The 107,329-nt window shown below is 50.8% G+C and carries 90 protein-coding genes, 9 tRNA genes, 1 rRNA gene, 2 pseudogenes and 1 riboswitch (1 of these 103 only partly in view); of the genes and pseudogenes, 37 read left to right on the forward strand and 65 right to left on the reverse strand.

What is annotated here, in order from left to right:
* The 4 genes from KI362_RS06105 to KI362_RS06120 form a co-directional block, all read right to left on the reverse strand.
* A protein-coding gene (locus tag KI362_RS06105) for a sugar ABC transporter substrate-binding protein (protein ID WP_301625657.1) crosses the window boundary here: on the reverse strand, nt 1-426 show its beginning. The gene continues 1,218 nt to the left of window position 1, outside the view; the window shows 426 of its 1,644 coding nt (coding positions 1-426); the start codon lies at nt 424-426; its stop codon lies beyond the left edge, outside the window.
* A 78-nt stretch (nt 427-504) separates the two neighbouring features.
* Nucleotides 505-1,392 carry a carbohydrate ABC transporter permease gene (locus tag KI362_RS06110; RefSeq protein WP_044480667.1) on the reverse strand — a complete coding sequence of 296 codons (888 nt, stop codon included), beginning with the start codon at nt 1,390-1,392 and terminating at the stop codon, nt 505-507.
* A 17-nt stretch (nt 1,393-1,409) separates the two neighbouring features.
* A complete protein-coding gene (locus KI362_RS06115) occupies nt 1,410-2,363 on the reverse strand; it encodes an ABC transporter permease (protein WP_301625660.1) in 954 nt (317 codons plus the stop codon).
* Between the two features lie 105 nt (nt 2,364-2,468).
* The gene (locus KI362_RS06120; protein WP_301625662.1) at nt 2,469-3,479 is read right to left on the reverse strand and encodes a LacI family DNA-binding transcriptional regulator; all 1,011 of its coding nucleotides are present in this window, start codon (nt 3,477-3,479) and stop codon (nt 2,469-2,471) included.
* Between the two features lie 1,537 nt (nt 3,480-5,016).
* On the opposite strand from KI362_RS06120, the gene KI362_RS06125 reads away from it, so the two are divergent.
* The 3 genes from KI362_RS06125 to ade all read left to right on the forward strand — a co-directional run bounded on the left by KI362_RS06125 (nt 5,017) and on the right by ade (nt 7,958).
* A tRNA-Arg gene (locus KI362_RS06125) sits at nt 5,017-5,091 on the forward strand.
* 300 nt (nt 5,092-5,391) lie between these two features.
* Nucleotides 5,392-5,991, forward strand: coding sequence for an ATP-dependent Clp endopeptidase proteolytic subunit ClpP (gene clpP / locus KI362_RS06130; protein WP_044480670.1), 600 nt, complete (start codon nt 5,392-5,394; stop codon nt 5,989-5,991).
* A gap of 161 nt (nt 5,992-6,152) precedes the next feature.
* Nucleotides 6,153-7,958 (forward strand): adenine deaminase, encoded by a 1,806-nt coding sequence (gene ade, locus KI362_RS06135; protein WP_301625664.1) that lies wholly within the window; start codon nt 6,153-6,155, stop codon nt 7,956-7,958.
* A gap of 290 nt (nt 7,959-8,248) precedes the next feature.
* On the opposite strand, the gene KI362_RS06140 is transcribed toward ade, so the two are convergent.
* From KI362_RS06140 to KI362_RS06195, 12 genes are all read right to left on the reverse strand, one after another.
* On the reverse strand, nt 8,249-9,397 hold the full coding sequence (locus tag KI362_RS06140) for a PdaC/SigV domain-containing protein (protein ID WP_301625666.1): 1,149 nt from the start codon (nt 9,395-9,397) through the stop codon (nt 8,249-8,251).
* A gap of 671 nt (nt 9,398-10,068) precedes the next feature.
* Nucleotides 10,069-11,115: an ABC transporter substrate-binding protein gene (locus KI362_RS06145; protein WP_301625668.1), complete on the reverse strand. Its 1,047-nt coding sequence runs from the start codon at nt 11,113-11,115 to the stop codon at nt 10,069-10,071.
* Nucleotides 11,116-11,310: 195 nt separating this feature from the next.
* Nucleotides 11,311-12,123 carry an ABC transporter permease gene (locus KI362_RS06150; RefSeq protein WP_301625670.1) on the reverse strand — a complete coding sequence of 271 codons (813 nt, stop codon included), beginning with the start codon at nt 12,121-12,123 and terminating at the stop codon, nt 11,311-11,313.
* Entirely contained in the window at nt 12,123-12,977 is an 855-nt protein-coding gene (locus tag KI362_RS06155) for an ABC transporter permease (protein WP_301625672.1), read from the reverse strand. Before KI362_RS06155 ends, KI362_RS06150 begins: the two co-directional genes overlap by 1 nt.
* Nucleotides 12,974-13,942, reverse strand: coding sequence for an ABC transporter ATP-binding protein (locus KI362_RS06160; protein ID WP_044480677.1), 969 nt, complete (start codon nt 13,940-13,942; stop codon nt 12,974-12,976). Before KI362_RS06160 ends, KI362_RS06155 begins: the two co-directional genes overlap by 4 nt.
* 246 nt (nt 13,943-14,188) lie before the next feature.
* Nucleotides 14,189-14,950 carry an SIMPL domain-containing protein gene (locus KI362_RS06165; RefSeq protein WP_301625673.1) on the reverse strand — a complete coding sequence of 254 codons (762 nt, stop codon included), beginning with the start codon at nt 14,948-14,950 and terminating at the stop codon, nt 14,189-14,191.
* A gap of 163 nt (nt 14,951-15,113) precedes the next feature.
* Entirely contained in the window at nt 15,114-15,383 is a 270-nt protein-coding gene (locus KI362_RS06170; protein ID WP_044480680.1) for an HPr family phosphocarrier protein, read from the reverse strand.
* A 115-nt stretch (nt 15,384-15,498) separates the two neighbouring features.
* The gene (gene whiA, locus KI362_RS06175) at nt 15,499-16,428 is read right to left on the reverse strand and encodes a DNA-binding protein WhiA (RefSeq protein WP_301625675.1); all 930 of its coding nucleotides are present in this window, start codon (nt 16,426-16,428) and stop codon (nt 15,499-15,501) included.
* A 5-nt stretch (nt 16,429-16,433) separates the two neighbouring features.
* Nucleotides 16,434-17,378 carry a gluconeogenesis factor YvcK family protein gene (locus KI362_RS06180; RefSeq protein WP_301625801.1) on the reverse strand — a complete coding sequence of 315 codons (945 nt, stop codon included), beginning with the start codon at nt 17,376-17,378 and terminating at the stop codon, nt 16,434-16,436.
* 75 nt (nt 17,379-17,453) lie between these two features.
* Nucleotides 17,454-18,347 carry an RNase adapter RapZ gene (gene rapZ, locus KI362_RS06185; RefSeq protein WP_301625676.1) on the reverse strand — a complete coding sequence of 298 codons (894 nt, stop codon included), beginning with the start codon at nt 18,345-18,347 and terminating at the stop codon, nt 17,454-17,456.
* A gap of 263 nt (nt 18,348-18,610) precedes the next feature.
* Nucleotides 18,611-19,555, reverse strand: a complete 945-nt coding sequence (locus KI362_RS06190; RefSeq protein WP_301625678.1) for an ROK family glucokinase — start codon at nt 19,553-19,555, stop codon at nt 18,611-18,613.
* Nucleotides 19,556-19,784: 229 nt separating this feature from the next.
* The gene (locus KI362_RS06195) at nt 19,785-21,056 is read right to left on the reverse strand and encodes a DUF438 domain-containing protein (protein ID WP_301625679.1); all 1,272 of its coding nucleotides are present in this window, start codon (nt 21,054-21,056) and stop codon (nt 19,785-19,787) included.
* A 241-nt stretch (nt 21,057-21,297) separates the two neighbouring features.
* On the opposite strand from KI362_RS06195, the gene KI362_RS06200 reads away from it, so the two are divergent.
* From KI362_RS06200 to KI362_RS06210, 3 genes are all read left to right on the forward strand, one after another.
* Complete coding sequence (locus tag KI362_RS06200) at nt 21,298-21,978, forward strand: response regulator transcription factor (RefSeq protein WP_301625802.1); 681 nt, start codon at nt 21,298-21,300, stop codon at nt 21,976-21,978.
* On the forward strand, nt 21,975-23,438 hold the full coding sequence (locus tag KI362_RS06205; RefSeq protein ID WP_301625680.1) for a sensor histidine kinase: 1,464 nt from the start codon (nt 21,975-21,977) through the stop codon (nt 23,436-23,438). The genes KI362_RS06200 and KI362_RS06205 overlap by 4 nt, the downstream gene beginning before the upstream one ends.
* 127 nt (nt 23,439-23,565) lie before the next feature.
* On the forward strand, nt 23,566-24,063 hold the full coding sequence (locus KI362_RS06210; protein ID WP_301625682.1) for a hypothetical protein: 498 nt from the start codon (nt 23,566-23,568) through the stop codon (nt 24,061-24,063).
* Nucleotides 24,064-24,246: 183 nt separating this feature from the next.
* Here KI362_RS06210 and KI362_RS06215 read toward each other — a convergent pair whose 3' ends face one another.
* Nucleotides 24,247-25,677 (reverse strand): helix-turn-helix domain-containing protein, encoded by a 1,431-nt coding sequence (locus KI362_RS06215; protein ID WP_301625684.1) that lies wholly within the window; start codon nt 25,675-25,677, stop codon nt 24,247-24,249.
* Nucleotides 25,678-25,844: 167 nt separating this feature from the next.
* Here KI362_RS06215 and KI362_RS06220 point away from each other — a divergent pair, with 167 nt between their 5' ends.
* Entirely contained in the window at nt 25,845-26,189 is a 345-nt protein-coding gene (locus KI362_RS06220; protein ID WP_044480687.1) for a helix-turn-helix domain-containing protein, read from the forward strand.
* 331 nt (nt 26,190-26,520) lie between these two features.
* Here KI362_RS06220 and KI362_RS06225 read toward each other — a convergent pair whose 3' ends face one another.
* Nucleotides 26,521-26,853: a nucleotide pyrophosphohydrolase gene (locus KI362_RS06225; protein WP_301625687.1), complete on the reverse strand. Its 333-nt coding sequence runs from the start codon at nt 26,851-26,853 to the stop codon at nt 26,521-26,523.
* A gap of 71 nt (nt 26,854-26,924) precedes the next feature.
* On the reverse strand, nt 26,925-28,532 hold the full coding sequence (locus KI362_RS06230; protein ID WP_301625689.1) for a hypothetical protein: 1,608 nt from the start codon (nt 28,530-28,532) through the stop codon (nt 26,925-26,927).
* A gap of 326 nt (nt 28,533-28,858) precedes the next feature.
* On the opposite strand from KI362_RS06230, the gene KI362_RS06235 reads away from it, so the two are divergent.
* On the forward strand, nt 28,859-29,509 hold the full coding sequence (locus tag KI362_RS06235; protein WP_301625690.1) for a TetR/AcrR family transcriptional regulator: 651 nt from the start codon (nt 28,859-28,861) through the stop codon (nt 29,507-29,509).
* Nucleotides 29,510-30,280: a DUF4097 family beta strand repeat-containing protein gene (locus KI362_RS06240; protein WP_301625691.1), complete on the forward strand. Its 771-nt coding sequence runs from the start codon at nt 29,510-29,512 to the stop codon at nt 30,278-30,280. It begins immediately after the preceding gene.
* 66 nt (nt 30,281-30,346) lie between these two features.
* Here the strand turns inward: KI362_RS06240 and KI362_RS06245 are convergent, their stop codons facing one another.
* From KI362_RS06245 to KI362_RS06255, 3 genes are read right to left on the reverse strand one after another with little or no spacing between them, the layout of a single operon-like run.
* Nucleotides 30,347-30,580, reverse strand: coding sequence for a pyridoxamine 5'-phosphate oxidase family protein (locus KI362_RS06245; protein WP_301625693.1), 234 nt, complete (start codon nt 30,578-30,580; stop codon nt 30,347-30,349).
* Between the two features lie 36 nt (nt 30,581-30,616).
* Nucleotides 30,617-31,276 carry an urea amidolyase associated protein UAAP2 gene (locus KI362_RS06250; protein WP_301625695.1) on the reverse strand — a complete coding sequence of 220 codons (660 nt, stop codon included), beginning with the start codon at nt 31,274-31,276 and terminating at the stop codon, nt 30,617-30,619.
* A gap of 30 nt (nt 31,277-31,306) precedes the next feature.
* Entirely contained in the window at nt 31,307-32,023 is a 717-nt protein-coding gene (locus tag KI362_RS06255; RefSeq protein WP_301625697.1) for an urea amidolyase associated protein UAAP1, read from the reverse strand.
* Nucleotides 32,024-32,122: 99 nt separating this feature from the next.
* Nucleotides 32,123-32,222, reverse strand: a riboswitch (guanidine-I (ykkC/yxkD leader).
* 522 nt (nt 32,223-32,744) lie between these two features.
* Between KI362_RS06255 and KI362_RS06260 the strand changes: the two genes are divergently transcribed.
* From KI362_RS06260 to KI362_RS06300, 9 genes are all read left to right on the forward strand, one after another.
* Nucleotides 32,745-34,481, forward strand: coding sequence for an allophanate hydrolase (locus KI362_RS06260; RefSeq protein WP_301625699.1), 1,737 nt, complete (start codon nt 32,745-32,747; stop codon nt 34,479-34,481).
* A 41-nt stretch (nt 34,482-34,522) separates the two neighbouring features.
* Entirely contained in the window at nt 34,523-36,160 is a 1,638-nt protein-coding gene (locus tag KI362_RS06265) for a PucR family transcriptional regulator (RefSeq protein WP_301625700.1), read from the forward strand.
* 37 nt (nt 36,161-36,197) lie between these two features.
* Nucleotides 36,198-37,001, forward strand: a complete 804-nt coding sequence (locus tag KI362_RS06270; protein WP_044480698.1) for an ABC transporter permease — start codon at nt 36,198-36,200, stop codon at nt 36,999-37,001.
* An 18-nt stretch (nt 37,002-37,019) separates the two neighbouring features.
* Nucleotides 37,020-37,823: an ABC transporter ATP-binding protein gene (locus KI362_RS06275; protein ID WP_044480699.1), complete on the forward strand. Its 804-nt coding sequence runs from the start codon at nt 37,020-37,022 to the stop codon at nt 37,821-37,823.
* On the forward strand, nt 37,810-39,183 hold the full coding sequence (locus KI362_RS06280; protein ID WP_301625702.1) for an MATE family efflux transporter: 1,374 nt from the start codon (nt 37,810-37,812) through the stop codon (nt 39,181-39,183). The genes KI362_RS06275 and KI362_RS06280 overlap by 14 nt, the downstream gene beginning before the upstream one ends.
* Before the next feature lie 52 nt (nt 39,184-39,235).
* Nucleotides 39,236-40,315, forward strand: a complete 1,080-nt coding sequence (locus KI362_RS06285) for an ABC transporter substrate-binding protein (protein ID WP_301625704.1) — start codon at nt 39,236-39,238, stop codon at nt 40,313-40,315.
* A gap of 102 nt (nt 40,316-40,417) precedes the next feature.
* Nucleotides 40,418-40,990: a cysteine hydrolase family protein gene (locus KI362_RS06290; protein WP_044480703.1), complete on the forward strand. Its 573-nt coding sequence runs from the start codon at nt 40,418-40,420 to the stop codon at nt 40,988-40,990.
* Nucleotides 40,991-41,020: 30 nt separating this feature from the next.
* Nucleotides 41,021-41,596, forward strand: coding sequence for a cysteine hydrolase family protein (locus KI362_RS06295; RefSeq protein WP_044480704.1), 576 nt, complete (start codon nt 41,021-41,023; stop codon nt 41,594-41,596).
* Between the two features lie 2 nt (nt 41,597-41,598).
* Nucleotides 41,599-43,152: an amidohydrolase gene (locus KI362_RS06300; protein ID WP_301625708.1), complete on the forward strand. Its 1,554-nt coding sequence runs from the start codon at nt 41,599-41,601 to the stop codon at nt 43,150-43,152.
* 180 nt (nt 43,153-43,332) lie between these two features.
* Here KI362_RS06300 and KI362_RS06305 read toward each other — a convergent pair whose 3' ends face one another.
* The 3 genes and pseudogenes from KI362_RS06305 to KI362_RS25505 form a co-directional block, all read right to left on the reverse strand.
* Entirely contained in the window at nt 43,333-43,725 is a 393-nt protein-coding gene (locus tag KI362_RS06305) for a DUF488 domain-containing protein (protein WP_301625805.1), read from the reverse strand.
* Nucleotides 43,691-43,900: a hypothetical protein gene (locus tag KI362_RS06310; RefSeq protein WP_044480706.1), complete on the reverse strand. Its 210-nt coding sequence runs from the start codon at nt 43,898-43,900 to the stop codon at nt 43,691-43,693. Before KI362_RS06310 ends, KI362_RS06305 begins: the two co-directional genes overlap by 35 nt.
* A 117-nt stretch (nt 43,901-44,017) precedes the next feature.
* Nucleotides 44,018-44,246: pseudogene (locus tag KI362_RS25505) on the reverse strand (IS200/IS605 family transposase); the annotation flags it as partial.
* 84 nt (nt 44,247-44,330) lie between these two features.
* Between KI362_RS25505 and KI362_RS06320 the strand changes: the two are divergent.
* Genes KI362_RS06320 through KI362_RS06330 form a run of 3 tightly spaced genes read left to right on the forward strand, consistent with a single transcriptional unit; the run spans nt 44,331 to nt 46,697 of the window.
* Nucleotides 44,331-45,251, forward strand: a complete 921-nt coding sequence (locus KI362_RS06320) for an ABC transporter ATP-binding protein (RefSeq protein WP_301625710.1) — start codon at nt 44,331-44,333, stop codon at nt 45,249-45,251.
* Nucleotides 45,248-45,961, forward strand: coding sequence for an ABC transporter permease (locus tag KI362_RS06325; RefSeq protein ID WP_301625713.1), 714 nt, complete (start codon nt 45,248-45,250; stop codon nt 45,959-45,961). The genes KI362_RS06320 and KI362_RS06325 overlap by 4 nt, the downstream gene beginning before the upstream one ends.
* 1 nt (nt 45,962) lies before the next feature.
* On the forward strand, nt 45,963-46,697 hold the full coding sequence (locus KI362_RS06330; RefSeq protein ID WP_301625715.1) for an ABC transporter permease: 735 nt from the start codon (nt 45,963-45,965) through the stop codon (nt 46,695-46,697).
* Between the two features lie 359 nt (nt 46,698-47,056).
* On the opposite strand, the gene trxB is transcribed toward KI362_RS06330, so the two are convergent.
* Nucleotides 47,057-48,010, reverse strand: coding sequence for a thioredoxin-disulfide reductase (gene trxB / locus KI362_RS06335; RefSeq protein WP_301625807.1), 954 nt, complete (start codon nt 48,008-48,010; stop codon nt 47,057-47,059).
* Between the two features lie 291 nt (nt 48,011-48,301).
* Here trxB and KI362_RS06340 point away from each other — a divergent pair, with 291 nt between their 5' ends.
* Genes KI362_RS06340 through KI362_RS06355 form a run of 4 tightly spaced genes read left to right on the forward strand, consistent with a single transcriptional unit; the run spans nt 48,302 to nt 51,752 of the window.
* Nucleotides 48,302-49,210, forward strand: coding sequence for an ABC transporter ATP-binding protein (locus KI362_RS06340; protein ID WP_301625717.1), 909 nt, complete (start codon nt 48,302-48,304; stop codon nt 49,208-49,210).
* A 1-nt stretch (nt 49,211) separates the two neighbouring features.
* Nucleotides 49,212-49,952, forward strand: coding sequence for an ABC transporter permease (locus tag KI362_RS06345; protein WP_301625719.1), 741 nt, complete (start codon nt 49,212-49,214; stop codon nt 49,950-49,952).
* A 7-nt stretch (nt 49,953-49,959) separates the two neighbouring features.
* Nucleotides 49,960-51,153 carry a sensor histidine kinase gene (locus KI362_RS06350; RefSeq protein ID WP_301625721.1) on the forward strand — a complete coding sequence of 398 codons (1,194 nt, stop codon included), beginning with the start codon at nt 49,960-49,962 and terminating at the stop codon, nt 51,151-51,153.
* Entirely contained in the window at nt 51,150-51,752 is a 603-nt protein-coding gene (locus KI362_RS06355) for a response regulator transcription factor (protein WP_301625723.1), read from the forward strand. Before KI362_RS06350 ends, KI362_RS06355 begins: the two co-directional genes overlap by 4 nt.
* 18 nt (nt 51,753-51,770) lie before the next feature.
* On the opposite strand, the gene KI362_RS06360 is transcribed toward KI362_RS06355, so the two are convergent.
* Both KI362_RS06360 and KI362_RS06365 read right to left on the reverse strand, forming a co-directional pair.
* The gene (locus tag KI362_RS06360; protein WP_301625809.1) at nt 51,771-53,480 is read right to left on the reverse strand and encodes a tetratricopeptide repeat protein; all 1,710 of its coding nucleotides are present in this window, start codon (nt 53,478-53,480) and stop codon (nt 51,771-51,773) included.
* 547 nt (nt 53,481-54,027) lie between these two features.
* Nucleotides 54,028-55,836 (reverse strand): flavocytochrome c, encoded by a 1,809-nt coding sequence (locus tag KI362_RS06365; protein WP_374705625.1) that lies wholly within the window; start codon nt 55,834-55,836, stop codon nt 54,028-54,030.
* A 213-nt stretch (nt 55,837-56,049) separates the two neighbouring features.
* Between KI362_RS06365 and KI362_RS06370 the strand changes: the two genes are divergently transcribed.
* Nucleotides 56,050-57,696, forward strand: coding sequence for a sensor histidine kinase (locus KI362_RS06370; protein ID WP_301625725.1), 1,647 nt, complete (start codon nt 56,050-56,052; stop codon nt 57,694-57,696).
* A complete protein-coding gene (locus KI362_RS06375; RefSeq protein ID WP_301625727.1) occupies nt 57,683-58,456 on the forward strand; it encodes a response regulator transcription factor in 774 nt (257 codons plus the stop codon). Before KI362_RS06370 ends, KI362_RS06375 begins: the two co-directional genes overlap by 14 nt.
* Nucleotides 58,457-58,602: 146 nt before the next feature.
* Here the strand turns inward: KI362_RS06375 and KI362_RS06380 are convergent, their stop codons facing one another.
* Nucleotides 58,603-60,942, reverse strand: a complete 2,340-nt coding sequence (locus KI362_RS06380; protein ID WP_301625729.1) for a fibronectin type III domain-containing protein — start codon at nt 60,940-60,942, stop codon at nt 58,603-58,605.
* A 186-nt stretch (nt 60,943-61,128) separates the two neighbouring features.
* The gene (locus KI362_RS06385) at nt 61,129-62,208 is read right to left on the reverse strand and encodes a helix-turn-helix domain-containing protein (protein WP_301625731.1); all 1,080 of its coding nucleotides are present in this window, start codon (nt 62,206-62,208) and stop codon (nt 61,129-61,131) included.
* Nucleotides 62,209-63,005: 797 nt separating this feature from the next.
* Between KI362_RS06385 and KI362_RS06390 the strand changes: the two genes are divergently transcribed.
* A complete protein-coding gene (locus KI362_RS06390) occupies nt 63,006-63,755 on the forward strand; it encodes a hypothetical protein (protein ID WP_249413063.1) in 750 nt (249 codons plus the stop codon).
* Between the two features lie 56 nt (nt 63,756-63,811).
* On the opposite strand, the gene KI362_RS06395 is transcribed toward KI362_RS06390, so the two are convergent.
* On the reverse strand, nt 63,812-64,732 hold the full coding sequence (locus KI362_RS06395; RefSeq protein ID WP_212940396.1) for a copper amine oxidase N-terminal domain-containing protein: 921 nt from the start codon (nt 64,730-64,732) through the stop codon (nt 63,812-63,814).
* Nucleotides 64,733-65,029: 297 nt separating this feature from the next.
* Between KI362_RS06395 and KI362_RS06400 the strand changes: the two genes are divergently transcribed.
* The 5 genes and pseudogenes from KI362_RS06400 to dnaK form a co-directional block, all read left to right on the forward strand.
* A complete protein-coding gene (locus KI362_RS06400; RefSeq protein ID WP_301625734.1) occupies nt 65,030-65,464 on the forward strand; it encodes a MarR family winged helix-turn-helix transcriptional regulator in 435 nt (144 codons plus the stop codon).
* A 19-nt stretch (nt 65,465-65,483) separates the two neighbouring features.
* The gene (locus tag KI362_RS06405; protein WP_044480751.1) at nt 65,484-65,876 is read left to right on the forward strand and encodes a hypothetical protein; all 393 of its coding nucleotides are present in this window, start codon (nt 65,484-65,486) and stop codon (nt 65,874-65,876) included.
* A 3-nt stretch (nt 65,877-65,879) separates the two neighbouring features.
* A complete protein-coding gene (locus KI362_RS06410; RefSeq protein WP_301625737.1) occupies nt 65,880-66,695 on the forward strand; it encodes a DUF5685 family protein in 816 nt (271 codons plus the stop codon).
* Nucleotides 66,692-67,411, forward strand: coding sequence for a J domain-containing protein (locus tag KI362_RS06415; protein ID WP_301625739.1), 720 nt, complete (start codon nt 66,692-66,694; stop codon nt 67,409-67,411). Before KI362_RS06410 ends, KI362_RS06415 begins: the two co-directional genes overlap by 4 nt.
* Nucleotides 67,412-67,457: 46 nt before the next feature.
* A pseudogene (gene dnaK, locus KI362_RS06420) lies at nt 67,458-69,155 on the forward strand (molecular chaperone DnaK); the annotation flags it as partial.
* A gap of 151 nt (nt 69,156-69,306) precedes the next feature.
* Here dnaK and hisJ read toward each other — a convergent pair.
* The 10 genes from hisJ to KI362_RS06470 form a co-directional block, all read right to left on the reverse strand.
* Nucleotides 69,307-70,125 carry a histidinol-phosphatase HisJ gene (hisJ, locus tag KI362_RS06425; RefSeq protein ID WP_301625741.1) on the reverse strand — a complete coding sequence of 273 codons (819 nt, stop codon included), beginning with the start codon at nt 70,123-70,125 and terminating at the stop codon, nt 69,307-69,309.
* Nucleotides 70,126-70,140: 15 nt separating this feature from the next.
* Nucleotides 70,141-70,836, reverse strand: coding sequence for a bifunctional phosphoribosyl-AMP cyclohydrolase/phosphoribosyl-ATP diphosphatase HisIE (gene hisIE, locus KI362_RS06430; RefSeq protein WP_301625743.1), 696 nt, complete (start codon nt 70,834-70,836; stop codon nt 70,141-70,143).
* Complete coding sequence (gene hisF, locus KI362_RS06435) at nt 70,833-71,591, reverse strand: imidazole glycerol phosphate synthase subunit HisF (protein ID WP_301625745.1); 759 nt, start codon at nt 71,589-71,591, stop codon at nt 70,833-70,835. Before hisF ends, hisIE begins: the two co-directional genes overlap by 4 nt.
* Nucleotides 71,592-71,870: 279 nt before the next feature.
* On the reverse strand, nt 71,871-72,629 hold the full coding sequence (gene hisA, locus KI362_RS06440; protein ID WP_301625747.1) for a 1-(5-phosphoribosyl)-5-[(5-phosphoribosylamino)methylideneamino]imidazole-4-carboxamide isomerase: 759 nt from the start codon (nt 72,627-72,629) through the stop codon (nt 71,871-71,873).
* Nucleotides 72,630-73,022: 393 nt separating this feature from the next.
* On the reverse strand, nt 73,023-73,649 hold the full coding sequence (hisH, locus tag KI362_RS06445) for an imidazole glycerol phosphate synthase subunit HisH (RefSeq protein WP_301625748.1): 627 nt from the start codon (nt 73,647-73,649) through the stop codon (nt 73,023-73,025).
* A 3-nt stretch (nt 73,650-73,652) separates the two neighbouring features.
* On the reverse strand, nt 73,653-74,273 hold the full coding sequence (gene hisB, locus KI362_RS06450; RefSeq protein ID WP_044480914.1) for an imidazoleglycerol-phosphate dehydratase HisB: 621 nt from the start codon (nt 74,271-74,273) through the stop codon (nt 73,653-73,655).
* On the reverse strand, nt 74,273-75,574 hold the full coding sequence (gene hisD / locus KI362_RS06455) for a histidinol dehydrogenase (RefSeq protein ID WP_301625813.1): 1,302 nt from the start codon (nt 75,572-75,574) through the stop codon (nt 74,273-74,275). The genes hisB and hisD overlap by 1 nt, the downstream gene beginning before the upstream one ends.
* A 27-nt stretch (nt 75,575-75,601) precedes the next feature.
* The gene (gene hisG / locus KI362_RS06460; RefSeq protein WP_301625751.1) at nt 75,602-76,240 is read right to left on the reverse strand and encodes an ATP phosphoribosyltransferase; all 639 of its coding nucleotides are present in this window, start codon (nt 76,238-76,240) and stop codon (nt 75,602-75,604) included.
* On the reverse strand, nt 76,237-77,487 hold the full coding sequence (locus KI362_RS06465) for an ATP phosphoribosyltransferase regulatory subunit (protein ID WP_301625752.1): 1,251 nt from the start codon (nt 77,485-77,487) through the stop codon (nt 76,237-76,239). Before KI362_RS06465 ends, hisG begins: the two co-directional genes overlap by 4 nt.
* A gap of 120 nt (nt 77,488-77,607) precedes the next feature.
* Nucleotides 77,608-78,813 (reverse strand): acyltransferase, encoded by a 1,206-nt coding sequence (locus KI362_RS06470; RefSeq protein ID WP_301625753.1) that lies wholly within the window; start codon nt 78,811-78,813, stop codon nt 77,608-77,610.
* A 207-nt stretch (nt 78,814-79,020) separates the two neighbouring features.
* On the opposite strand from KI362_RS06470, the gene KI362_RS06475 reads away from it, so the two are divergent.
* Together KI362_RS06475 and KI362_RS06480 are read left to right on the forward strand one after the other, a co-directional pair.
* Complete coding sequence (locus KI362_RS06475) at nt 79,021-79,575, forward strand: sigma-70 family RNA polymerase sigma factor (protein WP_301625755.1); 555 nt, start codon at nt 79,021-79,023, stop codon at nt 79,573-79,575.
* Complete coding sequence (locus tag KI362_RS06480) at nt 79,538-80,938, forward strand: hypothetical protein (protein ID WP_301625756.1); 1,401 nt, start codon at nt 79,538-79,540, stop codon at nt 80,936-80,938. The genes KI362_RS06475 and KI362_RS06480 overlap by 38 nt, the downstream gene beginning before the upstream one ends.
* A gap of 597 nt (nt 80,939-81,535) precedes the next feature.
* On the opposite strand, the gene KI362_RS06485 is transcribed toward KI362_RS06480, so the two are convergent.
* From KI362_RS06485 to KI362_RS06540, 12 genes are all read right to left on the reverse strand, one after another.
* Complete coding sequence (locus tag KI362_RS06485; RefSeq protein WP_301625815.1) at nt 81,536-81,844, reverse strand: carboxymuconolactone decarboxylase family protein; 309 nt, start codon at nt 81,842-81,844, stop codon at nt 81,536-81,538.
* A 59-nt stretch (nt 81,845-81,903) separates the two neighbouring features.
* Nucleotides 81,904-82,407 (reverse strand): acyltransferase, encoded by a 504-nt coding sequence (locus KI362_RS06490; RefSeq protein WP_187375168.1) that lies wholly within the window; start codon nt 82,405-82,407, stop codon nt 81,904-81,906.
* Nucleotides 82,404-83,060 (reverse strand): pyrophosphatase PpaX, encoded by a 657-nt coding sequence (gene ppaX, locus KI362_RS06495; RefSeq protein ID WP_301625758.1) that lies wholly within the window; start codon nt 83,058-83,060, stop codon nt 82,404-82,406. The genes KI362_RS06490 and ppaX overlap by 4 nt, the downstream gene beginning before the upstream one ends.
* Before the next feature lie 15 nt (nt 83,061-83,075).
* A complete protein-coding gene (lgt, locus tag KI362_RS06500; protein WP_301625759.1) occupies nt 83,076-84,119 on the reverse strand; it encodes a prolipoprotein diacylglyceryl transferase in 1,044 nt (347 codons plus the stop codon).
* Nucleotides 84,120-84,130: 11 nt separating this feature from the next.
* Nucleotides 84,131-85,072, reverse strand: a complete 942-nt coding sequence (gene hprK / locus KI362_RS06505; protein ID WP_044480773.1) for an HPr(Ser) kinase/phosphatase — start codon at nt 85,070-85,072, stop codon at nt 84,131-84,133.
* An 80-nt stretch (nt 85,073-85,152) separates the two neighbouring features.
* Nucleotides 85,153-88,362 (reverse strand): GAP1-N2 domain-containing protein, encoded by a 3,210-nt coding sequence (locus KI362_RS06510; protein ID WP_301625760.1) that lies wholly within the window; start codon nt 88,360-88,362, stop codon nt 85,153-85,155.
* Complete coding sequence (locus tag KI362_RS06515) at nt 88,359-89,621, reverse strand: TRAFAC clade GTPase domain-containing protein (protein WP_044480775.1); 1,263 nt, start codon at nt 89,619-89,621, stop codon at nt 88,359-88,361. The genes KI362_RS06510 and KI362_RS06515 overlap by 4 nt, the downstream gene beginning before the upstream one ends.
* Nucleotides 89,622-89,647: 26 nt before the next feature.
* Nucleotides 89,648-90,286 carry a beta-mannanase gene (locus KI362_RS06520; protein ID WP_301625763.1) on the reverse strand — a complete coding sequence of 213 codons (639 nt, stop codon included), beginning with the start codon at nt 90,284-90,286 and terminating at the stop codon, nt 89,648-89,650.
* A gap of 22 nt (nt 90,287-90,308) precedes the next feature.
* A complete protein-coding gene (locus tag KI362_RS06525; protein WP_301625764.1) occupies nt 90,309-91,592 on the reverse strand; it encodes a vWA domain-containing protein in 1,284 nt (427 codons plus the stop codon).
* Nucleotides 91,593-91,628: 36 nt separating this feature from the next.
* Nucleotides 91,629-94,004 carry a transcription initiation factor TFIID gene (locus KI362_RS06530; protein WP_301625765.1) on the reverse strand — a complete coding sequence of 792 codons (2,376 nt, stop codon included), beginning with the start codon at nt 94,002-94,004 and terminating at the stop codon, nt 91,629-91,631.
* A 3-nt stretch (nt 94,005-94,007) separates the two neighbouring features.
* Nucleotides 94,008-97,397 (reverse strand): tubulin-like doman-containing protein, encoded by a 3,390-nt coding sequence (locus tag KI362_RS06535; protein WP_301625767.1) that lies wholly within the window; start codon nt 97,395-97,397, stop codon nt 94,008-94,010.
* 237 nt (nt 97,398-97,634) lie between these two features.
* A complete protein-coding gene (locus KI362_RS06540) occupies nt 97,635-99,434 on the reverse strand; it encodes a vWA domain-containing protein (protein WP_301625769.1) in 1,800 nt (599 codons plus the stop codon).
* A gap of 336 nt (nt 99,435-99,770) precedes the next feature.
* Between KI362_RS06540 and KI362_RS06545 the strand changes: the two genes are divergently transcribed.
* Together KI362_RS06545 and KI362_RS06550 are read left to right on the forward strand one after the other, a co-directional pair.
* The gene (locus KI362_RS06545) at nt 99,771-100,727 is read left to right on the forward strand and encodes a hypothetical protein (protein ID WP_301625771.1); all 957 of its coding nucleotides are present in this window, start codon (nt 99,771-99,773) and stop codon (nt 100,725-100,727) included.
* Complete coding sequence (locus KI362_RS06550; RefSeq protein WP_301625772.1) at nt 100,727-102,472, forward strand: hypothetical protein; 1,746 nt, start codon at nt 100,727-100,729, stop codon at nt 102,470-102,472. The genes KI362_RS06545 and KI362_RS06550 overlap by 1 nt, the downstream gene beginning before the upstream one ends.
* 85 nt (nt 102,473-102,557) lie before the next feature.
* Here the strand turns inward: KI362_RS06550 and KI362_RS06555 are convergent, their stop codons facing one another.
* From KI362_RS06555 to KI362_RS06610, 12 genes are all read right to left on the reverse strand, one after another.
* The gene (locus KI362_RS06555) at nt 102,558-103,679 is read right to left on the reverse strand and encodes an ABC transporter ATP-binding protein (protein ID WP_044480784.1); all 1,122 of its coding nucleotides are present in this window, start codon (nt 103,677-103,679) and stop codon (nt 102,558-102,560) included.
* Nucleotides 103,680-103,802: 123 nt separating this feature from the next.
* Nucleotides 103,803-104,900 carry a PucR family transcriptional regulator gene (locus KI362_RS06560; protein WP_301625775.1) on the reverse strand — a complete coding sequence of 366 codons (1,098 nt, stop codon included), beginning with the start codon at nt 104,898-104,900 and terminating at the stop codon, nt 103,803-103,805.
* A gap of 373 nt (nt 104,901-105,273) precedes the next feature.
* A complete protein-coding gene (locus KI362_RS06565; RefSeq protein WP_301625776.1) occupies nt 105,274-105,411 on the reverse strand; it encodes a hypothetical protein in 138 nt (45 codons plus the stop codon).
* A 135-nt stretch (nt 105,412-105,546) separates the two neighbouring features.
* A tRNA-Lys gene (locus KI362_RS06570) sits at nt 105,547-105,619 on the reverse strand.
* A gap of 7 nt (nt 105,620-105,626) precedes the next feature.
* Nucleotides 105,627-105,711, reverse strand: a tRNA-Tyr gene (locus KI362_RS06575).
* A gap of 9 nt (nt 105,712-105,720) precedes the next feature.
* A tRNA-Phe gene (locus KI362_RS06580) sits at nt 105,721-105,793 on the reverse strand.
* A gap of 194 nt (nt 105,794-105,987) precedes the next feature.
* Nucleotides 105,988-106,064 (reverse strand) — tRNA-Asp (locus KI362_RS06585).
* Between the two features lie 14 nt (nt 106,065-106,078).
* Nucleotides 106,079-106,154: transfer RNA gene (locus tag KI362_RS06590), tRNA-Thr, on the reverse strand.
* A gap of 23 nt (nt 106,155-106,177) precedes the next feature.
* Nucleotides 106,178-106,253, reverse strand: a tRNA-Val gene (locus KI362_RS06595).
* A 9-nt stretch (nt 106,254-106,262) separates the two neighbouring features.
* Nucleotides 106,263-106,339 (reverse strand) — tRNA-Met (locus KI362_RS06600).
* 20 nt (nt 106,340-106,359) lie between these two features.
* A tRNA-Ser gene (locus KI362_RS06605) sits at nt 106,360-106,451 on the reverse strand.
* Nucleotides 106,452-106,513: 62 nt separating this feature from the next.
* Nucleotides 106,514-107,329 (reverse strand): 23S ribosomal RNA (locus tag KI362_RS06610); the annotation flags it as partial.

Genomic DNA, 107,329 nt, shown 5'->3' on the forward strand with positions numbered 1-107,329 from the left:
ATTCAGCGGAAGCGCCCAGGTGGAGGCTTTCTGTACAACTGCCGAGTTCGAATCGAAGGTGGTGATCAAATCCGGCATGTCATTGCCGGCGAAGAACGTGTTCAGCTTGGTATCGTCACCGGTAATGAACTTGATGTTGATGTTCAAATCCTCTTTAATCTTTTTCGTCACAACATCATTGCCAAAATCGGTGTTCCACCAGTCCGCATTCACATACCAAGTGAGCTCCGTCATCTCTTCCTTGGTATCCAGCTCCCATGCAGGCCTGTTAGCATCCGGCGTGTAGCGGTTCTCAAGCGATACTTCCTCCTTAGCCTTGGAGCCGCCCCCGGAGCCGCCGCAGCCTGTAACTACAAGTGCAGCAGCCAACAAGGCAGCGCACAGTGTCAGGGACTTTTTCCCGAAGCCTTTGTTCATCTTAAACATTCCGAAACCCTCCTTATTGTTAAAAACACTTCATTGCGGTTCAACCGGTATTCTCCCTGTCTTTCTCTACGCCCAAAACTACTCTTTCACCGCCCCCAGCATCATGCCTGAGATAAAGTACCGTTGCAGTATTGGATAAATCACAACAATCGGTAACGTAGTGATTACAATTGTTGCGAGTTGAACCCCTTTGGTAGTCGTCTCGATGACAACGGATCCGCCGATATTTTGCATCGACTGGGTCTGGGATTGCACGATAATCTCATACAGCTTCATCTGCAGCGGATACAGCCACTGGTCGGTAATGTAGAGCTTGGTGGTCATGAAGTCATTCCACTGGTTCACCCCGTTGAACAGGGCGATCGTCGCCATCGCAGGCATGGACAAGGGAATGAAGATTCTCAGGAAAATTTTCCAGTCGCCCGCACCATCGATCTTGGCTGACTCCTCCAGGGAGTCCGGTACATTGCGGAAGAAGTTCATCAGAATGACGACATCATAGTAGCTGAACAGGGCCGGAATGATGTACACCCAGAATGTATTGAGCAGCCCCAGGGATTTGATAAGCAGATAAGTCGGAATCATCCCGCCGGAGAAGAACATCGTGATGACGCCCATCGTGACATAGAGCTTGCGGCCGCGCACATTGCTCTTGCTCAAGCCGTAGCCGATCATGGCACAGAAGAATACGTGGGTCAGTACCCCGATAACCGTCTTCAGGACGGAAATAATAAAGGATTGCCAGATGGTCTCATCCCGGAATACCGCTTGATAGTTCTCGAGCGAGAATTCCGTGGGCCAGAAGACGAAGCCGCCCTCCGCCAGTGAGCGCCCGGAGCTAAAGGAAGATACGATGACATTCCACAGCGGAACGATAATAATCATGGTGAACAAAAGCAGTATGGTAACGTTTACAGTGTCAAAGATTCTGCTATCGAGATCCTGCTTGACCCTCTTTGCTTGCATGGCTGCTGCCTCCTTCTCTACAGGACGGATTGATTATCATTAAGCTTGCTTGTTACCTTGTTGGCTACGACCAACAGGATCACGGATACGATGGAGACACCCAGACCAACGGCAGTGGCGTACGAGAAATCACCTTGCGTCATCCCCATTCGGTACACATAAGAGTTAATAACTTCGGCCTTCGCCCGGTTCTGAGAGTTCATCAATACGAGTGTCTGGTCCAGGTTGGAGCCGAGCAATCCGCTTACGGTCAGGATCAGGTTCAAGCTGATAATCATCTTCATGTTCGGAAGGGTAATGTTCCAGATTTGTCTCAGACGGCTCGCACCGTCAATTTTTGCCGCTTCATAATAGGTAGGATCGATCTTAGCCATGATGGCCAGATACAGAATCGTTCCCCAGCCGGCTTCTTTCCAGATATCCGACAGAACGGCAATCCACCAATATTTCTCTGGATCCAGCAAAATATTCTGCGCCTGAGAGATGAGTCCGAGATCAAGCAACAGCTGGTTGAATAGCCCTGTCGTCGAGAACCAGGTGATCAGCATCCCGCCCAGTACGATCCAGGACAGAAAGTGCGGCAGGTAAGAAATCGTCTGCACGATCTTTTTAAACCGGCCCATGCTTAACTCATAGATCATGATCGCCAGAATAATGGGAATGACGAATCCGATCGCCAGCTTCAGAAAGCTGATCCCAAGCGTATTGACAACCGAGTCCCAGAAGTATTTGTCCGTTGCGATAATCCGGAAGTTCTCCAGACCCACCCACGGAGCGGTATCAATGGTGTCAATGACCGTGTAGCTTTTAAAAGCGATCGTCAATCCGTAGATAGGGACATAGCAGAAAATAACCATAAAAATAATGCCGGGCCAGATCATCGATTGAATTTCCCACTGGCGTCCGAAATCAATCAGGAACTCTTTCATCCTTTGTCCTATCGGCTTTTTCATTACCGCTGACTTAGCCATGCTGTCTTCCTCCTTCGGATTTTCTATCGCTTTCGAATAATAAAAACGTTTTTATATTGGGCATGAAAATCCCCCTTTATGTTTTATTCCAAAAAGCATTGCAGCCTACGAATTGGTCAGCCTCACATGGCTGGAGCCGCGCACGATCAACTCCCCGCCCAGCTTCTGAACCTTCCCTTGCTCCTGTTTGTGGATCATATTGACCAAATGGTCCACTGCGAGAATACCCTGCCTTGCAATCTGATTCCTTACCGTCGTCAAAGGCGGCGTGAAATATTGGGCAATATCAATATCGTCAAAGCCCACCACACTAATATCTCTTGGAACCTCGTAACCATGCGTTCGCAGCGCCTTGATGCACCCGATCGCACTCAAGTCGTTGCCCGCCAAAAAAGCGTCCGGCTTCTTCCCCGGAAACTTATGCAAATAACCTTTTACAGCGTTATAAGTACCTTCTTCTTCAAAATAACCCTGTAATATCATCTCTTCATCCGCCGGAAGCTGATGCTCCCGCAATGCCGCCAGATAGCCTTCCTTCCGCTGCACGCTGTCATACATCGTATCCACGCCGGAAATGTAGGCAATCCTTTTATGCCCCAGACTAATCAGGTATTTCGTAGCCTCATAGCCAGAAGCAAAGGAATTGAAAATCACGGTTCCCATCGTTTCCTTCTGGATCACCCGGTCCAGAAATACCGCCTTCACCTTATCCTTCTCCATCATAGCTATATCATTCTCGTCAATCCGCGATTCTTCATAAATGATCACGCCATCGACGCGTCTGCCAAGAATATTACTGATAATCGTATGTTTGTCCGCCGTAACCATCACGTTCAGACCATAGCCGAGCCGTTCGCATTCCCGTGCCATGGACTCAACCAGAATGTAGAAGTACGGACCGGATACACTTGTCGTGAAAAAGCCAATCATGTTCGTCTTCTTCGACTTCAAGAGCTTCCCGTTCAGATTAGGCACGTAGTTAAGCTGCTTGGCAATCTTCAGCACATGAGACTTGGTCTCCGGATTCAAGACGTCAACATCATTCAATGCATTCGATACCGTCGAAATGGAAACACCCGCCGCCTTCGCTACATCCTTAATCGTAACCTTACCCATACAACTACTACACCCCTCTGAATAAAAACGTTTTTATATATTCATAAAGTATCATAGAAGCGCTTTCAGTACAATACTTTTTTATAAATTTTTGCTCTTAGCTTATCCCGTAAGGGATGCGGGGGATTAGTGTCGCAGTTTCGTGCGAGAGGGCAGCAGTGGAGCCAGCTTAATAACTCTGCGCTCCGAGGGGTAACGTGTGAAGGTTGGCTTCGATCGTTGTTACTCGCGGATTTCTTTGATTGAACTAAGCTATCATACGGTAGAAACCCACTCGCAAAGGCGAACGCTCCGAGCGTATGCTCCCGATGCAGCTTTCTTTCAGAAAGCTGTTACTGCACCCACCTTCACGCTTATACCCTTTTACGCAGACTCTTTGGATCGGCTTTATAGGTGCTGGATGCACCGCACTCTCTCTATGACGCAGATGCATTCAAACAGTAAATAGACGACACCGCATCATCATTGGGGATACCCCATTTCAACAAGCCCGCAGTGCAAGGGTTATTTCAGTAGATGCAGCAAAATGTCCGACCAAGTACGCATGCATAGACCCCGCACCGAGCGCAGCTTCCAGCGCGCGTGTTTCGCAGCATGACGGTGATCGCTCGTCCACATGAAATATGAGTCTTATGGGTATCCAGTGAAAAAAGTTACCTTAAATTCAGTAGAAATGATAGAAATGCGGATATAGTGAAATTTTTGTACTTAAAATTGACTAAAACACGGGTTTGGCTAGTTACTGGCGATCTAAGGTAAGTTTTTTCACTAAAAGTGGGTTCGTGCGTCGAATGAAGATTTTAAGGGAAGTAATTTCACTAAATCGCGACCGGATGAGCAAAGTTTCGGTGCAAGGGCCGTATTTATCATGAGGCGGAGGTGCAACTTTAGGCGCGGCAGGTCATTGACGTCGTGCATAAGCTATCGCGCAAGCTGCCGTTCGCGCTTAGCCCAAGGCTGTGCTTAGTCTCCTGCTTGAATGCTGCAAGGAGGTAAGTTAATAGCAGTGCAGTTATTGCAATGCATCTTAGGCACATTCATGTGCAAACTGCATTTCAGTTGAACTCAATAAGCGCGATAGTTAGGACAAGAGTGTGAAAGGTTTTGAAATAAAAGCTTTCTGTAAGAAAGCTGCATCGGGAGCATAGACTCGGAGCGTTCGCCTTTGTGAGCAGATTTCCCCCTTGTGAGAACTTAGTCCAATCCTGGAAATCTGTGAACAACAGCGATTGTAGGATCATTTCACACGGCTGCCCCTCTAACTCGCCCTCCGATGTTTAACTGTCCTTTGTGCTATTGCACATTTTCATGTAAGTATGCACCACCGCTGGCTATTCAGCAGATTCTGCAAGATGCGGCGAAGTACGCATGTGTACATTTCGCACCGAGCGCGGATCCAAGCGCGCGGTGTCTCACAGTATGATCTCAGAACAACAACAGGCTTCGGGGATTTCAGCTTCGGGAATTTAGCTTGCAATTTATTAGTGGATGGCATATAATCATTTCTGCACGTTAAAAAAGCTGCTATTCAAAATATGCGCCCGTGGTCCAATGGATATGACGTAGGCCTCCGGAGCCTGAGATCGAGGTTCGATTCCTCGCGGGCGCGCCATTTTATCTTTTACAATGCATAATGTTTTTCAGGTTGAATGCCCGTTTGGGCTTTTTTGTTACCTAGAGTTTGACTATCTTTGACTTTCTGTTTGAAATTGATTATGATGAGGTTAATATTTCTCGATTCCGTCAATTCTTATAGAGTTGAGGAACATTTGCACATTGTCGAGTCAACCGTATGAATTATCCATTCATACTATTGCCTTACCCTTGTGCCAAAGATCGAACCTTTATAAAGTTGGCAGACTCGAGAAGCATGGAGTTATAAACTAATGGATAAAACAGGGAGGTTTTTTCGGTGAGCTATATACCTATGGTCGTTGAACAAAGTAACCGGGGCGAACGCGCTTATGACATCTATTCCAGACTGCTGAAAGACCGGATCATTTTCCTCGGTTCGCAGGTAAATGATGTTGTGGCCAACGCGATTATCGCACAGATGCTGTTTCTGGATGCGGAAGACCCTGGAAAGGATATCCATCTGTACATTAATAGCCCTGGCGGTTCCATTACGGCTGGGATGGCCATTTTTGATACGATGCAATTCATTAAGTCCGATGTGTCTACCATCTGCGTAGGACTCGCGGCTTCTATGGGCGCTTTCCTGCTGAACGCAGGCGCACCAGGCAAGCGTTATGCGCTGCCGAACAGTGAAATTATGATTCACCAGCCGCTCGGCGGAGCAGAAGGCCAGGCAACGGATATTGAGATTCGTGCCCGCCGGATTCTCAAGATGCGCGACAAGCTGAACAAGATCCTCGCTGAACGGACCGGACAGCCGCTGGATCGGATCGAGAAGGACACCGACCGCGACTATTTCATGAGTGCTGCTGAAGCGAAGGACTACGGCCTGATCGATCGTGTTATCGAGAAGACACCGATGCCGGACAACAAGTAATTTTTATAAAATCAACTACAGGACTGCTGTTCCCGGATTGTTTTTGATCTGGGGGCGCAGTCTTTTTGCTTGCATTTCAAGGCAATCAGTGAAAAAATAATGAAAATATATGAAGCATTCCGAAATATTCTGAATACTGAAAATTCAAGGAGTGAAGCAGAATGTGTGCAAGCCGAAGAAAGAAGCTTCCGGAAGTCAGCCGGGTGCTGGCAGAGGTTGCTACCGGCAGTAGAAAAGCAGATTTAATTATTCTGGACGGTACGCTGGTCAATGTGTACACGGGCAAGCTGCAGCCCCATACGGATGTGGCAATTGCGGCTGGCCGCATTGCCTATATCGGCTCAGCCGCTCATCTGGCCGGCCCTGATACCATTCTCGTCCATGCGAAGGGCAGATACATCGTTCCAGGCTTGCTGGATGGACACATGCACGTAGAGAGCACCATGCTGTCTGTAACGGAATTCGCCAAGGCTGCCTTGGCAAAAGGAACGACCGGGGTATTTATGGACCCGCACGAGATTGCCAACGTCTTCGGCTCAGAGGGCGTCCGCTGGATGCACGAAGAGGGCCAGCAGCTGCCGCTGAAGGTCTACACCACCTTTCCGTCTTGTGTTCCTTCCACCGATGATCTGGAGGATGCCGGAGCCTGCTTGCATGTCTCCGACATTGAGGAGGGCATGACCTGGGAAGGCGTGGCCGGACTGGGCGAAGTGATGAATTTCCCCGGCGTCGTGCACGGTGATCCAAAAATGGCCGGAGAAATTGCCGCTACGATTAACGCTGGCAAGACCGTGACCGGACATTTCCCTAGTGACTCGGATTCCGAGCTGCAAGCTTATATCGCCTCCGGGGTATCGTCTTGTCACGAGACCGTAACCCGGGAGCAGGGTCTGCGCAAGCTGGAGCTGGGCATGTATCTGATGGTGCGTGAAGGCTCTGCCTGGCATGATGTCAAGGAAGTGATCAAGGTCGTTACAGAGGACGGGGCGGATTCCGCCCAGGTTCTGCTGATCACGGACGATGTATACCCGCAGACCTTGATTGAGAAAGGCCATATGAATCATGTCGTACGCCGGGCCATCAAAGAAGGCGTAGATCCCGTCAAGGCGATTCAGATGGGCTCGATCAATACGGCCCGTTACTTCCGGGTCGACGGTGATGTCGGGGGCATCGCCCCCGGCAAATGCGCCGATGTGCTGCTGATCGGCGATCTGGGCCGGATGGAGCCGTCCACAGTCATTGCGGACGGCGAGATCGTGTGGGAAGACGGCGAGCTTCGCGCCGGCTTCCCGGTGTACGAATACCCGGCGCATGCGCGGGATTCGGTACGCCTCGCCCGGCCTCTGGTACCGGGCGACTTCGCGGTGCCGAGCACGCTTGGCGCAGCCAGCAGCGGCACCGCGGTCCGCGTCATTCGCGCGATTGAAAATAGCGCGCGAACCGGACGCGGAACCGCCCGCCTCGAGGTGGCGGGCGGGTACATCCAGCCGAGCGTGGAGCAGGATGTGCTCACGCTCGCGTGCATTGACCGCCACCATGGGAGCGGTCAAATCTCGTTGGCCTTCGCGCAAGGCTTCGGCCTTAAGCGCGGTGCCGTGGCGTCGACGGTCGCCCACGACAGCCACAACCTCCTCGTGATGGGCGCCAGCCACGAGGAGATGGCCTTCGCCGCCAATGAGCTGGCGAAGCTCGGAGGCGGCATGATCGCCGTGCTGGACGGCCAGGTGCTGGCGGCAGTGCCGATGGTCATTGCCGGCCTGATGTCCGATCAGCCGCTCCCTACCGTCGCCCGGCAGGTTCAGGAGCTGGAGCAGGCCTGGAAGACGCTCGGCTGCACCTTGAACGCGCCGTTCATGACCTTCTCCCTGATCGCCCTGCCGGTCATTCCTGAGCTGCGGATCACCAACCGCGGGCTCGCCGATGTCGACCAGTTCCGTATAGTTCCATTGGAGCTGGGGACAGAGTAATCCATAGTGTTCCATAGAGCAACCCATAAAGAAGCCTCCCGCTGTATCGGCTATCTCCGTCAAGGAGACGCCGATGCCATGCGAGAGGCTTCTGCGGTTTTATTTAACTGATATAAGTTGAACTAAGTAGCTACGCAGAAAGGGCATAAGGGTGAAGTGTGCTGATGAAGCGTCAGCGTTCGCCTTTGTGAACGGATTTCTACCCATCTATGGGTTAATTTAATCAAGGAAATCCGTGAACAACAGCGATCTTAAGCACACTTCACACGTTGCCCCAGCGCGTACAATTATTAATTCGACTTATATAACTCCGGGAACGGGAAATAAAATTCCGGGAACCCGTAGGCATACGGCAGGTAGTCATAGAGCTGGAAGAAGATGACCACCCCGTTATTTTTCAAATAGTAATCCGGGTTGCTGCCGATCGTCTTGAAGCCGCCAAAGTAGCCCTCGGTCTGCTTCAGCTGCTTGGCGATCGACGGGTCAACGATTTTCCGGAAATCAGGGTTCTTCCGCAGTACCTCATCCAGCGTCAGCAGCTTGCCGTCACTCAGGCGGAAGGTTAACCCTTCCCGCACGCTGATTCCGTGCGCCCCTCCTGTATAAGCATAGGTCTGCTCCAGAATGCTCAGCAGTCCTCCCCGGTTAAAGGTCACCGTATAGTTCCCCAGATATTCGTAAGGGCTGCCGTTCGGAGATGGCTGATTCTCCTTGGTTTCCTTAAGCGCCCGCTCTACAAAAGACTTCGCTCGCTCCTGCAGCAGCGCATTGATCGAAGTTTCAGCCGTCTTATTGCGCAAACCGCTGATTTGAGGATACTCAACCTTGATCGAAGCCTCCGGAATGACCTTTTCCAGCCGCTGGGTAGTGATCTTGACATCATTCAGCTTATGCGGAACCAGGTTCAACGCATCTTTGGCTTGATTCCAATTCGACGTTACCCCCAGGTGGTCGACTACCACATTCACCGATACATATGGCTTGCCGTCGATCACCTTCCATTCATAGGGCAGAAGCTGTTTGCTGCCGTTCACCACCGCCTCGGCGCCATTCTCTCCCGGCTTAAGCTCCACCACTACATGGCGGCGGGTCAGCGTGTACACACCAGCGGCCGGATCATGCTTCACTGGAATTTTCAGACTCTTCTGAATAAATTCCAAGGGAACCAGCACATCCTCTTCTCCCTGCCGCCCTTGCCAGCGTACAGCCTTATCCTTGACGGTTAGCTTGACGGCCTGCCCCGGATTGAGCTTGGGGGTCTGCTGCTGTGTCTGAGCCGGAGCCTGGGTCAGCATAACCATATTCGATTCATATCCTGCAAGCTTTGATCCTGTCACAGCCGCAGTCTGAAGGTTATCCGCCGTTGCCGCGAGTGCGCCTGTGTTCAGCACGCTCGCCGCCAGCAGCAGCGAACCTGTGATGACTATCCATTTCTTCATGATCCTGATCACCTCTTCTTGGAGTTACCCCAATTATCTCCCATCGGCTATCAAATCATGCTCCTACCCTCCAAAATTGCGCAAGAGGACGCTAAACTCATCGTACGCTGCATACCGCTTCCCCTTACTCTCCAGCATTCTATCTTACCATCGTTTCATCTGCCTCCAAAATAGTTGTACAAAAAGTATTTATTCCTCCAGTTAACCTATCATCCGGTACAATTAGTTGCCCAAGCTACAGCTATTCCACCTTGCTTCACTGTGTTTTGGATCGAACGACGATTCTAAGTGTGTTTCGAGCAACTAAATCCTCTTATTGAGCTTGAATAACCAGAAATAGCTGCATAAATGCACCTATTCGCTCGGAGTCCTTGGGTTCTAGTCGCGTACTAATGCTCCAGCCAGCTAGAAAGGCTGCCCCCAGCCGCCGAACACGCTACTCTTTAATACTGCCTGCTCTTACTCTTACTCTTACTCTTACTCTTACTCTTACTCTTGCTCTTGCTCCTACTCCTACTCCTGCTCTCTTGTCTTTTCCCTCACTTCCTTTAGGCTTACCCCTATATCGCTAACGTCTCCTTGCTGTCCCCGACAATTAAAAAGAGTGATATACCCGCGCTGCATCCTGCAACAGGGACATATCACTCTCTTATCACTTATCTTTAGTTCTGTTACCGCCCGCTCTTCAGCTCCGTCCAGAAGCGGTCGTAAAGCTGCAGCTTGTCGCCAACATCGCCAAGCCATTCCGTGCGGGATAACTCATCCTCCGACAGATTGATCATCTTGTCATTGTTGTACTCCTCGCTATGGAACTCATGTGCCTTGGTGTTCGGGTCACTGTAACCGATCGATTCATAGTTCTTGGCGCTGTTCTCCGGATCCAGCATGAAGTTGATGAACTTCTCCGCCAGCTCCTGATTTTTAGCACCCTTTGGAATCGCATAGTTATCGGACCAGATCGTTCCGCCTTCCTTAGGCACCACGAATGCGACATCCGGGTTATCCTTCGCAATATAAGAAGCGTCGCCGGACCAAACCGTTCCGATCCAGCCTTCTTCCTGAATCATCTTTTGCTTAATATTGTCTGTATCAAAAGCCAGCACGCTTGGAAGCAGGGCCTTCAGATCGTCAACCGCTGCAGTAATCTCGGATTCCTCCGTAGAACTGTTGGAGTGTCCTGCCTTTTTGAGCGCCATTCCGATCACTTCCCGATTGTCGTCCAGCAGCAATACCTTACCTTCATATTCCGGATTCCAGAGGTCTTCCCAGCTGTCGATCTCATCCTTCACATACTTGGTGTTGTAGGCAATTCCCGTTACACCGGAAGTATAGACGATAGAATACTGGTTCCCCGGATCATAAGAAGGATCCTTATACGAATCAGAAACATATTCAAAGTTCGGAATGTTGTCTTTGTTGAGCGGTGCCAGCAAATCCTGCTTAATCATCGTTGCCACCATATAATCGGAAGGCTGAATCAGGTCATAGCCGCTGCCGCCGGCGTTAATCTTCGCCAGCAGGTCCTCGTTGTTCGCAAATACATCATAGTTGATTCTGACATCGAATTCCTGTTCAAATGCCGCCAGCACATCGGCGTCAAAGTTGTCCGCCCAGCTGTAGATGTTCAATGTTTCCTTGGAAGAACCGCCGCAGCCCGACAATACGGACAGTGCCAGTCCAGCAGCCAGCACGATGCCGGCCCATTTCATTTTTTTCAATTTAGGATCTCCTCTCTTTCCGCAAATGAAGTCCGTAAGCGCTCTGAGAAAGAGCATTTACTTCTTTGCCATTACATTTTTAAATGGACTTACGCTTTATGCTTTCGAAGCAGCTTTCTTTCAGAAAGCGTTCACTTCAGAACTCTTTATACTCCTGCCTTTTAGTGTAGCTTCTTTAGTTCAACTTATATATTCTTAAAACGGAAGCACCGATTGTTTTTTCTGGCCTTTGCCTCTATTTAATACAAATTGAGCCAAGAAAATCAAGGTAACACTCACAAGAATCAATAGGGTACACAAGGCGTTAATTTCCGGGGAAATACCCCGTTTAACTTGTCCGTAAATGTAAATCGGCAGTGTCGTGGAGCTCGGACCGCTGACGAAGAAGCTGACCATGAAATCATCCAGGGACATGGTGAAAGCGATCAAAGCACCGGAAATGATCCCCGGCGTAATCTGCGGCAGTGTCACATGCCGGAAGGTTTGCCAAGCGTTCGCACCCAGATCCTGCGCCGCTTCCTCTAACTGCCCGCCCATACCCGCAAGCCGCGTCGAGACAATCACATAGACATACGAGATACAGAATGTAATATGCGCAATAATGATCGTCAGCTTCCCAAGCGGAATATGGAATTGCGTGAATAGCACCAGCAGGGACAAGCCCATAATGATATCCGGAATAATAATCGGCAAATACAGCAGCCCGCCCATCCCGGCCTTGGTCTTGCGTCCCACCTTACGGATCGACAACGCAGCCAGCGTTCCCAGCAAGGTGGATACTACCGTAGCAGCTATTGCTACCGTTAACGTATTGCCCAGTGCCTCCATCACCCGCCGGTTGTGGAACAGGGAAATGTACCAATCCAGCGTAAATCCGCTCCAATCGGCAGCCAGACGCGAGCTGTTGAAGGAATAGGCAATGATAAAGCCGATCGGAACATAAATGAAGATCATCACCAGCAAGGAGTGAATTCCCAGCAAGGGGTGATTTTTGCGCTTCGTATGCATCAGCGTCCCTCCTTCGCAGCGAGATGCCTGGACGTCATCGCTCTGTTGAACAAGGCGATCAGCACCAGCGAGGTAATCACAAAGATGACGGAGAGCGCCGCACCGAACGGCCAGTTGCGCGCACCCAGGAACTGGCTCTGAATAATGTTGCTGATCATCGCCGACTTAGCTCCGCCAAGAATATCGGTGACTACGAACATGCCGCTGGTGGACACATAGACAAGCACGGAGCCCGTCATGATGCCCGACTTGGTCTGCGGCAAGGTAATATGCCAGAACGACTTCCATCTGGTCGCACCCAGATCATCTGCCGCCTCCAGCAGCCGCTTGTCCATTTGTTCGAGCGCAACGTAAATCGGGAGCACCATGAACGGAATAAAAGTATACACCATCCCCAGCAATACGGCTCCCTTGGTATATAGCAGCTGCAGAGGCTCATTGATCCATCCGAATTGAATCAACAGATTATTTACCACACCCTGCGTCCGCAGCAACAGCACCCAGGCATAGGTCCGGATCAGAAAGTTGATCCAGAACGGAATCGTGATTAACGCAAGCCCCCAGGTCTGCATCCGCGGTCCGGCATTGGCAATGTAGTAGGCCAACGGGTAGCTGAACAGCAAACACAGAACCGTCGTTACCACAGATAATACGATGGTATCCCAGTAAATACCCAGGTACAGCGAATCAAAAAAGGTAGCGTAGCTGCTGGCCTGGAATGTAAATACGACATTACCCAATTCATCGCGGCCCATAAAGGAGATCACGACAACAATCAGCATCGGAACAACGAGAAACAAGCTCAGCCAGAACAGGACCGGCAGCAGCCCCAGGCCAGATCTCCACCGTCTCATGGTCCGATTACCACCTCATCCCCGGTCTTCCAATTCACGCCTACCTTCTCACCGATCGTCCATGGGCGCTCATCAGAAATATCCAGAATAATGGATACGGTCATCGGCTCGTCCTCCAGCTGTACGATCAGCTTGTGAATGCTGCCCAGATAGAGCACATCCATCACTTCACCGACGCGCTTGCAGCCCTCCGGGTTCCGCTCGACCGATAGCTTCTCGGGACGCACGGCAAACAGCCGCCCATCCAGCGAGAAAATGTTATTCTCTCCCACAAATGTAGCGGAAAACAAGGTCTTTGGCGTGGCATAAATCTCGCGCGGGGTGCCGATCTGCTCGACTTTTCCACTATTCATAATGACAATCCGGTCGGACAGCATCATCGCTTCCTCTTGATCATGGGTCACATAGACGAACGTGATCCCGAGACTCCGTTGCAGATGCTTGAGCTCGGATTGCAGGTTTTTGCGAAGCTGCAGATCAAGCGCACCAAGCGGCTCGTCCAACAGCAGCACCTTGGGCTTGTTGGCGATAGCGCGGGCAATCGCAACCCGCTGCTGTTGTCCGCCGGATAGCTGGTGCGGATAACGCTTTACCAGTGCGGTAAGCTGGGTCATAGCTACAGCTTCATCAATACGCTTACGCTGCTCCTTGGGGGGCAGCTTCTTCATCTTCAGGCCGAATGCAATATTATCTTCAACGGTCATATGGGGAAACAAGGCATAGTGTTGAAATACCAGGTTCAAGTCCCGGCGATTGGGCGGCAGGCTTGTCAGATCGGTGCCATCCAGCAGAATCTGTCCGCTGGTCGGTTGCTCGAATCCGGCAATCATGCGCAAAATCGTCGTCTTGCCGCAGCCGCTCGGGCCCAGCAAGGTTAGGAATTCCCCTTCCTTAATGGTGAGCGAAAGCGGATGCACAACGACTTGTCCCGCAAATTGCTTTTCAACGCCGGACAATTCAATCATCGTAGCATCAACTCCTTCAATAGGGTGTCTTTAAGAAAAAAAAGCCATATCCATTGGTATGGCTTTTCAGGTCGATCGATTCATTTTTTTGCATATTCACTATACCTTGTTTTGGCGGAGGATACAATACCCTTTCATTGAATCCTGTTCCGGGCGCCTATAATAGGAAGAAACCACCACATGACAACACCCGGAAACAGCGAATCCAAGCTCGCCATTTCCGGGTGTGTCTAAACCGTCATGCTGTTATTTCAATTCATAAGTAACACTGACGTTCGCCTTCAACGTCACTTCACCAGCTTCAAGCGAGGTGGAGCCGCCGGTATCGGCTGCGGCTTTGCTCATCAGCATTTCATTTTGCATATAGACCGGAGTCTCGCCTCCGCCGGACAAGGTTACATTAACGACCACGCCCAGCGAGCGGCCAGCCGACTTGGCAATGGCGGAAGCCTTGAGCTTGGCATTGCTCATCGCCTTGTCAATCACTTGCTCCTGATATTGATCGGTGTTTTCCGTACTGAAGCGTACATCGGAAATCCGGTTTGCTCCGGCCTCCGAAGCGGCGTCCAACAGCTGTCCAACCTTGGTCAGATCACGGTAAGTAACGTTCAATGAATGATACGCTGTATAGCCGTTCACTTTCTGGCCTTCCTTTTCAGAATAGCTATAGTTCGGCTGTACATAGAATTGTCCGGTTTGAAGATCCTTGGCATCGACCTTCCAGGTATCCTTCAGAACGCTTTGGATTTTCGCCATTTTGGCGCTGTTGGCGCTCTGTGCTTCCTTCGCGGTTGCAGCTTCCGTCTCTACGCCAATCGTAAGCGTGACAATATCTGGCTTGACGGACAGCTCTCCTGATCCTGCAACATTAACGACATTGCGCAATACATCACTCTCTGCAGCCTGGACCTGCTGTGCCGGACCTGCTGTATTGGTCAGCAGAGCCGCTCCAGTCAACAATGTGCCGGCGATTGCAAATGCACTAACAGACTTGACCCATTTATTCATTTCAATGACCTCCATTTTCCTTCATAATATTGGTGATTTTATCTTCTTAACGCAAAAAAGAGATTGATAGTTGCAGGCAAACAAAAAAAATGGGAATGAATCGTAAATTCCGATCCATTCCCATTCTCGTCCCTTTACCCGGGTCATAACCGTCTAAAGGATATTATTGATTCTCAAGCTCTTCCTTGCTGACAAGATTGATTAAAGCGCTTGCGGCCTGCTCGGCATCCGCACCCTCTGCGCTTATGTAAATCTCGGTGCCCGTGCTGATCGCAAGGCTCATAATTCCCATGATACTTTTGGCATTCACTTTTTTATCATCCTTCTCAACAAAAATCTCAGAAGAATATTTGTTGGCTTCCTGAACAAAAAGCGCTGCCGGCCGGGCATGAAGCCCCGTCTTAAGACGAACGGTTACCGGGTTTCTTACCATCTATCCTTACCCCCTAATACTTGATCCACCACGTGTCCACCATTTGTGAACATTTATAATTAAATCCATTATATCATACACCGACATCGGCACACTAGCAAAACCGAAAACAACTTTAACTGCCCCGGATTTTTTCCGCCAGCTCGTCGATTTTTCGCAGTCGATGATTGACGCCGGACTTGCTTACCGGGTTTTTTAACATCTCTCCGACTTCCTTCAGGTTCATATCCGGATGCGCCAGACGGATTTCAGCCACCTCACGCAGCTTATCGGGCAGATTTTCCAAACCCATTTCCTTCTGCAGCAGCTTGATATTATCGATCTGCCGGACGGCCGCCCCAATCGTCTTGTTCAGGTTGGCGGTCTCGCAATTGACGATGCGGTTGACCGAGTTGCGCATATCCCGCATAATTCGTACATCCTCAAACTTGAACAGTGCTTGGTGCGCTCCAATAATGTTCAGCAGCTCGATAATCTTTTCGCCTTCCTTGATGTAAAAAATAAAGCCCTTCTTCCGCTCGATGCAGCGCGCGTTCAGATGAAATTCATTGGCCAGGGCCACCAGGGCTTGGCAATGCTCTTCGTACATCGACGAAATTTCCAGATGGTATGAGGAGCCTTCCGGATTGTTGACCGAGCCGCCAGCAAGGAACGCTCCCCGCAGGTATGCGCGCTTGCAGCAATTTTTCCGGGTAAGCTCTTCATGAATCCCCGGCGTAAAGACAAAGCCTTCGGAGACAATGTGCAGCTCTTTTAGGATTTCCTGAACACGGGCAGGTATTCTCACGATATATACATTATTTTTCTTGAGCCGCATTTTCTTACGGACCAAGAGCTCGGTATGCACCTGAAAATGCTTCTTCAGGAGAGAATAGATCCGCCTTGCTATCGCAGCGTTCTCCGTAGAGATATCGAGCACGACCTTCTTGTTCGTCAGCTGAACCGACCCGTTCATCCGGATCAGCGCGGAGAGCTCCGCTTGTTCACAGCAAGCGTCAGCTTCGATCATGGTCAGTTCTTTTTTGGTTTGCGCCGCAAACGACAACGGATTCACCTCTTTCTGCTAATCCAGTCTTGCACCAGCTGATAAATGTGTTGACTCAGCTTGTCAGCGTCATGCCGCAGGTAACGGCGGAACAGGACCAACGTATCGGCGATCATCTTGTAGCCCCTGCCGGTCACGACATCCCAATCCACCTGGACGGGCTTGGCGCCCTTCTCGGCGTAGAAGTCCTGTACCTGAGCCGGAATTTCACCGTCATTCACAATGACATAATCAAACAAATGATGCCCTACATGCTTATAAATCGCCTCTAAATGATCGCTTACCGTATAATCATCGGTCTCCCCGGGCTGGGTCATAACATTGCAGACAAATATTTTAATGGCATTTTCATTCTCCAGAATGGCTTCGGCCAGCTTGGGCACGAGCAGATTTGGAATAATGCTGGTATAAAGGCTTCCCGGACCGATCAGTATGGCATCCGCTTCACGAATCGCCTCGACGGCTTCAGGAAGCGGCTCCACTTCTTCCGGCTCAATGAAGATCCTGCTGATCTTGCCGCCTGCTTCAGGAATCTTCGATTCCCCCGTCACAATCGAGCCGTCCTCCATTTCCGCCTTCAAGATCACAGCCTGCCCTGCGGCCGGCAGAACCCGCCCGCGAACAGCGAACACCCGGCTCAGTTCCCGGACTGCTGTCACGAAATCTCCGGAGATATCCGTGATCGCAGCAAGAATCAGATTGCCAAGACTGTGGCCGGCCAAGCCGGAACCATTCGAAAAGCGATAACTGAGCATATCCGATAACAGCGGTTCCACATCGGCCAAAGCTGTTAATACGTTGCGGATGTCTCCGGGCGGCGGCATTTGCAGCTCGCTGCGGAGAATACCGGAGCTCCCTCCGTCATCGGCAACGGTAACAATAGCCGTAATGTCGAGCGGCTTCTCTTTCAACCCTCGCAGCATGACTGACAAGCCGGTTCCCCCGCCCATCACGACAATCCGCGGCACTCTCTCATTCTTGATCCGATGGATCACCAAACTCACCTCTGTCTTTCTGAGCAGCAACTAATTCCGGTCCCGGCCCTCATCCCGATGGCTGACGCGAACGGATTCGGTCTCGCTCGCTCCAAGCATTCGGCCCAGATACTCGGCGATGGCGACTGAACGATGCTTGCCGCCGGTACAGCCGATCCCGATAATGACCTGGCTCTTGCCCTCTTTATGATACTGGGGCAGCAGGAAATGGAGCATATCAAGCAGCTTGGTCAGAAACTCCTGGGTTTCCGGCCACTTCATAACATAATCATATACATCGCTGTCTTGTCCCGTGTGTGGACGAAGCTGGTCAATATAATGAGGGTTCGGCAGGAATCGGACATCGAATACCAAATCGGCATCAATCGGTATTCCGTATTTAAAGCCAAAGGAAGTAATATTCACAGACAGGTGATTGCTTTCTAAGTGGGAAAAGCGGGAAATGATCTTCTCCTTCAGCTGGGCTGGCTTCATGTTGCTCGTGTCGATGACTTGATTTGCCGACATTCTTAACTCATCCAGCATTTTACGCTCCAGCTTGATCCCGTCTAACGGCATCCCGTCCGGCGCAAGGGGGTGGCGACGGCGGCTCTCCTTGTAACGCTGCACCAGGACAGCATCCGTTGCATCCAGGAACAGAATATCACTCTTGATCGTGAAATGATCCTTGATATAATTCAGCGATTCCGACAGCGCAGTGAAAAACTCCCGGCCCCGCAAGTCGATGACCAGCGCTACCTTGGCAATTCTACCCTTCGACTGTTCAATGAGCTCGGCGAATTTGGGGATCAGAACCGGCGGTAGATTATCGACGCAGAAAAAGCCGAGATCCTCCAGACTTTTTACGGCAACCGATTTGCCTGCCCCGGACATCCCCGTAATAATGATCAGATTCGCGACAGAAGCTTCCTCTTTTTCAGGCATTCTGCTCCCTCCTAACAATTCCCCCAGAAATTCCTGGTCTATATAAATTTACCTAAATTAGATTTGCCTTGGAGATACCGTTGCGAGTAGAGGTGTCCCTACGATCGCTGTTGCTCACAGATTTCTCTTATTGGTTATTTTCGGTAGAAATCTGCTCACAAAGGCGAACGCTTCGCTTCTTCAAGACACCTCTACTCTCTACTGGACCCACTAGACCTCCTAATTCAAGTCTCAAATCCAAACTCATAATTACAGCTGAATTATTACAAGAACAAGCCGGCTGCGCCGACCGTACCCGCATCATTGCCCAAAGTAGCAGGCACGATTCGCAGGCCTTTTTGCACGGGCTCCGGTGTCAGCTTGGCAAATACGCTGCGGATCTCATCGAACAGAATATCTCCCGCATAGGAAACGCCGCCGCCGATGATGAACAGCTCCGGATTCAGAATGACCGCTGTAGCCGCCATCGATTTACCGAGATAGAATGCCGCACGGTTAACGATTCGAATCGCCGCCTCATCACCCAACTTCGCCGCATCAAATACATCCTTCGCCATAATGTTCCCCACTTGGGCTAGCGAAGTCCGTTCGCCCCGGGCTACTGCATCCTTGGCCATCTTGATAATGCCGGTTGCCGAGGAGACTGTCTCCAGGCAGCCCATCTTCCCGCAGCCGCACTGAATCGCCTCCAGGTCCGGGACAACCGATACATGTCCCAGCTCACCCGCCATACCAGAGAAGCCTTGATAGATTTTCCCGTTAATAATAATACCGCCGCCAACGCCGGTTCCAAGCGTATAGCATACGCAGTTCTCGACACCCTTGCCTGCGCCGCCCCAAGCTTCGCCCAAGGCTGCTACATTAGCATCATTGTCGATCTTAACCGGCTTGCCAAGGCGTCCCTCAAGAATCTCGCGAATGTGCAGATCCTTGAGTCCAACATTGGGCGCAAGGATAATAATGCCTTCCTTTACATTGGTGAAGCCGGCTACTCCGGCACCTACTCCGGCAACCTGATCCCATTCGAACGGAGATTGCTCGACTACGAGCCGGACATATTTCTCAATATTGCCCACCACGGTATCCGGACCCTTCTCCTTTTCCGTAGGTCCTTCATACGTATGAAGCAATTGTCCTTCCTCACTGCAGATGCCGACCTTGATCGCTGTGCCGCCAAGATCCACGCCAATGTAAATTTTTTCAGACATTTCACAAGCCACCTTTATAAAATTAATTAAAATCAATCTATTCCATACTCCTACGTACCAACTATAAGCGAACCCTTACGTTCGGTCAAGAGAAGTGGACTGCGTCTGGAAATGCAGGAAGGTCAAGGGATTACGGGGAGTATGACATGCATCATAGCCTCTGAAAAAAAGCACCCGCGTAGACCGCTCGATGACGATGAGCAGTTCCCGCGGGAGCCGTACAACTTCCTTATGACATGATCCGTTTCTGCCCTTCCAGCTCACGAATCGGAGCAATGTTTTGAGTGAATTCGAGGGTGCCCATGTAAGTTCCGTCCTCTGCTCTTACAGCGAAGTAGCGGATATAGACGAACTTGTCTTTGAACGGGATCCAGAAGTCCTCAACATCTTTCTTTCCGGATTTGAAATCAGCCAGCAGTTGCTCAACGATGTGCACGCTTTGTGGAGGATGGCAGTTCTGCACGGTCCGGCCGATCACCGCCTTCGTCCGGGCGAAGATCCGTTCCTTGCCGTGGGAGAAATACCGGACAACATCGTGCTCATCGATAAATGTCAGGTCAACCGGCAGATGATTCATAATGCCCTCCAATTGAGCCACAGACACCGTACCTGTCTCGAAGCGTACGAAGCCTTGCGGTGTAGCTTGCTCTTCCTCTCCTTCAGCTGTCTCTGCTGCTGCCTCGGCAGGAAGCGGAACACGTTCCGGAATCCATTCCTTGTCGGGAGCCGTCAGACAGAAGCCGATTTGCTCACTCTCCTGGGCAATTTTCAACCACTCATCCTCAGTCAGCTTCTCCAGCGCCATCGGCAGCAAAATATTTTCTTCCTTAAATATCATCTCGTTCACTTCTTGAATAACCCGCTCCAGATCCATGCAGAGTGTCTCTTGGTCGCCTTGCCCGGGAACCAGCTTGGCCTTGACCTCTTTGATCATTAGGCGGATACCGTCATCCACTCCCCACATGACCTTGGTCGGACCGAAAATCCCGTACTTCTCCAAATAAGGGAACAGCAGATTTTCCTTCCGGCTGTAGTGCTTATCAAGATCAAGCAGCAGGCTCAGATCCTCCAGCAGCTTGTATCGGATCTCGTCTGTATCCTCTTTGCGGAGCTTATCCAGGTGCAGGCGAATTTTGAAGTTGGTCAGCTTCTCAATTTCTCTGTTCTCCAGCTTGAAGGTATGCACCGGATGTCCGGGCTGCTCCTCCGGCTTCACAGAACGGGTAGCATGAATATCTTCAATGGATCCTTTGAAAATAGCGGTATGCACGGAACAAAGCCGCTGCACCTCACTGACCGGAATTCCCTCTTCTTCCATTAAAGCATGCTCCAGCGCGGAGATCTCCGATACGGTTACATCACCGACAGCTTCCTCAAAGCGTGCCTTTACTTCCTCTACGCTCTTCCCTTGATGCAGCTCCTTGATGATCTCCTTGAGCATTTCTTGTCTGCGCGTCTGCTCCTGAGCCTGATGCTCGCGATTATTGATAAATTCGCTCATGCTTGGTCCTCCTTCAACTATTAATCTATAATGTCGTAGTCGTTATTCCCTTTTCGGATATGTCGTTGAGAATGGTTCTCATGTTTAGAACGTATCATAGGCCGACGGGAGATTTTGTGACTGGAATCACAAAACAAATCCCGATTGTTTGACGGTTTCTCGTCCTGGACTTTGGGCGGTTTTCTTTTTCCCTGAAATTTGCAACAATAGGGTTCGAAAGGAATGGTTGAACGTGAATAAGATGCAAACGCAAGTGCTATATATTGAAGATGATCGCGAGATTGGGGAATGGGTCTGTGCGGACCTCAAGGAGCGCGGGTACCGTGTGACCTGGCTAACCAGCGGCGAACAGGCGGTCGAGGAAGCAAAGGACTGCCGTCTGGCGATCCTTGATGTCATGCTGCCCGGACTGGACGGGTTCACGGTGGGACAGCGGCTGAAGAAGCAATACCCGAGCCTGCCCATCCTGATGCTCTCTGCCCGGACTTCCATCGACGATAAGCTCCAGGGACTGGAATTCGCCGATGATTATCTGACCAAGCCCTTCCACCCGGACGAGCTGGCTGCCAGGCTGGAGGTTCTGCTTCGCCGGGGCGGCACGGTTGCCCTTGAGAATGAGCCGCTGCGTCTGGGTCATCTGCTTGTCTTTGAACGGGAGAACCGGATTGTTGTTGAACCTACTGGAGAGGAAGTCGTGCTGACCGGCAAGCAGTTCTACATTTTTCAGTTCCTGCTTCGCCATCTCGGTCAAATCCTGACCAAGGAGCAGATCTACGAGGCGGTCTGGGGCGAGCCGTATCTGGATGGGGACAAGACGCTGATGGTTCACATCCGTCACCTCCGCGAGAAGCTGGAGATCAATCCGGCGGAGCCTTCTATTATTGAGACGATCCGCGGTATCGGATACCGGGTGAAGTCATGAGGAAGAAACAAATACCAAGCTATAGGCAAGCATCTTCCGGATTCAGAAAAGGCCCTCGCTTTCGAAATTCACTGCTCTCCCGATTTGTGATTATTGTCGTCATTGCCATGGTCCTGCTTCCGATCGTGCTTCCCTTGACCTTTCTAGCCTCCTTGGCCATCAGCAGCCTGCTGTTTCATTCGCCCCAGAAGGAATCAGCCGAAACAGAGCTGCCCAATTACGGCTCCGGGATAGCAATCGAACGGATGTGGCATCAGGAAGCACTGGCACTGCAAGGAAAGTCCTCTGCCGATAAGGACCAGGTACTGCAAAGGGTTCATGAGAAATACCCCGAAGCCACTCTGTTCTGGGTCGACTCCGACGGCCGGACTCAATTGAAGCTGCCTCAAGCCTCTGAGGTGCCTGAATACTGGTCCACGGAAAAAGTGGTTGCTTATATGAAGCAAGCCCTTGATTCCGATCCATTTACGACGGTTGCCATTATTGGGGGCGGCGAGCAGCCGACGGATGAAGGTTTTATGGTGTTGGAATTACCAAGAAAATATATGAACCATACTCCGTCTTCCAACAATAATGACGGCCGGTTCTATGGTATGTATTTCTTCATGGTGATTTTCGGACTCTTCCTGCTTCTCGCCTACTGGTTCTTCCGCGATATTCAGAAGCGGCTGCGCTTGCTCGAGTTCGGGATGACGGTCACCGGGAAGGACGGTCTGCCTGCACGGATTATCGAAGGGCGGCCGGATGAGATCGGCCGGCTGGAGCAGGCGTTCAATCATATGGTAGATGTGCTGCATGACAGCCGCCGGAAGGAGCAAGAAGAAGAAGCACTGCGGAAAAACCTGATCAGCAACCTGTCGCATGATCTGAGAACCCCGCTTACCGTCTTAGGCGGACAGTTATATTCCTTCCGCAAGGAGCCTTTGTCTCCTGCAGGGAAGGAAACGCTTGAGCTGATGGAAGGGAAGATCAATGATCTTGGCGGTCTGATCGACCATCTGCTCTCTTATAACCTGCTTACCAGCGGAAGATACTCCATGAAGCCTGAGGATCTGGATGTGCTGCGCATTGTGCGAATGAGTGCGGCAGCCTGGTATCCGCTATGGGAAAAGGCAGGCATGGAAATCCGCATAGAACTGCCGGAGGAGCCGCTGATCTGGCGTATCGATGAACAAGGCTTCCGAAGAGTGCTCGACAATTTGTTCCAAAACACGATTCGGCATGCCCGATCGGGGGGCTACATCGGTATTTCAGTCCTCCATGGCGAAGCTGGCAAGACTGCACTTGTGATCACCGATCATGGACCCGGTATGAGCGCGGAGTCGCCCGCAAAGGGCGCGGGGCTCGGCCTCCAGGTCGTAGACCTGCTGCTCCGGGAAATGGGACTGGTGCGTCAAGCGGTATACGAGAATGGGACACGGGTGGTTATTTCACATGATATAATTAATATAGGGAGGTAGTGAAAATGACCAGAAAAAGATTATTTATAATCTCCTTTATAGTATTGCTTTTAGCTGTTAGTTCATCTTTATATGCCTCAGCTACCGATAAAGATACAGGCGCACTGAACAAAAAAGGCTGATTACTATGGCGGGAGATATTGAAATAAGTGAATCCGAATTCGAATTCTATAAAGCAAATATCAAGCTCATAAACCAATTAAATGAAGCGGAAGGCAATTTCTCATTTCAAACCGGTATCCCATCTGATCAAGAATTAGTCGATGAAATGTTGAAAAAGCGACTTTCAGTACAGTATGCCAGAAATTCAGGTATTACTGTTGATGAAGATGAAATTATTGAAGTTGTAAATCGGGAGAAAAGCATCCTTAACAGTAGTAATTTAGATATTGAAAATCAAGCCCTTATTCAAGAAATAATGAAGCAAAGAATTAAATTAACGGGGCTTTCTGAGGAGGATTTTTGGAAAAGTGACTTCGTGCATAAAGAATATGAAAGTGTTCTTTATATAGATAAATTATTTAAGGATCTAATGGAAAAAGAGGAGATTTCTAATATCCAAGACTTTGAAAAATTGCAGATTCATCTACTTGAACAATATAAAAATACCTCCGGAGAACATTGAAAAGGTGCTGCTATTTCTCACCTGCTCATTCTCCGGGCATCTACCCACGAAAACCAAAAACACCCTCCTGATATTCAGAAGGGTGTTTTTGATGTTCTTTTCACCTCGCAGCTTTCCAGGAAAAACAGAATTCCCCGGGCCTAGCCTCCCAGCCCATGAATCAACGGTTTAATGATGCCCGAATCAGCCAGCAGTCCAACAGCTACTGCCAAGCTGAACGCGCTCATCAACAAGAAGCTTCGTCTCTTCATCCTTTTTCACCCCGCATATCAAATTTTTGTATTGCTCGCGTCGACTTTCAGATGCCTCTTGCCTATATTGTTCAAATAGTCGAACACACTGGATCAACATGGACTCATGGTTATAACGCATGGCCCATTCCAAGCCCTCAAGCAAATATCGAAACCCCGTTTCATACCGTTGGGCCCTCAAATGATAAAGCGACAGCTCGGAAATATACCGAATATAATGATTCGCAACAATTTGCGCATTGTAGATTCCCAGAAGAGAGCTTCGTTTCTCAAACAACAGATTCATTCTGCGGGGTTCAAGTAAATGATCCACATTTAGGCCAAACCGATTCGCTGCCTGTAAAATGCGATACATGGCCGGGATTCTCTCCTCCGCATGATGCACGACATACTCTGCATAATTCGCTAATACCTCAACCTCACCCGACATTAGGCGGTACAAACAGGCATTGCCTTTCCCCCACTTTTGGAACTGCTGCACTACTTGCTGCTCTGCTTCGCTTAACTCCACGACTCCCAAGCGCTCCATATTGCTATATAAATTCACATACTGTAAAGCCTTATCATACTCCTGGTAAGCATCACATACATTAGCCATTAGTAAATAGGCATAAAGCAGGTAAAACAACAGCTCTCTGGATGGCCCGTCCTCCACTGCCTCCTTACGCTTGCGCTTCAGACGATGACGATACTGTATTAAAGACTTATGCTCTAACTTCTCAGCAAAAAACTGAACCCGATCCCAACGATGCAACGACGCATATACATCAGCCAAATCCTTAAGCGCATCCAGCTGATTTGACTCGTCCAGACGATCAACATATTCCTCGAACCAGGCTGCGGCACGCAAATTACTCTCCTGATCATTGCCAAGCTCAATGGTAAATAGTCGATATCGGCTCAGCGCCAATCGTTCGGAGTGCTGATACTTCTCACATTGTGCAACGCACAAATATAACACAGCGGCAGCATCCATCTTCCCCTCATTCCAGAGCAATTCTGCCATATCAAATAAAAGAGGAATATAGGCCAAATGATCAGCCAAAGCATGAACAAGGCGTTCAAGGCAATCCAGCTTACCCAGCTCGGCGCAACGATGGATAAATGGCCCCATCCGTCTCCAGTCCGGAGGCGAGTTGAGCAGGCAGCCTTTCAGGTAGGCTTCATAAAGAGAGCCCTCTGCTAAGCCCATCCCCCTCGTCAAACGATCTAAATTGTGCATGGAAATCCGGCGTTGTTCATTTAGCATCGCGCTGAGGGTCCCTGCATTAATTCCGCAAATATCAGAGAACTGCTTCAAAGTCATCCCTGTCACGCTCAGGTAATCCTTTAGCTGCTGGCTGACCGAAGTATCAGGTTCCATGGAAGCCCCTCCTTGATATATACAAAACTGCCAAGACTAAATTTCCATATTTCCCTACTTCCTCCTTCATTATACTACATATAAATAGTATTTTGTATATAAAAAACTAAATTCGGTGCCCTGCATAATATTTTCCAAGTCACCTAAGCTTATATTGAGGTGATGAAATGGCCGCATTGCGCAATTTTCTAGGAAATCGAATCCGGGCTATACGAAATGCTAAGGGCCTCACGCAACAAAATTTGGCGGATTTATCCGGCCTGGACTATAGATATATCGGAGCTATTGAACGGGGAGAACGGAACTTTACCATTGATACTTTGGAGAAAGTGCTGGCAGCTCTGCAGGTCTCGCTTCGCGAGGTGGCCTACTTCAATACTGAGCAAATCCGAGAGGATTCGCCCCGTTGGGAAGCTATTGATCACTTTGTTGTGAGCACAGAGGGATTGACCGAGGAACAGATTGAGACCTTGCGGCGGGTGAATCAAGAGGTTTTAAGGGCATTTAAATGAGGACGGAGAAAGGATAGATCTGAGGGAACCTTTACTTGAGAGTTGCTTAGAAGTTGCTTAAGAGTCTTAATAGTTGCCTGAGCCTGCTTCCTTTCCCGTCCCTTCACGATTTAGTGAAGTTTTTTCCATTACATTCTCCATCCAACGCCAAAACTGACTTCTAGTGAAAAAAACAACCTTAAATCTCCAAAAACTAGCCAAATCCATGCTTTAGCCAACTTTAAGCGAAAAAATTTCACTATATCCGCATTTCCACCAATTCCCCTAAATGTAGAGTAATTTTCTTCACTACAGCCTGCGAATAGGAGCTGCACTACCAAACGATCATTCCCTACAACTCCGTATACTTAGTCATTGTCCCGAAGGACTTGTCCACCGGATATTTGGCAGCGTTCTTCTTCATCTTGTTCCGAATGATCTCTTCCATGTTCAGATCCAAGGCTTCAGCCAGAAAAAAGGCATAAATCAGCACATCGGCCAGTTCATCCGCCAACTCTTGTCCTTTCGCAGCCACCGTCTCTTCCGAAGACTTCCATTGAAAATTTTCCAGCAGTTCTGAAGCCTCCAGACTTAGCGAAATCGCCAAGTCCTTTGGATTATGAAACTGCCCCCAATTCCGGTCCTCCCGGAAGGCCAGCAATTGCTTTCGCAGCTCTTCGTTCACAATCGACTTCCTCCTACTTTTATATACCATTTAATATGTGCCGAGATAAAACTTATGAATATCCGCTCTTTTTAGCTCTTCACCAGTCCCTTCGATAATACACTACGGACGAGCCACTTGCGGAAGATGAAAAATAAAATGAGCGGTGGTAGCGCAACAATTCCGCTCAGCAGGTAGATAAAGGGTGAGCCTCCCGTCCAGGCTTGCTGGAACATAAGCATATTTCCCACGGGACTCCAATATATAGGCCTAGATGAATACAGCCACGAGGGGAGAACTGTATTCCATACACTGACAAACTGCAATACACTCAATGCAATGATTGATTTCCAGGTTTTGGGGATAAACAAGGTGAAGAATGTCTCAAGCTCTCCCCTTCCCTCTAGCTCCGCCTGCTTCTTCAAAGGCGCATATCGGCTATTAAAGAGACTTTTCAATACAAAAGCAGCAGCAACTGGATTCAGCCCGGTAATCAGGATCGGAATCATCGTATTAATGAGCCCCAGCTGTTGGAACGCATAATATTGATGAATGCTGATCCCGCCCGATGCACACAAGGCAAAGATGAGCGCCAATCTGTAAAGCATCCCTCCATGTAGGCGCTTGACCGTCAGCGGATAAGCAAGCACAGCTGCAATCATGGCAGTAAGCACGCTAAGCAGCATGGCTCCGAACAGATAAGTGGCAAAGGAAGGTAAGGGTAAAGCATTCCCAACGGTCATCTCTCCCGGAAGCGCGGACAAATGAGGTCGAAGGTACATTAGATAGAGGATTGCCAGTACACTAGCCACACCAGTAGAAGCAACGATTACTCCCGCCAGGCGAGAACCGCCAAAGGTTCTCCCTACACCGTCTTCCGGTTGGGGGAACAGATCCTTCACAAGCAAGCCACGGATTAGAAAATAGACAGCAACCATCAATAGCAGTTGTAAAATGAACCGAATGATCCAAGCGGCTGAAGACAGGCTGAAATCCACTCCAACTACCCCTTCAATAATGATAAAGAAATCAATTCCCCCATGCGCTCGTTCCATTAATGGACTAGCAAGAACGAATATTAGCTCCGGATTACTAGACAAGAGATAGGCAAGCTGCAGCACAGTAGTAGCCGCAACAGCCCTCGCTGCCGGAGCCACCGTGGAGGTCCAATAGCTGACAGAACCATGAGGCATGTCCTGCCGGATGGCTGATTGTCTGGCTGATATGGCGATTAAAGCGACCAGCAGCGGAATTCCTCCATACTGAACAAGCCTCAGCAGCAGAACTGTCAAGGTGAAGGACCCCGGATTAGCTAAGGCATCTAAAACACTTGAATGTGAAGCCGAGTCCCATACATTCAGAGCCAGTATCGCAAGCACCGCAGTCGGAATAAAGAACGGCAGCACCAACAGGGAGACAATCCATTCCTTCACACGAGCCGATGAAATGCCACTGATGGCAAGTGCTGCTCCAAAGACTATTACACTCGAGAGCAGTAAATATTCCACATTCATTCCCAACGTTAATCCCATCGCCTTGAGAAATTCGTGATTGGTAAACAAATCAGCATAATTACGCAGACCGGCCCAGGGGCTGCTCAATAACCCGCGACCGGGATGAAAATCCTTTAATGACATGAGCAGTCCCTGAATGAGCGGCACTCCCTGAATAACCACAATCAGAAGAATAGCTAGTATCATGATTGTATAATGCAGACCATATGAGACTTTTCTTCTCCCCCTATTCTGCTGAACAGCACCCCAGCTATTATCCTGTTCAGTTTCCGGCTGCCTCAAGATTTCATTTTGGTTCATACTGAGCCTCCATAACATTTAATCAGACAAGTAAGCAATCATTATTTTACCATATCGGTTAATATCCTCCTGCAAAAAAATATCTATTTGCGCACAAAAAGCATTCGCTCATCTGCTTTATAGCAGATTGCGACTTGATTGTTGACAAAAATAAATCTCGCATAATATTATAGATACCAACGGTCGGTATTAAAAGAGGGGAGGGCAATATAATGGCCAGAAACAAACATCCCGAGCAGACACTGGAGCAAATTTTGTCTGTGTCAGCGAAATTATTTACAGAGAAGAGCTATGAGAAGACAAGCATACAGGATATTATCGATGCTTTGGGAATGTCCAAGGGGGCAATTTATCATCACTTCAAGTCAAAGGAGGAGATCCTGGAGGCTGTGATGGATCAACAGTTCAGCTATGCAGCCGAAATGCTCAACCACCTGATTGTAAACACAGAAGCACCCAATGCCAGATTAAAGCTCATTCAGATCCTGGAGAATGTATTGGCTGACCCGAAGGCCCATACCCTGGATAAGGTGCTAAGTCATCAGATCAAAAATCCACAGTTTGTCCTGACTGGCATGAAGAACGGGGTGGAGAAGGATGCTCCGATCATTGCCGGAATTATGATTCAAGGCCAAGAGGATGGATCGATTACGACAGAATTCCCCTATGAGTGCGCCGAGGTATTTATGCTGCTCATCAATATCTGGATCAATCCGACACTATTTAGACGGAATCGCGCTGAAACGATATCACGATTAACATTTTTACAGCAAATGATGAGAAGCTTGGGGGCCGATATTATCACTGATCAACTTCTCCAGAAAGTGACCGAGCATCACGCAAGCATAGGGGGCTATCAATAAATGTCACTAATCGTGCGAAAAACGGAACCTATTCCCTGTACAGCCACTAACATCATGCTGGACTGGCTGACAGGCGACATCCATATCGAGCCTGGTGATAGCGATCATATCGTGCTTACACAGTTGGCGGATCGTAAATTCCCGGAGAAAAAGCTCTTTCAATTTCAGCAAGCGGGGAAAGAGATGCTGTCTATTGTGGATGGACGCAAATCATTTGTTAACATTGGCTTCAACCTGCGCAAAACGATTTTAAAAATCCAGCTTCCGGGCAGGCAATTTCATTCGATATCCATCCGTCATGTAGGCGGGCAAGTAACGGCCCAACAACTGCATACGAAGAAGCTCCATTACAGCACTACATCCGGTCAAGCGAGGCTTTCCGGCTATATGGAAGAGCTCATTCTTCATGCTACAGGCAGCCATGTCACGGGGCATGAACTAGAGATCGGCAAGCTGGAGCTGCGAGCCATCTCCTCCAAGATAAAACTTGCCGGGCAGTTTTCATCCTTAAACTTAATAGCTACGGGAAGCAACGTAACGATTCCTTCTTCCACAGCTCCCGCTCAGATCAACTCTATCTCCACAGGTGCAAGCGTGACTGTAGCCCTACCGGAAAATGACGGGTTTACTTTACAATTCCAAAAACGTTCTGGCCGACTTCATAGTGACTTCCCCCTCATTCAGAAAGAAGATACCTGCACCTATATCAATGGTGTACGCACTTACCACGCTGAAGTCAGGGGCGGAAGCTTTACTCTCCGCAAATCATAAAGACCCACCAGCAAGCCCCCCGCTCGAAACGTCCTTGTTGGCAGAACGTCCCGGAAGTCTTCAAGTTCAATCGCGTGCTGCTCTAGCTTTCACTTCGGGATGCTGCTGCAAATGACCATACTTATCTGTGTCCGACTTGTCGGGGAACAAGGGATTTTCAGCAAATTCAACCTCTTGCATCTTCATGGGACGCGACACAGGCCCCTCTTCCGTCACCGTTATCAGCATGGCAATCTCAATCCCTTTAATCAAATGACTGACCGTTTCCGCGGCCTCGCGATGCTCTTGATTGTTCATCATGATGCTCCCTCCCAGGCAAGACGGCAAGGGACAGCGCTACTCGTTCCAGATCAAAACACGAATCGGCGTCGGATTATAGGCGTTGCACGGATTGTTCAATTGAGGACAATTGCTGATCAGTACCATCGACCGGCAGCTGGACTGAACCTCGACATAACGCTCCGGCGCCGACACGCCGTCCTCGAAGGTTAGGCCCCCCTCCGGAGTAACCGGCACGTTCATGAAGAAATTGATATTGGGCGATAAATCCCGTTTGCTATACAAATGTCCTTCAGGATGCTTGGACAATTCCAGCATGAAGGTATCCCGGCAATTGTGCATGTACCCCTTCTCATGGGCATAGCGGACGGTGTTGCTTTGGGATGAACAGGACCCGCCCACCGTATCGTGACGGCCGCAGGTGTCGGCAACGATCTTCACCAGCTCTTTGCCGGATTCCGCCAGCAGTCTGGAGCCCGTGGTCAAATACAGGTTGTTCTGCTCATGAATCGTCCGCACGGCACTATAGTGATCCTCCGGGTTGTCCGCATCGTAAAATAACGTATCGGCCGCCTGATTCCCCTCCATATCGACAATACGAAGCACTTGTCCCTGCTTCAACTCATGCATCCAGCCCTCTCCGGCCGGAACAACCCGGTCATAGACCGCCGTATCGGCAGATCTCGGGCTTTCCACGTGATTAAATGCCTTTACCATCGTCTTCAACCTCCTTCAAGTATGTGTATTTCAGCTTTGCAGCGCGTAATAGTTCCAGGTATTGTTGAACGCCCGCCGATTCTCGGGACGGTAATTCACACAATAATCCTGTGAATCAACAGGCAAGGCCGGCAGCACTTCCAGCTTCACCGGAACCGATGGATACGTCTTGCGTGGATCAAGCAAATGCGGTGTATTAGACAGAACGAGCAAGATATCCATTTCCGTACGTAGTGTAACTACTTGTCCCGCCTTGCAATGACCCTCGGCAAAATGCATATTGCCCTCCGCGTCACAGTAGACCTTGGAGAACCAGTTAATGGCGGGAGACAAATCACGGTTGCCCAGACCACAGCGGGTCAGTTCTACGGCCAAATTCTCCTGCCCGCTGCGCAGCCAATCATTACGCTGCTCCTGATAGCGGCTGACACCGTACTTCTCGTCCGTCGAGCCCCGTGTCGTATAAGCGCCAAGCGGGTCATGCCAGCCCAGATCATCCTGAACAATACTGGCCATTGCCCGGCCATTGTCGCTCATCAGCACATGCCCCTTGGTCAAATGGGCGGTATGCTGCGCCTTCAAGGTATCGGGCATATTGTACCGCTCCGTCAAATCTGCGGCGTGATATAGCAGCATCGTCACGTTAGCCCCTTCTTCCATCGCTGTCAGGCGGATCAGCTTTCCCTTACCAATCACACCGGACCACTTGCCTCCCGGATGCATCGTTTCGCTCCAGAGAATATTCATGGCCGTTCACTCCTGTTCCCTTTGTATTCGCCTGATGTCTGGAAGATATAACAGAAGGAGATATCTCAGGGCGCATCCTAATAGGCGCAACTCTACGACATCTCCCAGGTTTTTATCCTTCCGTGTAGTCCCCGGCGTGCGGGACCGTTTACTCTCGGACCAGACTCTGTTGCCAGACGGAACCCTAGTAAACTCCAAAGTTATTCAGTTGTCGAAGCTTTTATGTTAGATAATATAACGTCAATTTTTCGATCTTGTCAAACAGAAAAATAAAGAAGGAGTTTTTCCTTCTTTCATTTTATCTATTTTCACGACACTATTTCACAATTTGAAAGCGTTTTATATAGAAGATAAACATTTGTTCACAGCCCCTTATTAAAAGAAATTCCTTTGATTTATCAAGCATATCCACAATAAACAGCCCTCCATTTTGTGAAGAGTTCACAAAAATAGAACAGGAATACCCTCTCATTCTAGTGAGCATTCATGAAAATAAATCCAAGCCTCTTCGGCATCTTGACAGCTTTCGACAAACGGAAGGATAATTAGAATCATAAATTTTAATGTTATATTACATGACACGAACGGAATGTAATCTTGGAATAACTAACATATACATTACATTTAAGGTTAGTTCATTCCTTGAAATTATTGAGCTGCTACTACAGTTTGAGAAACCCATGTATAGGTTTTGACAGAGAGGGGTTGCCACTTGGAGAAAATGACTATCGCAACATTAAAGGTCATGTACCAGAACGGAACCATGACGCCGCAAAAGCTGATCCATACCATTATCGAACGAGCAGAGCGTGACCAAGCCATGAACATCTGGATTGTCCCTCCTTCTCTTTCCTTTATTCAGCCTTACCTCGACCGATTGGCAGAGAAGACCCCGGAGCAATATCCGTTATGGGGGATTCCCTTCTCCGTCAAAGACAACATTGACCTGGAGGGCCTGCCTACGACGGCAGCTTGTCCCTCCTATACCTACAAGCCGAAGAAAAGTGCCGAAGCTGTTGCCAGACTGATTGCCGCCGGTGCTATTCCGGTAGGCAAGACGAACCTGGATCAGTTCGCCACCGGACTTGTGGGCACGCGGAGCCCCTACGGCGAAACGCATAACTCACTGAAGCCTGAGCTGATTAGCGGCGGCTCCAGCAGTGGCTCGGCGGTGGCTGTGGCCCGCGGGCAGGCCATCTTCTCCCTCGGAACCGACACCGCTGGTTCGGGCCGTGTGCCCGCCGCGCTTAACAATCTGATTGGCTACAAGGCTTCCATTGGCGATTGGCCGGTAGACGGCGTCATTCCCGCTTGTGCCAGTCTGGACTGTGTTACGGTATTCGCTTCGGCGCTGGACGACGTTTACCTGATCGACTCCGTCATTCGTGGTAAGCAGGGGGATTCCTCTCAAAGCCAGAGCCCGCCTCCTCCGTTGACTATCCCGGCCAATTCCCCGAGAAAGCTGCTGCTGCCGAAGGAGCCGCCAGTCTTCTACGGAGATTACCGGGAGGCCTACCGTAAGGCATGGGAACACGCGGTCCAACGGCTGGAACGATCAGGCATTCCGGTTGAATACGTAGATACCGGCATTTTCGGCCAAGTCTCCAGCATTCTGTACGACGGCCCCTGGATTGCCGAACGCTGGGCTGATCTGGGCAGCTTTGTGGAGACGCACCCGGGACAGGTTTTCCCGGTCACGGAGCAAATTTTGCGTTCCTCCCAAGAGCGAGGATATGATGCGGCTTCCGTCTTCACCGCACTACACCAGTTGCGGGGCTACAAAGCACAGACGGATGCCTTGATGCAGGATGCCATCCTGGTGATGCCAACCTGTGGCGGAACTTACACCCGAGCCCAGGTTGCTGCCTCACCAATATCCACGAACAGCGATATGGGACGCTATACCAATCATTGCAACCTGCTGGACCTTAGTGCCATCGCTTTGCCTTCTGACTTCGCAGACGAGAATTTGCCCTTCGGCATCACCATGTTCTCCCTGCGCGGCCAGGATCACTTCCTGAAAGGAGCCGCTGCCGCCTTCCTTAACACCGAGGCTGTAGAACTGGCCGTCTGCGGACTGCATATGCGCGGATTCCCGTTAGAGAAGCAGTTGCTGGACTGCGGTGCCTCCTTCGTTCGTACCGACCAGACAGCGCCATGCTATCGCTTAATTCGACTGAATACCTTACCTCCCAAGCCGGGCCTGATCCGCTCCGAGCCGGGAAGCTCAATTGACCTGGAAATATGGAGCATTCCGCTGCATCGGCTAGGCGATCTGCTGCGCCAAGTGCCGGCCCCGCTGGGACTGGGTAAGGTGAAGCTTCAGAGCGGCGCGGAAGTGACCGGCTTCATCTGCGAGCCCTATGCCCAGCAAGAGAGCGAGGACATCACCCGTTACGGAGGTTGGGCTCTTGCAGAGCAGCACAAAGAACGAGACAAGAACCCGGTGAAAGGGTAACTACGCTCTTACTCAGTCTATATAGGAAGGAAGCGAACGCGATGGACAAGACCGAACATTCCCTGGAATCAGCCGCACTTTCTTTTCGCTGCAACGATCTGTTCCAAATGACTTCTCTTCCGGGCTTGAGAATGCTGGCTGGAGAAAGAGGACTGAACAACACCATTAGCCGCGTCAATATTATGGAGGTTCCGGATATTGAGAATTGGGCTCAGGAGAGCGAACTGCTCTTAACTACCGGGTACTCGCATCACCACAATATGGATGCGTTCCTGGAGATTATTCCGAAGCTCGTGGACCGGGGCGTAGCTGCGCTGGGCATTAAGCCCAAGCGCTTCATTACCGAGGTCCCCAGGCAGATTATCGAATGCGCCGAGGCCTGCGGACTGCCGCTATTCGAGCTTCCCGAATCGACCATCTTCTCCAACGTCGTTCGCGAGGTCATGGAGAGAGTCATTTCGCTGGAGACAAGAACCGTCATGCTGCTGCAGCATCGGCTTGAGCAAGTCTCCGAGCTGATGCTCCATGGCCACGATATGACGCAGATTATTGAGCGTATTGAGGACATGGTCGGCAACCCGCTCGCCATTCTCGACGCCTTCGGGCAATTGATTGCCTCGCCCAGGCACGAAGCCTACTTCCGGCCGTTTCCGGAGCGTCTGCGCAACTTTGATTTACGCTCCTCTCCGGGCCATAGCGAGCTTCACTTCATAGATGAGGGTGTCCCGGACGGAGGCATCCAGCTACACATCTTCAACCTGTGGGAAACGGAGCGCGACCCCATCCTGGTGCTGTTGGCCGAGGCCTACGCCCCCTGTGACGGACTGGTGCTGTCTACGGTCTCGCGCATCCTGCCGCTACTGAATATCCGGATCAGCGGCGAGAACACCTATAAGCTGGTCAAGGCCAAATACTTCGATGATTTCCTGAAAGACTGGCTGGCCGGAGTCATACCCGGACCCGAAGAATTGGACATCAAAGGCAGACTATACGGCTATGAAGCCCTATCTTCGAGCGATTACCGCATAGCTATCCTTAAATTTCATACTGATACGCCGCCGGCTCCGGATAGCGCCTGGATTGCCGAACTGAACCGTCTGGCCCCGGGCAGCGGGCTGTATACAGGAATTGGCGGCAAGATCGTCGCCTTGCTCCCGCAAGCCAAGGACCGGGATCAGGGCAGGTTATCCCCGGAAAATGCCGAACCGCTCATCAGGCAACTGGCCCAAATTTGCGGCACGGACGCCTTCTCCCTATGCATTGGCGAGATCAGCTCCGCCCTGGATGTGCATCAGGGCTATATTGACACCGAGAACCTGTTCACCGCTTCCTGCGTCAGCAGAACAGACTCCCGGGTGATTACTTGGGAGCAGCTTGGAATCTATGCCATTTTGAGCTTGCTTCCCAAGCATGCTAACGTCGATAAATTCCTGAACCGCTATATGAAACCCATGGTGGAATATGATGAAGCACATCATGCCAGCCTCGTTCAGACCTTGAAGCTCTACTTTCAATACGGCTGCAATATCCGGCTTACAGCCGGGGCCATGTACACCCATTACAACACCGTCGTCTATCGTCTCGATAAAATTAAATCCCTGCTCGGCATTTCCTTCGACGACCCGGAAGCTCGCTTAACGCTCCAGATCGTCATGAAAATTCATGAGATGGGGGAATAACGCAAACCGCAAGACCATTCTAAAGGGGGAATAAAACATGAAGCCACGAACTCGGCGCAGCCTGTTCCGCATCCGGCGGGATATTCATCCGCGGCTGTTCAACACCATTATGATCGTCACCTTTATGCTGCTCATCGCGTTCTGGTACGTGGGCAGCAACTTCTCCGGCATTAACCCCATCTTTCTGCCAACGCCTCAGGCGACCTTCTCCTATTTGGGGCAAGCGCTCAGCAATGGCAGCCTGTGGGAAGACATCGCCATCAGTTGCTACCGCGTGCTCATGGGCTTCCTGATTGCCGTAGTCATCGGCGTTCCCCTAGGGCTGCTCTCGGGAGCTTATAAGATCATAGGGGCCATTATGAAGCCGCTGATCGAGTTCTTCCGTTACCTGCCGGTATCCGCCTTGATTCCACTGATTATGGTATGGACCGGGGTCGGTGAAACCGCCAAAATCACGATCATCGTTGTTGGCGCCGTGTTCTCCATGACCGCCATGATTGCCGATATCGTCAAGGGCATTCAGATTGACCTGATCAACACCGCCTACACACTGGGCGCTTCCCAGGGGCAAGTCATCAAGAATGTCATCATCCCGGCCATGATGCCCAGCGTCATGGATACGATGCGGATGGTCATGGGCTGGGCCTGGACCTACCTGATTATGGCGGAGATGCTTGCTTCCAGTTCGGGGCTGGGCTACAGCATCATGATTGCCGAGCGATTCATGAAGACCTATATCATCTTTGGCGGCATCTTCGTCATCGGCCTGCTCGGGCTGTTGTTCGACCGGATCTTCGCCATCATTAATAAGCGCCTGTTCCACTGGGCCGAGGATATTTAAATAAGGAGGGGTTTAGCCATGCAGCAAGCCACGATGGGTCCGAAAATTTCCTGTAAGCAACTGAACAAAATTTACCGCTCCAAGCGTTCGGAAACGTTCGCGCTCCAAGACATCAACATGGACATTGCCGACAATGAATTCATTTGCGTGGTAGGTCCCTCCGGTTGCGGCAAGTCCACGCTCCTGCGCATCTTTGCCGGACTGGATGAGGCAACCTCCGGAGACATTCTGCTGGATGACCGCATTATGACCGGGCCGGGAGCCGACCGCGGCATGGTCTTTCAGGCATATACCCTGTTCCCCTGGCTTTCAGTGGAGAACAATATCCGTTTCGGGCTCAAGCTCAAGAACCTGCCCAAGACCGAAGCCGATCAGATCGTAGAGAAATACCTGGGCCTTGTGGGTCTGAGCGATTTTCGCGACCGCTTGCCCAAGGAGCTGTCCGGGGGGATGAAGCAGCGTGTAGCCATCGCCCGGGCGCTGGCCAACAACCCGGAGGTTCTGTTAATGGACGAACCCTTCGGCGCTCTGGACCCCGACACCAAGGGCAATATGCAGCTTCAACTCCGGGAGCTGTGGGAGAAGGAGAAGCACACCGTGATCTTCATCACCCACGATATTGAGGAAGCCGTATTCCTGTCCCAGCGGGTGTATGTCATGAGCGCGCGCCCGGGCCGGATCATCGCCGATATTCCCATCGACCTACCCGCCAAGCGCGATTTGGAGCTGAAGGATACCCCGGAATTCATTCAAATTCGAAAAAAGATTCACGGACTGCTGCACTCCGGAGATTTCGGAATGGAACTCCATGCAGCCAACTAGTCTGATCTCCACCTTTCGCCAGGACGCCCCCTTCCTGAAGAGCTTCCTCCTGCTGTCGCTGCCGATCGGCTTGCAGAGCATGATTACCAGCATCACGAACACCTTCAGTTCGCTGATGGTCGGGCAGCTTGGAGATCTTCCGGTATCGGCCACCAGTCTGGCAGGACAAGTCTTCTTCATCCTTAATCTGATGATCGTCGGGATTGTCAGCGGGGCAACTATTTTTGTCTCTCAGTTCTACGGTAAGGGTGACCGCCAGCATCTGAATGTAGCCTCCGCACTGGCCTTCGCGCTGATTCTTGCAGTCAGCTTCCTGTTCACCTTGATTGGACTCCTCTGGCCACAGCAGGTAGTGGGTATTTTCTCACGAGAAAGTGAAGTCATTGCCATGGCTGCCCCCTATTTGCAGATTGTATGCCTGAGTTATCTGCCTACCGGGATATCGCTGGCCTGTACGATGGTGTTCCGCAATATCGGCCGGCCCGGCTTCCCGCTGAGAGTTACGGTACTGACCATTCTGGTAGATGTCATCCTTAGCTACGGATTCATCTTCGGCAAGCTGGGCTTCCCTGAGTTCGGTGTACAAGGGGCCGCCTACGCCATCGTGGTGGCACGCCTGATTGAAATGAGTATCATGGCCTCCATGTTGTATGGCAAGTTCGGAGAGTTCGCTCCCCGATTGCGCCATCTGTTAGCTGCTCGCAAGGAGTTCCTGGCTGTCTTCTTCAGAACCTCCTTCCCGGTGATCATTAATGAAACCGTGTGGAGCATCGGCTATGCCCTGTACAACGTGGTCTTCTACCATATGGGCTACACCGTAGGTGCTGCCGTCGGGATTGCCAAGGTGCTGGAGCAGCTGCTGATCGCCTTCTTTATCGGTACTGGACAAGCCTCCGCCATCATCCTGGGGCAGACCATCGGGGAAGGCAAGCAGGACAAGGCACCCTATCTCGTGAAACGCATGGAAGCTTATACCGCATTATTCGGTATTTTTACCGGAATTCTGCTCATTGCCGGCTCACCGCTGCTGCTAAGCATGTATCAGGGCATCTCCGGAGAGGTGCGAAGCACGGTTACGTTGCTCTTGATTTACCTGGCGATCATTATGCCCATCAAAGGCATGAACTTCGTACACATTATGGGCACGCTTCGGGCCGGGGGCGACACCAGGATGTGCTTCATCATCGATAACGTCACCTTGTGGTGCGTTTCGCTGCCGCTAACCTTCCTCACGGGGTACTTTCTGGACCTGGGGATCGGCATCGTCTTCCTGTTCGTCATCATCGATGACATATGCAAGTACGTGCTCGTCCGGCTTCGCATCCGGAGCAATAAATGGATTCGCAACCTGGTCAGCTAGTCCAAGCCGGGTTTTGATCAAATACAAAAAAATGCATTGGAGGCGGGAAATCATGATGAAACAAAAGAAACGCGGGTTGATGAAGCTAGGGGTCACACTACTGCTATTGACGGCTATGCTATCCGTACTGGCTGCTTGCGGCAATAACGGCGGAGCCAATCAAGCAGGCTCGGCAAATGGAAATAACACGGCAGGAGCCGGGGGAAATGAGACAGCCTCGACCGCTCCAGTTCCAGTCAAAACGGCGTATGCCCCCTTTATCGGAGGCATTGGCGTATACGCGCTTGTCGACAAGGAATTTGATCTTGCCAACGGAGTGGATGTAGAAATCGGAGCCTTCGGCTCCACCTCACCGCTGATGAGCATCATGACAGGGGACGTAGACATTGCGTTCACCACACTGCAATCCTATCTCGTATCTATTAATGCATTAATGGAAGAAGGCTCGGACATCACGACCTTGCCCAAGATCGTGTATTTGCATAATTCCTCCACCGGAGCAGACGGAATCGTCTCGGACTCCAGCATTCAGACGGTGTCTGACCTGAAGGGCAAGACCGTGTCCGCACAATACGGCGAAGTGACTCACTATATGTTGGCAAAGGCGCTGGATACCGTAGGCTTAACTATCGATGATGTCAATCTGGTGGACATGGGTCCAGGTAAAGGCGGAGCCGCCTTCGTTGCCGGTAGTGTCGATGCCGCTACGACGTTTGAGCCTTACTTGTCGCAAGGCGTCACTTCCCGCAAAGGGAACATCATCATCTCTACCGCGGATTTGGAGAACACCATTCTCGACGTCATCGTTGTCTCCGCCAAGACTGCCGAAGAGAAGCCAGCTTGGCTGCAAAACACCCTCAAGGCCGTGGAAGACGCGACCCAATACGTCAACAGCGACCTGTCCGCTGCCGCAGAATTGACAGCAGATGATCTGCAAGTGAGCGCCGCAGAAATCAAGGAAATGTTCCCGACCGTTCACCTCTATACCCTGGCCGATAACCATGAAGGCATGGATGAAGGCGGCTGGTTGTACGGAACAATGGAGGATGTAGTTGAATTCTATCATTCCATCGGAATTATTGAAGAACCCTTTGACGTGAAGCAGCTTGTATTAGCAGATATTCTCTGGTAGTAGCATAGCCACTTCGCTGCATGCCTTAATACAGACTTGAACCGGGCGGGGACTCTCCGTCCGGCACACTCTACTATTTTCTAATACGGAGGCGATGCTTTGATGATTACGATTCCTGAAAACAGCGTGTACATTCTGGTGGATGTGCAGAACTCAGACCCGGCGAAGGAGCCTCGCGGCAATTCGGACAAACGGGAGCGGTACTTGAAGAACGTCGAGCGTGTGACGGAATATTTCCGTGAACGCGGGGACGTGCCCATTGTCCATATCCGGGAAATTCACCGCAAGGACCTGATCGATTACGGCCGCGAATTGGAAGGCGCAGAGAACATTCACTGCCTGGAGGGCACGCCCGAAGCGACCTACTATGAGCCTACAGCTCCCATTGAAGGGGAATATACGGTGGATAAGCGCCGATATAGTGCCTTTTTCGGGACAGATCTGGAGATTCTGCTTCGCGGCCTGAAGGCTGAGCATCTGTTCCTGGTTGGCGGCATGACCGATATTTGCGTGCATTACACCGCTATAGATGCGCACCAATACAACTATCACGTTCATGTGTTCAAGGAAGCCTGCGGCACGCCAAGCAGTGACGAGGTGGCCCAAGCAGCACTGGACAATATCGAGTATCATCAGGCTGGCTCCATCATTTCTGTCGAAGATTTGTTCCAGTAAGAGCTTGTATAAAAAAGGAGGAGATTCCCCATGACCCAAATTCCCGAACACAGTGCGTTGCTAGTTATCGATATTCAGAATGATTTTGTAACGGTAAGCGATGCTATTCCGATCATGGAAGGCGGTACGTGTATGCTCAACTCGCCGAAGGTCATCGGTCATTTTCGCAAGCTGGGACTGCCCGTCATTCAGATTCGCGAGCTGCACCGTGCCGATCATAGCGACTTCGGTCGCGAGCTCGACGGCGTGGAGAAGGTCCACTGTCTGGAAGGAACGCCTGCCGAGGAATTCCATCCGCTGACCGCTCCCATCGAAGGTGAATACATTATCACAAAACGCCGGTATAGCGCGTTCTTCGCCACGGACCTGGATCTGCTCCTGCGCTGCCTGGGCGTCAAGCGTCTGTACCTGATCGGCGGCATGACCGATATCTGCGTACGCTTCACAGCCGTAGACGCTCATCAGCATGATTATCACTTCCATGTCGTATCCGATGCGGTGATCGGCACTAGCCGGCAGGCTCACAATATGGCGCTGCTGAACATGGAGTATCTGCAAACCGGGGCAAATATGACGACCGAAGAAGTGCTGGCGCTAACGCGCTAACGATGATGGCAAGCGCTCATCCCTCCCAGGAGGAGGACTCCCGCGTACAGCGAATAGCTGCCAGCATTGATCGGCTGAGCCCACAGCTAACCGCCCTAAGCGACCGTATCTGGGAGCTGGCAGAGACCAAATTCGAGGAATTTGGCTCCGCCCGGCTCCTGGCCGGTATGCTGGAGGAAGCGGGCTTTGATGTCAGCCACGGGATCGGCGGGCTGCCGACCGCTTTTATGGCTTCATTTGGGCAGGGTAATGGTCCGGTCATCGCCCTGCTAGGGGAATATGATGCCTTGCCTGGGCTGAGCCAGAGAGATGGAGTGGTTCGGCGGGAGCCGCTGCAAGACGACAGCGGCAATGATCATGGGAATGGCCACGGCTGCGGCCACCATCTGCTGGGGACAGGCTCGCTTGCCGCCGCCATCGCCTTGAAGGAGTACCTGGCCGAGACCGGGCTTCCCGGTACCGTCAGGTACTATGGTTGTCCCGCCGAGGAAGGCGGCTCCGGCAAAACCTTCCTCGTGCGGGAAGGGGCCTTCGACGGGGTGGATGCCGCCTTGACCTGGCACCCGGGCTACGGCAATGCCGTCGTGTCCATGACGTCGGCGGCGAACTACCAGGTGCGCTACCGCTTTGAGGGGCGCAGCTCCCACGCGGCAGCCAGTCCGCACACGGGGCGCAGCGCGCTGGACGCGGTGGAGCTTATGAATGTGGGCGCCAACTACCTGCGAGAGCACGTCCCGCCCAGCGTCCGCTTCCATTACGCCGTGACCAACACCGGCGGCTTCTCCCCCAATGTCGTCCAAGCCGCGGCGGAGGTCGTGTACCTCATTCGCGCTCCCGAAGTTCGCGATGTCAAGGCCGTCTATGCCCGAATGAACGACATCGCTCAAGGGGCAGCCTTAATGACCGGAACACAGGTACAGATTCAGTTCGAGAAAGCCTGCTCCAATCTCATGCCGAACATCACGCTGGAACAGATCATGCAGCACTGCTTCGAGCAGCTTGGCGTACCCACATTTACAGAGAGAGAACAACGTTACGCCGCGGCTATCTCCGCTACGCTGACGGAACAGCCCGAAGGGGGGAATATCAACACCCCTGTTGCAGATACGAATAAAGACGAGATCTCCCCTGCTCAAGACGTGGCCGCTCCTGATCTGAAGCCTGATGAAGGCAGCGGTACGACTGGCTCCTCCCCTCTGCCCTTGCCGGAGACGCTGGATGCCTACGAGCCGGAGGCAGGCAGCATGCTAGGCTCTACCGATGTGGCCGACGTGAGCTGGATCATTCCCACAGCCCAGCTCGAGACCGTGTGCTTCGCTCGTGACACGCCGTTCCACTCGTGGCAGATGGTGGCCCAGGGGCGGTCAAGCGCCGCCCACAAGGGCATGCTGCACGCCGCCAAGGTTATGGCGGCCACCGCAGCAGCCCTGATGGCAGAGCCCTCGGCCGTGCTGGAGGCGACGCAGGAGCTGCGCCGCCGGGGCGGCATCGAAGGCTATGCCTGCCCGATCCCGGGGGATGTGCTTCCCCCGGTACATCCCTCATTGCGCGCATGACCCATGACCGCAGCGAATGCGATATCGTTGTCTGGCTGGCCTCCGGGTCCAGCACAGACACCACCAACAACAAAAACAGCAAGTGCCGGGGCGTTACTCGTGGCACTTGCTGTTTTTGCTACTTCTCACGGGCATTCATATTTACAAGCCTGCCCGTAAGAGAAAGCTCAGATGAAGGGCCTACCTTGAAGAATCCCTTCCATCTGAGCCAGAGCCCGTCCGCCACCGCATCAGGGCTCCCTGCAACACCACAGCATGGTTATGCTGCTCATCCTTCGCTGCATACAGCAGCGTGACAGGGCGGCCAGATTCCGCCCACTGCCAGATCCGGGCCATTTCGCCCGCGGCTGGCTCCCTGGTCAGCTCCGCTTCATAGCGTTCGGCAAATACCGCAAATTTGTCCGGCTCATGGTTAAACCATTTGCGCAATTCTGGAGATGGGGCCACCTCGCGCAGCCAGGCATTCAGCCGGGCTGCTTCCTTGCTTAAGCCCCGCGGCCAGAGACGGTCGACCAGAACCCTGATCCCATCAGTATCCTCAGGCGGAGTATAGACACGCTTCACTCGTAGCATATTCACTGCCCACGCCCCCTTGCTCACGGAGTCCCGTTCTGTATTTCGCATCGTGCCGCTCCTTGGGGCGCCGTCTCACCGCCGCCTCATCCTGGACGCGCACATTCGAGCTAAACAGCCCGCTATCTCCGGTGACTTTGAAGGAAGGGTATGCGGAATCAGCTTCAATCTTCATCGCCTCGGCCTCCCTGTTGTATAGATGTTGATGGCAATTTCAATGTCTTAATCTATAGCTTATAATCTATCCTACTACAGAAACCCCATCCTGCCGTGTGATCGAGAATCTTGACTGTCACCTCTTTTTGTTCCTTTTCTCGCTGAATGGATCTTCATACTCTTTTACACTCCGTTTATCCACCGCTTGGTCAGGGACTCTTGTCCACAAATGGACTTTGCTACGGGGGGGCTTCATTCAACCCCACTGTGCTCACATAATAGCCTTCTGCCTAAAATCTCTGGTTTCCGTATTTATACTTTAATTGGGCGTGCTTCTCAAAGATCATGAGCGAACTTTTGCTCCTAGCAATAATTTAACCAAAACTTAAACTTGGCCAGAGCTTCCCTTTAAACTTCCCTCGGTATGATCAATATCGAGGTGATTTTACGTGAGTGAATGGATTATTGAAACAAAGGGTTTAACGAAAAAATACCGCGGCCGCAGCGCCGTGGATCAACTGGATCTGAATATTGCAAAAGGTGATATCTACGGCTTCCTTGGCCCGAACGGGGCCGGGAAAACAACAACCATCCGCATGCTGCTTGGACTGATTCAGCCGACGGCAGGCAGGATCTCGATCTTTGGACAGGAGCTTAACAAGCATAAGCTCGATATTTTGCGCCGAATCGGATCTCTGGTTGAGTATCCTTCCTACTACGGCCATCTGAGCGCTGTGGATAATCTTGAAGCTATCCGCCGTATTCTCAGCGTGCCCAAATCCAGAATCGACGAGGTGCTGGAGATCGTCTCGCTGACCAGCGAGTCACGGCGCCCGGTCAAGGGCTTCTCCCTGGGCATGAAGCAGCGGCTGGGCATCGCAGCATCTTTGCTTGCAAACCCTGAGTTGCTCATTCTGGACGAGCCGACCAACGGGCTGGATCCTTCCGGGATCCATGAGATTCGTGAGCTGATCAAGAGCATGCCGGAGCAATACGGCATTACCGTGCTCGTCTCCAGCCACTTGCTTAGCGAAGTGGAGCAAATGGCCGGGCGGGTCGGTATTATCCGCGAAGGACGCATGGTATTTCAGGATACGATTCGGAATTTGAAAGAGCAGGCTTCGTCCGAGATATCCCTGGTTGTCTCCGATCCCGAAGCAGCGCTGTGGCTGGCTCGAGATACTGGACTGGGCGTGGCCGGAACCGTGAAAGAGGGGGCGCTCGTGTTCCCGGGCATGACAGACAAGAACGTTCCTTTGCTGGTTAAACGTCTCGTTGAGAACGGTCATGATATTTACCGGGTCGAGGAGCACCGGAAATCGCTGGAGGATATCTTCATGCAAGTCATCGGGGGCGGTGACCGGCTATGATGCTCCGCGCTTTGTCCGCTGATTTTCTCAAAATTCGCAAAAAGGGCATTTGGCTGCTGATCTTCATCGCCCCCATCGGACTTGTCGCCATGCAGGCTCTTAATTTCGGTCTTCGGCTGGATTATTTAATGAAGCAGTATGCGGATGACTTATGGGGCGGATTGATCGAAAATATCTCCTTCTTCGTTCCGATTTCACTCTATCTCGGCGTAACGCTCGTCAGCTCGCTGGTAGCGGGCGTTGAGCATCAGATGAGCTCCTGGAAGCAGCTGCTAGCCTTGCCGATTTCGCGGATTTCGGTATTTAGCGCCAAATTCACCCTATGCTTTCTGGTCCTCTGTGTGTCCTGTCTGCTGCTGCCTATCGGTACGGCATTGCTTGGCCTGCTGCTCGGCTTCGGAACTGAGCTGCCTTATCTGGATCTGCTGCGGATGGGCTTCGCTTCGTTTGCAGCCGTGCTGCCGATGCTGGCCTTGCAGCTATGGCTGTCGCTCACCTTCCGCAATCAGTCGATGCCGGTAACTTTGGGTGTAGGTGCCGCGGTAATCTCGCCGTTCACGCTTCAGCTGCCGGAGTGGTTCCCGCTCAACTGGCCGGTTTACGCCTTTAGCGGCCCTCATGCCTGGTGGTTCGTCGGCGCAGGAATCCTCTGCGGTCTTGTAATTATGGTTATGGGTATGCTGCATTTTAACAGAAAGGATGTGGATTAAAATGGGAGGCCTGCTTCGCGTATTGTCCGCCGAACGGCTGAAAATGTCTAAGTCCTGGATCTGGTTGATCCTGCTGGCCAGCCCGATTATTTCGGTTCCCATCGGCGTCCTTACACAGATCCCTGAGGACGGGAACCCCTGGACCTATATTCTGGGCTCCATGGTCGTGCTTCATGCGCTTCTGTTCCTGCCCATACTGTCGGGGCTGCTTCCCGCCTTTCTATGCCGGTATGAGCATACCGGCGGCGGATGGAAGCAATTGCTGGTGCTGCCGGTATCGCGCACGGCAGTCTATTTGGGCAAGCTGCTCACATCCGCCCTGCTGCTCGCCTTCTGCCAGATCATGTTTCTGGGCGCAATCCTCTTGGCCGGCTGGATTCAGCACGTCACCGTTCCGGTATCATGGGGATTGCTGTTAACGAACCTGCTTGGCGGCTGGGTGGCTTGCTTGCCTTTGGTCGCCCTGCAGCTTGGCGTGTCACTGAGCTGGGCCAGCTTCGCTGCTCCGCTTGTCGTGAATGTGTCATTGACCATTTCCAGCATGCTGATCATTAACTCGGCCAAGATCGGACCGTTCTACCCGTGGGCACAGCCCGTACTGGCGATGATGCCCCATCAGGAGCGAAACTTCGGCGCCTTCAACCTGCCGATCGAGAGCTTGATGATCACAGTGGTCGGCAGCTTCGTGCTCTTCTTCGCCGCCGGGCTGATTTATTTTCGTCGGAAAGAGATTTAAATATGGTATGCGGATGGATGCTTGCTGTATGGGAAGATTTCGCTGAAAAACCTGCTCACTAACGGACATTTTTGACCTTTAACATACTCTCCCCCTCTAAATTGATATGTAACGGACATATTCAGCTCTTATGTGGGTCAACTAGCTTATATCTACTCATTTCTCCCTTTTTAGCTCCCAAAATGTCCGTTACACCTCAGACCTCATCAAAGTTGTGCCGTAAGGAGACTTAATGTCCGTTAAACAGATTATTGCAACGGGGGAGCACTGGATTGTAAATTGTAAATCAAAGGCCGGTGCCCTCCAGATAGGAATGGCTCCGGCCCTTGCTAAAGAAGACTGAGCATCAGATCGAGTATTTAATTAAGCGTTTCGCTCCAGTCGTGCACCATGCTGCCTTCGAGGTATTTCTCGCAGTCCATCGCTGCCATACAGCCGCTGCCTGCTGCGGTAATGGCTTGGCGGTAGCGTGTATCCTGCACGTCCCCGCAAGCGAATACGCCCTGCACGTTCGTCTTCGTCGTCCCCGGTTGAACCACGATATAGCCATGGCTGTCTATCTCGACCGCCCCCCCGAGAAATGCCGTGTTCGGCGTATGACCGATCGCCACGAATAAGCCATCCGCCTCTAGCAGCTCCTCTTGACCGCTAACATTGTTCAATACCCGCAGACCCTTGACCCGCCCCAGCTCGTCCGTTTCGACGGCCACCGGCGTCCGATTCAGCGCCCATGCAATTTTTCCATTGCTTCGAGCCCGATCCTGCATAATCTTGGAGGCCCGCAGCTCGTCCCGCCGATGCACAATGGTCACCTGTGTCGCGAAGCGTGTAAGGAAGCTGGCTTCCTCCATAGCTGAGTCCCCGCCTCCGACGACGAGGAGCTTTTTTCCCCGGAAAAAGAAACCGTCACAGGTCGCACACGTGCTGACTCCCCGCCCGACATTTTCCTGCTCGCCCGGTATTCCCAGGTATCTGGCCGACGCGCCTGTCGACAGAATTACCGTCTCCGTCTGCAGCGTCTCTCCGCCCTCCAGTGTGATGATTCGAGGCTGCCTCGCAAAATCCACCCCGGTCACCCAACCGCTCCGGAACTCCGCGCCAAAGCGCTCTGCCTGCTTGCGCATCTGGTCCATCAGCTCCGGCCCCTGAATCCCTTCGGGAAAGCCCGGAAAGTTCTCCACCTCCGTCGTCGTGGTCAACTGACCGCCCGGCTGAATTCCCTCAATCACAAGCGGCGCAAGCCCCGCTCTTGCCAAGTAAATGGCCGCCGTCAGCCCTGCTGGCCCGGTTCCGATCACAATAGACTTATATATCGACATCACGCTACCTCCTTGATGGATGACAGAAATACATCGTCTTCACAACGACTCATCTCCCATCCTGTTCTACTATCTAAGTTTTACCCAACATGACGCCCGTTTACCCGCCGCTAGCCCGCCTATCCATTCCAATTTGTTCGAAAAGCAGGTTAATCCGGCTCTCACATGACATTTGTCATCTTAAAATCATGACACTCCCTACTAACGAGCTTCCGCCAGATCCGATATGCTGAGATCAAAGCTCCCACAAGGGAAATTCCGGTAACCACAGAAGGGATGATCCTGATGGATTCCATTATAGAACTGAAGCAGGTAAGCAAAACGTTCAAGGACAAAAAAGCGGTAGACCGCATATCTTTCCGCATTGCCAAAGGCTCTATTGTAGCTATTCTGGGCCCCAACGGCGCAGGCAAGACAACGGCCCTGTCCATGATCCTCGGCCTGCTAGAACCTACAGAAGGAGAGATCCGAGTATTTGGCAAGTCTCCTAAGGAACCGTCCGTCCGTCACCACATCGGCGCCATGCTCCAGGAAGTAAGCTTGATGGACCGGCTTAAAGTACGCGAGGTACTGGAGCTCATACGATGCTATTATCCGAATCCGATGAGCATGGACGCTTTGATCGCTATGACCGGGCTGCACGGGAAGGACTTGAACCGTTACACAGAGAAACTGTCCGGCGGGCAAAAGCGGAATCTCGGCTTCGCCCTCGCAATGGCCGGCAATCCCGATCTGCTCTTCTTCGACGAGCCGACCGTAGGTCTGGATATCGGTGCCCGGCGCCGCTTCTGGGACCAGATCCGGGAATTCGCCAAGCAAGGCAAGACCATTCTGTTCACCACCCATTATCTGCAAGAGGCGGATGATGCGGCTGACCGGATCCTTCTTTTTCACCAGGGCGCATTGGTTGCGGACGGGACGCCGGAGGAGATCAAGTCGGTGATCGTCAAGCGTTCGGTGTCATTCCTCCCGCTGGAGGATAATCTGGAATTTCGCCGCAAGCTGGCAAGCAATCCTGCGCTATCCGCTTTTAGCGAGCAGGAGGGCCGTATCGTAATTCACACCGATCATACGGACCAAGTGCTGGAGCAGATTTTTGCCGAGAAGCTCGGCGTTCGTGATATTGCCGTGGACCAGGGACGTCTGGACGAGGCCTTTGAGCAATTGACATCCATCCAAGAGGAGGCGGTTTAACATGGCGACTAAAATGCTGATCAAGCAATGTAAAATCGAGCTGCTGCGAGTGATTCGAAACCCTTACTATGTATTCTGGTCTTTGCTGATGCCGGTTATTTTCTACTTTATATTCACCCGAATCATTGATACAGGCGGAGACATGAAGGAATGGGCCGCCCATTACCTGATGTCCATGACGACCTTTAGCGTAATGGGCTCCTCGATTATGACGCTGGGCATTCGACTGGTGCAGGAGCGCACAGAAGGCTGGACCCGGTTCATGCAGGTGACGCCGCTGCCCGGATGGATGTATTCCTTCGGCAAAATGTTCGGTCAGACCGTCATGCATCTGATCTCAATCGGGTTTATATTTGGAGCATGCGTATTGATCAACGGGGTATCCCTGCCTCCGCTGACCTGGGTATACAGCGCCCTCTGGATTTTGGCCGGCTCGGTGCCGTTTCTCGCCATCGGAACAATGATCGGCAACATGAAGCGGGTAGATACGGCGAGCGGGGTCAGCAATGCAATCTATTTGATAATGGCCCTGCTGGGAGGTATGTGGATGCCGATCGAGACCTTTCCCTCGGTGATGCAGCAGATTGGCAAATGGCTGCCTTCCTATAACTACGGCAACGGGGCTTGGGATATTGTCAACGGACAGACGCCTGATCTGCGTCACTTCCTGATTTTACTGGGCTACCTCCTCGTGTTTATGGTACTATCCACGTATATCCGCAAAAAACAGGAAGTAGTGTGATTCTGGAATGGAGCAAGCAAGAACGAGTGATGGCCGTTTTCGGCTGTTTCCGCAAAGGTTTGGCTTTTTCCCCTACTTGTGGCTGGTCTATATCGCGCTGCCCATTATTAACCTCCAACAGGAGACCGGGCTGAAGCTAGCCTTCGGTTATGTATTTATCGCCGTGTTCGTGGTGACCTATCGCCAGCTCTATAATGTGACAGGAACCGCCTTCACCTGGTGGCTGATTGTGCAAATGGCCCTGATTCTGGTGATGTGTTTGGGATATAGTCCGTTCAACCTTTATATGGGTTTTTTTACAGCCAATTTTATCGGCTGGTATAGCGATCATCGGATGTTTAGAGTTTTCATCACCGCTTTTACCGCCATGGAGCTTGGCCTTATCGCGCTAATCATCCCTAAAATGGAGCCTTTGGAACTGATCTTCACGCTCCCCTTTCTGATTCTGATGCTGGCCTCTCCCTTCGGCATCCGGTCCATGGTGCGCAAGCAGCAATTGGAGCAGGAGCTGGATATGGCGCAGCAGCAGATCAAGGAGCTCATCACCCGGGAGGAGCGGATGCGGATTGCCCGCGACCTGCATGACACGCTGGGGCATACGTTGTCCTTGATCACTTTGAAGAGTCAACTCGTGGAGAAGCTTATCGCAAAGGATCCGCTGCGTGCGCAAGCCGAGGCCAAGGAAATACAACAAACATCCAGAGCTGCCCTGCGGCAGGTCCGGGAGCTTGTGTCCGATATGCGTGCTTCGAGTATTGCGGAGGGGATCGCCGAGGCACGCGAGATGCTGCGAGCAGCCGGGATTGACTTCACCGTCGAAGGAGAACCGGAACAGATCGGTGTCTCGCCGCTATCGCAAAATATTCTCAGCCTTTGTATCAAAGAAGCGATCACCAATCTGGTCAAGCACAGTCAAGCCACTCATTGCCGGATCAGCATCGCCAGCTCTGAATCCTCGCTTCAGATCGAGATTGAAGATAACGGCATCGGATTGCCGCTAAGCGATACGGGATCATGCGCGGACGACCCTGAAGCCGGAACGGGAACAAGCGCCGGTAACGGACTGAAGGGAATGGCTGAGCGGCTTTCGCTGATTGAAGGCTCTCTGCGGTTCTCCAGGCCTGAGCATGGAAAAGGGACCCGCTTGACCGTACAGGTCCCCTTTGTCATTAAAGACCGGAAGGAGGAAGGTGCCGAATGATATCCATTGTTATTGCCGAAGATCAGCGGCTTCTACGGGGAGCGCTTGCTTCACTTCTGGACCTGGAAGACGATTTGGAGGTTGTGGGACAAGCAGCGGACGGAGAAGAAGCCCTGGCTCTTATCGAACGGCTCAAGCCGGATGTATGTCTGATGGATATCGAAATGCCTGTGCTCAGCGGATTGGATGTGGCCGAGAAGCTTAAGGAGCGGGGAGAGGCCTGTAAGATCATCATCCTGACGACCTTTGCCAGACCCGGGTATTTTGAGCGGGCCGCCCGCTTGGGCGTTAACGGCTATCTGCTTAAGGACGAATCCAGCGATCGCCTGGCCGAAGCCATCCGCCGGGTCATGACAGGACATACCGAGGTCGCTCCCGAGCTGGTCTTCGGCAGTCTGCGGGAAGCGAATCCGCTCACGCCAAGAGAGCAGGAGATTCTAAAGCTCGCAGCAGCCAGCTATCGCACCGGGGAAATTGCCAAGCGGCTGCATTTGTCCAGCGGGACGGTGCGCAATTACATCTCGGAGATACTGAGCAAGCTGGACGCCAAAAGCCGGATCGAAGCGATCCGGCTGGCAGAGGACAAGGGCTGGATTTGACGGCCCTTGTCCTATATTTTATTGGACGAATGGAAAGGTTGGCTTCAATCGCTTCTTGACCGCGCATACCTCATCAATCCGTTCTACATAACGCCGTATCAGCGATGCAGTAACCTCGTAGCGTTCAGCAAGCACTTTATAGGTGAGCGGAAGATTGTGAAGCTTGGCGACCAGATATTCCAGCGCAGCTGCCCAGCCCTCAAGGTGTTTGATTTCCGGCACATTCGGGTACATAGAGTCCAGGAACTCTATCCATAAGGATTTCAAATCCTGCAGCTTCTCTGCATCAAATTCTCCTTTGTTCTGCAGGGACACAAGATCAAGCACGGCCTGCCATTCGGCCTTCCAGACCGGCAATCTATGAGATTCTCCTTGCAGCGCACCGGCAAGCTCACGCTCCTTCTTAGACGCCGCGCATTCCTGCTCGGCACTCCAGTTGCGAAGCACAAATCGGGCAGTCTCTTTCAACTGAGGATCCTCGTCAGGATTCTGCAGAAAGGCCCGCAGCTCCAACTCCGCCTCATGATCGGCAATATGCCGGAAGGCCTCGATCACTTGCAGCTTGACATTATCATCACCATGACGCAGCGCCCAGAAGCAGGACGCCCGAACGAGCGGATTCGCCAGCAGGTCTTCTGTAAGCCCCTCTTCCGAGCCTTCCCAATGCTTCATCTGCTCCTCGAAGGGCAATTGATACTGGTAACTGATCACGGGCACAGAAGAACTGCTTGTCTCAATCTCTTCCTTGTCACGGCCTAATTCTTCCTGAAAAAGCGACAGCCACTCCAAGTAGTATTCAGCAACCTTGGAGGCAGGATCCAGGCTCTTCGCTTGCCGCCACAGCTTCTCTGCGGCCTGAAATCTTCCCGTATAAAAAGCAGCGGTAGCCGTATAGTGGTACAAGGACGGCTCAGGCACGATATCATCCTCCCGGAGCAAGCGGAGGAAGTGACTGTAGGCTGCCTCGTGGTCGCCGAGAATTCCCATCGTCGTAGCCAGCTTAAACACATGCTCCTGATGAAAAGGAACAATTTTGCCGAGACGCCCCGAGAGGGCATTCAGCGCCTCTTGATCGCCCACATGCTGACTGAAAATCGCCAGATTGCAGAGCGCATGCAAATTCCCCGGCTCCTGCTGCAGCACCTCTTCCACCATATCCAGCGCCTTTTGAAACCGGCCCAGGTAATAATAACCCAGCGCCAGATTATTACGGGCGGAATGGAAGTCCGGCTGCTTCTCCACGATCTCCTCCAGCAGCTTGACGGCTTGAACAAACTTGCCTTCCTCCAGCCACAAACGCGCGCGGTCATGCTCGACTACACCTTCCATGGCTTTAATACTCGTTACCTTCGTCGGACGCTCCAATTCGAATTGAAGCAAGTCCATCATCTCTTCCGCTTCCTCCAGAAACTGGCCGCTGGCATCCCTCTCCAGATATGTGACCAGTGCCTGCTCCGCCGCTTCAAACATATTCATATTCGCATAATTATTAGCCATATAAAAATAGCATTCTGTCATGTTCGGATCGATCTCATCCAGGACGATGGACAGGGCTGCATTCGAAGCCTCGAAGTCCCCCATCTCGGATAGAATCCCCGCCAGATTGCAATGATTTACCGGATTCTGCGGCTCATACTCCGCCGCTTTGCGAAAATACTTTAATGCCTTATCATAGTGGCGACGGTCCAGTGAAGAGACTGCCCGTTCAAAGAAAAAGCCCGCATCCATCTCAAGCGGAAGCACTTTCCCCTCCTGCTGATCCGGTTCGCTATATTCTTTCAAACAAGGCACCTCCTATCTACCATCAAGTCTATTAAGCCTCAGCTCTACCTTACAGTATACCATAGCGGTAGCTGTCGTCCTATGTAAAATACAGGTGAAGGTGATAGGGGGACACAAGGGAATGAGGGGGAGCCTCCGTTTAACGCAGTGAATTTTTTTCCCTTAAATTCGCCATTCGAGGCTCGAACCCCATTTTAGTGAAGAATCTTCTCTTAAATTCCTCAAAATAATGAATTTCCCCAGTTTTAGCACACTCTAATATCAAAAATTTCACTAGAGACTCTCTCAACCTATTTCTCTGAAATGTAATGTCCTTTTGTTCACTGCAGCTGCTATCCCGTTGGAAAAGCTCCCTGGCACCATCGGCGCGGATGTGGGCTATGGAGGTAATGAGCTTCCACAGCGAGCAGACAACAAAAAGCAAGGAGCTAAGCGAGAATAGACCGCTTAGCTCCTTAATTTCTTACAAATACCATCCTATTTTATTGCTGGATTAATTCTCGGCCACAACCTGTTGTCCTGCAATACGGCCAAAGGTGAATACATCCGCGATGGCGTTCCCGCCGAGACGGTTCGTGCCATGAATCACACCCGTGACCTCGCCTGCTGCGTACAGCCCTGGAATAATACTGCCTACCTCATTTATTACGTGCGTCTTCTCATCAATTACAAGCCCGCCCATCGTATGATGGACAGAAGGCACGGCTTTTTGAATATAATAAGGTCCTGTCTCCAGCGAGACCAGTCCGCCGCGATGATGGAAATCCAGATCATCACCCGTGCTTGCATATTGATTTACTTTTTTTACGGTGGCTTTCAACGTATCTATATCCACATTAAAGAATTTCGCTGCTTCTTCAAGAGTATCCGCCTTGTACAGCAGGCCTTGCTTAACCAGCATATCATATTCATCCTGATGGGCTTCGATTGTCTTGCCTATATCTGCAATCGTCTGATTCCAGAGCTGATAGGCATAGCCCCCTGTCTGAGCAAGAATGGCCTTCGAGATGACATCCCGGCGCTCCAATTCCTCGACAAAACGCTCTCCCTCTTGATTAATCAGAATAGCACCGTCAAATCGGGAATCGGCGACAAGAGAAATGACCCCTGTCTCCGGATTGCACACCGGATAAGTCTGAATATATTCCATATTAGCGAGCTTAGCACCCAAAGCCTCGGCCATGACAATCCCATCGCCCGTTGTTCCCGGTGTGTCCGTGGACAGGTACTTTTCGTCCATTTCCGGATTATACTTTTTACGCATCTCTATATTAGATCCAAACCCGCCTGAAGCTATTACAACGCCCATTTTTGCATGAAAAATAATCTTATTGCCGCTGCCGTCAGTAGCCTCTACTCCGGTTACTCTGCCTTCATCATTTGTAATCAATGCATCTGCCTTCATGCTCGTCTTGATGGTAACGCCTTGCTCTTCCGTCTTGGTCTTCAGCTTTGTAATCAGTTCAGCTCCTGTATGACCGACAGGAATCAAGGCGCGCTTTCTGGAGTGACCCCCGAATTGGAACAGGTGATCCGGCAGGAATTCCACCTTGACCTCATCACGCAGCCATTCGGCAGATTCCAGTGCATGGTCGGCCAGAATGCGAACCATCTCAGGTGTACCCAGGTTATCTCCGCCCTTAAGCGTGTCCTCATAAAATAAATCTGCCGTATCATCTGTAATTCCCAGCTTTTGCTGCACCCAGTTGTTAGGCGCGTTCATTTCTCCGCCCGATATAAGTGTGTTTCCCCCTACCGTTGGCATTTTCTCCAATAGCACGACTTGGGCTCCGGCCTGATTCGCTTCGATAGCCGCGCTGAAGCCGGCTCCGCCTGCCCCGATTACTACAACATCATATGTCTGCTCGGCTGCCTCCTTGCTCTGGGCGTTGTTAGCCGCAGCGCCAGCGGCAGCAAGGGTCAGTCCTGACTTGGCAATCGCATCCTTGATCGCATCCAGATAGCCATTACTCGTTACAGTGGATCCGCTAATTGCGTCAACCTCCGGGCTGTTCGCTGCAATAACCACTTCCTTCAGCTGTGTGTAGACTGGCTCCGCCAGCACCTCATTCTCCTTATTTTCCACGACTTCAATGTCAGTAATTTGATTGTCCGTGAAGGTTACCTTGACCTTAATATCTCCGTGCTTACCTTGTCCAACACCTTCAACGACCTTGGTTCCAGCATCTTCGCTGTTGTTCGCGCTGGGTGTCTCCGTGCCCCCGCAAGCAGTTGCCATAAGCACCAGACATAAAGTCAACAGCATCGCCAGTATTCTTTTTGAGTAAATTCGTTGCATCATTTTGTTCTCCCCTCCATTTTGATTCTCACGGCCGGAAGCCCTCTTTGTTACCAGGCTCCTAGACACAAACAGCTTTTCATGTGAAAATGTGCACAAGAGCTATTATAAGGCAGGTGCAATCACAAGTATTTGCACGATTCAGATGTTTTTTATCTTTTTCGGGCTTTATTCCGGACAAGCTGCCATTTGAAATACAAGGAGCTGATATGCACGATGAACTCTATACAGAAAAAGCTCTTATTGTATGCGGGCAGTTGCTTTACGCTTCTGTTTCTTGCTCTGCTGGTTACGATTTATATGGAGATGAATCATACGGTGATTCCCTTGAACAAAAGCTTGACCCAGCAGGTGCTGGACGCCCGCAGCGACCAAATCGATTATTGGTTTAATCAAAGAATTGGCGAAATTGATACGCTGGCTGCTCTAGCCTCTGACCATCAGTGGTCCAGAGAGCAGCTTCTGCAAGAGACGCATAGGCTGGAGAGACGAAAGCAGGAAGAATATGAATCAATTCGCGTCGTGGATCTTCATGCCTTCTCTTGGGGAATGGAGGACAAGCCCTTCTCTATTTTGAATCGTCCCTACTACCAGCACCTTATCGAATCCAATGCCGATTATGTAGTCAGTCATCCGATTGTATCCAAAGCAAACGGCGTAGAGATTGTTGTTATCCTCTATCGCATTCAACCCCTGAAGAATGAAGAAGCTGCCTACATTGCCGCCGGGGTCTCGCTAGAGAAGATGAAGGAGATTGCAGAGGATATCTCCATGTACGACCAGCTTGGCAAGCTGATTGTGGGTGGAAGCGACGAGCCGGAGCAGCAGGCGATTGGGTGTAACCATAGCAAGGGGTGTGATGGAATCAGTGTATTTGAAGCCCCGATTGATAGTGTAAAGGGTTGGAAAATCGTACTCGAGGTGCCGGATTCCGAGCTGTCTCTAGCTGTCGTGAGAACTCAGCGAACGGCTCTAATCGTAGGCACTCTGCTGGGACTGATATTCATTCTATTACTGATGCTGCTGCTGACCTCTATTATTCGCCCCATTCAAGCGCTCCGTCAGGTGATGAAGAACGTGCAGCAGGGCAATCAGCATATACGCGCAGATGAATCGCGACAAGATGAAATTGGCGACCTGGCCCATAGCTTCAATGAAATGCTTGTACAACTGTATCGTTCTGAGCAAGAAAAGCAAGAAATCGAGCTCAAGCTGGTGCATGAACAGATCAAGCCGCATTTTTTGTACAACACCCTGGATACGATCCAATGGATGGCCGGAGAATACGGAGCTGATAATATCGTTGAGATGGTAGAGGCGCTAAGCACATACTTCAGACTGAGCCTGGGCCATGGAGAGACGTATATCTCACTGGAGCAGGAACTGTTCCATGTTGAAAGCTACTTGCAAATCCAATGTGTGCGGTATGAGGAAATCCTTGATTATGAGCTGAGCTATGAAGAAGATATCCTACAATGCCAGGTCCTTCGCTTCATGCTTCAGCCGCTGGTTGAGAACGCCATCTATCATGGCATTAAGCCGCTGGAAGACCGAAGATGCACGATCTCAATCCAGGCCTGCTCCACGGGAGATCAGCTTGTAATTCATGTGGCAAATGACGGCCTGCCAATCCCTTCAGACAAGCTCGTCAGAATCAACCAAATGCTGACGGAGGACAAACAAGACGGGGCCGTAGCCGGATTTGGCCTATACAGCGTAAACCATCGAATCAGAATGCTGTATGGGAAAGGGTACGGGCTGAAGATAAGCAGCAGCGAGGAGATGACCACAATGACGATCCGTCTGCCAAAAAGTGATAGAAAAGAGTGTGAGCAAAATGTGGAAAATCATGCTTGTAGATGACGAAACAATTATTCGACGCGGGTTGAGGCAGTTCATTGAAAGCAGTCACTCCCCCTTCACTGTCGTTGCAGAAGCCAAAAATGCAGGGGAAGCTTTGCAGCAATTGGACCAGCTGCCTGCTCACGTCTGCTTTATTGATATTAATATGCCGAATATGAACGGACTCGATCTGATCGGCTTACTGCACAAGCGGTTCCCTTCGATAGTGGTGGTCATTATTAGCGGATATGACAATTTTGAGTATGCGCGTCAAGCCGTGCAGCTGCAGGCCTTTGACTATGTCCTGAAGCCAGTCCCCAAGAGCGATCTGGAACAGCTTCTATATCGTCTGGACACCCATCTGCAGCAGAAATTTCCGGATCAATCCCATACAAAAACATCACAGGATAAGCCCCATCCTCACCGCAATCTCTCTGGCGGCGACGGCACACTCTTGATCCACACGGTAACGGAGTATATCAACGATCATTATCAGGATCCCGAGCTGACAATCACTAGAGTAGCCGACTTATTTCATATGAATCCAACCTACCTCAGCAAGCGGATGAAGCAGGAGACCGGGCTCTCCTTTCTGGATTATGTAACCGGGCTAAGAATAGCCAAGGCCAAAGAGGTATTGGACGATGCAGCCTCCAATATCAGAATACACAGCCTCGCCACCAAGGTAGGCTATAAGAGCCAATACTATTTTAGCCGAGTGTTCAAAAACAAGGTCGGGCTGTCTCCGCTGGAGTATAAGAATCGGGGGATCGATGCATAGGGACTACACTTTCACGGTATGAATTGACAAAAAAGCCCCGAATGCTGACACTCACTCAGCCTAGTATTCGGGACTTTTAAAAGAGACTTTCTTGAAAGTTTCAGTATATTTTAAATTCCGTATTTACCACAATATATCGGTTCTAATTAATGAGCTTCGGGGTCGTAATCCGGAATTTCCGGAGTACTCGTTCCGGTATTATACGAGTTGACCTCGAAAGTCAGAATCTTGTCATAGAAAACATAGTCTTTCCGGGCTACAAACGGCCCCTTGTTATTATTATGCTTATCGAAAGCGAACATTACATTACCGGACCCGTTTGCCCGTGCTTCATACCAGTTGATAAAGGCGTTTACTTCTGCCATCGACAAGTCATACTCTCTATCCATGCCACTGATCAAGATAATACGAAGCAGCGCTCTTTCTCCTGTCTGACCTTCACCTGGGTTTGGTGGGTTCACAACATCACTGCCTTTTGGAGTCGCAGATGCCTCATTTGAATTTTGGCCTTCCCCAACTGCATTAACTGCCGACACGACGTAATAATAAGTAGTGCCATTAACAACATTTGTATCCGTGTAACTATATGTTCCGCTTGTAACTGTATTGATAGTGGTATACGTACCTCCAGGTATCGTTGAACGCTTTACATGGAACTCTGTAACTGAGCTATCGGAGCTGCTCCAATTCAATACAACTTGCTTATTTCCTGCAGTTGCCGTTAAGTTCAATGGCTTCTCGGGAAGGACTTCTCCACCTTCACCGAAAATGTTCCATTCGTATACTCTTGAATTTGCTCCAGTGTATTTCAGTGCCACAATCGAAACCGACTCAACTGGGGCTGGCAGTAACTGAACTTGGTCGCTTTTTGTTATAGCATACTGCTCTAATAAGTTGTTATTGCTATCGTAGAATTCGACTACTACATTATTGGTAAACTTAGCAACGACTGACGTAATCTCTACAGGACTTGTAAAAGTATACCACATGAAGTTTCCATTGCTCAGCAGTGTATTGGTACTTGTATTATTATCTGTTACTTCTCGCGTCGTACTAGTTGCTGTTGTTATCGTCTTACCCACTTGAAGGGTCTTCCAATCCAGCAATCCACCAGTAAACATTGTTGCATCCGGTCTGATGCTCTTCTCTCCAGAATTCGTGCTTTCACCTGCTTGATTTACTGCAGAGACTACATAGTAATATGCAGTTCCGTTTACTACAGATATATCTGTATAGGCCAAGCCTTTAACAGTAGCGAGCAAGTTGTAAGGTCCGCCTGGAGATGTCGCACGCTTTACATTGTACGATTCTGCTCCTGTATTTGCCCACTCTAATTTCACTACTTGATCTCCACCTTGAATCCAATTGATGGTGGTTGGCAAAGGAGCTGTTGTTGGGTTCGTAAATACATTCCATTCGTATACCCTCGAATTCGCCCCTGTGTATTTCAGTGCAACTGTTGAAACTCCTTGTACTACTGTTGGAAGCATTTGTGTTCCATCATTATTTAATAATTCATATCGCTGTAACAGGTTATTATTGCTATCGTAAAATTCAACTGCCGCCGTGTTGGTGAATTTTGCGGCTATTGCTGAAATATCAACCGGTGATGCAAAAGTGTACCACATGAAGTTTCCATTGCTTAGCAATGTATTGGTAATTGTATTATTATCTGTTACTTCTCGCGTCGTACTAGCTGCTGTTGTTATCGTCTTACCCACTTGAAGAGTCTTCCAATCCAATAATCCTCCGGTGTAATTACTTATGTCTGGCTTGATGCTCTTCTCTCCAGAGTTGGTGCTTTCTCCTGCTTGATTTACTGCAGAGACTACATAGTAATATGTAGTTCCGTTTGCTACAGATATATCTGTATAGGCCAAGCCTTTAACAGTAGCGAGCAAATTGTAAGGCCCGCCTGGAGATGTCGCACGCTTTACATTGTATGATTCTGCTCCTGTATTTGCCCATTCTAATTTTGCTACTTGATCTCCACCTTGAATCCAATTGATGGTGGTTGGCAAAGGAGCTGTTGTTGGGTTCGTAAATACATTCCATTCGTATACCCTCGAATTCGCCCCTGTGTATTTCAGTGCAACTGTTGAAACCCCTTGTACTACTGTTGGAAGCATTTGTGTTCCATCATTATTTAATAATTCATATCGCTGTAACAGGTTATTATTGCTATCGTAAAATTCAACTGCCGCCGTGTTGGTGAATTTTGCGGCTATTGCTGAAATATCAACGGGTGTAACGAATGTGAACCACCCCATGTTCCCATTACTTAGAAGGACAGAAGTGGATATGTCTCCATCTGTTATCAATGTAGACACAGTAGCCGACTGTCCAACGGCAGTACCGATTTGAATTTGTTCTCCACCCAACAAGCCACCAACAAATGGTGAAGCGGCTTGTGTAGAAGACATATTGAAAAACAACGAGCCGAAAATGATAGATAAGGCTAATAAGACATGATTAAATTTTTTCAAATTTTACCCTCCTCTAGTATGTATTTGGAAATATTAACTAGCAATTTACCATTGTGGTTTGTATTTGTACATGAAATTAATTCATTTTTAGTAAAATATTGATATAAATCACAAAACGATCATAAAATAAAATTTAAATACTTAATATGGAATTTTTATTGAGTTATGGCGTCCCAAGTCAATCAGTTACTGGGCACACTCAGCATTCATCATGGCCTGATTGTAATCTCCTGCATTGCTTGGGAACAAAAAGGTGGGGATATATGCGGAGAATCGCTTCAGGATCTCATCAATATCATATTTGAATTTCAACGCAGCCCTTACTATGTAGCCAAGAGCAAGCATAATTTCATCTGGCCTCGAAGCAATGTAATCGGCATAAGGATTCAAAGCTTCCGCTTCGCCTGAGAGAAGCCGGTATAAATACGTATTGGCCGTTGCCCACTCTTTAAATTGCTGAATGTATCGTCGAGCCTCATCGTCCTGCTCCTTAATCCACGAGTTATCGGTATATTTATCTACATAGCGCAAAGCTCCTTTATAGTCCTGCCGTTCTTCACATACTGCAGACCGAATCAACCAAGCGTACATCACATAAAAGTAAATAGGGTGCTTAGGCTTACCTTCTGGTGGTCTACGATACTGAACTTCCGCAATTTTAAGCATCTCTACTGCTAGCTCGTCTACCTTCTGCCATTTCTTTACGGTTATCAGCACATCAATAAGCTGCTTTAAAGCATCCAATTGATATGATTCATCCAGTCGCTGGATATGACGCTCGAATACAATGGCTGCTTGAAAGTTAGCTTCCAAGTCTTTACTTAATGAAATCTGGAATAACCGATATCTGCAAAGGGCAAGCCTCTCTGAGTGTTGGAATTTCTCTGACTCACTTACATGCTCATACAGCAAGGCTGCTGCTTCACTATAATTGTTAGAGAACAGCTCTTCCCCAATCTCAAATAATGCTGTTTTGTAAAACAGATCATCCAATAATCGAGATACCATCTTCTCAATGCAATCGAGACGGCCTAATTCCGCACACCGTATGAGAAACGGACGTATTCGCACCGAGGTTGGATAAGCGAAGCATTCTTCTATATAAGAATCAAACAAGCTATCTGCTGGAAGCTCCATTGCGCGAGTGATAGCCTCTAATTGCCGAAATGAAATCGGTGTCTTGCCTTGAATAATTCGACTAAGCGTTCCCTGGTTAACGCCGGATAAACTTGAAAATCTTGCGTAGTTCAACTCATGCTGCTTCATGTAGTTCTGGAGTACATCGCGTATCTTCACTATTGCCCCTGGTTCCAACAGCAATTCCTCCTTAATTTTTGGAGCGAGCCTATATTATTCCATATCCTTATTTAGGAAATAATACCTTTTAATAAGGAACCATCTACAGATAATAAATGGAAATTTGTTAGAGTTGATAAAACTATTAAATGATTGTTCTATATTTTGCAATATTTATACTAGAATATCCCGCTCCACATACAAGAACCTGTAGACGTATCTCCTTCTTTTATCACCAACGCAAAAACGCCTCCAAGGTTGACCTCCTATCCTGCGATATGGTGGTATCCCTTGAAGGCTATTATTTTGTCTTTATGGCGGGGTCAATCCCGTTCCTTCCACTAGGGGCTACTAGTGTTCTTGGAACCCTCCCGCAGCATATACGCTTAAGCCATCGGCATAAATCTGGTCGGGCATCCAGCCGCCTTCGCATTTTCCTGTTGTGCTGGCTTCAACCAGCCTGTTTCAAATAAAGTTAAAGTTTCCCCGTTACGTTTATGATCCCTGATCTATAAACCTTTTCGAAAAACATCACTCGTTCCCTAACACAGGCGCAAATCTATCTTTCTTGACTATGTAACAAATCGTTACTTGTAATAATATATTAATCTCGCAGAGTAGTTCTCTTAAACCAAGATTGCTGAAGGGATACAGCAGATTGGAGTTATATCCCAGAGAAGGGCCTGCAGGAATTTTTAATTGGAGCTTGGAGTTCGGCCGAACACAAGTGATTCTAAAATTAGTATAACAAAAAGGAGAATATAAGGATGAGCGATTTGACCGAATATGCAAAGGTTCTGCGCTGGTATGTTCCCTCTTCAGGTGTAACAGGCCTTCGTACAACCATTACTCTTCCCGGCACAGATAGCAACGGTTTTAGTAGCCAAATTGGGGGCAGCAATGGCAGTGGCTTTATTAACTTTTACTTGGCTGGAGATGCAGGCAAAGTTACACTTCCTGATGGTAGAATTGTTACAGGCCATTATGAGTGTGGTTTATCGCAATCATTTGCAGAGGCATTAAAGAAAGATAAGAGATGGCACTGGTTTTATACAGAGGGTTATATTGGTGATGATGGGGGCGAATACGCCCTTTCTCCTGGAACAACATGGCCGATAGAACTTTCAATATCAAATTCAAATTTGTTGGTATATAAAGTAAATGGTGTCGTTACAAAACAGTTTACAACCGGACCATATACCTCCTTATCCAATGCTCGACTAGTTGTTGCAGCATGTGATAAGGTTTATCCTTCCGAACAAGCTGTCCCAACTCCACTAGATAACTGGAACACACTTCATAATCAAGTCACTTGTGCAAATATTCAATATCGTAATACTTCTGGCAACTGGATCACTTGTACTCCCAGTAATTCGACTCCACCAACTTCTTTTGGAACGGGAAAAGCCTCGGATGAATTGCATTGGCCTAAGGGAAAAACACATGTTGGTACCCCGAAATCGTATATTATGCAGATATCGAATGGTCAATTAATTGCCTCACTAAAGCGCTTTTAACAGTCAAAATAATAAAAACAACAGAGCCCTTATTGGACTCTGTTGTTTTACATCTACTAAAGATTATTTGGAACCTCCTGAATAATATCAGAGTAAACCTTATAGGTTGCCGTTTCAATTGTCTTCATCCATTTATCACCCGTTATTGCATCGACTTCCCAATAGATAACATTCGTTGTGGTCGTGTTCGGATCATGATTAAAGTAAACAGCACTCAAAAATGGCTCTAAAACAGGGTCGGAGACGATGTTTTCCCCGGTTATTTCCCCCGCCTTAAGCAGAATATTGGAACGATTCCCTATTGTATATTGACCTATGGCAACTGCCTTACCATTTTCAATTTTCACGACAGTATGTGTAAAGCCATCATTAAATTCATACATATCTGCTTTTCCTTCAGGGAAGCGGTAAGTCACACCTCTTCTTGTAGCAAATCCAAGCGTCTTGAAATCAGTCGTTACGGGGAGAGAAATCGCTGCTTTACGAGCCGATACTAGATCAGACGGGTCTATCACATCGGTATCAAAAGTATGCTCTGGAGAGGTCACGAAGATGATGTTGCGGATGGTCTCATAGTGCACCTGATATCCCAAGCTTTCGGAAACAAATCGAATAGGTACAAGCACACGACCGTGCTTACTTTGAGCAGGAGCACTCATTTCAATTCGTTTTCCATTTTTAAGAGCAATGTTGCTATCTAAGTTGATTGTTAATACATCATCTGAGGTATTCTTAATTGTCACTGTCCTGGAATTTGCATCCCAACTATTGGACAAGCCCAAAGAAGCGAGAGTACGAATGGGGATCAATAGACTCGATTGACTCACTATAGGCTGCACATCCATTGGAACAAACACTCCATTAACATTAATTTCATACCATTTTTCATTGCTGCTGGTTGCCGCATAAATTGGCGTGCTCCCCAACCATCCCAAACTCAAACCAAATAATATTGCGATTGCGATAAGTTTTTTCATCTTAATGCTCTTCTCCTTCGATTCATTTTTCGTGGTATCGATTCATACTAAGGTCCCTGTCTTTATAACCATTAGAAACGAACTTTCCATATGGTTAAAATTTCAAAATAAATATATAAATGGTACATACAATTATAGACGCACAATTTACCACTTTGTTGCACTTGATATTACGTCTTTAAGCAACACTGGCAGCTTCATAGCTATCAGAATTTCCCTCAAATTTTGACTCACTAGGTAAAACTCAATTATAATAATTACTAATAGTGTTAGCTAATTACTTGGAGGAGATTGAACATGAATTTTGAGGCTACTGCCGATGAAATTCTTCAAGTCTTGGAGGCCTTATCGCGCAATTCTCCGCTTAAACAGATTGGCGAGCTGTCCAAGGGGGAGGTTTTTCTGCTGGGTTATTTGCATTCCTACAGCGGGACTGCCAGATCAAACGTGCTCAGTGAGGCTTTGGGGACCAGCACAGCCCGGATTGCGGCAGCCGTGAAGAGCATGGAACGCAAGGGATGGGTGTATCGGGAAGTCGATCAGGAGGACCATCGGAAGACGATTGTGCATCTAACTCCGGAAGGAGAAACGCATGTATTAGAATATCGGCGGCATGTACGCAACGCCTTGAGGGATTTGCTTGAAGCACTTGGCGAGCAGGATACCCGGGAGTATCTGCGAATTGCCTGCAGGATGAATGAAATAGCTGCCAATATGCACTCTGATTCGTAATTAAAAGGAGCTCGGGGACATGAAAGAACGAATACGTCAATGGATGTTGGGCCGTTACGGGGTAGACCAGTTTGGGCAATTCTTAAATATCACCGCTTTAATCATGGTCGTGCTGGGAAGCTTCTTCTTCCGGTTGCTGGCAACCTTCGGCTTTGCACTGATCCTCTATCAGACCTTCCGAATATTCAGCCGCAACATCGGAAAACGCAGCCAGGAAAATCTGGCCTATATCTCACTGCAACGGAAGATCACCGGAAGGTTTAAATCAGCTGTACAACAGGTAAAGCAATCAAGAACTCACCGGTTCTACAGCTGCCCTTCCTGCAAACAGAAGGTGCGGGTCCCGAAGGGGAAAGGGAAAATTATGATTACCTGTCCGAAATGCAGAGCGCAATTCGAGAGGAAGAGCTAGCCTATGTTTGGATATATCATGATTAACCCCAAGCAGTTGAGCGAGAGTGATAAGCAGCGGTATCAGGCGATGTATTGCGGACTGTGCCGCGTGCTTGATGAAAGACATGGCAAATGGGGGCGCACGACGCTTACCTATGACTTGACCTTTGTAAGCATGCTGCTATCCTCGCTCTACGCTCCCCAAGAGGAACAAGCTATGCAGCGTTGTCTCGTCCACCCTGTCCGCCAGCTTCCCTATATAACGACGGAAATAACTGAATATGCGGCGGATATGAACCTTGTACTTGCGTATTATAAGGCGCTTGATGATTGGAATGATGACCGCAGCTTGACGGCAAAAAATCTCCTTAAGCTGCTGGAGCCCGGCATGAAAAAGGTTGAAGCACGCTGGCCCGGCCAGTGCACCACGGTTAGAGATTCGCTGGCTTTGCTGACACAGATGGAGCAGGCGAATGAGCTCAACCCGGATTTACCGGCAAATGTCTTCGGAGAAGTCATGGGCAAGCTGCTGGTGATCAAGGAAGATGAATGGTCGGCACAGCTGTATCGTCTGGGTGCGGCATTGGGCCGTTTTATATACATTATGGACGCTAGCATGGATCTTGCTTCGGACTTGAAGCATGGCCGTTATAATCCGTTGACCGCCCAGAACAACATAGATCACAGCCTGTTACTGACGATGCTGATCAGCGAATGCACCCAGGAGTTCGAAGCACTGCCCCTGCAGCGCGATCAGGATATTCTCCGCAATATTCTATATTCCGGCGTATGGATGAAATTTAAGCCGAGAAAAGAAGAGGTAAGTAAACCATCATGAGCGATCCCTATAAAATCATGGAGTTGACCCCCTCTGCCTCGGAAGAGGAGATTAAACAGGCCTACCGCAGGCTGGCGAAAAAATACCATCCCGATCTCAACCCCGGGAATGAGTCAGCCAAGGTTAAGATGCAGCAGATTAATGCGGCCTATGAGCAAATCAAACTGGAGCGCGAGGGAGGGACAAGCGGCGCCTCCGCCGGACAGACGAGAGCCGGGGCCTCCGGTCCTCAAGGCTATGGACAGGCGGGGAACCCCTTTGGACAAGGCAATCCTTACGGACAAGGCAATCCGTTTGAGGATGGTGATTTTTATAAGCAGTTTAATGATCTTTTTGGAAAGGCCCGGCAGGAACCGTACAAAGCAAGCTCTCCCAGAATGCAGGCTGTGTTCAATTTCATCGAACGTAACCAATACCAGGAAGCCCTGCGCACCCTTTCGGAAATGGAACGGGATGATGAATGGTTCTACGCCAGTGCCATTGCCCATGCAGGAGCCGGAAATCGTATTACCGCTTTGAATCATGCACAGGAAGCTGTACGTCTCAATCCTAACGCAGAGGAATATCTCACCCTGCTTGAACAATTTCAAAAGGGCATTTTCACTTACCGTCAAGCCGGACAAGGCTATGGCTTCGATATGAATCCCTTATCCAAAACCCTGCTGCAATTTTGCGCACTACAATTTTTCTGTCTTTGCTGCTGTCGGCCGTGTTGATGACCAGGCATCGGCATAACCTACTCAGATGGAGGTACCGGAACGTATGGGAAAAGTAATAGGCATTGACTTAGGGACTACGAACTCTTGTGTGGCTGTTATGGAGGGAGACAAGCCCGTAATCATCCCCAGCAAAGAAGGAGGACGAACCACGCCGTCCGTCGTAGCCTTCGCCAAAAATGGAGACCGTCTGGTCGGACAAACCGCATTGCGGCAGTCCGTCATTAACAGCAGTAGAACGATCATGTCAATCAAGAGACAAATGGGGACAAAGCACGTCGTTAACATTGATGGGCGAGAATACAGACCGCAAGAAATATCGGCGATGGTCTTGAAGAAGCTGAAGGAAGACGCGGAGGAATTTTTGGGAGAAAAGGTTTCGGATGCGGTTATTACCGTGCCCGCTTATTTCACCGACGCTCAGCGTCAAGCCACTAAGGATGCCGGACGTATCGCAGGGCTGGAAGTCCAGCGGATTATTAACGAGCCTACCGCTGCAGCAGTAGCTTATGGGGTAGACAAGGAGCAATCCCAGAAAATCATGGTCTATGATCTGGGCGGCGGTACCTTTGATGTCTCGATCCTGGATATTAATCATGGAGTTATCGAGGTGTTGGCAACTTCGGGCAACAACCACCTTGGCGGCGATGATTTTGACCAATGTATCGTGGACTATTTGCTAGAGGAATTCAGACGGGAGCATCACTTGGACTTAGCCAACCAACCGACCGCCATGCAGCGTGTGAAGGAAGCAGCAGAAAAGGCAAAGATCGAGCTTTCCGGCTCCGCCAGTACAGAAATAAATCTCCCTTATATTGCTGATGCAAAGGGCGCTCCGCTGCACATGGAGATCACGCTGACCCGAACTAAATTCAATGAACTAACCAGTCATCTGGTCAAGGCAAGTCTGATCCCGGTGCGGCAAGCGCTGGAGGATGCGGGCGTAAAAGGTGAGGATATCGACAAAGTACTGCTCGTTGGAGGCTCCAGCCGAATTCCGGCCGTCCAGGAGACGGTGAAGAGTATCACGGGAAAAGAGGGCTTCAAAGGAATTAATCCCGATGAATGCGTCGCTATGGGAGCTGCACTGCAGGGCGGGGTCTTGATCGGTTCGGTGACAGGGCTTCTATTGCTCGACGTCACTCCTTTGTCGCTCGGCATCGAAACGGTAGGAGGAAGATTTACTCCCGTCATCGACCGGAATACTTCCATCCCTATTTCCAAAAGCCAGATTTTCAGTACGGCGGCAAACTTTCAGACATCCGTGGAAGTCCATGTGCTGCAGGGAGAGCGTCCGCTAGCCAAACAAAACAAAACGCTAGGCAAATTTAAGCTAAAAGGGATCCAGCGCGCGCTGCGCGGAGTACCTCAGATCGAGGTTACCTTTGCTATCGATACCAATGGCATCGTAAATGTAAGTGCCAAGGACCTGGGTACCGGCAAGCAGCAAGAAATCACGTTGACTGATTCGTCCAATATGAGCGACCTCGAAATTGAACGGGCGATTCGGGATGCCGAACAGCATGCCGCCGAAGACGCTCAATTGCATCATGAGACCGAAGTTCGCAGCCGTGCGGACCATTTGATCGTTCAAGCACAGACCCAGGAGAAAAAGAAGCTGGACAAGGAATTGAAGGCACAGCTGGCCTCCGCCATGAAAGATACGAAGAAGGCGCTGCGCGGGAAGGATCTCGATCTCATCTCGTCAGCCAGCGACCGGCTTGAGCAAGTGTTACAGAACATCGGCGCTTGACCATTCCAGCGGAGTAGTTGCCGTCCCTGGCGGAAATAGAGGCCAGAACGTCATTAAAATTGCTAAGAGCCAGCCAAGAATAACATCTCTTGGCCGGCTCTTTTTTCAAAATTTCCTGGTTCATCTTGCTAAGCTACTCCAACTACAGCGGCACCATCGTCCGCTTACGCCCTTCAAACGTCGCCAGCTCGCACACACCCAGCTCATGCAATAGCGCGCGGGCCTGATCCAGATGCTCGCCCAGCTTGAGCGGGTCGTGCGCATCTGAACCAACGGTGAGCGGGATGCCCATTTCTACCGCAGCAGACAGTATGCGCCGGCTCGGGAACATTTCAGCCACCGGCTTGGACAAGCCCGAAGCGTTCAGCTCCATCGCTACGCCAGCTTCTTTAACAGCCGTCAGCGTATGCAGCTCCAGATCAACCGTCTCGGCTTCAAGCGCTGCATCCGGGCGATGGCCGAAGCGCTTGATCACGTCGAGATGCCCCATGATGTCATAGAAGCCGGTTCGTGCCGCTTTGGCGACGGCATCATAGTACCGCTCATAGACGGCAAATACATTCTGCCCCTCCCAGTTGTGCACCTGCCGGAAGTCCGACACATCCCACTCGCCGAGAAAATGAACGGAGCCGATGACATAGTCCCATGGATAGGCCTTGACGATCTCTTCAATCTGCCGCTCCCAGCCTTCGATGTAGTCACCCTCCAGCCCGACCCGAAGGTCGATCTGCCCGCGATACTTCTCCTTAAGCTGAAAAGCCTCCTCCACATAGCGGGGAAGCTCGTCCAGCGGCATCGCCATCTCGGGATAATAGGCAGCCGGGTCCACATGAAGCAGCGGCATATGGTCAGACAGTCCAAGCTGGGACAAGCCCAGCTCGATTCCCCGCTTCACGTATTCCTCCAGCTCGCCTACCGCATGGCCGCAGCGGGCATGATGCGTATGATAATCAATCAGCATAAATTCGCCACCGCCTTAATCGCGCCGCGGCCGTTCATGCCGCCGCTCCAGCTCTGCCATAATATCGTCCAGCGGCAAGTCCCGCTCGCGCAGCAGCACCAGCAGGTGATAGATCAGATCGCTGACCTCTAACCGCAGCTCGTCGTTATCTCCATTTTTCGCGGCAATGATCGACTCGGCGGTCTCTTCGCCCACCTTTTTCAGAATCTTATCGATACCCTTCTCAAATAAATAAGTCGTATACGCACCTTCGGGACGTTCCTTATAGCGCTCGCCAATCAACCGCTCCAGCTCCGCCAACACCTCAAAGCGCCCGCGAGCAAGTTCCGTTGAACCTTCCAGCTCTGCCACTGTCCGATAGAAGCAGGTATCCTCGCCTGTATGGCAGGCAGGTCCATTCCGATCCACCAGCACCAGCAAGGTATCTCCATCACAGTCGTAGCTCAGCGACCGAATCTGCTGCGTATTCCCGGAGGTGGCTCCCTTGTTCCACAGCTCACTGCGCGAACGGCTCCAGAACCAGGTCTGTCCGCTTTCCAGCGACTTGCCGAGCGACTCCTTGTTCATATACGCCAGCATCAGCACCTCACGGCTCTGCGCATCCTGTACAATCGCAGGAACCAATCCTTGATCATCCCAGCGAATCTGCTGCAGAAGCTCCTCCAATGGCTGGGACAGCCGCAATGCTTGGTTTTGTCCGTCTGTTGTCATCGCACTTCCACTCCTCTTGCTCTAAGATCCAGCTTCAAATCCGGAACCGCGATTTCTTTATAGTGAAAAATCGTCGCCGCCAGTGCCGCATCTGCCGCACCTTCCGTGAACACCTCGTAGAAATCATCCGGCTTCCCTGCTCCGCCCGAGGCAATCACAGGAATGCCAGCCGCTGCGCTGACTGCCTTCGTGAGCGGCAGGTCGAAGCCATCCTTCGTGCCATCGGCATCCATACTGGTGAGCAAAATTTCCCCCGCTCCCCGTGCCTCAGCTTCTTTTATCCATTCCAAGGCCTTGATGCCTGTTGCTTTTCGTCCGCCGTGTGTGTACACTTCCCATTCGCCCCAGGCTGGGTTGAACTTCGCATCCACAGCAACCACGATACATTGAGAGCCGAAGCGGCGCGCCCCGTCCGAGATCAGCTCCGGGTTCAGCACAGCCGCTGTATTAATACCGATCTTATCCGCCCCGGCTCGAAGGATGCGCTTCATGTCCTCTACTTGAGAAATGCCTCCGCCTACCGTAAAAGGAATCGCGATCTCTCCCGCCGTCTGGCGAACGACCTCGATCATCGTTGCCCGGCCCTCATTGGAAGCCGAGATATCGAGAAATACAATTTCGTCTGCGCCTTCGCGATCATACAAGGCCGCCAATTCTACCGGGTCCCCTGCATCGCGAAGATTCACAAAATTCACGCCCTTGACAACCCGACCATCCTTCACATCCAGGCAGGGAATAATCCGCTTTGCCAGCATCGTGCCTTCACCCACTTTCTATCATTTGCAGCCCAGTCCCCAGTCTAGCCAACTTTAACCACAATTCCTCGGCTGGATTCAAAATCTAGCCTATATAAGTTGAACTAAAGATTGTACACTGAGGGCAACGTGTGAAGTGTGCTTACGATCGCTGTTGTTCGGGGATTTCTCTAATTGAACTAAGTTATTATAAGGTAGAAATCCACTCACAAAGGCGAACGCTTACGCTTCTTCAGCACACTTCACGCTTATGCCCCTTCTGTGCATCATTTTTCTAGTTCAACTTATATAGTCTGCTGAATTTACAGTCGATATCGCCTGAATTGCTTGCGCCAAATCAATACTGCCGGTATACAGCGCCTTGCCCACAATCGCTCCGCCGATGCCCTGCGCGGCATAAGCCGCCAGCTTCAACAGGTCGTCTTGCACCGTCACGCCGCCGGAGGCAATCACGGTCCGTCCGGAAGCCTGCGCTAATGAGCGGATCGCCTCAACATTAGGTCCCTGCATCATTCCGTCACGGGAAATATCGGTGAAAATAAACGTCTCCGCACCTTTTGCCGCCAGCTCCTTGGCCAACACCTCCGCCTGCACCTCCGAGGTTTCCAGCCAGCCGCGTGTAGCTACGAAGCCGTCTCTCGCATCGATACCTATAGCCACCTTGTCGCCGTATGTACCGAGCACCGCTTCCGTAAATGCGCGGTCCTCAATCGCGGCCGTCCCAAGAATGACCCGGTTTACACCAAGACCGAGCAGACGCTCCACATCCGCTAACGTGCGCAGCCCTCCGCCAACTTGCACCGGCACCTGTACGCTGCGAGCAATCTCGCCGATCAGTTCGTCGTTTACGGGATGCCCGGCCTTTGCTCCGTCCAGATCAACCAGATGAATATAGCTGCCGCCCTGAGCTTCCCAGGAACGAGCGACCTCCACCGGATTCTCATTATAAACCGTCTCCCGGGCATAATCCCCTTGCACTAGACGCACACATTTGCCGCCGCGGATATCGATGGCCGGATAAATTGTAAAAGCTGACATACAGGCTCCTCCTCCTTACATCTCATAGATGCGCATAACTCTTGTTTCGTCCACATAGCACACCGAGAGCACCAACTGTACTTCGTATATTGGACACGCTCTCTTGCACCATCCGCAAAGCAATATAGTGAAAAAACTTGCCTTAAAATCTCCCGTTTGCGCGATATGCCCAATTTAGTGAAATTACTTACCTTACATTTTAAAAAAACAGCCAATCAGGGCACTTCTCCAAATCTAATGGAAATTTTTTCACTATACGCTTATATAACCACTGTCGGCCAATTCTTAGGTATGTTTTTTCACTAAATACAACCGGCTTTGGGGTGCAACACACAACACGATACAACACAACACAAAACACAAAACACATACTTCAATCTATCAATTCTAACTCTACTCCCGCCCCCGCATAGCCAACTCCAAGAAATTCCGCAGCAGCGACATGCCCAGCTCTCCGCTCTTTTCCGGATGGAACTGCATGCCGTACACATTGTCGTGTCCGACAATCGCTGTGACCGGATGTCCGTAATCCGTAACCGCCAGCAAATCCCCGGAACGCCCGGTCAGTACATGATAGGAATGAACAAAATACACATGACCCTCCGTCAGCCCTGCCAGAATGGGGTGATTCTGCTGCAAAAACTCCAGCCGATTCCAGCCCATATGCGGAACCTTAAGGCCGCTGTCCCCTGCGAAGCGTTCAACTCTCCCCGGCAGCAGGCCAAGGCCCTCATGTCGGCCATGCTCCTCACTGCTGTCAAACAGCAGCTGCATTCCGAGACAGATGCCGAGCAGGGGCAATCCATCCGCGGCAGCCCGGCGAACCACAACATCCAGCCCCGTGTCCCGCAAATGCATCATCGCATCGCCAAATGCCCCTACCCCGGGCAGCAGCACCCCGTCCGAAGACAGAATCGTCTCCGCATCACCTGTGACAATCGCCTCGTAACCCAGCCGCTCCACAGCCTTGCTGACGCTATGCAGATTGCCCATTCCATAGTCGACAATTGCAATCGCCACCGGCTATAGCACTCCCTTCGTCGAAGGCACACCGCTCACGCGCGGATCCATGCTGGTCGCCTCATCCAGCGCCCGGCCGAGCGCCTTGAACACCGCTTCAATCATATGGTGCGTATTCTGCCCGTAGTGAACGATCACATGCAGCGTAATCCGCGCTTCCAGCGCTAATTTCCACAAGAATTCCTGCACCAGTTGAACATCGAAGCTGCCAACCCGGTCTGACGGATACTCCGCACGATACTCAAAATGCGGCCGATTGCTGATATCAATCACTACTTGAGCCAGCGCTTCATCCATCGGAATAAAGACACTGGAGTAACGCTTGATCCCGCGCTTATCTCCCAGCGCCTCACGCAGACACTGTCCAAGGCAAATTCCGATGTCCTCCACCGTATGGTGGTCGTCAATCTCAATATCGCCACGAGCATCCACGGACAGATTAAATTGTCCATGCTTGGTGAACAGATCCAGCATATGGTTCAAAAAGGGCACATCCGTTGCCAGCTCTGCCTGACCTGTCCCGTCAATGCCCAGCGCCAGCTTAATATCCGTCTCGTTCGTCTTGCGGCTGATCTCGGCACGGCGCTCACGCACCACATCCCCAGCTCCTGTAATTTCTGACATCATTCTGCTTCCCCCGCCTTTCCCTCTTTGCGCAGCCGGATCTCTATCGCCCGGGCATGGCCTTCCAGCCCTTCTCGGCGTGCCAGCTCCATAATTGTCGCTCCATTGCTCAGCAATGATTCCTTGCTATAGTAAATCAGACTCGATTTCTTGATAAAATCGTCCACATCCACCGGCGACGAGAACCTTGCCGTGCCGTTCGTAGGGATAATATGGTTCGGTCCGGCAAAATAATCGCCCACAGGCTCCGAGCTGTAAGGCCCGAGGAAAATCGCCCCGGCATTCTCGATCAGGCCGAGATACGCCATCGGCTCCTCCACGATCAGCTCGAAATGCTCCGGCGCCAGCCGGTTGATCACGTCGATGCCTTCCACGACGGAATCAACCAGAATAATGGCGCCGTAATCCCGCACCGAGGCCTCGGCAATCCCGCGGCGCGGCAGCTCGCCCAGCTGCCGCTGCACCTCCGCCCGGCAGGCCTCGGCAAAGGCAGGCGACGGCGTCACGAGGATCGCCGACGCCATCTCATCGTGCTCCGCCTGGGACAGCAGATCAGCGGCCACATAGGCCGGATCTGCACTGTCGTCCGCGAGCACGGCGATCTCGCTGGGGCCGGCGATACTGTCGATATCGACGACCCCGTACACCTCGCGCTTAGCCAGCGCGACGTAGATGTTCCCCGGTCCGCAGATCTTATCGACCGGGGCCATGCTCTCCGTGCCATAGGCTAACGCCGCTATGGCCTGGGCCCCGCCGACCCGGTAAATTTCGCTGACGCCGGCCTCAGCCGCCGCCACCAGAATATACGGGTCGATGCCTTCCGTGCCGCCCGTCGAAGGCGGCGTCACCATCACGATCTCCGGCACCCCGGCCACCTGTGCCGGAATGACATTCATCAGCACCGATGACGGATAGGCTGCCTTGCCTCCAGGGACATACACGCCGACCCGTTTCAGCGGACGGATGATCTGTCCAAGCAGGCTGCCGTCGGGCTGCAAATCCATCCAGGAATTGCGCTTCTGCCGGGAATGGAATGCCCGTATGTTGGCCGCCGCCGCGGCGATAGCCTCCACAAAGGAAGGCTCTACCTGCTGGTAAGCTGCCGCCAGCTCTTCCTCGGTCACCCGCAACTGCCCTGCCGTAAGATGTACCCGATCGAACTGCTCCGTATATTTCAGCAGGGCTGCATCCCCTTGCTGTTTCACTTGCGCTACAATTTCCCGAACGGCCTCATTCTGCTCGGGAGAGCCATATTCCACTTCCCGCCGCAGATCGAAATCCTCCGCCTTGACGATCTTCATCGTCATCATCCCCCTCATGCCCGCCGTTTAGATCCCTGTCTTTACCGGAATGACCTTACTGAGCGCATCACATACGCTCTGAATCTCGGCATTCTTCATCCGATAGCTGACCCGGTTTGCCACCAGGCGGCTCGTAATATCCAGAATGGTCTCCCGTTCCATCAATCCGTTCTCCCTCAAGGTCTGGCCTGTCTCCACCAGATCGACGATCCGGTCGGCAAGCCCGATTAGCGGAGCCAGCTCAATGGAGCCGTTCAGCTTGATCACCTCAACCTGCTGCCCTTGCTCGCGAAAATACTGCGAGGCCAGATTCGGATATTTGGTCGCTACCCGTTGGTAAATACCCGGCGTCCAATCCGGCAGGGCGATGACCGACATCCGGCAGCGGGCAATGCCAAGGTCCAGCAGCTCGTAGACGTCCCGGCTTTCCTCCAGCAATACGTCCTTGCCGACAATTCCGATATCGGCGACACCGTATTCCACATAGGTCGGCACATCTACCGGCTTGGCGAGAATGAACTCCATCCCGATCTCCGGCAACTCAATTACCAGCTTGCGTGATTCATCCACATCCGGCCGCACCGGAATGCCTGCCTCACGGAACAGCTCCGAAGCTTTTTTATAAATACGGCCCTTCGGCATCGCCACTTTAATCGTCTGTGTCAAGACTGATCCGCTCCCTTCTGCTCTGCAAAAGTAAGGACCTCTCCATATGTGGTACCAAGAGGACCAACCGCGGGAGACGGTTTCCCGCTCTCGGAAATCCCTTCTGTCTTCTCCTTATTCAGTGCAGCTGCTTCATCGTCCATATGGCGGAGAATGACGCTTTGTCCTTGACTCCGAAGACGCGCCGCCTCGGCAAAAGCCTCCTTGCGCCTGCTCTGATCATATTGCAGCAGCACGGGAAGCACCCGTTCCTGCTTGATTCCGTTCACACCGTCCAGAATCCGGCTTGTCTTGAGCGCGAATCCGGTCGCCGGAGCCGGCCGTCCGAATTGCTGCAGCAGGTTGTCATATCTGCCACCGCTGCAGACGGGAAAGCCGAGCTCGGCTGCATATCCTTCGAAGGTCATTCCTGTATAGTAAGAGAAGTCTCCAATCATCGTCAGATCGATCATGACCTGCTCGGCCACACCGTAATCCTCCAGAGCATCCCACACCGCGCATAAATGCTCGGCGGCATGCTTGGCTTCAGGATTTCCGCTTAGTTCTATCGCCTGCGAGCAAATTTCTTTGCCGCCGCGCAGCCGCAAAATGCCTTCCAGTTCTTCCTTTTGCAGCTCAGAAAGTGCAAGTCCCGTCAGCATCTCGCGATACCCGACGAAGTCCCGCTGCAGCAGCACCTCTTTCAGGCCTGCCCGGATGTCTTCCTGCCCTTCTCCCGGGATAGCCTCCTCCAGAAGTCCATTGAGGAAGCCGACATGCCCGAGTGCAATCTTGAACGACTGAACTCCTGCTGCCTTCAGCGATTCGATCGCCAGCGCGACCACCTCTGCATCCGCCTCCGGCGAATCATCGCCGACCAGCTCCACACCCGTCTGGAAGAATTCCGCCTCTCTTCCGGCCTCTTCTTCCATAGCCCGAAAGACATTGGCATGATAGGACAGCCGGAGCGGCAACGGCTCTTCCTTCAATAAGGAAGCGACCACCCGAGCAATCGGAGCGGTTATATCCGAGCGAAGCACCATCGTCGTCCCCCGGTTATTTAGCAGCTTGAATAGCTTCTGATCAGACGTGGAGCTGGCTACGCCGACCGTTTCGTAATACTCCATCGTCGGAGTTATAATCTGTCTGTATCCCCAGGCCCCCATGCAATCCAGCACACTACGCTCAATCGCCCGCAGCTTCTCTGCGGCATGCGGCAAATAGTCGCGGACGCCGGCCGGTTTTTCGAACCCCTTTGGTTTCGGCAAAGCTCTCACCTCTTTAGTACATTAAAGTGCTACCATGCTACCAAAATAAAGAATATGCCATATCTTATCATACTCCAAATCAAATCGTCAACGGATGGTTCTTTCATCCTTGCCATTTACTCAAAAGCTTGCCGATGCCTGGTCCTCCACAGAAGCAAGCGGCTTGGTCTTCTTCAAGGAAGCAGGGGTATTCCCCAGAATAACGGAGGCATACGGCAATCTTTTGAAGCAGAATTGAGTGAATCCCCAAGACAAGGCCAAGGCTAGGATTGCCCCGCCAATAATGTACAAGAAATAAGCTAGTCCAATCCCCTCTCCAATCAGGCGATAACGCAGGTGCCGATAGACAAGCAGAACAACAGGATGGAACAAATAAATAGCAAAGGACAGCTCCCCAAGCCGAGTAAGCCAGCGCAGCCACCTGGCGGATGCATGGCGATAGACCGCAAAAGCAGCGTGAAGCAGTACAAGCGCAGAAAGCAGCAGGTGAATATTCCAGACTAATTCAAAGGTATATGTACTTGCTGTGTAAATTCGCTGCCGCAGCATATAGTAGAGCTGTACATCGACCATCGACAGAAGGAGCCAGCCTCCCCACAGAGAGGCCGTTACTATTTTTTGACGCTTGGTAGAGTCACTCCAGCCTTTGCTAAGCCAATCCTTAATGTAATCAAAATAGACGGCGACAGCCGCGCCAAGCAAATAGAATGAAAAATAGGAGGGGGCGAAGCTGCCCTTATTGACCAAATGCAAATCATACTTGTTCCAGACAAAGAACCCCCATTGAAGCACGAGTCCGATCGGAATGATCCAGGCTACCGCAACTTTGCTTCGGCCCATTTTCTGAATCAGCCATAGCAGCAGCGGAAACAGAAGGTAAAACTGAATACTGATGAAGACAAAGTACAGGTGGGTATATGCCGACCCGGTCAGCAGTTGAATACCAAGCTTGCCGAGAAGCTCCGTAACCGGAAGATTGAACAGCGTCTTGGTGTACCAGGAGACCACAAAAAAGTAGCAACAGGAGACCAGTACATAAGGAAGAATGATGTACAGAAGCCGTTTCTTATAGAAGCGTCCAATCCGCTCCATCGTGTAGGACTTACTGTAATAATTATAGAAGAGCACGAAGCTGCTAAGAAAGATAAAGGAGCTTGTCCCGACCCGGAAAAAGATGCTCATCCCGTTATAAAAATAATGGATCGGGGAGGATAAAGCCTGCTCAGCTGCTGCAAATGAAGAGGCATGCACCTGAATAACACAAAAAATCGCAAACGCCCGGAATAAATCCAGTTGAGGAAGCCGTTCTTTCATTTTCGATACCACATCATCCACTCCCAGCCGGTAATTTATAATAAGTTACCCAATCAAGCTGAAATCAAGCTGAATGAAGCCGAAAACCCAGATATAATCCATCATAACTGCAACTGGAAAATTTTAAAACCATTTGTGTCACTTGGAAGTCTTAACTATAGAGATCAAGATTACCGGCCGGTAATCCAACGCTGCTGTAACGAGGAAAGGAAACCCGAAATGGATGAAAAGGAATGGACTGTGCATGCGCGTCATGGCGATGAGCTAGCCTTCAATCAATTAGTATCTTTGCATAAAAGAAAGCTTTACAGTATTGCCTACAGCTATCTGCGTAATGAGGCTGATGCTTTGGAGGCGCTGCAGGATAGCGTATGCAAGGCCTGGCTTAAGAAAGCGACGCTCAAAGACCGTGATGCTTTTTTGCCCTGGATTACCCGTATCCTGATAAACGGTTGTATCGATGAATTGAAGAGAAAGCAGAGGGTACTGCCTCAATCCCACGCCGCGTATGAAGGAACGCATGAAATGATGAGCATTTACAGAATGGATCTTGAAATAGCGCTTGCCCGTCTTAAGCCCAAATATCGGCACGTACTGACTTTGAAGTACTACCATGACATGACATTGCCGGACATTGCCAAAATTCTGGATCGGCCTGAGGGCACGATAAAGACTTGGCTTCACCAGGCACTTAAGCAAGTTAGAAAGCAAATAAATAAGGGAGGTGAGCAATACTATGGAGCATCTGGAAAACTTCCGGCTTCACGAAATTAAACAGGAAATTGAAGCTGCTAGCGAACAAGTTGCTGAGGAACGACTTCATCAGGCAGTGGCGAAGGGACTCGATCGTGCCAAGAAGACTTCCATCAAGAGACGAATCGGTTTTCAGGTGGGGATCATGGCCGGGCTTCTCGCCCTGACTGTATTTTTGCTAAATTATTGGGGACAGGACATGAAAGAGCAGGGTAATTCCTCTTACGAATCTGTTGTTCAAGGGAGTCTCGGAGATATACCCGAATATGTGCTGTCACAGATGACTTCCGATATGGAGGCAGCTGCCGAGCATGGTCTTTATCAACCCGTTAACCGCTCTGAACAGACTGGACCTTATCAGGTTACGGTTGATGGCATACTGGCTGATCAGCAGCAAATTTATCTGTTTATAACTCTTGCTAATCAATCGGGAAAATCCACCCCCATGGAACTTTCCAATTATCAATTTTATGATCCGAAAGGAGACCGCTCCCCTCGCAGAATAACATCGCCTGCTTTTATGTCCAACGATAAGTACAAGACGGTTCAGCACCTGACCTATACCCTATCCTTTGATGAGTCACCGGCCGGGCTTCTTGTCTTTTCCGGGAATATACAATCCAGCAGCTCTTATGAAGCTGAAAGCGCATTTGAAATTTCCATCGAGTGGAACCCGGACATTTATAAAAATTTGCAGCGCACAATTGCACTTCATCAAACAGAAGTCATCGAGGGACACTCGTTTACGCTGAATAGTCTTGTATTGACCCCGCTCGCCACAACGCTGGCTGTGGATACAGACCCGGAAGCCGGCACAGGAATTGAGGGCTTTATCAATAGCAAGCTGATTTTAGACCGTAAACAGGAGGGGCGGTTTGTACACGCTATTTATCCAAGAAACTACGAGTACAGGTATGCAGCCGATGATAACTTAAGCTTGTCGCGACTAATTTTCAACAGTATTTATTACCGTGACATCAACGAGATCACCTTCCAGGCTTCAGGTATTACACTAAGCTCACGCCATGCATTTGAAATAACAATAGACACCGCTAAAGAACAATTAATAGCTGCTCCATCCAATTTCACATTACTCAGCTTGAAAGAAAATAATGCTCAGGAGGTAGAACTTCAGCTTCGTTACAGTCCTCCTCAGCCCGATAACCCTGATCTTGAGCCCTTATCCTTTGATTTTAATCGCTATTTCCTGGATCAGGAGGGAAACCGGCATCGCTTCCTTAGTGGAGACTATTTAAAAAGAGTAGCCATTCTCAAATTTGATGCATTATCTTATCCTCAGCCCTTGACCTTCACAGGCAATCAGATTGACAGGGAGCAGATACAGCATGCTATGCAATGGGATTTCCCATTTATTGAACAGTAAGCACGGACTTCATAAAGAACAGTTATTCGAACCATTTTTCGAACCGTTTTTTCGGAATGATGCTGGACTCTCCTTATGAGACTCCTCTTTGGGTGCAACCGATTCTCTGATTAGCCATCTGCTGTTCGCTGTCGGATATTTTAATCGCTAACCGACATTCTAGACTCGCTAACGGACATTCTGAACCCTTAGCAGACTTGTTCTCATGATTCAAAGGGTTAACGGACATTTCGGGCGCTTAGGACGCTCAAACGACGCTGGTTCACCCGATTCTACTCTCTTAGCAGCCAAAATGTCCGTTACAATTCTGGCTCATCCAAAAGCGGACCGTAAGGAGATATAACGTCCGTTAGACCAAGTACCACGTATTTACTTCCCTTAGATCAAATGTACCGAATGGATTATACTGGTAAACAAAGTTGATCCTTGCTATATCGAATGTGCGAATGTGCAAAGAAACCGTCCCCTTTGGTTTATGGTTGGGTGGTGCCTCCATTTTCCAGAGAGCGGTTTTTTGGCTTGATGAAATGAAAGAGGGGCCCCCTCAGTTCATCTTATGAACACTTTTGGGAACCCTCTTGTCTTTATCCTTCTATTCTATTCATCGAACGCCTTCAAAGCAGCGGGGAGGACCTCGATCACGGTATTGCCTACCGCCGGCAGGCCTACAAGCACAGTGCTGATAATTTCATCTCTTGTTGCGCCGAGTTCCTTTGCATGCTTCACATGGAATGGAATTCCCCCATGCATTCTCACAGCGGCTAGTACGGCAATGTAAGCCAGTTCCTCCGTCTTGGGGTCAAGCTTGCTTGCTTGTCCAAGCCTCTCCACCGTGTCCATCCAGATTTTCTGCTGCTCAGGGGCTTCCCGGATAAACGTCTGGAACGCATTGCTGACATTCGCCATCTCACTCACAAAAACCCATCTCCTCAAATGGAATAAACTACCTTATTCCATTTCGACGCTCAGGGCTTAATTCCTTCCGGCGTCTTGCGCTCTAATTCCCGCAACGGATTGCCACCGACGAAGGTGCCGGGAGCTACATCCTTATGTACTACAGAACCGGCAGCAACGACAGCGCCGTCCCCGATGGTGACGCCGGGCAAGATTGTGGTATTGGCACCGATCAGCACCTCGTCTCCAATGACGACCTCACCGAGACGATACTCCCGGATCATGTATTCATGGGCGAGAATCGTGGTATTATAGCCGATAACCGAGTTACGGCCTATGGTGATTTTCTCCGGAAAGAAGACGTCGACCATCACCATCAGGCCGAATGCCGTATGCTCTCCGACCCGCATCCCAAGCATATGGCGATAAATCCAGTTCTTGATGGAGAGAACCGGAGTGTACCGACTGATCTGGATAAAGATAAAGTTCTTTACACCCTTCCATGGGCTGACCGTCCGATAGAGCTGCCATAAAGCATTCGGCCCTTCAACGGGATAGCGGGTAACCTTTCTCACCGCAGCTTCGACTCCCATCCCAACAGACTGTATAAATCAGTCATGTCCTGCAGGATTACATCCGGCTCATACTTCCTAAGCTCTTCCTCACCCTTCAGCGACCAGGCCACCCCGGCGGCCAGCACGCCTGCAGCCTTGGCCGACTTGATGTCCGCAGGGCTGTCGCCCACCATCACCGTACAGGCCGGATCGGCCCCCAGCTGTTCTATCGCTGTTAATACTGGCTCCGGGTGGGGCTTGGGATGCTCCACATCCTGCACCGTCACGATAACGTCCATATATTGCTTCAACTTGAACATCTCTAGTGCACGGAGCGTCGTCGGCCGGATTTTGGTGGTAACCACGCCGAGCCGGATACCTTTCGCATGCAAGGTCGAGATGACCTCATGAACACGAGGGAACTCCGCAACCATGCTGTCGTGATGGGCATAATTAAACTCCCGATAATCCGCGACAAGATCTTCGACCTCCTGCCGGCCTGAAAAGGTCTGCAGTTGATGCTCCAGCGTCATTCCCATATAAGGAATGATCTGTTCTCTGGCATAGGGCTGTCCGGGAAAATTCTTTCCCATCACATGGATGAAGCTGCTGATAATCAGCTCATTCGTATCGATAATTGTACCGTCCAGGTCAAACAATACCGTGTTAATCATGCAGCAAGTACTCCTTTACGCCTTCGGTTCGTGCTCCCCTTGATGATCCGAATGATCTTTCTCAGTAACGGAACTTTCATTCACTACTGGCTGTTCAGCCTGCCCCGGGACTTCCGCGACGGGCATAGCTTCTGCGTCCTGCAGCTTGGTTGAGACAATAGGATCCAAGTACCTCGGCAGATCAACCACAGTCTTTCTCCGGTATATAATAATACCAACCGCTGCGATAACAATGACAATCGCCAGCATTTGAGAGATCCGGACATTGCCGTAAGACGGTGCCAAATAGCCCTGTTCAAAGCCAAACCAGGTCATCGGTGCCCACATGCCATTGATCAGCGAAGCCAACCATTCGGCCCCTTGGAAGGCCAGGCTGTCTGTTCTTAGTGCTTCAATAAAGAACCGTCCGATGGAATACCAGATGAAGTAAGACATGAACAGCTCGCCCGCGCGCAAAAACTTCTGTCTGCGAAGCACAAGCAATATGAGAATACCAACTACATTCCACAGGGACTCATACAGGAAAGTCGGATGATGAAAGACTCCCTGAACATTCATCTGATTCACAATAAAATCAGGCAGATGCAAATTGCCTCGCAGGAAGTTCTCCGTCGTCGGACCGCCGTAGGCCTCCTGGTTCACAAAGTTCCCCCAGCGCCCGATGATTTGTCCAATCAGCAGGGATGGCGCGCAGATATCCGCAATGCGCCAGAAATTGTAGCCTTTCTTCCGCACATAGATCAACGCGGCAATAATTGCACCGATCAAAGCGCCATAGATGGCGATTCCGCCATTCCAAATCTTGAAAATGTCAATCAGATTATTCTTGTAGTCATCCCACATGAAGGCGACATAGTAAATCCGCGCTCCTACAATCGCAGAAGGGACGCCGATCAGGAGCAGGTCCATGAAGAAATCCTGCGAAATGTTAAACCGTTTCCCTTCCCAGATCGCTAACAGCAGGCCCATCAATGCAGCACTACCCAGGATCAGTCCATACCAATGAATATCCAGGCTGCCGATTGAAAAAGCGATGGGATTAATCAACAATGTGTTCATCCTTCACTCTCCTAATCCAAATCGTCAATATCTTCCGCAATCGTCTCCGTCAGCTTCGTTGTAAATTGAAGTGCCGCATTATAGCCCATCCGCTTCAGGCGGAAGTTCATGGCTGCAACCTCAATAATGACTGCCAGGTTTCGTCCCGGGCGAACCGGAATCGTCACCAAAGGAACATCAGTATCAATGATACGTGTGGTCTCTTCGTCAAGACCGAGACGATCATACTGCTTCTCTTGCTGCCAGGCTTCCAGTCTGACTACCAGGGTAATCCGTTTGTTATTGCGGATCGCGCCGGCACCGAAGAGCGTCATCACATTAATGATACCCACGCCGCGGATTTCCAGCAGATGGCGGATCAGCTCCGGCGCGGAACCATGAAGCTGGTTGTCCGAGGTCTGACGAATCTCCACCGCATCATCCGCGATCAGACGGTGTCCACGCTTAACCAACTCCAACGCGGTCTCACTCTTCCCGATCCCGCTGCTGCCGGTAATCAGCATCCCCACACCGTACACGTCCACCAACACGCCATGAATCGTAGCGGTAGGCGCCAGCTTCCGTTCCAGGAAGCTGGTGATGCGGCTCGACAGAATCGTCGTTGCCATGCTGCTGCGAAGTACGGGAATCTGCTTATTCGAGCTGATCTCGATCAGCTCCTGCGGTACTTCCCAGGATCTCGTGACGATAATACATGGAGTCTCTTCACTGCTGCACAACCGCTCCATGCGGTCCTTCCGTTCTTCAATCGGAAGCATTTCATAAAAAGCCAGCTCAGTCTTTCCTAGAATCTGGACGCGCTCTGGCGGGTGATATTCGAAATAACCGGCCATTTCAAGGCCCGGGCGGTACAGATCATCCACGGTAATCGAACGCTTCAGTCCTTGCTCTCCTGACACGACTTCGAGCCCGAACTGATTGACAAGCTCAGATACTTTCACCTTTTTAGGCATGGTGTTCTTCCTTTCCGAGGCATTCCTGCTCAAATTCAATACCATTAATGTACTCATCGTATCGGAATTTTCACTGTAAATCAATCATTACCGGAATCCGTAGGCCGTTCGGTGTTGCCGGAAGACTCTGCATTTCCCGCTCCATCTGTACGGGTAGAATCCGGTGAATCTATCTCCGGGGATGTCCACGCCTTTACCTTGTAATTTACTCCGTTCACTTGAATTACACTGCCCTCAGGCACTGCTTGATCCAGCACCACGGTAACCCGCCCTGCATACTGATCCGGGCTTGTCTTGCTCTCCTTCGGCAGACCTGCATTGTTGTCCTCTCCATCGGAAACCGCGATCCCTGCAGCTGTTCCAGACTCGGATTTCCCAGTCTGATCCGGTTCGTCGGTACTCTCTCCGGCAGCATCTGCTTTGTCTTGATCTGCAGCTTCGCCACCAGTTTCGTCCGCCGCATCTATGTTGTTTTGATTTCCTGCCGTATCACCGGCTTCATCCCCATTCTCAACCTGATCCGTAGTTCCATTTTCAGTTGTCGGGGCTCCTGAGGTACCCGAGTTATCCGAGTTATCCGAGTTATCCGAGGTACCTGAGTTACCTGAGTCACCTGAAGTATCCGGTGTGTCCGCAGCGTCTGAATCTTCCTGCTTCGGAAGCGCACATCCGCTCTCATAGTTCTGTATCGGCACCACTTGCGGATCCAGGCCCGGCGCTGTAAGCGTCAGCTCGGTCGGTGTGAACACCGTGCACTGAGCCAGATCATCAAACGGGAAAATCAAGCGTGTCTGCTCTTTTTCACCGTCAGCCACGATCAGCTTCTCGGCAAAGACAATCTGTTCTTCGGCAGTATTCCCTTCGTCCGCCACTACCGGAGGAGTCTCAGGCAACGGATCTGCCTTTCCGATGATGCCGGTCTGTTTCAGAACCAGCCAGCTCGCCGCCACAATCAAAATCAGCAGCACCATCATCGTAGAACCCATCATGACCGTCTTCCGATTCCCGGAAAAAAATCGGCTCACCGGCGACGACAGCTCCAGCTTTGCCTTGTTGAGCACCGTGCTTAATGCCGGGCCAGCCTTGGCGAAATATTCACGGCGGTTTTCCCGGCTTTTGAATGCATTTTTATCATGCCGTTTGAAATAAGCCAGAATTGCCGCAGCATAAGCAGGCACCAGGCCGCGCGGGCGGGTAAAGCTCGAATCGCTCTGCGACCACAGCAAGAACTTGTAAATTATATTCTTATCCGCAGCATTTCTGCGCAAGTAATCCAGCAACGCCCCATACTCTACAAATCCGGCATCCGACTCCCGGAAGAAAGCAAGCGCGATTCGCGGAAATTCAGCCGTTTCGATCTCGCCCTGCAGCCACTTCCGGGCCGTTTGCTGGACCCGGTCTGTCTCCATCGGTCCAAGTCCGGCGAAGATCTCGGCCTCCGGCTTCGGTTCGGTGAACAACCGGTACAGCGCATGAAGCATGACGGCATGACTGCTCAGTCTGGAATCCCGCAGTTCTTTGGCCGGGCGGCTTAAATCATGCTGTCTCAGAAATTCGGCCCCTACCACCTGTTCTTTCGTCAGCCTGTCCAGATCCAATTCGCTAAGCAGCAAACGAAGAGCCGACGAGGTTAGCAGCTCGGTCATGCCGGAATTTTGGAAGACCCGCTCCCTCTCCGGGACTCCGGCATCCCACTTGCCTATCTCCTTCATCACAATATCTGTAGCCCGCAGAAGCTGGTTCGCACTTCGAAGCTTGTCCATCAGCCGGGTTCGGCTCAGCTCCTGAAAGGAATGATTTTGCAGCACGAACGGGAACTTCTTTCCCCAGGCTCGAATCAGACTCAAGAGTGCTTTCAGATCGGTTGCCCGCTGAAACTTAGCCCGAATATACGGATCGAACAAGACCGTCATCAGCCGCTCACTATTCAACACATTCTTGAAGAAGGCGGCCTCCAGCCCGGTATGTCCTTCAATAAGTGTATAGAAGGCATCCGCCTCCTCCTGCCGCTCTTGTGTCATAGCGTTATGCAGCGCAAGAATATAATAGGAGACAATCTTGTCCTCCTGTCCCGCACCAGGCAAGCCGAAATAATCGCGAAAGCACTCTGCCACAGCAGCAGACGGGATATGTCCCAGCCTGTTAAGATCAAATTCCCGGTCAAAGCGGGAAAGGAAGAGATCATTCAGCCTCATCCGGGCATCCAACCCGCCAGGCGGCTTCAAATATTCCAATAAGCCCCGAAGAACCGTAACCTTGTTCTCTTCGTATAGAGACTCTTCACCGTGCTCGATCCGGTAATATACTGCCAACTCATGATAGCTGGATAAGGCCGACTTCCGTTCGCCCTCCATGCCGGATAGCATTTCATCCGCAAACTCAAAAAATCCTTGAAGCTGCTCCTTCTGCCCCAAATGACTCCATGCCAGGTCCAGATAAGGCTGACGGGCCCAATCCGCATCGATCTGTCCAATTCGCCCGGCTGCCAGATCAAAAATATAGTCTTTCTCGATGCTCCGGTCATGCGGGCGCAGGCTGCCCTTCTCCACAAATTGCACATGAATAAACTTCCGGCTCTGCGGCTCCTTCACATAGGATAGAAATCCAAGCCGTCTGCGATGTTCATAGGGTAGACAGGAATATACAATTTGCATTAACGAGAGGGCCTCTCTCGAGATATCTTCAACGGGGACATCCAGCGAGATATAAACCTTCTTCCGTCCTTCGCCGGAAGCGGTCATGACCGCAAACAGCAATTGCTTGAATAGCTGTTCGTCAAACCCCAGGCGCTCCAAAGTTTCCTTGGCGGCAGCATGTCCAAGCACAGCATCCGCAGCCGCTCTTGTCGGGACTTCGTCCAGCTCAGCCAGCTCTGTGCCGATCTCCGGATCATAGCTATCCGCAAATGACGCGTCGAGCCAGGCACTAAAGCTCTCAGTTACTTCCCCGGAACGGCCCGAAGGAATAATGTAGTTATGCGTTAAAAAGGCGCTTCTCAGCCCAGTGAAATCCACCGGCTGATAGATGCTCCGTCCCAGTACCGTCTCTCCGTTCTCTGCATGAAACAAGTGAACGGCCTCCGGATACAGCGCTCCATCCTTCTCGCTGCGGGATACAAGCTCCGCCGGCGCATCATACATACAAAAAGGGTGGAGCACCTTTTTAATAAATGCGACATCCAGCCCGGACGATTTGGCTACCGTATCAAAGCCTTCCGTGGAACGAAAGACACCCTTCCGCTCCCGGGTATACATCTGCTGCTGGATGCTTCCTGGAGAGTTCGGCTTCAATTCGCTTCTCTCCCCTCAATGTATTTCAGTTGATACAAGAGCCAGATAAAGGGCTCATCCACCCGGATCGGGCTGACCACGCCCTGGAGCTTCTGGTCGATAGGGTTGCTGCCAAGCGCGGAGACGGCAAAATACGCGGTGTTCTTGAAGTAAACGTCCATCGTTCCCTTGAAGGGCCGATCCACCTTTTCAATAAAGCGCCGGATTTCGCCGTCGATATTCTCGAATTCGGTAATATTGAATGTCTTCCGGTGCACCACATTGTTGAAGACGTTACTATTCGACTTGATATACTCTCCGTCCTCGTCACTGAGCGCACGAAGCATGTCGCTCTTCGTCAAGACGACGGCTGTAGGAATATCGGTCTTCCCCTTATCCTCATAAGCGATGAAATCCCCGAACATGGTCAGAACGACATCGCGCGGCTCATCATACTGGGATACCCATTCTCCCGGCTCGGTGCCAAGATTGATCCGGATTCGTTCCCGAATGGAACGGATCTGCAGCGGGTCGACCATGAATAAAATACCGGAGGAGTTCTTAATATGCTGCCCCTGCAGTCCAAGATAGTCCTGATCCACCATGCCCTCACCGGCTACATCGAAGAACACCAGCGTCAGCGGCGGCTTACTCTCGTCCTTGAAGACGAATTGGAAAATAAACGGCTCTTGCATCCTCTCCTTCTGGGTGGAGGCAAGCAGATCGCCCCGTTCAAATAAAGGCTCCTCATACATACTCCGGAACTTACGGCTAATCTCCGCATTCAGCGGCATACAGGCCGCATCGAAATGATCTGCGGTCGTATTTTGCAGCGTATGGATCAACGAGGTCATATAGACCGATTTCCCCACCTGGGAAGCTCCAATAATGGAAATGATATTGCTCGGCACTTTGCCTGCCGTGACCGGCAGCTCGTTGTGGCAATGCGGGCACAGTCTGCGCCGGGTCACAATGCCATAACGGTCGTTCAGTCCGATCAGAACATGATCCGAGTAAATATGATGCTCCTCCGGCACCTGTCTGGGGTGGATAATCGCCTCCAGATCATAGACCGTATCCAATCCGAAGCGCTCCCGGTATTTATTCAGCTGCTCATCCTCGCCCAGCGCGTAATCCTCATCGTCCTCCCGGTGATGGGCGGCACGAAAGACAACGGCCTCCGGTGAAAATTTGCTGAAGCAAAAAGGACAGACAATATCGTAAAATAACGGACGCGGCGCGTCCTGCGTTTTTTTCTTGAAAAGCTCGAAAAGGCCCATGGTCCATTCCTCCTTCAGGCTTGCAACTACTGTGCAATAAGCTCATAGAATTGCCCGTATTTGCGGCCATCCGTAAAGAACAGCCGGACATAATCGTTCTTGCCTACCTCAATGACAGGCAGGGTGTTTTTTCCCGGGGCAAAGTCGTGCAGGAAGTGGTACACGGTACCATCCTCCTTGTTCGCCGGATAGCCGCCCTGCTTCTTCACATAGCAGAGCACATCCTTTGCAACCGCCGCCTCGGCCATCACTTGAATCTGGATACTCTTGTACTTGCGGAACAAGTTGTTCTTCTGGGAGATCATATAGAAAATGCGGGCCCGGCCGGCATTTACAGTCAGCCGGTTCCTTCCATCCTGCTGAAGGACAAGCTCCAGTTCATCATCCTCCATCAGACCGGCATAGACGGTGTACTGCACCTGCCCGATCTCTTCGAGACGATCCCGATAGCCGCCGGAGGCCTTGTATTCCTCGCGTGTGTACAGCTTCAGGTCTGCTTCGTCAGGCATCCTGTCGGCGGTGCTATCAGAGACCGGACCCTTGTGAATGTATACAGCCTGAACCCCTTCGGGCCAGCGCCAGCGCAGGCATACCCGGTCCTCATCCAGGCTGTGGGTCATATCCCGGATGGCCGGGGTGGATGATGTAGCGTCAATAACCCGCATATTCCTCTCTCCTCCTTGGGTTCTAGAATCCCCGGTTCTGGTTCTCGCCCTGACGTCTGCCGACCGCGCTTCCGGCCGATCTGGCACCGCCGAATCTGCTGCGACGTTCCGATATTCGAGGCTGGTTATCCTTGACTGGCACCACGAGCGTGAACAGGGCAATGACGGCGGCCAGGATCAGGCAAGCCAACAGGCGAATGATCCCATCCGGGAAGTCAGCTCCGGATAGTCCGAACTCCAGAAGCAGTCCGGCCAGCACGCCGCCTGTGGCCCCGCCGATACTGAAGCTCTTGGCAAGATGGCGGTTATCAAACAGAACTCCTAAGCCCAGTCCAAGCGCAGCGCCGAGCAGGATCACGAACACAATGCGAAGAATCATATAATAGCTGCTGTTCTGTGTAACTCCGGTTCGCTCGGTAACCAATGTCCGCTCTCCGATATTGTCATAGATTTTCTGGAAGGCAAAGGACAACTGATCCGCCTCGCTCACATCCTGATATTGTCCGCCTGTAACGGCTGCAATCTCCTTCAAGAGTTCGGAGCCCTCCGGATTATCCAGGCCGAGTCCGATCGTGTTGACCGCCACTCCGCTGCTCTGATATTCACTAAGCACACCGGAAGGATCTACCTCGCTGAATCCGTCGGACAGCAGAATGACAAGCGTTCCGCGCCGGGAGGTGCTTCGTCCCTGAATCTGCTCCATCGCCTCATTGAGAGCAAGATTGAAGTTCGTCCCGCCCTGCATCGGCTCCATTTCATCCAGTCTGGAGTACACCTCATTTTTAACTTCCTGATTCTTCAGTCTCACAAAAGGCTGCAAGAGCTGTACTCTGTCATCGAAGACGACAATGGCTGCTTCCTTGTCCTGATCCATTTTGCCGATCAGCATCTTAGTCGCTTCATATCGGTCGCCATTCGGATCATTAACATCCATACTGCCTGAATCGTCAATCACGAACACAATGTTCTTTACCTGCTTCGCTCCGTTCAAGTTCAATTCATAGACAAACTCCAGGAGCGTCCCCAGCGCAAAGAGCAGCACCAGCGTCGCAGGCACCAGCAGCTTCCATGAAGCGCCGACATATCTCTGGCGCCAGGACGAGCCGTTCAGGCGGGGCTTGATCATCTCTGCGATCAGGCAGGACAATCCGACACATAGTGCAAGAATGCCGAAGTACAGCCCGATCAGGACGATGCTCGGCACCTCTCCGGATAGCTGATGCAGCAGCACTTCGCCGATCCCAAAGCCGATGGCCCCTCCGATCAGACTGAACAGCAGCAGGAGCAAATTGATTTTTCTCGTCATCTTGTTTGCTTCCTTTCCAAATGAAATAAGGAGCTGTTAACGAAGCTCAGGCAGTCTGGCCGGATCCAACCCATGGAGCTCATAACCATTCGCAACGTAGCTCTCGTAATACACCTTGCCGTTCCGGTAGTACATCAGATCCTCCAAATGGAATCCGCCCATCAGATTCAGCTTCACAATTCCGCTGCTCCGCTTCTCGTGCACCCCGCCCAGCTTGTAAATCCTTGAAGACTCATCCACGCTGAATACATAGCGGACAAATTCGCTCTCCACATCGCCAAAGACGTACTTCTCCTCGTAACGATGCTCCTGTGTATAATCATACAGGCGCAATTGAATAGCCGCCCTGTCCTCCAAGGTTCGATACAATTTCTTAAACAGGTCATCCTTCGACAGAACTTCCTTGTTGTTGTATTCGATCGTGACATTCGAGCGTTGCAGCAGCTCCTCCTCGAAGGAGAGCTTGAAATACGGGGAGGTCAGGATATGCTCCCGGCATGCCTTTATCAGCTTCGTTAAAAAGCCTTCGATGCCTTGCTCCAGCAGCTCCCGTTGGTTCCCTAGCAGCCGATCCTCGAAAAAGGCTCCCGCTCCCCGTTTGGCCTTCAGCTCATCTGTAACACGCTTGGTCACGAGCTCATAATACTCCATAATGTTCTGGCCGATATAATCATCAGCCCAAGTTACGCTTTCCTGGGCGGATGCTCTCAGCAGTTGCTCCAGGCTCTCGAACTGATGTATTTTCACCTCGCAGCGTTTATGGAATGCTTCAATCTCCGCCTCGTATCTGGAGATCAGCTTCAGCTTGATTTCCAGCATTAATAGATCGCGCTTTCGATAATAAACACTCCGGAACAGCTCGGAAATGAAGCTTCGCACATTACGCTTATCCATGAACGGCACCTTTTTGAAAGGAAGCTGCTCGACTCTTCCCTCATAGGCCTGCTCTAACTCGAAGCGCGCCAGCTCCAGCTCACGCTGGGTCTCCCGGTACAGATTCTGCACGTAAGGAAGAAGTCCGCCCGCCTCCTTGCGTTCTCCGCTCCAATGATAGAGCTGAAATAAACCAATCATCGGCGTTGCCGACGTGCGGCTCCGCAGCTCGTTCTCCAGCTTGGCCGCTACATCCAGCTGCTCCAGTCCGTGCCGGGCAGGGTCCTCATAATTACTCCGGAAGAAGGCTCGGCAGCCCTCGCCATACAAAGCCTGCTCGGCTTCGCGAATCGACATTTGGCGAAGGGAGGCATAGCTGACCTCATTCGTCATGAGGGCGTGCATCTCGGAAATCGCCTCGATATCGGGTACGAGCCGGGCAGCCTGCTCCTCAAAGGCTGCCGGGTGGACGCCGAACATACTCAGCTTCTCCTGCTCGCCGATCTCCGGTTCCTCCGCCATATCTGCCTTGAGCTGACGCAGGAAGTGATACAGCACCACCAGCGCAATCGATTGGTTCGGCCGCTTCACCTTGGCCATTCCCGCAGAGACATATCCTTGGCGTCCTGATTCCGTCATTACATTATTTTTGAACGAAGTATTATTGTAGCTGCCACTGCCAGGGCCAAAGACTTGCTCTTTGTATTTTCTGTTCTTCAGCAGACTGATATGGCTAATCATCTCATAGCAGCCTTGCAGCTCGTCTGCGGCCAGCAAGCCCCGCTCATTGCGATCGGATAACACATAGACCAGATCAAAAAGCGGCGAGGCCTGATGCGTCACCGGGATAGAGATCCCGTCCTCTGTGACGTGCAGAGGAGCCGAGAAGCTGTAGTCAGGCTGCTGCATATAATCAAGCTCTCGCAAAAAGGCTACGCCCGCCGAGCTGCCATAACCGAAAGCCTCCACCTGCTCCCGTTCGCTAATCAGTGCATACAGGTCCATCTGGACAGACTTGAAGGACTGGCCCAGGATCGACTTCGCCAACAGGGAAAGCTCCTGTACAAACACATTAAGCGGGTCATCGACCCGCGTAATGACAGAGAGATGAATCCGGTCGAACGAAGCATATAACCGTCCGTACTCCGCAATATGGCTGCTGACCTGACGGAGCGTCCGGTTCAGCTCGAACCAGCCTTGCCCGCTGTCATACAGCTTCCGGTACAGCTCGGCGCGAGCCTTCTTGGGGTCGCCGCCTCCCTCGGTTCCTGCAAGAACATGGCGCTTAACCGCAGGGGACTCCTCTGCTTGCACAGAGGCTCCTCCTGCGGTCGTCACCCACAAATACATGACACCGCGGCTGTTATCCCACTTGCGGTCATGAATTTCTTTCATCGCCCCGATGGCCTCGCCTGCCTTGTCTCCAATAAACAAGTACAGGGCAGGATAATGGATACTGCTCTGGTCATCGCCCTGTCCGGCCAGCCGCTCCTCGGCGCGGTCATAATCAAGTGCAAATCGCTCTAACTGCTGCTTCATGTCTTATTTCAACCTTTTCCGGATATCATTCAGTTGAGATGCGATCTCTTTGTAGAATTGGTACATATCCTGACCATTGGCCAGCTCGACCTTCTCATATTCCAGCGCATCCCGCGCTTCAAGGAAGTTCACGGTCAACTCATCCAGCTTGGACAGCAGCGGTGTGATGTCCTCGGAGGAAGTCATTTCATTCGCACGGCGCGAGGATTTCCGCAAGAGTGCGCTCCGGCTCTTATCATCCAGTCCCCGGAAGTGAACAAACACCTCATACTCGGCATAATTGCGCGTCTTCATCAGATTCGCAAACGGCTCCCAGGCCTCTTCCTCGGCATCGCGGTCATAGACATACAGGGCGCCCTTCTTCACGATTGTACTGGTGTACATCGCTTCAAGGAATTGCTCCAGCAGCTTCTCTTCATCCCGGAATTGTCCGAGCAGGCTCTCCAGCTTCGCAGCCATCTCCTGAATGGCCGTATATTTCGCCAGTTCTACGCGCACGGCTTGAATCAGCTCCGGCGAACGGATCAGATTCTCCTGCGCCATCTCCTCGTTAATGCTGCCGAAAATATCCTTCGAAGCTACGAGCTCCAGTCCATCGGACAAGAGACGCTTCAACTCGGTATAGGCCGCTTTGACCTCACCCAGGTTCGGCTTCGGCGCATCCAATTTCATATCATATTTTTGCAGCAGCTTGTTCAGATCGAACGGCACGGTCTGCACCACGGCATAACGGCTGCTTGTATTCTGATCCATGCCCTTCTCGACAATCACCTTGAACTCTCGGGCGCTGGCAAATTCCCCGCGTACCCGGGAGTTGTAGCTCTTCACCCGCGGATTCATATAGACATCGCCCCAGGATCTTTCCGGGATCGGGGAAGGCAAATACGTCCAGTTGTTCTTCTCGGTCTGAACCAGATGGCGTCCGATGCCTTCCTTCTCCAGAATCGTGCGCTCGTAGCTCTCCTCGTACACCTTCAGCGGGGTGTAGACAAAGAGCGGAACTCCGTTCCGGGTGTTCAGCCAGAAGATCCGGTTCTTGACTTCACTTTCCTTCACGGTGAAATGCGATTTGCCTACCGCGTTATTCTGATAATTCCGAATTCCCTTCAGGATGCTTGGCGCCTGCACCGGCACCGATACAAAGCCCCAGGCCGGGAAATTCAGATTGCCTGTGCTGTTTGATAGATGGAAGACCGGCACGGCCTCTTCGTCCAGCTTGCTGGCAATCTGGCGCTCCACAAACTTCTCAATGGACTCATCCTGTCCGTATTTGATAATCAGGAATTCCTCCATCGACTTTGTAATCAGATCTCCGAACTTGTCGCTGAGGAAGGAAGAGATCGAGTTGACGATATCGATTTCCTGCTCCTTGATCCATTGGCTGGAATGATTCAGCAGCTCTGAAGAGAAATCGCGAATCAGATCGTCGACATCCTTTTGATCCATCAGCTGGTTGACCAGCTTGGAGATGTCAGGAACGCTCACCAGGTTCCAGTAATAGGTTTTGTTTCCCTTATGGTCGGTTTGCTCCTCGCCATTGATGAGAATATCCCCGTTCTTGGCAAAAATCGAGCTAAGCGCATTCAGCACCTCAGTAAACACGTTATAGATCCGATTGTTCTCCGAGTTAAGCAATTCATACAGGTCTTCATAGAACTCGATTAATTGCTCGGTCCGCTCCACATCGGCATGAAGCCAATATTCGTTGATCTTTGCTTCAATATAGAAATTTTTCTTCTTTTCCTTGGAGACGAAGGCGCTCTTCGCATCGCCCAGCTTATCATTGGCTTGCTCCTGCGCAGCCTCAATATCGCGTGGAATGCGAAGCAGATTCTCCCGCAAGGCCTCAATGTAGGACAGGATCATTTTCAATAGGCAGAAGCCCTTCTCGGTGTAGACAAGCCGGGATACATAGAATGGCCCCTGCTCCGGATGCAGGAACAGACGGCGCACCTGGTCACGGAACTGCTCCATGATTTCACCCGGGAGCTGCTTCTTCGCCTTGATGTACTCCTCGCGTGCCCGGGCCAGGAAGTTCTGCTCCAGCTCAGTATCGATGTTAACGACCTGTGATTTCACCACGTTGGCATGGCTCAGCCGTTCGCTGTTCTCAAAGCCGGGCAGCGGCTCCGGTACGCGGGATTCAAAGGTCTTGGCCATACTGTCCAGATCAAGCCCTAGCTTGCGTGCAAACTTCTCCACATCCTCCTGGCTCGGAGCCTTATGGAACATGCCCTCCATCTTGTCAAACAAGCGGTAGGCGAGATACGTCGTCATCTCTTCAATCGGCAGCACCGCGGAAGAGGCCCCGATAATGTTGTATTCATAGTTGGCCGGATACTGCTTATTCATCTGCGCAATATTCGTGCGAATGTTGCTGATATAGTCGTGAATAGCAAACTCTTCGCCAGACTGCTTCTCCTCGCTGGCCATGAAGTTTGTAATGTTCTCGGCGGTGACGTTCATACAGTAGTCGTAAGCATTCTCCAGCAGCTTGCCCTCTGTATTCGTCGCAGAGATCAAATGGCACAGATTAAACGGAGGCAATGGAGAGTTCACCGTCAAAATATTGCCATATTGCTGCTTGAACCGTTCGCCGCGGCTATCGACATTCATCCAGTAGTCGAGCTCCTTGAGCGCAGCATAACCGTTCTTCTTGATGTACTCCCGGGTATGCTCGCTCAAGCTCTTGTTCGAGAGATTGATATCCGGCGTGAACAAGTAACCAAGTGTGTTCACCCGGTCAATCCCGGCCGAGCCGTGGTCGCGTTCAATAATCCCCCGCACAATATAGGCGATGTCCAGGAAGCAGCCGCTGCCGGTTCCGCCCGACAAGCCGGTGAGCAGGAAGACCATCAGCTTTTTATTCGTGCCGACAGACAAGGTCTTGATCTTCTTATCGATCGCTTGGACCACTTGTGTAATCTTCGTGAACAAGAGCAGTCTGCCCGCCTGGCGGACGCCGGCTGCGCCGTTCATGCCGTCCGTGATGCTCAGTTCGGGCGACAGCCACTCCGTAATGTAAGGCTCCAGAATGCTGCGGTTTTGCAGCAACCCGCCGATCTCAGCGTTGGACAGCAGAACAAATTCATTGATCGGGTCCAGCCCGATTCCTTTGTACTTCTTCGTGCGGTCTTGTTCATTCGTCTCAAAGGCAAGAAACTCTACATTATCCGGCTTCTCGCGCTTCTTCTTGGACAGCGGATCCTCCGGCAGACGGAATCTGCGGTTAATCTGATATTTCAAACGAAGCAAGGCATCGATCCCCGTCCCGCCGAGTCCGATAATCAGAATCGGGTTGTCAATCGTGTCGACCCGGATCTTGTCGCTGACAATACCGCCGCCTAAGGATACGTCCAATTGTTGAATATGCTCTCTTACTACGGGCTTCATTTTGTTTCCCCCTGAATTCAATATGCAATACGGTAACCTCTCAAAGTCAGTTGAAATTAAAATCAGTTCAAAAAGTCGGCTTTTCAGCACCGAGAAGGTTGCGAGAACCCGAAGAAGGAGGAACGGAGTGTAGGCAAAACCTACATGAGTACCGGACTTCGAGGGTGAACGCAAGATTCGATGTCGAATCAACCTCTTGAAGCTCTTCGTGATCAAAAGCCTACTTTTTGAATACCTCTACACGAGGTATTCGATAAAGATTGTCTTATCTACACTGCTTAGCGGCAAGGTGATCCGGTCTCCACTCTTGAGCTCAAGACCCTTGCTGGTATCCACGGCGCGACCGGACCTCTCCACCGTACCGCCGCTCTTGCTTGTCAGAATAATTCTGTCATTGCTTCCCGGAGTAAATATCATGTCTTCGGTCTCTTTCAGCTCCGGTGCGAGCTGCAGAAGCTGGTGAAGGGTGAACTTGCCCCGGAAGGCTGTCAGCTTCTTATACTGCGGGTACGTCTTATCTCCGGTATTCTCATCCCGGATCTCGAGAACGATCTGTCCGACAAATCCGCGGTTGCTCTGCTTCATCTTATGAAGCAGGAAGTAGCCAACGGCAAGCAGAACAAGGACTCCCAGAGCGCTCAAAATTACCGGCAGTAGCGGAAAAGGCTTCTCTTCCCCGGTTCCCGTCTCTTCCGGAGCCGTTGCCGGAGGGGGCGTAGTAGCGCCGCCCGGTTTGGCCGAGATATTCACCGCCGGACTCTCACGGTAAAAGCTCTTCTCCTCGGCCCTTACCACCAATTCATATTCATGCTCTTCGGGAATCTTGTACGTTCCTTCAAATTTGTCGCCGGTATTGGTCAACGGTATCTCTTCCGTCGTTCCGGCATCGAGATCCTTGACCTTCAGGACAGCGGTCATATTCTTATACATCTCTGCATCGGCAAGCTTCTGTCCGTTGCTTGTAAGATAAGAGGATACGGCAATCTCGTCCCCTTGCTTGTAGGAGGACGAAGGCAGCGGCTCCATGGCCAGCTCCAGATCATAGTTGAAGACAAGGTTAATATCAATTTTGTCCTTCGATACTCCCTTAACCTTAAGTGTCCAATCTCCTTCACTCGGATTGAGCAGCTTCAGTAAGGAATAGCTCTTCGACTTGGTCACAAGCACCTCGTTCGACGGAATCGCCACCGCATTACCGGAAGGGTCGATCAGCTCTGTCTCTACCGGCTGGGAGGACATGATCGAGATGTTCGCCTCTAGCACATTCGCATTCGGAACATTCACTGTAACCTCTTGATAGTTGCCGGTTCCTGTGAGACTCTGAATCGGAACAATTTTCAGCTTCAGATGGCTGGCGAAGATCTCGCTCAGAATTTGCGGCAAATCCTCGGCGGAACTAGTGGAGAATGACTTTGCCCCGGTCTTATCCGATAGCTCGGCCAAGGCCTCCTTATTCAGCTTGCCATCTGCATTCAGCCCAATCGTATAGATCGGGATACCCGCTTGCTTAGCTTCCTCTACTGCGGCGTCTAGCTCTTGGTCGGATTGTGCTGCTGTCCGGCCGGATGCTTTATCAAAATCATTGTTGCCGTCAGCAAGCAATACGATCATCGGATCATGATTCGGATCAGCGCCGTTCTGAAGCACCTTGATCGCTTCCTTTACCCCTACCGCAATATCGGTATAAGGTCCGCGGTCCAGGCCGTCGATAAACTGCTTCAGGTCTTCTTTGTCACTTTGGGTATTGATCTCCAGCAGCGCCTTCTCCCGCTGGATCTTGTCGGTATACGCGACAATGCCTACTCTGTCTCCGCTTACCGACAGCATATCGATGAACATCTTCATCGCTTCATTGCCGATCTTATTTGTATCACTCGTATTCATGGAGTTGCTGACATCCACGACAAGCACAGCGTCAATCTGCGAGGCCTGTCCATTTGCTGCATATGCGCCCTGCACGTGAAGGCTGGACAACATCAGCAGCATGGCAAGCAAGATGAGCAGCACACTGGAAGTCGATTTCTTTCTCTTGGACATGTGTAGTACTCCTTTTCGATTAAATCGTTATATTAGAGGTAGTAACTCGTACTATTATTGTAATTATACATCATATGACAAATTCCCCCCTAGAATCTGTCACCGCTATGCCATTATGATATAATTAACGCCTGTAAAGTTCAATTTTTTTGGTGCAAAGGGCCCATTTTGTGAAGGAGCGGCGACTTTATATGATTACTTACGTTTGCTTGGCTGTTTTGTTACTGTTTGTTACTGTAAGATCCATCCTCTTTTGGCGGCGCAATAAGGATCTGGTCCCCTCTCAGGAGTTAGACCAAGCCCTAATCTATCAAATAAACCGGGAAAGTGACCAATATGAACAATAAAATTCCTGTACAGCTTCGCCCTCCCCGCCACACTAAATATGTCTATGAAAAATTACGAATATGCAAGCATTGCCTGCGGTACACCATCCTGTATGACGAGGAATGTCCAACCTGCGGTAAATCAGGGGGGCTTATTTCGCTCCACAGCAAGGCTGCCGCTCAAGTACAGCGCTCGATTCGAAATGACCGTCTGATTGCGCTGCTAATCACGCTGGTTAGCATTTTCTTCGGACGTACCTTTCAGGAGATGGCTCTCGCCTTGGTGGCGGGTCTGCTGTTGACTGGCGTGTTGATCTATGTTCAGCATCGGATAAAGCCCCAGGCGGTCTCCAGGGAACTGAACCGGATCTTCATACGCGACCGTCAGCAGATTATTAACGGATTAATTGCAAATCTGGATTGGGCTGCAGCCATCGGGAAGGAGAACAAAGCTCTTTCTTATGAGATGATGCGAGAGATTGCCACGCTGGTGCACGATGACAGCATACGCTCGCTGCAAATTATGCTGCTTCAATCCTTTGTGCTGCGCAAAGATATGGACCTGGAGCTGGAACCGTTACTGCAAAAGCGATTTGATCCGGATCTGGTCGAATATATCGGTGAATTAAGCAAAATTAAGCGTGAGCTTATCAAGGATAAAACCTTCCGGTATATCTTGAAATATGAGCAGCATATCGCTTCCATGAGCCGCGGAGACGAAATCCTGTCAGGAGTAGCCGCAGCAGCCGTAAGACAAAAACGTTACTGTCTGACCTATGCGGAATTCATTGCCCGTTACGCTCGCCTCCTCCCCAAGGAGCGGTTCTTGCGCCTTTACCGCGTAGTCAACGGAAGTCCGCAGGACGACTGGGGGGCGCTGGGAGAAGAGGTTGCCCGGATTTTTACCGAAAAATATCAATGGGACGCCGATTTTCAGCAGCCCGCTATTAGGAGCAACTCCTTATGATGACACGAAGATTATTCTCCCTTCAGTCCCTGCTTCTGGCGCTATGCTTAATTATGCTAGTGCTGATCGGCTATAAGGGCATAGAAATTTCAGCTAAAATCTCTTCCTTTAAAGAAGCGGAGCGTCTCTATGCGGAAAAGGACCTGGTAGGTGCAGAAACCTGGTATTTGAAGACTCGGGACAATCGCTCGATTCTTTATCATGAAGATGAGATCGCTGCCCGCTTGGAGGAGCTTGCTCCAATTACCAAGATGAAGCAGCAACTGGACTTCTATGATTCGGAAGGCGCCGAGGCTGTGGCCGAAGGACAATTCGATCGGCTGCTGGAAATCTACGCAGAGCTCTCGCAATTCCGCAACACCTATTATACGGGAGACGGCCCGTACAGTGAATATTACAGAGAAATCTCCCAGGCTATCGGGGTATCGGAGCATTTTGCCTCTTATTTTGCCCAGTTTAAGAATCAGTTCTACGCAGAAATGAACAGCAACCTGACGAATCAAAACTATGACGACGAGTCCTTCAAATGGAATCTCCTGGAAATCCCTGAAATCTTCTACGGGGATCAGGACAAACAGATGAATGAATTGATGGCCGCCTATGAGGATTATGACCTTAAGAAATTCGATGCTCTAGCGGCAAATGGTCTCTATGACCGGCTATTGACTGATGCCGAGGCTATTTTAAGCGCTTATTCCAAAAATGACCTAAAAGCCCCCTGGGTTGCCAGCAAGGTTGAGGAGCTTATGGAAGCTCTGCTGAGACAAGAACTGGAAGCTGACAATTATTCCAGTTTCGCAAGACATGCCAAGCAATATAATGCTTTCGCAGCCAAAGTCAACCCAAAGTCCTCGCTTGTTACTTATGTAGAGGGGCAAATAGCGAAGCTTATGAAGCAAGCCAAGAGCTTATCAAGGGATGGGGCATACCAGGAAGCCATTGACCTCTATACATCGCTGAATCCATACCAGGACACGGCGGAGGCCGTAAGCCAGGTCCGATTGGCGTGGATGGCTGCAGAGCCCGTTCTGCTGCTTCCTCAGCTTGAGGGAGATAAACAGTATACTCACGTAACGGGCGGAACGAAATCTTATAACGCTCAAATCTACGTTGCTGCGGCTGATGGAGATAACCGGGTCTATTTTGGAAAAATGAACGATCAAGGCAATATCCAGGTGCTAACGAATACGGATCTGATATCAGGCAATTCGATTCAATCCCTCTCTATAGATCCGGTCCTAAGCACGCGTCAGAACCCGGTCATTAAGGTTACGGCTGAGTCCTTAAATCGAAACGCGCTGTATGCCCTGTTCGAAGTCTCTGAGAGCTCCATTGAGCTGATCCTGTGGGTAGAGGCGGATGGCCTGGAGACGAACTCTGACGGCAGCCTGCTGGTCGATAATCCTTACGGTTCCGCTGGCGAAGGGCAAGTCTCGATCTACGAACGAATCGACTCCTACTATCAGTTTACAGGGGTTAAAAAGTTCATCCGAGACGTTACTGCCGACCAAGTTGCGCAATACCCGAACGATACCATTAGATTGCTCTGTACAGTAACGCAGCCGGGCTTTCTGGAGACCCTTGCCTATGCGGACGATACGGATATCGTGTTGAAGGGGAATTTCGACTTCTCGGAGGGGGATGCCGTAATTACCGGAACCTTCCTTCAATACACGGATATTATTGTTCAAGGGGAATGGATCACCGTGCCCGTGATTCAAGTGGAGACCTATGAGCCAAAGTAGATGTTTTAAGTCTTTCGAGCATTAAATGGCAAGTAAAAAACCGCCCCGAGGGGCGGTTTTCTTTATAAAAAGTTGCCTTTACCGATTAGGAAAAGAATACGTTAAGCTCTGTTTCCTTGTCGAAGATATGAATTTTGTTCATATCGATTGCAAGCTTCACATTGTCACCTTCACGAGTTGTCGAACGTCCGTCAACACGAGCGATCAATGTGTCGGCACCAGCGCCCTTCAAGTACAGCTGCATTTCATGACCGAGGTTTTCAGTCAGGTATACGTTAGCTGTGAACGAAGTGTGCGGGAATGCTTCCAGGAATACAGGCTCTTCATGAATATCTTCCGGACGAATGCCCATGATCACTTCTTTGCCAATGTAGCCCTTCTCCTTCAGAGTCGAAGCTTTGCCTTGAGGAACCTCTACATCCATGTTGTTGGCTCTGAAGCGAACTACGCCGCCTTCTTCAGCAAGTGTACCATGTACAAAGTTCATTGTAGGGGATCCGATAAATCCAGCTACAAAGATGTTTTGTGGTTGGTTGTACAGCTCTTCAGGAGAAGCTGCTTGTTGAATGATACCATCTTGCATAACTACGATCCGGTCACCCATCGTCATAGCTTCGATTTGGTCATGTGTTACGTAGATGCAAGTAGTTTCAAGACGCTTAACCAGCTTTGTGATTTCCGCACGCATTTGACCGCGCAGCTTAGCATCCAAGTTGGAAAGAGGTTCGTCCATGAGGAAGACTTGAGGATCGCGGACAATCGCACGGCCCAAGGCAACCCGTTGACGTTGACCACCGGACAGAGCCTTTGGTTTACGGTCAAGCAAATGCTCGATATCGAGAATCTTCGCTGCTTCGCGAACGCGTTGATCGATCTCTTCCTTTTTCACTTTGCGAAGCTTCAGACCGAACGCCATGTTTTGGTATACGTTCATGTGCGGATACAAAGCGTAGGATTGGAATACCATCGCGATGTCGCGATCCTTAGGAGCAACATCGTTCACGACGCGGTCGCCGATGTACAGCTTACCTTCAGTGATTTCTTCAAGACCTGCGATCATACGCAGTGTAGTAGACTTACCGCAACCGGATGGACCTACCAATACCAAGAACTCTTTATCGGCGATATCAAGATTAACGTCCATAACTGTTGCCTTATCAGCACCTGCATATTTCTTATAAATGTGTTCTAAGCGTACGCCTGCCATTTGTTTGGCCTCCTAAAAAGTAATTTAGTGTCACTTAAAAATGAAATCGGATACAATTCATATTTATATAATACCTTTATGGGCAAAAATGAGCCATGCGCAAACTGCACAAAATTGCCGTCCTCATTTTGTCACTTTGTACAATAGGAGCAGCAGGTTCATGAGCACCGCGTCCTGAAAGGCTCTAACATCCAAACCCGTCTCTTGTTTAATCTTATCAATCCGGTACATCAGCGTATTCCGATGGATATAGAGTCGCTTGGCCGTCTCGCTAATATTGCAGTCCATTTCGAAGAAGGTCTCCAGCGTCAACAACACTTCTTCGTCTGTAAAAATCCCCGACTGTCTGCCTGTCTCCATAATAAACCTTTCCCGTTCGGGCTCCGGAATGCTGTAAATAAAACGCTCCAGCCGGAGCTCCCAAGGCAAGTGAATATACTCGCTGACATGAAACAATCGACCAATCAGTAAGGATTCATACAAGGTCACGGCCGTCTCCAAAAGTCTCGATTCGCCCGTAATCAGCTCATGAACAGACAGATGGCAACCGCTGCCCATCCATTCATTAGCGATCAATTCATATAAGCCCTGGCACAGCGCATGGAGCATGTCACGCTCCGCATCTGTCCCTTCCTCGCTCTCTTCCCGGAGCTCCGTCAGTAATGCTTCACTGACAAGAATCAGCCAGCTGTCCTTCAGAGGAATCAGCAGTAGATCGCCGCCAAAATAGCTTTTTAAAAGCTTATATAGCTTGGTATAGACCACCTCGTGGCCAGCCCGGTTTTCCCAGGACAACATAAACGGCAAGAAAGAGCCCTGAAGCTTCGGCTTCAACGCAAAGTGCTCGGGAACCGTTCCTTGCGGCTCCCCAAGATCCATCCGCTCCTGAATCCACTCACCGAGCTGAAGACTCCGGGATTCGTCATCCTTTTTGGCGGTATGCGCTTTGACACTCTCTCTTGCGCGTACAAGCAATAGTCCGATTAACTTCGCTTCGGTATCTGTCAGAAGAGTCTGATCGACCTCAAAAAAATGGACAGTAGATAAGGCGTTATTTTTTTTATAAAGCCACACGTACTTGCCGTTCACTTTCAAGAGTGCTGCGGGATCAGAATCGATGGCTCGTACAAGAAGATTCCATTCCTTCATCCCCATCTCAGACTCTTTAAGGGTGACGCCGATGGCGGCTTCGACCTGCTGTTTTAGCAAATTAATTTCCATACCGGGTGCCTTTCTGCTTCTAGATAAGTTGAACTATTGAATTTTACGTTTTGAGGGCAACGTGTGAAGTGTGCTTATGATCGCTGTTGTTCGCGGATTTCTCTGATTGAACTAAGATATTGTAAGGTAGACATCCTCTCACAAAGGCGAACGCTTTCGCTTCTTCAGCACACTTCACTCTTATGCCCTTTCTACGTAGTTTATATAGTTCAACTTATATAGATAATTTATTGTTGCTTATACGCATTTTAGCATATCCAATCGTTAAAGCGTAATCCGCGGCAGAGTGCATTGTACGCTTTATTCCTAATTAGTAAGCTGGTATGTCCATAAAAGAAAGAGTGGGCCGGTTGCTACCGACTCACTCCTAAATTTAGAACCATAAAGAGCTTTGCATCTTTTCTTCAAACAAGGCTTTTAATTCAACAAACCAATCTTTACCGCTGCCGCCTAAAACCAGAGCATTCGATCTTCTTTGGTTCGTACCCTTTTTGACTTCGACCTGTCCCAATGAATCTATCAGAGTCTTCTATAAGCGCAATCCTTTCACTACACTGCTTCATAATATGTATTCTACATCAGTTCTAATAAAAGGGATAAGCATAACAAGCAAAAAGCCGTCAACCGAAGTTGACGACTTTTGAGATGAGCCATGAAGGACTCGAACCTTCGACACCCTGATTAAAAGTCAGGTGCTCTACCAACTGAGCTAATGGCTCAAAACAATGGTGGAGGCTGATGGATTCGAACCACCGAACTCGTAGAGAGCAGATTTACAGTCTGCCGTGTTTAGCCACTTCACTAAGCCTCCATATAAAAGTGGCTCGGGACGGAATCGAACCGCCGACACGAGGATTTTCAGTCCTCTGCTCTACCGACTGAGCTACCGAGCCATATGTAATTGACAAAAAAATAAAGCGGTTAAGTTGTCGTTAACTTTCCCACTTTGCTGTGGAACCATTCATTTGAAAAAGTGGCGGAGCCGACGGGATACTCTACGCTTCGCTCCGAGACTGCGATGTATCGCTAACGAAGCTTATCCTTCGACGAACCCTTTTTGGGTTCTCACCCTTGATTCAAGAAGTAATGGCGGAGCCGACGGGATTCGAACCCGCGGTCTCCTGCGTGACAGGCAGGCATGTTAGGCCTCTACACCACGGCTCCGCATTAGGTAAAGATGGTGCCGTCGAGAGGACTTGAACCCCCAACCTACTGATTACAAGTCAGTTGCTCTACCAATTGAGCTACAACGGCACGGTGCAAAATATAGATTCGAATGGTGGAGGCTGAGGGGATCGAACCCCCGACCCTCTGCTTGTAAGGCAGATGCTCTCCCAGCTGAGCTAAGCCTCCAGGGAAATATGGTAGCGGCGGAGGGGATCGAACCCCCGACCTCACGGGTATGAACCGTACGCTCTAGCCAGCTGAGCTACGCCGCCACACTAATTATTTATTTAAATGGCGGAGAGAGAGGGATTCGAACCCTCGCACCGCTTACGCAGTCTAACCCCTTAGCAGAGGGTCCCCTTATAGCCACTTGGGTATCTCTCCAAGCCGTAATTCAAGGTTTAATCCTTGAAAACTGGATACGAAACTGGAATCTGAATTAGATATTGGATAAGCCCTCGACCGATTAGTACCTGTCAGCTCCATACATTGCTGCACTTCCACCTCAGGCCTATCAACCTCGTCGTCTTCAAGGGGTCTTACTAATTGGGAAATCTCATCTTGAGGGGGGCTTCACGCTTAGATGCTTTCAGCGCTTATCCCTGCCGCACTTAGCTACCCAGCTATGCTCCTGGCGGAACAACTGGTACACCAGCGGTGCGTCCATCCCGGTCCTCTCGTACTAAGGACAGCTCCTCTCAAATTTCCTACGCCCACGACAGATAGGGACCGAACTGTCTCACGACGTTCTGAACCCAGCTCGCGTACCGCTTTAATGGGCGAACAGCCCAACCCTTGGGACCTACTTCAGCCCCAGGATGCGATGAGCCGACATCGAGGTGCCAAACCTCCCCGTCGATGTGGACTCTTGGGGGAGATAAGCCTGTTATCCCCAGGGTAGCTTTTATCCGTTGAGCGATGGCCCTTCCATGCGGTACCACCGGATCACTAAGCCCGACTTTCGTCCCTGCTCGACTTGTCAGTCTCGCAGTCAAGCTCCCTTATGCCTTTGCACTCTTCGAATGATTTCCAACCATTCTGAGGGAACCTTGGGGCGCCTCCGTTACTCTTTAGGAGGCGACCGCCCCAGTCAAACTGCCCGCCTGACACTGTCCCCGCACCGGATCACGGTACCAGGTTAGAACTCCAATACGATCAGGGTGGTATCCCAACGGCGCCTCCACCGAAGCTGGCGCTCCGGATTCCTAGGCTCCCACCTATCCTGTACAAATCGTATCAAAGTCCAATATCAAGCTGCAGTA

This window comes from Paenibacillus apis, from assembly GCF_018333295.1.
Classification (GTDB): Bacteria; Bacillota; Bacilli; order Paenibacillales; family Paenibacillaceae; genus Fontibacillus; species Fontibacillus antibioticophila.

Bases quoted from the DNA above. Each gene is read 5' to 3' on its own strand.
- KI362_RS06205 (WP_301625680.1), top strand. From the start codon at position 21,975: ATGAGGAAGAAACAAATACCAAGCTATAGGCAAGCATCTTCCGGATTC.
- KI362_RS06220 (WP_044480687.1), top strand. From the start codon at position 25,845: ATGGCCGCATTGCGCAATTTTCTAGGAAATCGAATCCGGGCTATACGA.
- KI362_RS06520 (WP_301625763.1), bottom strand. From the start codon at position 90,286: ATGCGGGTTATTGACGCTACATCATCCACCCCGGCCATCCGGGATATG.
- KI362_RS06415 (WP_301625739.1), top strand. From the start codon at position 66,692: ATGAGCGATCCCTATAAAATCATGGAGTTGACCCCCTCTGCCTCGGAA.
- KI362_RS06305 (WP_301625805.1), bottom strand. From the start codon at position 43,725: ATGCTACGAGTGAAGCGTGTCTATACTCCGCCTGAGGATACTGATGGG.
- KI362_RS06540 (WP_301625769.1), bottom strand. From the start codon at position 99,434: ATGTCCAAGAGAAAGAAATCGACTTCCAGTGTGCTGCTCATCTTGCTT.
- KI362_RS06155 (WP_301625672.1), bottom strand. From the start codon at position 12,977: ATGAGACGGTGGAGATCTGGCCTGGGGCTGCTGCCGGTCCTGTTCTGG.
- KI362_RS06240 (WP_301625691.1), top strand. From the start codon at position 29,510: ATGTCACTAATCGTGCGAAAAACGGAACCTATTCCCTGTACAGCCACT.
- KI362_RS06245 (WP_301625693.1), bottom strand. From the start codon at position 30,580: ATGATGAACAATCAAGAGCATCGCGAGGCCGCGGAAACGGTCAGTCAT.
- hisD (WP_301625813.1), bottom strand. From the start codon at position 75,574: ATGAAGATCGTCAAGGCGGAGGATTTCGATCTGCGGCGGGAAGTGGAA.
- KI362_RS06385 (WP_301625731.1), bottom strand. From the start codon at position 62,208: ATGAAGCAGCATGAGTTGAACTACGCAAGATTTTCAAGTTTATCCGGC.
- KI362_RS06200 (WP_301625802.1), top strand. From the start codon at position 21,298: ATGCAAACGCAAGTGCTATATATTGAAGATGATCGCGAGATTGGGGAA.
- KI362_RS06375 (WP_301625727.1), top strand. From the start codon at position 57,683: ATGCTTGTAGATGACGAAACAATTATTCGACGCGGGTTGAGGCAGTTC.
- hisF (WP_301625745.1), bottom strand. From the start codon at position 71,591: ATGCTGGCAAAGCGGATTATTCCCTGCCTGGATGTGAAGGATGGTCGG.
- KI362_RS06485 (WP_301625815.1), bottom strand. From the start codon at position 81,844: ATGGCGAATGTCAGCAATGCGTTCCAGACGTTTATCCGGGAAGCCCCT.
- KI362_RS06165 (WP_301625673.1), bottom strand. From the start codon at position 14,950: ATGAATAAATGGGTCAAGTCTGTTAGTGCATTTGCAATCGCCGGCACA.
- KI362_RS06265 (WP_301625700.1), top strand. From the start codon at position 34,523: ATGGACAAGACCGAACATTCCCTGGAATCAGCCGCACTTTCTTTTCGC.
- ade (WP_301625664.1), top strand. From the start codon at position 6,153: ATGTGTGCAAGCCGAAGAAAGAAGCTTCCGGAAGTCAGCCGGGTGCTG.
- KI362_RS06475 (WP_301625755.1), top strand. From the start codon at position 79,021: ATGGATGAAAAGGAATGGACTGTGCATGCGCGTCATGGCGATGAGCTA.
- KI362_RS06300 (WP_301625708.1), top strand. From the start codon at position 41,599: ATGATGGCAAGCGCTCATCCCTCCCAGGAGGAGGACTCCCGCGTACAG.
- KI362_RS06550 (WP_301625772.1), top strand. From the start codon at position 100,727: ATGACACGAAGATTATTCTCCCTTCAGTCCCTGCTTCTGGCGCTATGC.
- KI362_RS06545 (WP_301625771.1), top strand. From the start codon at position 99,771: ATGAACAATAAAATTCCTGTACAGCTTCGCCCTCCCCGCCACACTAAA.
- hprK (WP_044480773.1), bottom strand. From the start codon at position 85,072: ATGCCTAAAAAGGTGAAAGTATCTGAGCTTGTCAATCAGTTCGGGCTC.
- KI362_RS06195 (WP_301625679.1), bottom strand. From the start codon at position 21,056: ATGAGCGAATTTATCAATAATCGCGAGCATCAGGCTCAGGAGCAGACG.
- KI362_RS06365 (WP_374705625.1), bottom strand. From the start codon at position 55,836: ATGATGCAACGAATTTACTCAAAAAGAATACTGGCGATGCTGTTGACT.
- KI362_RS06370 (WP_301625725.1), top strand. From the start codon at position 56,050: ATGAACTCTATACAGAAAAAGCTCTTATTGTATGCGGGCAGTTGCTTT.
- KI362_RS06390 (WP_249413063.1), top strand. From the start codon at position 63,006: ATGAGCGATTTGACCGAATATGCAAAGGTTCTGCGCTGGTATGTTCCC.
- hisB (WP_044480914.1), bottom strand. From the start codon at position 74,273: ATGTCAGAAATTACAGGAGCTGGGGATGTGGTGCGTGAGCGCCGTGCC.
- KI362_RS06355 (WP_301625723.1), top strand. From the start codon at position 51,150: ATGATATCCATTGTTATTGCCGAAGATCAGCGGCTTCTACGGGGAGCG.
- KI362_RS06515 (WP_044480775.1), bottom strand. From the start codon at position 89,621: ATGGGCCTTTTCGAGCTTTTCAAGAAAAAAACGCAGGACGCGCCGCGT.
- KI362_RS06270 (WP_044480698.1), top strand. From the start codon at position 36,198: ATGAAGCCACGAACTCGGCGCAGCCTGTTCCGCATCCGGCGGGATATT.
- KI362_RS06560 (WP_301625775.1), bottom strand. From the start codon at position 104,900: ATGGAAATTAATTTGCTAAAACAGCAGGTCGAAGCCGCCATCGGCGTC.
- KI362_RS06535 (WP_301625767.1), bottom strand. From the start codon at position 97,397: ATGAAGCCCGTAGTAAGAGAGCATATTCAACAATTGGACGTATCCTTA.
- hisJ (WP_301625741.1), bottom strand. From the start codon at position 70,125: ATGCTGATTGATTATCATACGCATCATGCCCGCTGCGGCCATGCGGTA.
- KI362_RS06280 (WP_301625702.1), top strand. From the start codon at position 37,810: ATGCAGCCAACTAGTCTGATCTCCACCTTTCGCCAGGACGCCCCCTTC.
- KI362_RS06150 (WP_301625670.1), bottom strand. From the start codon at position 12,123: ATGCATACGAAGCGCAAAAATCACCCCTTGCTGGGAATTCACTCCTTG.
- KI362_RS06360 (WP_301625809.1), bottom strand. From the start codon at position 53,480: ATGGATGCGGGCTTTTTCTTTGAACGGGCAGTCTCTTCACTGGACCGT.
- KI362_RS06330 (WP_301625715.1), top strand. From the start codon at position 45,963: ATGGGAGGCCTGCTTCGCGTATTGTCCGCCGAACGGCTGAAAATGTCT.
- KI362_RS06275 (WP_044480699.1), top strand. From the start codon at position 37,020: ATGCAGCAAGCCACGATGGGTCCGAAAATTTCCTGTAAGCAACTGAAC.
- ppaX (WP_301625758.1), bottom strand. From the start codon at position 83,060: ATGATTAACACGGTATTGTTTGACCTGGACGGTACAATTATCGATACG.
- KI362_RS06530 (WP_301625765.1), bottom strand. From the start codon at position 94,004: ATGAAGCAGCAGTTAGAGCGATTTGCACTTGATTATGACCGCGCCGAG.
- KI362_RS06285 (WP_301625704.1), top strand. From the start codon at position 39,236: ATGATGAAACAAAAGAAACGCGGGTTGATGAAGCTAGGGGTCACACTA.
- KI362_RS06310 (WP_044480706.1), bottom strand. From the start codon at position 43,900: ATGAAGATTGAAGCTGATTCCGCATACCCTTCCTTCAAAGTCACCGGA.
- KI362_RS06525 (WP_301625764.1), bottom strand. From the start codon at position 91,592: ATGACGAGAAAAATCAATTTGCTCCTGCTGCTGTTCAGTCTGATCGGA.
- KI362_RS06215 (WP_301625684.1), bottom strand. From the start codon at position 25,677: ATGGAACCTGATACTTCGGTCAGCCAGCAGCTAAAGGATTACCTGAGC.
- KI362_RS06170 (WP_044480680.1), bottom strand. From the start codon at position 15,383: ATGGTAAGAAACCCGGTAACCGTTCGTCTTAAGACGGGGCTTCATGCC.
- lgt (WP_301625759.1), bottom strand. From the start codon at position 84,119: ATGAACACATTGTTGATTAATCCCATCGCTTTTTCAATCGGCAGCCTG.
- KI362_RS06290 (WP_044480703.1), top strand. From the start codon at position 40,418: ATGATTACGATTCCTGAAAACAGCGTGTACATTCTGGTGGATGTGCAG.
- KI362_RS06325 (WP_301625713.1), top strand. From the start codon at position 45,248: ATGATGCTCCGCGCTTTGTCCGCTGATTTTCTCAAAATTCGCAAAAAG.
- KI362_RS06555 (WP_044480784.1), bottom strand. From the start codon at position 103,679: ATGGCAGGCGTACGCTTAGAACACATTTATAAGAAATATGCAGGTGCT.
- rapZ (WP_301625676.1), bottom strand. From the start codon at position 18,347: ATGCCTGAAAAAGAGGAAGCTTCTGTCGCGAATCTGATCATTATTACG.
- KI362_RS06260 (WP_301625699.1), top strand. From the start codon at position 32,745: ATGACTATCGCAACATTAAAGGTCATGTACCAGAACGGAACCATGACG.
- KI362_RS06140 (WP_301625666.1), bottom strand. From the start codon at position 9,397: ATGAAGAAATGGATAGTCATCACAGGTTCGCTGCTGCTGGCGGCGAGC.
- KI362_RS06400 (WP_301625734.1), top strand. From the start codon at position 65,030: ATGAATTTTGAGGCTACTGCCGATGAAATTCTTCAAGTCTTGGAGGCC.
- hisA (WP_301625747.1), bottom strand. From the start codon at position 72,629: ATGTCAGCTTTTACAATTTATCCGGCCATCGATATCCGCGGCGGCAAA.
- KI362_RS06480 (WP_301625756.1), top strand. From the start codon at position 79,538: ATGGAGCATCTGGAAAACTTCCGGCTTCACGAAATTAAACAGGAAATT.
- KI362_RS06350 (WP_301625721.1), top strand. From the start codon at position 49,960: ATGGAGCAAGCAAGAACGAGTGATGGCCGTTTTCGGCTGTTTCCGCAA.
- hisIE (WP_301625743.1), bottom strand. From the start codon at position 70,836: ATGACAACAGACGGACAAAACCAAGCATTGCGGCTGTCCCAGCCATTG.
- KI362_RS06115 (WP_301625660.1), bottom strand. From the start codon at position 2,363: ATGGCTAAGTCAGCGGTAATGAAAAAGCCGATAGGACAAAGGATGAAA.
- KI362_RS06120 (WP_301625662.1), bottom strand. From the start codon at position 3,479: ATGGGTAAGGTTACGATTAAGGATGTAGCGAAGGCGGCGGGTGTTTCC.
- KI362_RS06295 (WP_044480704.1), top strand. From the start codon at position 41,021: ATGACCCAAATTCCCGAACACAGTGCGTTGCTAGTTATCGATATTCAG.
- KI362_RS06395 (WP_212940396.1), bottom strand. From the start codon at position 64,732: ATGAAAAAACTTATCGCAATCGCAATATTATTTGGTTTGAGTTTGGGA.
- KI362_RS06340 (WP_301625717.1), top strand. From the start codon at position 48,302: ATGGATTCCATTATAGAACTGAAGCAGGTAAGCAAAACGTTCAAGGAC.
- KI362_RS06190 (WP_301625678.1), bottom strand. From the start codon at position 19,555: ATGTCTGAAAAAATTTACATTGGCGTGGATCTTGGCGGCACAGCGATC.
- KI362_RS06250 (WP_301625695.1), bottom strand. From the start codon at position 31,276: ATGGTAAAGGCATTTAATCACGTGGAAAGCCCGAGATCTGCCGATACG.
- KI362_RS06210 (WP_301625682.1), top strand. From the start codon at position 23,566: ATGGCGGGAGATATTGAAATAAGTGAATCCGAATTCGAATTCTATAAA.
- KI362_RS06255 (WP_301625697.1), bottom strand. From the start codon at position 32,023: ATGAATATTCTCTGGAGCGAAACGATGCATCCGGGAGGCAAGTGGTCC.
- KI362_RS06180 (WP_301625801.1), bottom strand. From the start codon at position 17,378: ATGGGCGGGGGAACCGGCTTGTCAGTCATGCTGCGAGGGTTGAAAGAG.
- KI362_RS06110 (WP_044480667.1), bottom strand. From the start codon at position 1,392: ATGCAAGCAAAGAGGGTCAAGCAGGATCTCGATAGCAGAATCTTTGAC.
- KI362_RS06410 (WP_301625737.1), top strand. From the start codon at position 65,880: ATGTTTGGATATATCATGATTAACCCCAAGCAGTTGAGCGAGAGTGAT.
- KI362_RS06405 (WP_044480751.1), top strand. From the start codon at position 65,484: ATGAAAGAACGAATACGTCAATGGATGTTGGGCCGTTACGGGGTAGAC.
- KI362_RS06235 (WP_301625690.1), top strand. From the start codon at position 28,859: ATGGCCAGAAACAAACATCCCGAGCAGACACTGGAGCAAATTTTGTCT.
- KI362_RS06230 (WP_301625689.1), bottom strand. From the start codon at position 28,532: ATGATACTAGCTATTCTTCTGATTGTGGTTATTCAGGGAGTGCCGCTC.
- KI362_RS06160 (WP_044480677.1), bottom strand. From the start codon at position 13,942: ATGATTGAATTGTCCGGCGTTGAAAAGCAATTTGCGGGACAAGTCGTT.
- KI362_RS06345 (WP_301625719.1), top strand. From the start codon at position 49,212: ATGGCGACTAAAATGCTGATCAAGCAATGTAAAATCGAGCTGCTGCGA.